We start from the raw sequence: 113,227 nt of genomic DNA, 5'->3' as shown, positions 1-113,227 counted from the left end.
GGACTACGTGTCCTGCTCGCCGTTCCGCGTGCCGGTCGCCCGGCTCGAGGCCGGCCGCGCCGCCGTCGGCCGGGCCGACGGCGCCGTCGACAACCGTTAGCCCCTACCCGATGGGAGTTCGTCCATGAAAGCCGCTGTCGTCACCGAGTTCGGTGCGCCGCTGCAGGTGCAAGACATCCCGGTTCCCGAAATCGGACCCGGCGAGGTCCTGGTGCGCATCGAGCGCAGCGGGCTGTGCCACACCGACATCCACGCCGCGCACGGCGACTGGCCGGTCAAGCCGGCCCCGCCGTTCGTGCCCGGGCACGAAGGCATCGGCGTGATCGAGCGGGTCGGGCCGGCCGTGCGCACCCGCGCCACCGGCCAGCGCGTCGCGATCGCGTGGCTCGGCCACGCCTGCGGGGAGTGCCGGTACTGCAACTCCGGGCGGGAAACGCTGTGCGAGCGGCAGCGCAACTCCGGCTACTCGGTCAACGGCGCCTTCGCCGAATACGCGGCGGTCCCCGCCGCCTTCGCCACCCCGGTCCCCGACGGCGTCAGCTCCCGCGACGCCGCACCGCTCACCTGCGCGGGCGTGACGACCTACAAGGCGATCAAGGTCGCCGGCGTCGCGCCGGCCGAGACGGTCGCCGTCTTCGGCATCGGCGGGCTTGGGCACCTGGCCCTGCAGTACGCGCGGATCTTCGGCGGGTTCACCATCGGCGTGGACGTCACGGCCGACAAGCTGGCGCTGGCCACCGAGCTGGGCGCCGACCACGTCGTCGACGCCACCGAAGGCGACCCGGCCGAGGCGATCCAGGCGCTCGGCGGGGCGGACGTCGCCGTCGCGCTGGCCGCCTCGCCCGCCTCGTTCGACCAGGCGTTCCGGTCCCTGCGCCGCGGCGGCCGGCTCGTGTGCGTCGCGCTGCCCGCCGACGGCACCATGACCCTGCCGATCTTCGACACCGTCCTCGGCGGCAAGTCGGTCATCGGGTCGATCGTCGGCACCCGCACCGACCTCGCCGACGTCTTCGCCCTGCACGCGGCGGGCCGCACCCGCGTGGTGGCCGTCGACCGCAAGCTCGAAGAGGTCAACGACTCGATCGAGGAGGTCCTGGCCGGGAAGGTCCCGGCGCGCATCGTCTTCGAGATGTGACGGGTACGGCCGCGACTGCCGCGACGTCATCATCCCGCCGGCCGCGGTCTCCCGCGCACGGGACCGGGCCGGATTCCGGCTGAGGTCAGAGGCAGGCGGCCGGGAGCGGGAACCAGCGCAGGGCGTCCAACCCGGGCGACAGCCCGCTCGGCCCGTCGGGGACGACGTCCGGCTTTTCACCGAGGATCCGCCGCGCTCGCCGCAGGTGCTCGGCGAGCGCGTCCTCGCCCAGCCGCCGGGGCGGGCCGGCCGGTGCGCCGGCGAAGTGCCGCAGGTCCGGCACCTCGGGCGGGAACTCGTCCGCCCGCGCGTGGCGCCACAAGCCCGTGCGCGGGTCGAAGCGGTAGTCCGGCAGCAGCCGGTGGCCGTACTGGGCCAGCAGCGCCACGGCGTCGACGAGGTAGCCGGCCACGGTGTCGGAGATGAAGTAGTTGAAGTTCAGCCGCGCCCAGCCGGGCTTGATCCCGTCGCACCCGCGGACGGCCTCTTCTTCGTAGGCCTGTGAGCGCGCGGCGTCGATGCCGAGCAGCCGGTGCCCGTAGGGACCCGCGCACGAGCAGCCGCCGCGGGCCTGGATGCCGAACAGGTCGTTGAGGACGGCGACGACGAAGTTGTGGTGCAGGAAGAGGTTTCCGGCGCCGATCCGGAAGGACACGATCGACAGCCGCGCCGCCCGGTGGTGCCCGAGCACGTCGATCCGCGGGTGCGCGGACCAGCGCTCGATCGCCTGCCGCCAAAGCTGTTCCTCGCGCGCCCGGATCACGTCGGCGCCGACGGCGTCCTTGAGCGCGAAGACGAGACCCGCGCGGACGGATTCGACGATGGCGGGGGTGCCGCCTTCCTCCCGGGCGACCGGGTCGGCCAGGAAGCGGTGGGTGTGCGGGCCGACGAACGCCACGGTGCCGCCACCGGGGACCGTGGGGACCCGGTTGGCGACGAGCTCGCGGCGCACGACGAGGACGCCGGGGGTCTGCGGGCCGCCGACGAACTTGTGCGGGGACAGGAAGAGGGCGTCCTTGTGGTCGCCGCGGCCCGGCGCGCTCTCGGCCATCCGGATCGGCAGGTAGGGGCCGGCGGCGGCGTAGTCCCAAAAGGACAGTGCGCCGCGGGAGTGCAGCAGGGCCGCGACGCGGTCGGTGTCGGTGAGGATGCCGGTGACGTTGGAGGCGGCGGAGAAGCTGCCGATCCGCAGCGGCCGGTCGGCGTGGCGGCGGAGTTCGATTTCGAGGTGGGCGAGGTCGATGTGGCCGTTCTCGTCCTCGTCGATGGCGACGACGTCGGCGATGGACTCGCGCCACGGCAGTTCGTTGGAGTGGTGCTCGTACGGTCCGACGAACACCACCGGCCGGTCGGCGGCGGGAATGCGGTCGCTGAGCCGGTAGCGCTCGTCGGGACCGGCCGGGAGGCGCAGTTCGAGGATGCCGACGAGCTTGTTCACCGCCGCAGTGGCGCCCGAGCCGCAGAAGATCACGACGTCGTCCGCGGTGGCGCCGACCGAGGCGTGGATGATGTCGCGGGCCTGTTCGCGCAGCAGGCCGGTGTGCAGGCCGGTGCCGGAGCTTTCGGTGTGGGTGTTGGCGTAGCGCGGCAGGACGTGGTCGCGCACGTAGTCCTCGACGAAGTCCAAAGCCCGGCCGGACGCGGTGTAGTCGGCGTAGGTGATGCGGTGCGGGCCGTAGGGCCCGTCGAGGACTTCGCCTTCGCCGATCAGGCTTTCACTGATCCGTTCGAGCAACGGGGAAGCGGTCCGTGCGGTCTGGGTCACCGGGTCTCCCTGGAGGTCGACGACAGGCCGGCCCGCCGGGATCGCCGGCGGGGCCTTGTGGACCATGGTCCCGACCGGTGGCGGGGCGGTCCACCTCGATCACGATCGGTACGCGGTCACGGCGGCCCGGCGGTCGGTCAGGTGGCCGAGGGCGAGGCCGGTCACCGCCGAGGTGGTCGCCGCCATGAGGAGGCCGCCGAACGCGCCGACGACGATCGTGGTGGCCACCGGTTGGCCGGGCTGCCACAGTGGCATGGTCACACCGAGGAACACGGCCAGCCCGAGCAGCCACGCGCCGGCCGTGGCGGCGACCCAGCCGGACGAGCGCGCGAGGCGACGTCGCAGGACCAGCCATTGGGCGAAGCCGATGGACAGCAGCAGCGTGGTTCCCATGACAGTCACGGTCGGCCACAGGAGCGCGGGCGGCAACTTCGTCAGTGCCGGAAGCCAGGTACTGGGAGCCAGGCCGATCGCGTAGGCGATCGCGGCCGCGACCGCCGTCGCCGCGACCCACGCCCGGGACTCGAAGGCGGGAAGAACGCGCCGGAGGACCCACGCTTGCCCGCACCCGAGCGCGGTGCCTTCCAGCGCGCCCGCCAGCAGCATCACGGGCACGACGACGGCGGCCGGCCGATCCGCGGTCAGCGCCCCGGCCGTCGCCGGCACGGCGAAGCCGACGAACTCGGCGAACGTCACGACGACGAACCACCGCAACGCCGGACCGCGTCCCGGGGGGATACGCGCGGGGGCGGTGAACGCCACCACCGGGGCGTCCGGCGGTACCGGGACGCGGGGAAGGCCCGCGGCCGCCGCCGTCCGGGCGGGCCCGTCGAGCAGTCGTCCCGTCGTCGGTGCCCAGTGGCCATCGAGCAGCAGTTCGGCGTCGGCGTCACCGCGGAAGTGCCGCCACCACCGCTTGGCGTCCGGGTTCCCGGCCACGACGACGACCCGGCCGGCCGAGCGGGTGTACCCCACCGGGAAGGTGACCGGCTCCGCCGAGCTGGCGGGCCGGTAACGCAGCGCGCAGAGCCGCCGGTTCACCAGCGGAGCGAGGGCGGACCCCAGCAGCCACACCACCAGCGCGTTCACCAGGCGGTTCCCCGGCGCGCGGCGGCGGGCTCGTGCGATCGTGGGCATACCCCAGTGAAGCGAGGGGTTCCGGTGCGGCGCAGGGTCCGAGTGCCGCGATCCGAGGGACTTACGTCCACGCGGCGGCCGGAAACGCGGCCGGAAACCCGGTGGCGCCGCTCGGCACGAGCGGTGCGGGCGGAGATCGACCGCGCGAGCCCGGTGCGCGCTTGCCCGGCCGAGGGCCGGTTCGCCACCGCACCTGGCCGCCGCGATCGCCGCGGCCGGGTCCACCCGTCCTGTCGTCGCTCGCTGGGCTGGTGGGGCGAGCGGATTCCCCCGCGTGGCGGCGCTTTCGCGCCAAACCTAGTGGTCTGAACCAATGTAGGGCCGATCGGCGCTCCGGCGGTGACGTTAGGCCCCTGTCCTACCGCCGGGTCGGTTCGACGGTGGGGGATCGCGCAAGTCCGTCTCGAGGGAGAGGAGGACCCGCGATGCAGGGGTGCCTGATCATCGCGCGACGTCGCGGGCCGAGTCATGACTGATGTCGAGCTTTCCGGCCTGGACGCCGAAACCCTGACCATGATCCTGGAGGCGATCGGGGAGTTCGCCGACCGGAACCTGCCCGCGGAGCTGCTGCTGCGGCTCGACCGCGACGACGAATGCCCGGAGGAGCTGGTTCGCCGCATGTGCGGGGACGACCTCGGGATCCACCTGCTGTTCGTGCCCGAGGACTACGGCGGGATGGGGGCGGGCAGCCTCGACGTCTGCCGGGTCTGCGAGCGCATGGCCGGGATCGACCTCGGCGTCGCGACCAGCGTGCTCGCCACCGCGCTCGGCAGCGACCCGATCGCCGTCGGCGCGACCTCCGAGCAGAAGAAGACGTGGTTGTCCCGGATGGCCGGGGAAGGGCTCTTGTTCGCCTACGGGGCGACCGAACCCGAAGCCGGCAGCGACCTCGGGGCGCTCAAGACCGTCGCCGTGCCCGTCGGCGACGGCGGCCACACCACCGGGTACCGGATCACCGGCCGCAAGCAGTGGATCAGCAACGGCGGGATCGCCGACGCCTACTGCGTCCTGGCGAAAGCACCGGGCGGGCCGAGCTGGTTCGTCCTCGAACGCGGCACGACCGGGTTCACGCGGGCGAAACCCGAAGACAAGCACGGCATCCGGCTGAGCAACACCGCCGCGCTGTTCCTCGACGACGTCGAAGTCGGGGCCGACGCGCTCGTCGGCGGTGTCGAGGGACAGGGCCTGTGGCAGGCCCAGCAGGTGTTCGGCTACACGCGGCTCATGGTCGCCGCCTTCGGGCTCGGCGCCGGCTGGGCCGCGCTGGACCGGGCGATCGCCTACGCCGCCGACCGGATCCAAGCCGGCGGTCCGCTGTCGCGCAAGCAGGGCTACACGCACAAGCTGTTCGTGCCGCACGCGGCGCGACTCGAAGCCGCCCGGGCGTACATCGAGGAAACCGCGACCCGCCTGGACTCCGGGGAGCAGGGGCTCACCACCGAAGGCGCGATCGCCAAGTACCTGGCGACCGAGGCGGGCAACCTGGCCGCGGACGCGGCGATCCAAGCGCACGGCGGCTACGGCTACACGCGCGAATACCTGGTGGAGAAGATCAAGCGCGACGTCCGGATCACCACGATCTACGAAGGCACGTCGGAGATCATGGAGATGACGATCTCCCGCGACCGCTGGCAGGAGCACCTCAAGACCCGCGGCCGGTACTACCACGAGCGAGCGGGGGAACTGGAAACCCTCGACGCGGCCCGCCCGGAGACCGGCGCGGGCACCGCCGCGCTCGGCCTGCACGTGCTCGCCGAACTGCTGGAACGCTGCCGCACCGCGCGGCTCACCCGGCACCAGCACATCCTCCTGCGCCTCGGGGAGCTGATCGCGTACGCCGAATGCGCCGCCGCCCTGTGCCGGCGTGCCGCGCTCGCCGAGCTGCCGTCGAAGGCCGACCGGCGCTTCGACGTCGCCGAGCTCGCCGTCCTGGCCAGGGTTTTCGCGCGGGAGGCCGCGCTGCGCGTCGCTTTCGACGGGCTGCGGCTCGTCCAGGGCAGCGCGGACACCGCGGTGCCCGGCCTGGCCTCCGCGCTGCGGCTGCCGGAGGTCACCGCGAGCCAGGCGGGCGGGCTCGCCGACGCGGACACGCTCGCCGCCATCCTCAACGGCCGATCCGGAGGCAAGTGATGCACGAGCAACCCCACGAACGCGCCGTCGCGATCGTCGGCGTGAGCGCGATCATGCCCGACGCGCCGGACGCGAAGAAGTTCTGGAGCAACATCATCGGCGGCCGCTACTCGATCAGTGACGTCCCGCCCGGGCGCTGGGATCCCGCGTTGTACTACGACGCCGACCCGGCCGTGCCGGACAAGACGTACTCGAAGATCGGCGGCTGGGTCCGCGAGTTCGAGTGGGACCCGCGGGCCTGGCACCTCCCGGTGCCCCCGAAGGTCTCGGCGTACATGGACGAGGCCCAGAAGTGGGCGGTCAACCTGGCGCGCGCGACGCTGCTCGACCACGGCTGGCCGGAGCGGAAGCTCGATCACGAGCGGACCGCCGTGATCGTCGGCAACGCGCTGGCCGGCGAGAAGCACTACCAGACCGCGTTGCGGATCAGCTTCCCCGAGTTCGCCAGGGAACTCGAGCGGTCGGCGGCGTTTTCCGCGCTGCCCAAGGCGACCCGGGCCGCGATCGTCGACGAAGCACGCCAGGGCCTGCACGAGTCCATCCCGGACGTCACCGAGGACAGCATGCCCGGGGAGCTGGCCAACGTCATCGTCGGCCGGATCGCGAACCTCTTCGACTTCCACGGGCCCAGCTACGTCACCGACGCCGCCTGCGCGTCCGGGCTCGCGGCCATGGCGGCCTCGGTGGAAGGCCTGATCAACGGCGAGTACGACACGGTGCTCACCGGCGGCATCGACCGCAACATGGGCATCGCCGCGTACGTGAAGTTCTGCAAGATCGGGGCCCTTTCGGCCACCGGCACCCGGCCCTACGGCAAGGGCGCGGACGGGTTCGTCATGGGCGAAGGCGGGAACCTGTTCCTGCTCAAACGGCTGGCCGACGCCGAACGCGACGGTGACCGGATCTACGCCGTGCTGCTGGGGATGGCCGGGTCCAGCGACGGCAGGGGCAAGGGCATCACCGCGCCCAACCCGGTCGGGCAGCGGCTCGCCGTCGAGCGGGCCTGGCGGCTGGCCGGTGCGGACCCGGCGACGTGTTCGCTGGTGGAGGGCCACGGCACGTCCACCGCGGTCGGCGACGTCGTCGAGGTGCAGGCGCTCACCGAGGTCTTCGGCTCGGCGCCGGCGGGCTCGATCCCGCTCGGCTCGGTGAAGTCCACCATCGGTCACCTCAAGGGCGCGGCCGGGACGGCGGGGTTGTTCAAGGCGGTCATGGCGCTGCACGAGAAGGTGCTCCCGGCCACCCTGCACGCCGAGGTGCCGAACCCGCACATCGACTTCGCCGGTGGCCCGTTCCGGCTCAACACCGAAATCCGCGAGTGGGCCACGCCCCCGGCCGGGGTCCGCCGGGCCGGGGTGAGCGCGTTCGGCTTCGGCGGGACGAACTTCCACGCCGTGCTCGAGGAGTACGTGCCCGGCCGGCACCGCGACCCGGAACGGAAGTCCGTGTCCTTCGCCGGAGCCGACCTGCCCGCGAAGACCGGGCCGGCCAAGACCGGGCCCCCGGAAACCGGGCCCGTGCGTGGCGCGTTCGTCGCGGGTGCCGCCGACGAGCGCGGGCTCGTGGACCGGCTGCGGCGGGCCGCCGCGGGTGAGCCGCCGCCGATGGGCCCGCCGTCGGCGGCCGACCTCGCCGCGCCGGTGCGGATCGCGATCGACTACGGCGACGCCGCCGAGCTCACCGCGAAGGCGCAGCGCGCGTTGCAGGCGTTCGAGAAGCCGGCGATGTGGAAGGCGTTGCGCTCCCAGGGGATCTTCCTCGGCCGCGGTCCGCGCGGCAAGATCGCCTTCCTCTACACCGGCCAGGGATCCCAGTACGTCAACATGCTCCGCACGCTGGCCGCTCGGGAACCGGTGGTGGCCGAGACCTTCGCCGAGGCGGACGCGGTGATGACGCCGCTGCTCGGCAAGCCGCTCACCGAGTACCTCTTCGCCGACGGCGCGGACGCCGTCGCCCGCGCGGAGCAGCGGTTGCTGCGGACCGAGATCACCCAGCCGGCCGTCCTGGCCGCCGACCTCGCCCTCACCCGGCTGCTGGCCGAGCACCACGTCCGGCCGGACCTGGTGATGGGGCACAGCCTCGGCGAGTACGGCGCGCTGGTCGCCGCCGGCGCACTGTCCTTCGAGGACGCTCTCGAAGCGGTCAGCGCGCGCGGCGCCGAGATGGCCCACCTCACCGTCGAGGACAACGGCGCGATGGCCGCGGTGTTCGCCCCGCTCGAGGAGATCGAGCGGACGCTGGCCGGGATCGACGGCTACGTCGTGATCGCCAACGTCAACAGCACCGCCCAGGCGGTGATCGGCGGCGCCACGACCGCGGTCGAAGCGGCGGTGGCGGCGTTCACCGAGGCGGGCCGCACCGCCGTGCGGCTGCCGGTCAGCCACGCCTTCCACACCGCGATCGTCGCGCCGGTCAGCGAGCCGCTGGTCCGGCTGCTGCGGCGGCTCGACCTGAAGGTGCCGTCGCTGCCCGTCGTCGCGAACGTCGACGGGCAGCTGTACCCGAGCGGTCCGGACGCGCGCGAGCGGATGCTCGACATCCTGGGCCGCCAGGTCGCCTCGCCGGTCCAGTTCGTCAAGGGCCTCGAGACGCTCTACGCCGAAGGCGCGCGGGTGTTCGTCGAAGTCGGGCCGAAGAAAGCCTTGCACGGCTTCGTCGAGGACGCGCTCGGCGGCCGGCACGACGACGTGCTGGCCCTGTTCACCAACCACCTCAAGCAGGGCGACCTGGTGTCGTTCAACCAGGCCTTGTGCGGGCTCTACGCCGCCGGGTTCGGCGCCTCCGAAGCGGCGCCCACGGAGCCGAGGACACCGACCATGAGCACCGATCGCTACACCGAACTGGGCCACCTGGTGGCCGACTTCTTCACCCGCGGCCAGGCCGTGCTGGGCGGCGCGCCCGCACCCGCGCCCGCGCCCGCTCCGGTGCCCGCGGAGGCCGAGCCGGTCGTGATCACCGGCGCCGCCCTCGGCCTGCCCGGCACCGAGCACGTCTTCGACGACGCCAACGTCGGCCGGATCCTGCACGGCGAGCAGTTCATCGGCGCGATCCCGCGCGCCTTCCGCGAAGCCATCGCCGACAAGCACATCACCCGGCTGGTCAAGAGCGAGAACGGCAGTCCGCGCTTCGAGAACATCGACAGCCCGGACGACGTCATCAAGCTCGCGGCCCGCGCGGGCGCGCTCGACCTCGTCGAAGAGTTCGGCGTCGACGCCGAGCGCGACCAGGCCCTCGGCGAGTGCACCCGGCTGGCGATCGGCGCGGGCTTCGACGCGCTGCGTGACGCCGGGATCCCGTTGGCGCAGCACTACAAGACCACGACGGTCGGCACGCGGCTGGCCGACCGGTGGGGCCTGCCCGAGGCGCTGCGCGACGACACGGGCGTCATCTTCGCGTCCGCGTTCCCCGGTCTGGGCGAGTTCGCCGAGGACGTCGAGCGGTACCTCGCCGACCGGCACCGCCGCCACGAACGCGACACCCTGCGGGCGATCCGGGCGCTCGCCGAGGGCGACGTCGCCGCCGACCTCGACCGCCGGATCGCCGACCTGGACGCCGCGATCGCGGCGGCGCCGTTCACCTTCGACCGCCGGTTCCTGTTCCGCGTGCTCTCGATGGGGCACTCGCAGTTCGCCGAGATCATCGGCGCGCGCGGGCCCAACACCCAGGTCAACTCCGCCTGCGCGAGCACGACCCAGGCGATCGGGCTGGCCGAGGACTGGATCCGGGCCGGCCGGTGCCGGCGCGTGGTGATCGTCGCGGCCGACGACGCGACGTCCGACCCGCTGCTGGAATGGGTCGGCGCCGGCTTCCTGGCCAGCGGCGCGGCGGCCACCGACGAGGCGGTCGAGGACGCGGCCGTCCCCTTCGACGCGCGCCGTCACGGGATGCTGCTCGGCATGGGCGCGGCGGGCATCGTCGTCGAGGCCGCTTCGGCCGCGCGGGAACGCGGGCTGCGGCCGATCTGCGAGGTCCTGTCCGGGGTCAGCGCCAACAGCGCGTTCCACGGGACGAAACTGGACGTCGAGCACATCTCCGGGGTGATGGAAACCCTGGTGGCGCAGGCGGAACGGCGGGGCATCGACCGGCACGCGGTCGCTTCGGAACTGGTTTTCGTCTCCCACGAGACGTACACGCCGGCCCGCGGCGGCAGCGCCCAGGCGGAGATCGACGCGCTGCGGGCGGTCTTCGGGCCCGACGCCGACCGGGTGATCATCGCCAACACCAAGGGATTCACCGGCCACCCGATGGGCGTCGGGATCGAGGACGTGGTCGCGGTGAAGGCCCTGGAGACCGGGATCGTGCCGCCGGTGCCCAACTTCAAAGAGATCGACCCGTCACTGGGCCGCCTGAACCTGTCGGGCGGCGGCGCCTACCCGGTCCGCTACGCGCTGCGGCTGGCGGCCGGGTTCGGCTCGCAGATCAGCATGGTGCTCCTGCGCTGGACCCCGGTCGCCGACGGCCGCCACCGGGCACCGGCCGAACTGGGCTACGAGTACCGCGTCGCCGACCGGGAGGCGTGGCGGCGCTGGCTGGCGAACCTGGGCGGCACGGACCTGGAGGTCGACCACCGGCGGCTGCGGATCGCCACCGCGCCCGTCCCGGAGCCGGCCGTGGTGGTTCCCGAACCCGCCGCCGGTGACGACGTCACCGGGCAGGTGCTGTCGGTGGTGGCCGAGAAGACGGGTTATCCGGAGGACATGCTGGAGCTGGATCTGGATCTGGAGGCGGATCTGGGGGTGGACACGGTGAAGCAGGCGGAGGTGTTCGCGCAGATTCGTGAGCGGTTCGGGATCGAGCGGGACGATGCGTTGCGGCTGCGGGATTATCCGACGTTGAACCATGTGATCGGGTTCGTGCGGGAGCGGTCGGAGGCCGCGCCCGAGTCTGATGTGGACGACGTCACCGGGCAGGTGCTGTCGGTGGTGGCCGAGAAGACGGGTTATCCGGAGGAGATGTTGGAGCTGGACCTGGATCTGGAGGCGGATCTGGGGGTGGACACGGTCAAGCAGGCGGAGGTGTTCGCCCAGATCCGTGAGCGGTTCGGGATCGAGCGGGACGACACGTTGCGGCTGCGCGACTACCCGACGCTGGCCCACGTCATCGGGTTCGTGCGCGACCGCGCGACCACGGCGACGCCCGCCGAGGAGAAGTCCATTGTGGCGGAAGAGCTGCCGGAAACCGGGGCGTTCCCGCGCCGCGTGCCGGTCGCGACCATCCGGCCGCCGCTGGAGTTCTGCCGGGCCACCGGTGCCGAACTCGGTGCCGGACAGCGGGTCGTCGTCGCGTGCGACGACGGGGGAGCGGGCGCCGCGCTCGCCGGGAAGCTCGCCGACCGCGGGGTCGACGTGCTCCTCGTCCAGGACCACCCGGCCGCCGAGGACCTCGCCGCCCGGGTCGCCGACGGGCCCGTCCACGGCGTCTACTGGCTCCCAGCCCTCGACCACGAGGGCCCGATCGAAGCCATGGACCTCGACGCCTGGCGCGAAGCCAACCGGATCCGCGTGAAGCTGCTCTACACCACGATGCGGACGCTGCACGACCGGGAACCGTTCCTCGTCACCGCCACCCGGCTCGGCGGCCGCCACGGCTACGACGACGCCGGCGCGTACGCCCCGCTCGGCGGCGCGGTCACCGGGTTCGCCAAGGCCTACGGCCGCGAACGGCCCGCCGCGCTGGTCAAGGCGGTCGACTTCGGACCCGCGGCGACCGGCGAGGAGATCGCCGACGCGCTGATCGAAGAGACCCTCACCGATCCCGGCGCGCTGGAGATCGGCCGTGCCGGCGGCCTGCGGTGGAGCGTCACGGTCGAGGAGCGCGAGCCCGAGGGCGAGGGCATGGCACTGGACGCGGACACCGTCTTCGTCGTGACCGGCGCGGCCGGCAGCATCGTCTCCGCCATCACCGCCGACCTCGCCCAGGCCTCCGGCGGCACCTTCCACCTGCTCGACCTGACCCCGGAGCCCGACGAGGGCGACGCCGACGTCACCCGGTTCACCACCGACCACGAAGGCCTCAAGGCCGACCTGATCACCCGGCTCACGACGGCGAAGGGCAAGCGGCCCACCCCGGTGCGGGTCGAGCGCGAACTGGCCCGCTACGAACGGCTCGCCGCCGCGCGGGCGGCGATCGACGCCGTGCGCGACGCGGGCGGCCGGGCGCACTACCACTGCGCCGACCTCACCGACGCCGACGCGGTCGCGCGGGCGCTGGCGGGCGTCGAGCACGTCGACGTCCTGCTGCACGCCGCCGGGCTCGACATCAGCCACGCCCTGCCGGACAAGAGACCCGGCGAGTACGACCTCGTGTTCGGGGTCAAGGCCGACGGCTGGTTCACCGTGCGCAAGGCACTCGGCGACTACCCGCCCGGCACCACCGTCGTGTTCAGCTCGGTCGCGGGACGGTTCGGCAACCTCGGCCAGACCGACTACAGCGCGGCCAACGACCTGCTGTGCAAGCTCACCTCGGCGACCGGCGGCCTGGCGCTCGACTGGACCGCCTGGGCCGGTATCGGCATGGCCACCCGCGGCTCCATCCCGAAGATGATGGAACGCGCGGGCATCGAGATGCTGCCCCCCGAGGTCGGCGTCCCGTGGATCCGCCGCGAGCTCACCGGCGGCGCGCACCGCGGCGAGGTCGTCGTCGCGGGCGAGCTGGGCGCGCTGGCCGACGAGCGCGACGGCATCGACGCGGCGCGCTTCCCGGCCGGGCCGGTGGCGGGCGAGGTCGAGCGGATGGGCGTCCACAGCGGACTCGTCGTGCGGACCACGCTCGACCCGGGCGTGCAGCCGTTCCTGGCCGACCACCGGATCGACGGCACCCCGGTGCTGCCCGGCGTGCTGGGCATCGAGGCGTTCGCGGAGGTGGCGGCGCTGCCGTTGCCCGGCTGGCGCCCGGTGGCGGTCGAGGACGTCGAGTTCCTCGCCCCCTGCAAGTTCTACCGGGACGAGCCGCGCACGCTCACCGTCACCGCGGCCTTCCGCGCGGACGGCGACGGCCTGGTCGCCGACTGCGCCCTCACCGGCAGCCGCTTGCTGGCCGGGCAGACCGAACCGCAGGTGACGACGCACTTCACCGGCCGGGTGCGGCTTTCCCGCACCCCGGTCGGCGACGCCGTCACCGCGGCCGCGCCGCCGGTGCCCGACGGGAAGGGCGTGCCCGCGGCCGCGATCTACGACGTCTTCTTCCACGGACCGGCCTTCCGGGTCCTCGAGCGGGCCTGGCGCGCCGAAGACGGCCCGGTCGGGCTCTACGCGAGCGACCTGCCGCCCGACCACGTGCCGGCCGAGGCACCGGAACTCGTGTCGCCCCGGCTGATCGAGCTGGTCTTCCAGACCGCGGGGGTGTGGGACATCGGCCGCCACGCCCGGTTCGGCCTGCCGCGGCACGTCGACCGGATCGTGCTGCACGACGCCCCCGGGCCGCGCGGACGGCTGGCAGCCGTGGTGACGTCCGAAGAGGACGGTTTCGGCGGGCGCGTGCTCGACGAGACGGGCGCGGTCCTGCTGGAAGTGAGCGGCTACCGCACGACCGAGCTGCCCGGTGCCCTCGACGCCGGGCGCAGCGCCCCGATGACGGAGGCGATGGCGTGAGCGGCTTCCGCCGGGTGGCCGTCGTCAACCGCGGCGAGCCGGCGATGCGGTTCCTCACCGCCGCCGCCGAGCTCGCCCGCGAGGGCGACCCGCTGACCACCATCGCGCTCCACACCGAACCCGACCGGCACGCCTGGTTCGTGCGCGAAGCCGACGAAGCCGTGTGCCTCGGCCCGGCCACGACCCTCGACGCGGGCACCGGCCGGCAGGTCCAGGCCTACCTGGACCTGCCCCGGCTGGAGCAGGCGCTCGTCGAAGCCCGGGCCGAAGCCGCCTGGGTCGGCTGGGGTTTCGTCGCCGAGCACGCCGAATTCGCGGACCTGTGCGAAAAGCTGGGCATCGTCTTCATCGGCCCCTCGCCCGAGGCCATGCGGCTCGCCGGGGACAAGATCCGCGCCAAGCGGCTGGCCGAGCGGGCGGGCGTGCCCGTCGTGCCGTGGAGCGGTGGCCCCGTCGACACCGTCGCCGAAGCCGTCGTCGCGGCCGAGCGCGTCGGCTACCCCCTGCTGGTCAAGGCGACCGCGGGCGGCGGGGGCCGCGGGATCCGCCGGGTGCGCGGTCCCGGCGAGCTCGAAGCGGCCTTCGAGTCGGCCCGCGCCGAGGCGCGGCACGGCTTCGGCGACGCGAGCGTGTTCCTCGAACGCGAGCTCACCGGCGCCCGGCACGTCGAGGTCCAGGTCGTCGCCGACCGGCACGGCGCCGTCTGGCCGGTCGGCCTGCGCGACTGCTCGCTGCAGCGGCGGCACCAGAAGATCCTGGAGGAGTCGGCGTGCGTGCTGCTCGATCCGGCGCGGGACGCCGAGATCCGGGCCGCCGCGGCCCGGCTCTGCCGCGACGCCGGGTACACGAACGCCGGCACCGTCGAATTCCTGTACCTGCCCGGGGAACGGCGGTACTGCTTCCTGGAGGTCAACGCGCGCCTGCAGGTCGAGCACCCGGTCACCGAGCTGACCACCGGGCTCGACCTGGTGAAGCTGCAGATCGCCGTCGCCCGCGGCGACCGGCTCACCGGGGCGCCGCCGGCGCCGTCCGGGCACGCGATGGAAGTCCGGCTCACCGCCGAGGACCCCGACCACGGCTTCGCGCCGGCGCCGGGCCGGATCCTGCGGTTCCGGCTGCCGGCCGGGCCCGGTGTCCGCGTGGACACCGGCGTCGCCGAGGGCGACGAGATCGCGTCCGGGTTCGACTCGATGATCGCGAAGGTGCTGGCGTGGGGCCGGGACCGGGAGGAGGCACGGGCGCGGCTGGCCGGCGCGCTGGCCCGCACCCAGCTGATCGTCGAGGGCGGCCGGATCACCAAGGCGTTCCTGCTGACCCTGCTCGACCACCCCGACGTCGTGGCCGGCCACTACGACACCGGCTGGCTCGACGCGAAGACGGCCACCGGCGAACTCCTCGAACGCCGCTACGCCGACATCGCCCTGGTGTGCGCCGGGGTCGAGGCCTACGAGCTGGAGCACGAGCGCACGCGCGCGGACTTCTACGCGGGCGTGGCCCGCGGCCGGCCGGGTGAGCTGCCCGACGGCGGCCGGCGCATCGAGTTCCGCTACCGCGGGACGGCGTGCGCGGTCGGCGTCCGCCGGCACGGCCCGGCGAGCTACCGGGTTTCGCTCGGGGACGCCGAAACCGACGTCGAGGTCGGCCGGGTGGGCGAGGTCGAGCGGCGGCTGCGCTTCCCCGGCCGCGCCCACCGGGTGCTCGCCGCGCACGCCGGTCCGATCCACACCGTGGAGGTCGAGGGGATCACCCACACCATCGCCCGCGACGAAGGCGGAGTCGTCCGCTGCCCGACCCCGGCGGTGGTCGTGTCGGTCGCCGTCGCGGCCGGGGACGCGGTCGCGGTGGGCGACCCCCTGGTCGTCATCGAGTCCATGAAGATGGAGACCGCCGTGACCGCGACGTTCCCCGGCCGGGTGCGCTCGGTGCTCGTTACGCCGAACGTGCAGGTCGGCGCGGGCGTGCCGCTGCTGCGGCTGGACCCGGTGATCGGGGACGCGCCGTCCCCCGGCCACGGCGTCCCGGAGCTGAGCACCGGCACCGACACCACGTGGATCCTGGCCGACTCGCTGCGGTCGCTGCTGCTCGGTTTCGACTCCGACGCCGGCACCCTCGCCCGGCTGGGCCGCGGCGAAGACCCCTGGGCGTCGCTGCCGGACACCGAGCGGTTCCGCGGGGAGCGGGAGTTCCTGCGGCTGTTCGCGGACGTCTGCGCGGTTTCGCGACGCCGTCCCGAGCCCGCCGGCGAGACCGGCGAAGAGCGCGTCCGCGCCCCCGAGGAGTACCTGCTGACCTGCCTGCGGACCTTCGGGGCCGGCGGCGAGGGCCTGCCGCCGCGGTTCCTCGACGCGCTGCTGCGGGTGCTGGGACACCACGGGATCACGAAGCTGGGCCCGTCGGCCGAGGTCGCGGACGCGCTGCTGCGCCTCTACCGCGCCCAGCGCCGGCTGGAAGGGGTGCTGCCGGTCGTCGCCGCCGTGCTGGACCGCTGGATCGCCCGCGGCCCCGAGCTCGCGAAGTACTCCGACGACGACCTGCGCGAGCTGCTCGACCGGCTCGTCGAAGCCACCGACCAGCGCTACCCGGCGGCCATGGACCTCGCCCGCGACGTCCGGTTCCGCTGCTTCGAGCAGCCGGTGCTGGCACGGGCGCGGGCCCGGCTCTACCGGGAGATGGACGGCCACATCGCCGCGCTCGCCACCGGTGTCGTCACCGGGTCCGAGCGCGACCGGCGGATGGCCGCCCTGGTCGGCTGCCCGCAGCCGCTGCGGCCGCTGCTGCTGCGGTGGTTCCGGCGGGGCGACGAGCGCGCGCGGGACGTCGCGCTCGAAGTGTCGGTGCGCCGCTACTACCGGATCCGCGAACTGGGCCCGGTGGACCTGGTCGACGCGGGCGGGGTCCGGCTCGCCGTGTCCGGGTACCGGCACCACGACGAGCTGTTCCACCTGGTGGTGGCCTACGGCCCCGCCGACGGTCTCGCCGCGCTCGCGGCCGCCGTCGGCCGGTACCTCGAGGGCGTGGCCGCACACCTGCGGCCGGTGCTCGACCTGCACTTGTGGGCCGGCGCCGAGCCCGACGACACGCTGCGGGACCACCTGCGGGACGTTCTCGCCGCGGCGACGGGCGTCACCGGACGGCCGCTGCACCGCGCCGACGTGACGGTCACCGGGCCGAGCCGGACCCGGCACCGCACCTTCCGGTCCACTGTGGACGGTCTGGCGGAGGAACCGCTCTACCGCGACCTGCATCCGATGCTGGCCGAGCGGCTGAACGTGGACCGGCTGTCCCGCTTCGCGATCACCCGCCTCGACTCCGCCGAGGACGTCTACCTCTTCCACGGCGTGGCCCACGACAACCCCCAGGACGAGCGGCTGTTCGCGCTCGCCGAGGTGCGCGACCTGACCCCGGTCACCGGAGAGCACGGCGAGGCGGTGAGCTACCCGGCGCTGGACTGGGTGCTCGGCGAAGTGCTGTCCGGGCTGCGGCGGTTCCAGTCCCACCGGCCGCCGGGCCGCCGGCTGCTGAAGAACGTCGTGCTGCTGCACATTCGTCCACAGTGGACTGTGGCGGCCGAGCTGTGGCGCGAGCTCGGGCACCGGCTCGCGCCGTCGTTCCGCGGGCTCGGCGTCGAGCACGTCCTGGTCCGGCTGCGGGTGGCCGGCGCCGACGGCGGACTCCGCGACGTCGCCCTGGACGTGAGCCACCTCGGCGGCGCCGGCGTGGTCGTGCGCGAGACCCCGCCGTCGGACGAGCCGATCGCCCCGCTCGGCGAGTACGACCTGAAGGCCCTGCGCACCGAGCGGCGCGGCGACGTCTATCCGTACGAGCTGATCCGGCTGCTCACCCCGCCTGCCGGGGCGTCGGCGGACTTCCCGTCGGGCGAGTTCACCGAGTACGACTTCGGCGACGGCGGGTTCGGCCCGGTGGACCGGCCGCCGGGCGGCAACACGGCCAACCTCGTCACCGGCCTGATCCGCAACCACACCCCGACCGTGCCCGAGGGCATGGCGCGGGTGCTGATCGCCGGCGATCCCAGCCGCAGCCTCGGCGCGCTCGCCGAGCCGGAGTGCCGCCGGATCGTCGCGGCCCTCGACCTGGCCGAGCGGCTGGAGGTGCCGGTGGAGTGGTTCGCGGTGTCCTCGGGAGCGCGCATTTCGATGACCAGCGGCACCGAGAACATGGACTGGATCGGCGCGGTGCTGCGCCGGATCATCACGTTCACCCAGGGCGGCGGCGAGATCAACATCGTCGTCACCGGCATCAACGTCGGCGCCCAGCCGTACTGGAACGCCGAGGCGACGATGCTCATGCACACCCGCGGGGTGCTCGTGATGCTGCCGGACAGCGCGATGGTGCTCACCGGCAAGCAGGCCCTGGACTTTTCGGGCGGCGTCTCGGCCGAGGACAACCTCGGCATCGGCGGGTTCGAGCGGATCATGGGCCCGAACGGGCAGGCCCAGTACCGGGCCGCCGACCTGGAGTCGGCGTGCGAAATCCTCTTCGCGCACTACGAGCACACCTATGTGGTACCGGGCGAACGCTTCCCGCGCCGGGCCCGCACGACCGACCCGTTCGACCGGGACGTCCGCCACGCCCCGCACCCGCGGCTGGCCGGCACCGACTTCACGACCGTCGGGGACGTCTTCTCCGCCACGGCCAACCCCGAGCGCAAGAAGCCGTTCGCCATCCGGGCCGTCCTGCGGGCGGTAGCCGACGCCGACCACCCGCCACTGGAGCGCTGGGCCCGCTGGAAGCACGCGGACACCGCGGTGGTGCAGGATGCGCACCTCGGCGGGATCCCGGTGTGCCTGATCGGGTTCGAGTCGCACCCGGTGCAGCGGGAGGACCCGGTGCCCGGCGACGGGCCGGCGGTGTGGACCGCGGGGACGCTGTTCCCGCAGTCGTCGAAGAAGGTCGCGCGGGCGATCAACGCGGCGAGCGGCAACCGGCCGGTGGTCGTGCTGGCCAACCTGTCGGGCTTCGACGGCTCGCCCGAGTCGATGCGCGGCCGCCAGCTGGAGTACGGCGCGGAGATCGGGCGCGCGGTGACCAACTTCGCCGGGCCGATCGTGTTCGCGGTCGTGTCGCGCTACCACGGCGGCGCGTTCGTCGTGTTCTCCAAGCAGCTCAACGAGAACCTGGAGGTCGCGGCGGTCGAGGGCTCCTACGCGTCGGTGATCGGCGGGGCGCCGGCGGCGGCCGTGGTGTTCGCCCGCGAAGTGCGCTCGCGCACCGAGGCCGACCCGCGGGTGGTCCGGGCGCGGACCGGTCCCGCCGCGCGGCTGCGGGAGCTCACCGAACGGGTCCGGGCCGAGAAGCTCGGCGAGGTGGCGGCCGAGTTCGACGAGATCCACGACATCGGCCGCGCGCGCGAGGTCGGGTCGGTGGACCACATCATCCCGGCGAGCGGCCTGCGCCCGTACCTGATCGCGGCGCTGGAACGGGGGATGGCCCGGTGCGCCGCACCTCGGTGAGCCAGCCGTGGGAGGGAACCGCCGTCGCCAGCGACGGCGGTTCCGTCAGGCAGCGCGGCGGGTCCCAGGGCGCCGGTGCCGCGCAGGTGAGCACGAACTCGCCGTACCGCCGCCACCAGCCGGGGAACTCGCCGCCCTCGGCCGCGCGCACGACCAGCGGGCTCCACCCGGCCCGCACGGTGCCGAGCTCGACCTCGACCGACCGGGTGTCCCGGCGCAGGCCGGTTTTCAGCACCTTCAGCGCGCTTTCCTTGGCCGACCAGAGGAGGTTGGCGAGCAGGGAGCGGTCGCCGGCCTCGACCGTCTCGCGTTCCCGTTCGGTCAGCCACGTCCGCACGAAGGCGCCCGAACGCGGTTCCACCAGTTCGAGGTCGCAGCCGAGCGCGACGCCGGGCGGGCCGGTCAGGCAGACGGCCCAGTCGGCGCGGTCGGTCAGCGAAACGGCGACCGGGGCGGGCACGCCGTCGACACAGGCCACCGGCGCGCCGGAGGCCGCGGGCCGGATCTCGATCCGGGCCAGGGTGGCGGCCCCGGTGCCCAGGCCGAGCACGGCCGCGATCGCGTGTTTGCCCGTCCACCGCGACAACCTCAGCTCGGACCGCCGTTTCGGGTGCGCCAGCCCGGCCAGCCGGGCGGCCTCGGCCGGCGACAGCCAGCCGTCGGCCGGGGGTACGTCCCGCATCCCGTGGGCGAGCCAGTGTCCGGTCACACCCCCAGCTTGCGCACGGCGCCCTCGGCCGCACAGGGCCGAAAGCCACCACCCCGCCGGTGGGGCCGACCGGCGACCCGACCCGAGGAGCCCACGATGACGACACCCGACCCGGCGATGGCCGGATCCCTGCTGGTTCCGGCGCCGGTGGGCAGGCTGGCGATCGAGCGGTTCGCACCGCTGATCGGCGAGCAGGTCTACCGCCGGTTGCTGGACCGGTTCGCGCGCGGGCGCGAGCTGCTCGGCGACCACGTCATGTGGCACGTGAACTCGACCGCGCGCGGCGGGGGCGTGGCGGAGATGCTCTACTCGCTGCTGGCCTACGGGCGCGGCGCCGGCATCGACCAGCGCTGGCTGGCCGTCGCCGGCACCGGGCCGTTCTTCGCCGTCACCAAACGACTGCACAACAACCTGCACGGCGCGCGCGGCGACGGGCTGCCGCTCGACGAGGAGGCCAGGCGGGTCTACGAGTCGTTCACCCGCGCCGCGGGCGAAGAGCTCGCGAACCGGCTTTCGCCGGGGGACGTCGTGCTGCTGCACGATCCGCAGACGGCGGGGATGGTTCCCGCGCTGACCGGGCACGGCGTGCCGGTCGTCTGGCGCAGCCACGTCGGGATCGACCACGCCACCCCGGTGACCCGCCGGGCGTGGGAGTTCCTGCGCGGCTACGTCCGGCAGGCCGACGCCTACGTCTTCTCGCGGCGCCAGCACGTCTGGGACGACCTGGACCCGGCGAAGACCGCGGTGATCGCCCCGTCGATCGACGCTTTCTCGGCGAAGAACCAGGACCTCGCCGAGGGGCGGGTCGCCGCCATCCTCGCCGCGGCGGGCGTGCAGGACACCGCGCGGGCGGCCGAGCCCGTCTTCACCCGGCTCGACGGTGCGGAAGCGCGCGTCGAGCGGCGCGCGCGGATGACGGAAACCCGGCGGCTGCGCCCGGACGACGCGGTGGTGCTGCAGGTTTCGCGCTGGGACCGGCTCAAGGACCCGCTCGGCGTGATCGACGGTTTCGTGCGGTACGTGCTGCCGGCCACCGGTGCCCACCTGGTGCTGGCCGGCCCGTCGGTGGAGGAGGTCGCCGACGATCCCGAGGGCGGGGACGTGCTGGGCGAGGCGACGGCGTACTACGCCGCGCTGTCCCGGCACGCGCGGGAGCACGTCCACCTGGCGAGCCTCCCGATGACCGACCTGGAGGAGAACGCGGCGATCGTCAACGCGCTGCAGCGCCGGGCGCAGGTGGTGGTGCAGAAGTCCATCGCCGAGGGGTTCGGGCTCACGGTGGCCGAGGCGATGTGGAAGTCCCGCGCGGTGGTGGCCAGCCGGATCGGCGGCATCCAGGACCAGGTGGACGACGGCCGCACCGGGTGCCTGGTCGAGCCCTGCGACCTGGCCGCTTTCGGCCGGGCGGTGACGGGACTGGTGGCCGACCCCGCGCGGGCGGCGGACCTGGGGGAGCGGGCCCACCGGCGGATCCGCCGGGACTTCCTGGGGACGCGGTCGTTCCTGCAGTACATCGCGCTCTACGAGCGCCTGGTGACCGGCCGGGGCGTACCGGCGGAGGTTTCCTCGCCGTCCGGATACGCCTAGGGAACGGGCGTCCTTGCCGCCCGGACGGGTGGCACCCCGTCGGTGGATGTGGACTTTCGGCCCTCCGCACGCCGCGCGCGGGGTGTCACCATCGAATGCGGACGCAGGACGCTCGCGAACCGCGCGGGGAGGGCGAAGCATGGCGATCGGACTGGTGATCGGGATTCTGGTGCTGGTTCTGCTCGCTGCCCGGCTCGTCGCCGGACGGCGGCACACGATGGCGCCGCGCCCCGGCGACCCGCACGCGGCCGAGGAGGAGCGGGAGCTGACCGCGCGGCTGTTCGGCGGGCAGCTCGACCGCGACGGCTACCGCGAAGCGATGGCGCGGCTGGCCGCGGCCGACGACGACGGTGCCGACGACGTGGCCATGTTGCTCTGGCGAGCCCGGCTCGGGCCCGCCGGTGACGACGGTCCCCGTGACCTGCTCGACCGGCTCGGGGCGACGTTGCCGGACGTGCTGCCGGGGGTTGTCTGCACCGCCGCGGTGCTGGCCTCGACCGGCGCCGGCGCGGAGGAGCTGATGCGCACGCTGCACCTGACCCGGGTCCAGGCGCGGACCGTCATCGACGTGGTGAGCGCTTCCTGATCGGCGCTCACGGTTCGTCGCGCGCGAGCCGGTATCCGGGAACGAGGACTTCCCGGCCGTCGGCGAGCCGGATCCACACCGAGCCCGGGCGCAGGTCGGGATCCTTCGCGATCACCAGCGCGCGCGCACCGTGGTACTGGCCGCCGATCACGTCCACGCGGGCGCCGTCGGGGAACGGCTCCTCGCCGGGCGGGCCGCCGGGGATCGGGAGCAGGTTGCTGGCCATGGCAGTGCTCGACTCCTCGGTTCCGGCCCCCGCCCGGTCCGGGTGCCCGGAGGCGCGACGTCCGAAACCGAGTAGACCCGAGGCGGCTCCCCGTGGCAACGGACCCGCCCCGAAGCTGAGGCAGAAGGACCCTGGCCGGCGGGGTCTTTGCGTTCTGCCCGCCGTGGTGAGTCGCCGGTTACGGTGCTGGAGACCGCTTCCCGATCCGCCGGAGTGAACGAGGTGTGCGATGTCCGCCAAAGCGATCTTCCTCGCCGCGGGCGTGGCCGCCCTCGCGTTCGCCGGGCTCCTCTCGTTCCCGCTGTACGCCGTTCTCGCGTGGGCGGTCATGAGCGCGATGGCCGGGACGGCCGCCTGGCAGTGGGCCGACGAGTCCGCGGCGCGGCTCCGGCTCGGCTCGGCCGCCCGGGTGGGCGTGGTTTCCGCGGCGGCGACCTTCGCGGGCGGTGTCCTCGCCGCCGAAGTCCTGTCGTGGTGCGGGTTCCTGCCCGGCTCGGCGGTCCTCGCGGCCCTGGCGTCGGCCGGGTGGTGGGCGGGGAAGCGCTCGTCGACGGGCCGCGGTGGCGGGCGGCGGATCACCGTCCGGTCCACCGTGCCCGGGTTGGACCTCGCGGAACTCTGCCTGGTGTGGCGGCGCAGCGACGAGGAACTGCGGCTCGTCTCCGACGACGACCCGGCCCGTCCGCAGCTGGCCGCGGTGCGCCGGCTCCTCCTGGACGACATGGAGCGGCGGAACCCGGCCGGCTTCCGCCGCTGGCTGGACAGCGGCGCGCTGGCCGGCAGCGACCCCCGCCCGTTCCTCGGCGGGAAACCGGGTCTCGTCGAGCCCGGCGGGGTGGGCTGAGGGGCCGGAAGGCGCGGCCTACGGTCCGGCGCAGGAGCTCGTGCCGGCAGGAGGGACGCGATGTCCGTTGCCGCCGGTCCGTTCGGCCGGGCCGAGGCCACCGCCCACGAGTGGCTCGCCCGGGAACTGGGGCCGGGTGCCGGCCCACCGGGTGCTGCGCCTGGTCCGCGATCGGCTGCCCGCCGCACCCGCGGTGCACTTCGCCGCCCCGCGGCCGGTGCTGCTGCGCGGCGAGTCTTGGACGGCTGGATCCACCAGAGCCAGGGGCGCTCGTGACCCCGGTCGTGCGCTGAACCGCGGTGAAGCCTTTGGTCCTCGGAGGAGGGGACCTGCGGTCCTAAGGCGGCCCCGCGACGGCGAACATGATCAGGGCATGCAGATCCAGATCAGCACGGACAAGAACGTGCACGGCAGCGAAGCCTTGGCCCGGCGTCTCGAAGGCGAGTTCGAAGCCGCGTTGTCCCGCTTCACCGACCTGATCACCCGGCTGGGCGTCCACGTCGGCGGCGAGACCGCGGCCGGGCGAACCCGGGTGGACCGCAAGTGCGTGCTGGAGGCCAGGTCCACCGGGCGCCGGACGGTGTTCGTCTCCCACCACGCGGGTTCGGTGGACGAAGCGTGCCAGGGCGCGGTGCGCAAGCTCGTGAGCGTGCTGGAGACCAAGTACGACCGGGCCTGGCACCACAAGGGCGGCGAGACCATCCGGCACCTGCCGGTGACGGAGGACTGAACGCCTCCCGGCGAAGCGGCCCGCCGCGAACGGTGGTGACCGCCGGGTGGCGGGGAGGGGGAGGTCGACCCGGGCCGCCACCACCGTTGCGGGGAGGGGGCCCGCCGGCGGTGCGCACCGGGGCGGCGGGTGGGCCCCTCACCCTCGACGGTCCTCGCCGGCGCCGTCCGGGGGCAGGGCTCGAAGTCCTTACCCGACAGGGAGAAAGGCACCTCGGGGAGGACCGGTCGGCCCGCTCGGGGCCGCCGGGAACGTACGGGGCGCCGGGCTCGGAGTGCGGTGGCGGGAGTCACCGTGCGTTGTCCGCCCGGCGGGCGTGCTCGGCGGCGAACGGTGCCACCAGGTCGTGCACTTCGGCGGGCGTCAGCGCGCCGCGCGGCTTGGGCCCGGGCGGCGGCGGTTCGGCCCGGTCCAGACCGAGCATCGCCATCAGCTCGGCCTCATCGCGCTCGTCACGGGCGTGCCGCCGCACCACCCGGGTGGCGCGGCCGCGCTCTTCGGGCGTCGGTTCTTCGAACACGGCGGCGCCCTCAGGTCTCGGGCTCGACGACGTCGAGCCGGTAGCCGGGCACGAGCCGCGCGTCGCCGGGGCTGAACTCGACCCAGACCGAGCCGGGACGCAGGTCGGGCGTGCGGCCGACCACGACGCCGGTCCGGCCGGGGAACCGGCCGCCGCGGGCGCGCACCCGCAGGCCGCTGGGGAATCCGCCCGCCTGGGCGGGTCCGGGGTTGCGATCTCGGTGGGCGAAGCTCATTTTCAACCCCCTGCCGTGGGAATGTGCCGGACATCGCGCCGTCTCTTCCGAGGATCGCGCCTGCTGCGGGCGGCGGTGAGAGGCGGAAGCCAGGTCGGCGTGAGCCGTTCCTCCCGGCCCGCTGGGCCTTTGTGCCCCCGAAGGTCACGGTTTCCCTTCTTCGGGAATTCCCCGCCGGCTCAGCGATCCTGGTCGGCGTGCTTCCACCACAGGGCCGTGCCCACCATCCCGGCGACGCCGACGAGAGCCACGAGGCCGAAGCCGAGGGGGCCGGGTGGCTGGCGGCCGGCGATATCGGTGACGAGGGCCGGGACGGACCAAGGGAAGTACGGCCCGTAGCCGAGCAGGGCAACGACCTGGGCGAGGAAGACGGCGAGGAACAGCGCGCCGATTCCGGGCAGGTAGCCGCGGCCCGCGCTCGCGGCGAACGCGAACGGAACGACGACGGCGATGGTCAGGACCGCGGTGAGCAGCAGCTTCACCAGGCCGGTGGCCGCGGCCGCGGCCGACCAGCCGGGGAGGCCGATGGCGGCGCCGAACACGAGGCCGAGCAGGGAGGTCTGCGCGGTGAGGGCCAGGCACCAGCCCGTCGTGACGGCGAACTTGGCGGCGACGATCGTGGTGCGGGGGGTGGGCAGGGCCAGGAGGTCCTTGGCGGTGCCCTGGCTGAATTCCCGGCCGAAGGTCCAGATCACGATGACGCCGAACAGGACTGCTCCGCCGACGGCGATGATCTGGGCGAGCAGGGCGAAGTAGGCGGGCCAGTCGGCCGGGCCGCCGGTGAGCGCGGCCTTGGTGCCGATCAGGCCGAGGGCGCGGGCGCGGCGGACGTCCTGGAGGACGAACATGATCAGCCCGCCGAACCCGGCGGCGACGGTGAACGCCGCCGCGGTGACCCACGGCAGCCGCGAGCGGCGGGCCTTCAGCAGCTCGGCCCCCACGGCGGCGGTGCTCACGGGTGCCCGACCAGGCGGAGGAAGCAGGTCTCGAGGTCGTCTCGCTCGACGGCGAGCCGGGTGGGCGGGCAGCCCGCGGCGACGAGCTGGGTGGCGATCTCGTCGGGGTGGTCGACCGCGCGGTCTTCGGTGAGGGTGAGCCCGTCGTCCTCGGTGGAGACGGCGTGGCCGGCGGCGCGCAACGCCGCGACGGCGTGACCGGGATCGTGGACCGTCACGCGCAGCCGTGGCCGTGCCCGGGCGACCAGGTCGGTGGTGGCACCTTCCCAGACCAGGCGTCCGCGGTCGAGGACGCCGAGGCGGGTGGCCAGGCGGGCGACTTCGGTGAGGATGTGGCTGGAGAGCAGGATCGTCACCCCGTCGCGGTGGGCGAGGTCGTGCAGCAGGGTCCGGATTTCGGCGACGCCGGCGGGGTCGAGGCCGTTGGCGGGCTCGTCGAGCAGCAGCAGATCAGGGTGGTGCAGCAGGGCTTTCGCCAGCGCGAGGCGCTGCTTGTTGCCCAGGGACAGCGTTTGCGCGCGGCGGTGGGCGTGGGGCTGCAGGCCGAGCCGGGCGATGACGCCGGACACGGCCTTCCGGTCGCGTAGCCCGCGGAGTGCGGCCATCACCTGGAGGTTTTCGGTGACGGTGAGCTCCGGGTACGCCGACGGCGTTTCGACGAGGTAGCCGATCCGGGCCCAGACGGAGTTGCGGCCGGGCCCGACCCGTTCCCCGAACAGCGACACCTCGCCGCGGGTGGGGCGGACGAGGCCGAGCAGCATCCGGATGGTGGTCGTCTTGCCGGCGCCGTTGAGGCCGAGCAGGGCGTGGATCTCGCCGGGGGCGGTGTGCAGGGTCAGGCCGTCGACGGCCAGGACGTCGCGGTACCGCTTGGTCAGGTCGACGGCGTCGATCGTCATGGGATGCCTCGTCTCGCGCGCAGGACTGTCGCGCCGACCAGGCTTCCCGGCACACCGGGGGTGACTTTACCCCGCTGCGCCCGTCGTGGACCGGCTGCGCGCGAACGCACCGAGCCGAGGTCCCGCTGCTGCCGGTTGCGCTCGTCGTTGACTCTCGCCCTACCTTGTGGCAATACTATCCGCACTACGAAAGCTTTTACCATTGTGTGGAAACCGCAAGGAGGCGGCATGCGGGTGTCGGTGTTGGGACTCGGCGAAGCCGGATCCCGCTACGCGACCGGCTTGGTCGAGCACGGCTGGACCGTGGCGGGGTTCGACCCCGCCGACAACGCGACCCCGGCCGGGGTCGCGCGGGCGGCCACGCCGGAGGAGGCGGTGCGCGGCGCCGAGCTGGTGCTGAGCCTCGTCGGCGGCCGCGCCGCGGAAGAGGCGGCGCGCTCGGCCGCCGCGGTCCTCGACCCGGCCGCGGTGTACCTCGACATGAACGCGACCGCGCCGGAGGTGAAGCTCGCCATCGCCGATCTCGTGGGAGCGTCCCGGTTCGCCGATGTCGCGGTGATCGGCTCGGTTCCCGCGCACGGCCCCGCCACGAGCGTAGTCGTCAGCGGGCCCGGCTCGGGCAGGGCTGCCTCGATGTTCCGCCTGCTCGGCGCCCCCGTGGAGGACGTCGGCGGCGAGCCGGGGGCCGCGTCGGCGCGCAAGCTGCTGCGCAGCATCTGGATGAAGGGCATCGGCGCGCTGATCGTGGAGTCGGTCCTGGCCGCCCGCGCGGCCGGTGCCGAAGACTGGGTGCGCGAGCAGATCGCGAACGAGCTCTCCGGAGGGCACGCGGCGCTGAACCGGCTCTACGACGGCACGCTCAAGCACGCGTCCCGGCGGGCCGGCGAAGCCGACGCCGCCGCGCGGCTGCTGGACTCGCTCGGGGTCCTGCCGGTGATGACCCGGGCCACCGCCGAGGTGCACCGGGGCCGGGCGGACGCCGCCCTCACCCCCGCGGAGGACCTGCTGGGCCGGTTCGAGGGGCTGGCGGTGGCCAACCTGGGCGACGCGCGCGATCGTATGGGGATGCTGGACGGCGGTGTCCGCGCCCTGTGGAAGGGCGCGCGGGTGGCCGGGCGGGCCCGCACCGTGTGGGTCCCCCGCGGCGACAACCTGGCCCTGCACCGGGCCATCGCCGTGTCCCGGCCGGGGGAGGTGCTCGTCGTCAACGGCGGCGGCGACACCAGCCGGGCCCTGCTGGGCGAGCTGATGGCCGAGCGCGCGAAACGCCGTGGCGTCCTCGGCATCGTCGCCGACGGCGTGCTGCGTGACGTCGGCGAGCTGGAGAAGATCGGCTTCCCGGCGTGGGCGCGCGGCGCCTGCCCGGCCGGCCCCTACAAGAACGGTCCCGGCCAGGTGGACGTGCCGGTCGCGGTCGGCGGCGTGGTGGTCCGGCCCGGTGACCTGGTCGTCGGCGACGACGACGGCGTCATCGTGATCCCGGCGTCCGAGGCGGCCTCGAGCCTGCTGGGCGGCCGGGCCGTGGAAGCCGACGAGGCGCAGCGCCGCGCCGCGATCCTCGCCGGGACCGCGTGATGACCGGCGTGTGGGCGCTGCTGGCGTTCGTCGCCGTGATCATCGTGTGGAACGCGGTGTTCAAGCGCAACATCGGCGAAGCGATGATCCTCGGCTTCGTCGCGGTGGGCGCGTTCGCCGTGTTCGGCGGCACCGAAGACGGCGGGTCGCCGTGGTCGGTCATCGGCGAAGCCGTGGCCGACGCCATGCAGGAGGAAGTCACCTTCGCCGGGCTGGCGTTCGTGTTCATGTCCTACCTGCTGACCAAGACCCCGGTGCTGGACAAGCTGATCGACCTGCTCAACTCCGTCCTCGGCCGGCTGCGCGGCGGCCCCGTCTACACCGCGACGGTCGCCGGCGGCATCTTCGGGGCGATCGCCCACGTCGGCGCCGCGGTCACCGCGGCGGTCGGCTCGGTGACCGTGCCGTGGATGCGGCGCTCCGGCGTGCAGCCGGAACTGGCCGCGACCGTGGTCGCCGGCGGCGCCGGGATGGGCGTCAGCTTCCCGTTCTCGGCCACGATGTTCATCCTCGTCGGCGGGCTCGCCGCGCAGGGCGTCATGCAGGCGGACGAGATCGTGAAGCCGCTGGCCATCGCGGGCCTGTGGTGCCTGGGCTACCGGATCGTGCTCGCGTGGTTCCTGGTGCGCCGCAACGGGATCGAGCCCATCGCCGAAGGCGACCGCGTCCCGTTCGGGCGCAGCCTGCGCTCCGGGTGGACGTCGCTGACGCTGTTCCTGCCGATCCTGGTCCCGCTGCTGCTCACCCGCGGCCCGATCGCCGACGCGCTGGGCACCTACTCCGGCGTCGGGGACGCGCTGAAGAAGCCGGTCGCGCTCGCCGACGGCACCAAGCTGCCCGCCCAGCCCTACGCGATGCCCGACGTGGTCAGCCTGATCACCTGGATCCCGGTCCTGATGATCGCGCTGGTGCTGTTCCTCGGCCGCAAGCACCTGCCGCGCACCGCGGCCGGCTGGTGGTCGACCATCGGGAAGGTCGCCCCGTCCTTCGGCGTCATCGGCATCACCATCGTCGCCGCGTTCTCCGCCTCGAACGTCCTGGCCGAGCTGGGGCTGGCCGACCAGCTCAAGAGCGTGCTGTCCGGGCTCGACGCGCCCGGGTGGATCATGGCGATCGCCATCGGCGTGATCGTCGTGGCCATCGCGATCCCGCTCACGGCCAGCGCCACCATGGCCGCCGTCGGGCCGGTCGCGGTCGCCGCCCTCGCCGGCGCCGGGATTCCCGCGCCCGTCGCGGCCGCCGCCGTCCTGATCTTCGCCTCCACCGAAGGCGCGTCCCCGCCGTCGGGCGCCCCGATCTACGTCGCCGCCGGCATCGCCAGGGTCGACCCGGTCAAGACGTTCCTGCCGCTGCTGAAGTACTACTGCCTGCCCATCCTCGCGCTCGGTGTCCTCATCGCCGTCGGCGTCCTCCCCACCTGACCGGAAGAAGAAGCCCATGAGTTCAGCGTTGAATCAGACCACGCACCCGCCCGCGACGGCGACCCGCGTCGCCACCTTCCTGTTCGCCTTCTCGGTGGTGTTCTTCCTCTTGGCCGGGTTGGCGATCGTCGTCGGGCAGATCGGCGCACTGGCGGCCGCGGACGCGACGGCCGCCCGGCACTGGGCCTCGGCCCTCGCTCCCTACGCCTTCGGCGGCGCCTCGGTGTCCGGGCTGCTGTCGTTCGCCCTGTCCTACCGCCGCGAGGACCCCGACGGTGACTGAGCCCGCTCTTCGCCGGGACGTGCCCACCTACGCTCAACTGGGTGAGCACGTCCCGCCCGGCTCCAGCTGGCACGTTTTCGACCGGCACCCCGAACGCGGCACCGCGAACTTCGCCGGACCGGCCCACGTCGCCGCGGCCGCGGCGACGGTGACCCGCGGGGCGGTCTTCTCCCTCGACTACGCGCTCGACGCCTTCGACCCGCCGATGGCCCGCGCCCGGTCCGCGCCCCGCCACGAGATGCTCGCCGCGCACGCCGAAGCCCGCGACGACGTCCTGCACGGCTTCTACCTGCAGGCGACGTCCCAGGTCGACGGCCTGCGCCACCGCCGCGCCTCGGGGTACGGGTTCTACAACGGCGTCCCCGACGAAGACATCCGCGCCGGGCAGCCCGCGCTCGGGGTGCAGCGCTGGGCCGAACACCCGATCGCCGGCCGCGGCCTGGTCGTCGACGTCGAAGGACTCCTCGCCGCCGAGGGCGCCCCGCCGGAGCACCGGCGGGGACCGGCGCTGGACGTCGACGTCCTCGACCGCGCCCTGCGCGCGCAGCACGAGCAGGTCCGGCCGGGTGACCTGGTGCTCGTCCACACCGGATGGGCACGCTGGTTTCTCGACGCCGACCCGGCGGTGCGCGGCGAGGTCCGCGAAGCCCGTCGTGCCACCGGCTTCCGCCAGACCCGGGAGCTGCCGGAATGGCTGTGGGACAACCAGGTCGCGCTGTTCGCGACCGACACCTTCGCCGTCGAAGTGCTGCCGGTCGCCACCGACACCTACCTGGCCAGCGCGCCCGAAGACGCCGGGATGATGCACCAGGAGCTGATCGCCAAGCTCGGCGTGCCCCTCGGAGAACTGTGGAACCTCACCGCCTTGGTGGCCGACAGCCGGACCCACGACCGGTGGGACGCGCTGGTCACGGTCAAGCCGTTGCACCTCGTCGGCGGCGTCGGGTCACCGGCGAACGCGGTCGCCCTCCGGTGACGATTGACCACTGTGTGGAAAGATGTGGCGCATGGTGGAGCAGGCGAAACCCGCGACCAGCATGCGCTCGCTCGAACGGGCCATCGACATCCTCGAGGTCATGGACTCCAGCCAGCACACCCTGCGCCTGACCGAGGTCGCCCGCCGGGCCGGCCTGCCGATCGCCACGACGCAGCGCATCCTCGGCGTGCTGGAGGCACGCGGGCGGGTCGAGAAGGACGACAACGGCTACCGCGCCGGCGCCGGTCTCCTGTTCGGCGCGCACGCCTACCTCACGACCAGCCCGCTGCTGGCCGCGGCCCAGCCGGTCCTGCAGGACCTCGCCGCCGCCACCGGCCTGACCGCGTCGCTGTTCAAGCGCATCGGCTGGTCCCGCGTCGTGCTCGCCCGCGTCGGCGGCGCGACTCCGCTGCGCTACGAGCTGCCGATCGGCGAGCGCCTGCCCCTGCACCTCGGCGCCGGCAAGGCGCTCACCGCGCAGATGGACCACGCGGAGCTCACCGATTTCTTCGCCCACCTGGAGAAGAACTCCGTGACGGTGGACCGCGAGCCGTTCGTCGCCGAGCTGGAGACCATCCGGGAGCGCGGCTACTCCCAGGCCCGCGGGGAACGCGAACCGGGCATGGCCTCGGTGGCCACGCCGGTGACCGACCGCGGCGGAGCCGCCGCCGCGGTCCAGGTCACCGGGACTTTCGCCGACGTGCCCGAGGACCGGGTGCCCGACCTCGGTGTCGAACTCCAGCGCGCCGCCCTCGCGATCAGCCGCCGCATCGCCTGAAGCCGCGATCGGTCCGCTCCGGACCGACGTGGCCCGGGCCGGACCGAGGTCACCCGGCCGTGACGGCCCGCATCGCCTCGCCGATCGCGGCCAGGGTCGCGATCGGGTCGTCGCCGATCGGGAAGACGCCGACCTGGTCGGCCCCGGCGTCGAGGTGGGCGCGCAGCCCGGCCGCGACGGTCGCGGGCCCGCCGTACGCCACGAGCGCGTCGATGAGCCGGTCGCTGCCGGAACCGGCGAGGTCGTCGTCGGTGAAGCCCAGCCGCCGCAGGGCGGCGGCGTAGTTGGTGACCCGCAGGGCGGTGCCGGGAGGCTGGGCGCGCGCGATCGCGCGCGCCCGGGCCGGGTCGGTCTCCAGCAGCCCGAAGTGGCCGGGCAGCAGCAGTTTCCCGGCGCCGAGGACCGCTCTCGCCCGCCGGGTGTGCTCCGGGGTGACCATGCACGGGACGGTTCCGGCGGTGCGGTCGCGGGCCAGGCGCAGCATCCGCGGCCCGAGCGCGGCCAGCACGATCCGCCCGGCGGGCACGCCGGCCGCGGTCAGCTCGTCCACATAGGACGTCAGCTTGGCGAGCGGCGAGGCGTATTCGGCGTGGACCTCGCGATGCCCGATCCCGGCGCCCAGCAGGAACCGGCCGGGGTGCTTGGCCTCGATCCGGTGGTAGGAGGCGGCCACGGCACCGGCTTCGGCGGTCCAGGCGTTGACGATGCTCGTGCCGACGACGATCCGGGTGGTGGCGTCGAGCAGCGCTTCGGCCTGGGCGAGGTCGGCCGGCGGCGACGCGTCGAGCCAGAGCGTGCCGTAACCGGCCCGCTCGAGTGCGCGGGCCCCCTCCGGGGTCGCCTGGTGGTCGCGCAGGTGGGCGCCGAGAGTTCCGAGGTCGACGATCATGGGACGACCTCACCACCGGCGCCGTCCGCGAACCAGATCCGGTCCGCACGCGCAGCGATAACCTGGCGGCATCGCCGGGAGGAGGATTCGGTGGAACTGCGAGCGTTGCGGTGCTTCGTCACCGTCGCCGACGAGCTGCACTTCGGCCGCGCGGCCGAACGGCTGCACATCGCGCAGCCGGCCGTCAGCAGGCAGATCGCGCGGCTGGAACGCGAGCTGGGGACGCGGCTGTTCGACCGCACGCCGCGCCGGGTCCGGCTCACCGCGGCCGGGCACCGGGTGCTCGACGCGGCGCGCGAAGCGCTGGCGGCGGCCGACCGGGTCCGGGGAGCCGCCGGTGCGGCCGGGGGGACGATGCGCATCGGCACCGGTGCCGGGTTTACCACACGGCTGGAGCGCGGCATCGACGCGTTGCGCGAGGCGTCGGCGTTCGACGTCGTCCTCGTCGACCTGCCACTGGCCGCCCGCCTGGCCGCGCTGCGGCACGGCGAGATCGACCTGGCCCTGGCCAGGGGCGTGCACTCGGCCGACGGCCTGGAGGTGCTGCCGAGCTGGACCGAACCGCTGCTGGCCGTGCTGTCGCGGCGGCACCCCGCGGCCGGCGGGACCGCCGTCGGTCTCGCCGAGCTGGCGGCGAACACCCTGCGCCTGCCGTCGCGGGAGCAGGACCCGGCGCTGCACGACGCTGTCACCTCGGCGCTGGGACCGTCCGCGCGGCTCGGCCGGCCCGCCGGGACGCTGCAGGACACGGTCGTCGAGGTGGGCACCGACCCGGGCAGCTGGACGGTGCTGCCCGCGGACCAGGCCGCCGAAGTGCGGTCGGCGCGAGTGCGGGCCGTTCCGCTCCGGCCGCGGATGACGATCGCCGGAAGCGTCATCACCCCACCGGATCTGCCCGGCCGCTGCGCCGCGGCGCACGCGGCCGCGTTCGGGGACCGGGTCACGTCAGGGTGACCGGCGCCGATCCCTCGAAGCGGTAGCCGATGCCGCGCACGGTGGTGATCGGGTCCAGGTGCGGTTCCAGCTTGGCCCGCAGCTTCCGGACGTGCACGTCCACGGTCCGGTCGTTGCCGTCCTGACGCGGCCACAGCGCGGTTTTCAGCGCGGCGCGCGTGAAGACGCGGTCGGGGTGCGCGCGCAGGAAGCGCAGCAGGTCGAATTCCAGCCTGGTCAGCACGAGCGGGCGGCCGAGCAGGAGGACGCGCCGCGGGCCGGTTTCGATGCGCAGGACGGGATCCGGCACCACCCGCAGGCGGCTGCCCGCCGCCGCGCGGTCGGCGGTGGTCACGTCGACCCGGGCGACGCCGTCGAGCGCGGTGGCCAGCCGGGCGGCGAGCACCGCGGCGTCGACCGCCCGGCTGACGAGGTCGATCCGGATGCCGACGTGGATCACCTCGGCGGCTCGTCGTTCCGGCGAAGTCGTCATGCGGTCAGATTGTCGGGGCAGGCTCCGGCGAAGCGGTAGTCCGCTCGCCAGGTGAAACGGCTTGACGGGCCGCCGGCGAACTGCGCGCGCGGCGGATCCGGTGCGGACGGTCCACAGGTAGCCCGCGGCACGCGGTGGCCGCAGGGACGCTCAGAATGTGGACTCGCCCGGGCCGGAGCCTCCGGGCGGCGATACTCGCCGGATGCGCTTCCAGGTCCTGGACATCCTGCCCCTCCTGACGAACCCGGTGACCGGCCGCCGGGTCCGCCCCGACGAACGCTTCTCCCAAGCCCTCACCTCGGCGCGCTACGCGGAGCAGTTCGGCTTCGACGCCGTCGCGCTCGGGGAACGCCACGCCGGGCACTTCCTCAGCAGCGGCGTGACCGTGCTGCTGGGCGCGATCGCGGCGACGACCAGCCGCGTCCGGATCCAGACCGGCGTGTCGGTCCTGTCCGTCCACGACCCGTTGCGAGTGGCCGAGGACTACGCGACGGTCGACCAGCTTTCGCGTGGCCGCCTCGAACTGGTCATCGGCAAGGGCAACGAGCTGCGCCAGCTGCCGATGTTCGGCATCGGGAACGGTGACCAGTGGGACGCGCTCGCCGAGAAGTACGAGCTGCTGCGGCGGCTCTGGCGGGAAGAGGACGTCACCTGGGAAGGCCGCTTCCGCGGACCGCTGCGCGAGGTGACCAGCCTGCCGCGGCCGTTCGCCGGGGCACCGCGCGTCTGGCACGGCTCGGCCACCACGCTGACGTCGGCCGAACTGGCGGCGAAGTGGGGTGACCCGCTCTTCTCGGCCAACGCCCTCCAGCCGCGGGACAGGTACACCGCGCTGATCGAGCACTACCGCAAGCACTACGCCGAGCACGGCCACGACCCGCGGCTCGCCTTCGTCGGCGCCGGGGCCGGATTCCTGTACCTGGCCGACACCACGCAGGAGGCGCGAGCGGCCTTCGGCCCGACGTACGAGAAGATCGTCGAGTTCTTCAACCAGCCGGGCAACCACACGCCGGGCAACCCGATGGAGTTCCCGACCATCGACGACGCCATCGAGCGCGGGCCGGTCCTGGTCGGCAGCCCGCGGCAGATCGCCGAGAAGATCCTGTGGTGGCACGAAGCGTACGGACACGACCTGCAGTCCTTCAGCCTGCCCACGATGATCCCGCACGAGCAGCAGCTGGACATGCTCGAGCGGTTCGCCGCCGAGGTCGTTCCGGTCGTGCGCAAGGCCGCGCCGACTCCACTGTGGACGGACGAGGACCCGTACGGCGGCCGCCCGGCCGCGCACGGCCGCACGGTCGCCGACGCGGCGGGCGGCCGCTGACGCTTCAGGTGTCCAGGCCGAGGTGTTCGCGCAACGTCGTTCCGGTGTAGTCGGTCCGGAACGACCCGCGCTCCTGCAGCAGCGGCACCACGGTGTCGGCGAACTCGTCGAGCCCGCCGGGCGTCACGTGCGGGACGAGGATGAAGCCGTCGCTCGCGTCCGCCTGGACGAGGTCGTCGATCGCCGTCGCGACGGTCGTGGGCGAGCCGATGAACGTCTGGCGTCCGGTGACCTCGATGACGAGGTCGCGGGTGGAGAGGTTCTTCGCCTCGGCGAGCTGCCGCCAGTCCCGGGCGGTGGCCAGGGGATCGCGGTACATGCGGACGCTCGCGCGGCCCGGCGCGATCGTGGGCTCGCCGACAACCGGGTCGGTCGCGGGCAGCGGGCCGTCCGGGTCGTGGCGGGACAGGTCGGTGTTCCAGACCTGTTCCAGGAACTTGATCGCGGTCTGCCCGCTGACCTGCTGCCGCCGCACGACGTGGGCGCGCTCGTGCGCGTCGGCGTCGGTGTCGCCGAGCACGAAGGTCGCCGCGGGCAGGATCACCAGCTGCTCCGGGGTCCGCCCGTACTTCGCCAAGCGGCCCTTCACGTCGGAGTAGAACGCCTGCCCGGCTTGGAGCGTGCCGTACCGGCTGAAGATCGCGTCCGCGGTCGCCGCGGCGAACTCCCGGCCCTCGTCGGAGTCGCCGGCCTGGATGATCACCGGGCGGCCCTGGGGGCTGCGCGGGACCGGGAACCGGCCTTCGATGGCGAAGTGCGCGTCGTGGTGGGCGAAGGCGCCGGCTTCGGGGTCGCGCAGGAACACGCCGGTCTCGGCGTCGGCGGCGATCTCGTCGCCCCGCCAGGAGTCGAACAGCTCCCACGCGGTGCGCAGGAACGTCTCGGCGCGTTCGTAGCGCTGGTCCTGGGGCAGGAACCCGCCGCGGCGGAAGTTCTCGCCGGTGAAGGCGTCCCACGACGTGACGACGTTCCAGGCGGCGCGCCCGGCGGAGAGGTGGTCGAGCGAGGCGAACTGGCGGGCCACCTCGAACGGTTCGTTGAACGTCGAGTTGATCGTGCCGGCCAGGCCGAGCCGGTCGGTGACGGCGGCCAGTGCGGACAGCACGGTGAAGGTGTCCGGGCGGCCGACGACGTCGAGGTCGTAGATCTGCCCGCCCTGCTCGCGCAGCCGCAGACCTTCGGCGAGGAAGAAGAAGTCGAACTTCGCGCGCTCGGCGGTTCGCGCGAGCTTGACGAACGAGCCGAACTCGATGTGGCTGCCGGCCTCGGGGTCGCTCCACACGGTCGTGTTGTTCACGCCGGGGAAGTGCGCCGCGAGGTGGATCTGCTTGCGGGGCATGGTCGTTCTCCTCAGACGGCGGCGTAGCGGTTGGCGGGCCGGGCGAGCCCGAGCAGCCCGCGCAGGGTGCCGGCCTCGTACCCGGTGCGGAAGGCGCCGCGCGAGCGCAGTTCGGGGACCAGGCCGCGGGTGATGGCGGTCAGGTCGCCGGGAATCGCGCCGGGCCGGAGCCGGAAGCCGGAGAGCCCGGCGCGCTGCCAGTCGAGCAGCAGGTCGGCGAGCCCGGCCGGGGTGCCGGTGAAGACGTGGGCGTCGGAGGAGTACGCCTCGCCCCACAGCGTGTCGAGCCGGGCTTTCCGGTCGGCGGCGGCCCGCTCGGTCTCGCCGAGGAACACGACGAGGTCGCCGAAGACGTGCAGGGTCTCGCCGCCGCGCCCGGCCCGCTCCTGTTCGTCGCGGACGGCGGCGACGATCGTGGCGGCCTGTCCGCGGTCGAAGGGCGTCACGTGGACGACGTCGGCGGAGCGGGCGGCCAGCCGGTAGGGGATCGCGGCGTGGGCCAATGACGTCACCGGGGGCTGGCCCTGCGGCGGCCGTGGCGTGATCGAGGGACCCTTCACCGAGAACCAGCGCCCGGTGAAGTCGATGTAGTGCAGCTTGTCCCGGTCGACGAACCGGCCGGTGGCGACGTCCCGGATCTCGGCGTCGTCCTCCCAGGAGTCCCACAGCCGCCGCAGCACCTCGACGTAGTCCGCGGCCTCGTCGAACAGGTCGGCCAGGGGGCTCGGCCGGTCCGGCTCGGCGGAGTCTTCTAGCCGGAACTCGCCGAACTCGCGGCGGCCGAAGTGCCGGTTGTCGTCCGCGCGGCCGGCGACCTGCACGCGGACGCCGGCGCGGCCGGTGCTGACGTAGTCGAGGGTGGCGATGGCCTTCGACAGGTGGAACGGCTCGGTGTGGGTGACGACCGCGGTCGGCACCAGCCCGATGTGCGAGGTCAGCGGCGCCACCCGGGCCGCGACGAGGACGGCGTCGAGCCGGCCTTGGACGATGCCGGTCCGCTCGCCCGGCCGGTCGAGGTAGCTGACCGTCTGCAGGGCCAGGGAGTCTTCGATGGTGACGAAGTCCAGCTTGCCGGCCTCGGCTTCGCGCACCAGCTCGGCCCAGTAGCCGGCGGTGAGCAGCTCGCGTGGTCGTGCGCCGGGTTCGCGCCACGCGGCGGGGTGCCACCCCGCCCCGTCCAGCGCGACGGCGATCCGTGGTCCGGTTGCTGCTGCCATCCCGGCGTTCCCTTCTGCTCGGCCTGCTTCCGCAGTGTGCGCCGGATCCGGGGCACGTCGCGGGACCGATCAGCTGCTGGGACGCCGGGAATAAACCGCGGGTCAGCCGACTTCGGCCGGACGAACGGGCTGTTCCTGACGGCGACGTGCTTGGCGGGCGGCAGGGGCAGCGGCCCGGAGAAGGTGGCGGCGTATTCGGCGTTGGTGGCCGACGACCTGGGAGACCGTCCATTGAGGACTCTTGTTCCGCACCGTGGACGTACTGGCCCGCCGGGCGCGGTGCCCCGAAAATGCCCCGCATGACCGCGTTGAACGACGAGACCGCCTACGACCGGACGCGCCTGGTGCACTGGCGGGCGGGACAGGCGCGCCTGCCGGGGCTGAGCCGGCGCGGCCTGCTGCGGCTGACGGCGGCCGGCGGTCTCGCACTGGCCGCGCTGGGGACGGCCCCGGACACGGCGTCGGCCGCGGGCCCGATCGTGAAACCCCTGCCGCCGGAGTGGTTCGACGTCTACGGCAGCAACGCCGAGACCCGCTGGGAAGCGCTGAGCGGGCGGGGCTACCTGACCCCGGTCGACCGGTTCTTCGTCCGCGACCACACCTCGACCCCGGTGCTCGACGCCGCCACCTGGCGGCTGCGGCTGTTCGGCTCGGGCCTGCGCGGCGCGCCCACGGCGGCGAACCCGGTCGAGCTGACCTACCGGGACCTGCGCGCGCTGCCGTCCGAGACGATCACCGCGTTCATCGAATGCGCGGGCAACGGCCGGAGCTTCTTCACCAGCCAGCAGGGGCAGACCGTGAGCGGGACCGCGTGGAAGCTCGGCGCGGTCGGGGTCGCGCGCTGGCGCGGCGTCCGGCTCGCGACGGTGCTCGCCCGGGCGGGGCTGACCCGCCACGCCGTCGACGTGCTCCCGGAGGGGCTCGACCCGGACTACGTGACGGCCGGGGTGAACCTCGGCAAGGTCCGCCGCCCGCTGCCGGTGGGCAAGGCGCTGCAGGACGTCCTGCTGGCCTACGAAATGAACGGGCAGGTGCTGCCGCCCGACCACGGCTTCCCGGTGCGGCTCGTGGTGCCGTCGTGGGCGGGGATCTCGTCGATCAAGTGGCTGGGCCGGATCGAGGTGTCGGCGGCGCCGCTGGTGTCGCCGTGGAGCACGCAGTTCTACCGGCTGCTGGGCCCGGACTACCCGGCGGAGGGCACGGTCGTCACCGAGCAGGTGGTGAAGAGCGCGTTCGAGCTTCCGTGGGGCGCGACCCTGGCCGCCGGGCGGAGGCACGTGCTGCGCGGCCGGTCGTGGTCGGGACACGGCCGGATCCGGCGGGTCGAGGTGAGCACGGACGGCTCGACCTGGCAGCCGGCGAAACCGGTCGGGTCCGCCGCCGATCGCGGGTGGCTGCGGTGGGAGTTCCCGTGGCGCCCCCGCACGGCCGGGGCGTACACGGTGCGGGCGCGCGCCACCGACGTGACCGGAGCGAGCCAGCCCGACGTCGCGCCGTACAACACGCAGGGCTACCTGTTCGGCGCGGTCGTCCGCCACCCGGTCACGGTCGTCGAGTCCGCTTGATGGGCCCGAATCGGGCGCAAAGCCGCAAAACGCCGGCGCAGAGGGGGACTTGCCGTCCAGACGGTGGGACGGTGAATCGATCACTGTGTTCGGCAGGAGAACTTCTTTAAGGTCCTGATCGTCACTCGATCGGCTGAACCTTGAAGGTGTTGTGTCCGCCCCCTCTCTCGCGCCCCTCGCGGCGCGTTCCCTGCCTGCCGCGGTGTGGCGTGCCGTCCGCTCCGGGTGGTGGACGCCGGTCTGCGCGCTCCTGGTCGTCGTCATCGTGCTGCTCGCCGCCGGGGCCGACCTGGCCGTCCTCGCCGAAGGGCAGAGCCTCACCCCGGACATCGCCACGCTCGGCCCGACCGGGCTGCCCGCCGGTGCGCTCGGCGGGGTGAGCGGGGCGCACTGGTTCGGCGTCGAGCCGCTGACCGGCGTCGACCTCTTCGCGCTCGTCGCCCACGGGGCCCGGACCTCGCTGCTCGTCGGGCTCGGGGCCACCGTGCTGGCCACCGCGCTCGGCGTCGTGATCGGGGTCGGCGCCGGCTACCTCGGCGGCTGGTGGGACCGCCTGGTCACCTGGACCGCCGACGTCATCCTCGGTTTCCCGTACCTCATCTTCATGATCGCGCTCGGCGCGGTACTGCCGGTCGACTTCCCCCGGCAGGTGACGCTGATCGTCGTCCTCGGGCTGTTCGGCTGGCCGCGCGTGGCCCGGATCGTGCGGGCGCAGGCGCTGACGCTGGCCAAGCGCGACTTCGTCGCCGCCGCGAAAGTCATCGGCGGCGGGCCGTGGCACGTGTTCACCAAGGAGCTGCTGCCGAACCTGTGGGCGCCGATCATCGTCGTCGCCAGCCTGGCCATCCCGTCGATGATCGGCAGCGAAGCCGCGCTGTCCTTCCTCGGTGTCGGGGTGCTTCCCCCGACGCCGAGCTGGGGCCGCACGATCAGCACCGCCATCGACTTCTTCGAGACCGACCCGATGTACCTGGTCTTCCCCGGCCTGCTGCTGTTCCTGATCACGCTGGCGTTCAACGTCGTCGGCGACGCCATCCGCGACGCCCTCGACCCGCGCTCCGGCGGTGCGGCCTGATGCGCACCCTCCGCTTCGTCGCCACCCGGTTCGCCGGGATGCTGCTCGTGCTGCTCGTCGTCGCGTTCGTGACGTTCGTGGTGTTCTACGTCCTGCCCGCCGATCCGGCCCGGATGGCCTGCGGTCGTCCCTGCTCGCCCGAGGGCCTGCAGCTGGCGCGGGAGTTCATGGGTTACGACGTCCCGTGGTACGGGCAGTTCTTCGACTTCCTCGGCGGCATCTTCGGCGGCCGCACGTTCGGCACCGGCGCCGCGGCGATCCACTGCACGGCACCGTGTTTCGGCTGGGACTTCCAGAACAACGTCGACGTCCTCGCCGAGATCGGCGGCCGGATCGAGGTCAGCTTCTCCGTCGCGCTGGGCGCGGCCGCGATCTGGATCGTCACCGGCGTCGGCCTCGGCGTGCTTTCGGCGCTGCGCCGCGGCACCGCCTTCGACCGGATCACCATGGCCGCCGCCATGACCGGCGTGTCCATGCCCGCCTACCTGGCCGGGATGATCGGCATCACGATCTTCGCCTTCGCCCTCGACGTCGTCCCGAAGTCCGGCTACGTCCCGCTGGCCGAGGACCCGGCGCAGTGGGCCTGGCACCTGGTGCTGCCGTGGTTCGTGCTGGCTTTCCTGCACGCGGCGATCTACGCGCGGCTGACCCGCGGGCAGATGCTGGAGACCCTCGGTGAGGACTACATCCGCACCGCGCGGGCGAAGGGCCTCACCGAGCGGAAGGTCATCGGGCGTCACGCCCTGCGCAACGTCCTGCTGCCGGTGGTCACGGTCTTCGGCGTCGACCTCGGCGGGCTGCTGGCCGGGACGGTGATCACCGAGCGGATCTTCGGCATGGCCGGCGTCGGGCGGCTGCTCGTCGACGCCATCGCGTCGCTCAACCTGCCGGTGCTGCTGGGCGTGACGCTGTTCTCGGCCCTGCTGGTCACGGTCCTGAACTTCCTGGTCGATCTCTGCTACGGCGCGCTCGATCCGCGGGCCCGCCTCGTCTGAAGGGGAAACGATGAAACAGCTGCGGTTCGCCGCGGGGGCGCTGGCCGCCGTCGCGCTGCTGACGGCGTGCGGGGCCAACGACACGCCGGCCGGGCCGGGCGGCACCGTCAAGCCGGGCGGGAACCTCCTTCTGCTCAACGACGCGCCCTCGATCACGTGGGACCCGGCGAAGAGCTCGAACCTCGTCGTCACCACCCTCGGGCTGATCCACCGGCGGCTGACGTCGTGGGACGTCGCGCCGGGCAAGGACACCACGATCGTGCCGGACCTGGCCACCGACACCGGGCACCCGAGCGACGGTGGCAAGACGTGGACGTTCACCCTCAAGGACGGCCTCAAGTACGCCGACGGCACCCCGATCAAGGCCGAGGACGTCAAGTGGGGCCTCGAGCGCTCGTTCGCGCCCGCCTTTTCCGGCGGCCTGGCCTACCACAAGGACCTGCTGTCGCCGGGCCTGGCGTACAAGGGCCCGTTCGAGGGCAAGGACCTCGACACCATCCAGACGCCGGACGCGAAGACCATCGTCTTCCACCTCGCCCGCGCGTACGGCGACTTCAACTGGGTCGCCAGCACGCCGGCGTTCTCCCCGGTACCGAAGGGCAAGGGCGCCGAGGCGAACTACGGTGACCACCCGGTCGCGTCCGGTCCGTACCAGCTGGCGAGCTACGAGCGCGGCAAATCGGCGAAGCTCACGCGCAACCCGAACTGGAGCCGTGACGAAGACAAGACGCGCCTGGCCAACCCGGACACCATCGAGTTCGAGCTCGGCCAGGACACCGGGGTCATCTCCAAGCGCCTGGTCGACGACACGGGCAAGGACCGCGCCGCCTTCGGCATGTCGTTCGCCTCGCCCGCCCAGCTGGCCCAGATCCAGGGCAACGCCTCGGCGAAGTCGCGGCTGGTGACGTCGGAGTCCGGGGCGCTGGCCTACCTTTCGCTGAACACCCAGCGCGGCAACCTGAAGAACCCGAAGGCGCGCCAGGCGTTCCAGTACGCCGTCGACAAGGCCGCCTACCAGGTGGCCAGCGCCGGCAGCGCCCAGCTGGCCGGAGACGTCGCCACCACGCTCATCACCCCGGGGCTGCAGGGCCGCGAGCAGTACGACCTGTACCCGGCGCCGCCGTCCGGGGACGTCGCCAAGGCCAAGCAGCTGCTGACCGAGGCGGGTTTCCCGAACGGGCTCGACGGCTTGGTCCTGGCGACGCACAACGAGCGGGGCTTCCCGGAGAAGGCCGCGGCGATCCAGGCGTCGCTGGCCCGGGCGGGCATCAAGGTGACGATCAAGCCGCTCGACGAGGACACCTACACGTCCGAAGTGGACACCAAGGGCCTGTCGGACTACGACCTGACGCTCACCTCGTGGCAGCCGGACATCCCGTCCGCGAACGCCAACATCCAGCCGTTGTTCCAGTCGACCGAGATCGGCAACGGCGGGTACAACGAGTCGCGCTACGACAACCCCGAGGTCGACAAGCTGATCGGGGAGGCGCAGGCCACTGTGGACCCGGCCGAAGCCGGCAAGAAGTGGGCGGCGCTGGACAAGAAGATCCTCGCCGATTCGCCGGTCGTGCCGCTGATCTACACCCGCAACTCGTTCCTGCGCGGCTCCCAGGTCGGTGGCGTCGAGATCGGGCGCTTCCCGGCCTACGTCGACTACCGCAAGTTCGGGATCCTCCAGTGAGCGGAGCCGGGCTCCTGCGGCTGCACGACGTCGCGGTCTCGTTCGGGGACGTCGAAGCCGTCCGCGGGGCCGGCTACGAGGTCGCCGCGGGCGAAGTCGTCGCGGTGGTCGGGGAGTCCGGTTCCGGCAAGACGGTCACGGCGATGTCCCTGCTCGGCCTGCTCCCGCCCACGGCCCGCGTGACGGGCCGTGCGGAGCTGGCCGGGCGGGACCTCTACGCGATGACCCCGGCCGAGCTGCGGGCGGTCCGCGGCGGCGAGGTCGGCATGGTGTTCCAGGAGCCGATGAGCGCGTTGAACCCGGTGTTCACCATCGGCGACCAGCTCGTCGAAGCCGTTCGCACGCACCGGGAGCTGACGGCCGCCGCGGCGCGGGAGCGGGCGGTCGAGCTGCTCGGCCTGGTCGGGTTACCGGACCCGCGCGAGCGGTTCCGGTCCTACCCGCACGAGCTGTCCGGCGGGCAGCTGCAGCGCGTCGTCATCGCGATGGCGGTGGCGAACGAGCCGAAGCTGCTGATCGCCGACGAGCCCACCACGGCGCTGGACGTCACCGTGCAGGCGGAGATCCTCGAGCTGCTGCGGGATCTCCGCGAGCGGCTGGGCACGGCGATCCTGCTGATCACGCACGACATGGGCGTGGTCGCCGACCTCGCCGACCGCGTCGTGGTGATGCACGACGGCCGCGTCGTCGAGCAGGGTGCCGTCCAGGACGTCTTCACCGCTCCCGCCGAGCGGTACACGCGGCAGCTGCTCGGGTCGGTGGTCTCGCTCGGCAGCGCGGCCACGGCCGGCCTCGAGCGGGCGCTCGCCGCGGGCGTCGAGGTCTCGCCGGGGCACGTGGCCGCCGCCGGGCACCCCGCCGTGGACTCGGTCCCCGACGTGCCGTCCGAAGCGCCGTTGCTGCGGGTGGCGGACCTGTCGGTGACCTACCGCGGCCGGTTCCGGGCGCACGCGGTCCGCGCCGCCGACGGCGTGAGCCTGCACGTCGAGCCGGGGGAGATCCTCGGCCTGGTCGGGGAGTCCGGCTCCGGCAAGAGCACGGTCGCCCGGGCGGTGACCGGCCTGCTCGCGCCGACGTCGGGCTCGGTGCGCATCGGGGACACCGACATCGCGCGAGCCCGCGGCCGGGCCGCGAAGGCGTTGCGGCGCCGCATCGGCGTCGTGTTCCAGGACCCGCTCTCGTCGCTGAACCCGCGCACGACGGTGGGTGAGAGCGTCGCGACGCCGCTGCGGCTGCACCGCGCCGTCCGTTCGTCCGAAGTGGACAGCCGGGTCGCCGGACTGCTGACGGCAGTGCAGCTTTCGCCGTCGCTGCGCACGCGGTACCCGCACGAGCTGTCCGGCGGGCAGCGGCAGCGCGTCTGCATCGCGCGAGCTTTGGCACTGCGCCCGGACCTGCTGGTGGCGGACGAGCCGACGAGCGCGCTCGACGTGACGATCCAGGCCCGGATCCTCGACCTGCTGCGCGACCTGCGGCAGGAGTTCGGGTTCGCGTGCCTGTTCATCAGCCACGACCTCGCGGTGATCGAGCAGCTCGCCGACCGGGTCGCGGTGATGCACCGCGGCCACGTCGTCGAGCAGGGACCGGCCAAGGAGGTGCTGACCGCGCCGGCGCACCCCTACACGCAGCGGCTGCTGTCGGCGGCGCCGGTGGCCGACCCGCAGGCCCAGCGCCGCCGTCGTGAGGCCTGGCGGCAGCTGCGGTGAACCGGACCCGGATCGAGCCCGGCAGGGCATCGTGTCGGGCTGAAGTCCAGGATCTGGAACCGGGAAGCGGTTCGTTGACCGGGCTCGGTCCGGTTTCTTAAGGTCATGGGCGTCAGCAGGAAAGCGTTTCGCGCTTTTCTTCCCCGTTCTTCGCAGAACAGATACCCCCATGCCCGAATCCGTCTGGGTCGCCCAGTCTGATCCGCGGGTCCGGCCATTGCTCGCCGACCTGGCTCGCGAATGTTCGACGCGGTACCACCGCGTTCTCGACGACGTCCACTTCGAACTCCGCGAGTACCCCGCTGACCGGTTCGCCCGGCCGGACGGCAGGTTCCTGCTGCTTGTGGCGGACGGCCACGCCGTCGCGGGCGGTGCCTTCCAGCGCTACGACCGGGAAATCGCCGAGCTGGAGGCCGAAGCCGTGCCGTTGTCCCAAGCGCTTCCCGTCGCCGTGGGGGCCAGATGACCAGCGACCTCGGCACCCGGCCCGCGTCCGCCGCGGCTCCGGAGGAGTCGCTGAAGATCGTGCCCGCCCGGCACCCGCTGACCTGGGTGGCCGCCGCCGTCGTGGCCGTGCTCGTCGCGATGGCCGGCCACGCGCTGGTGACCAACACTGCGTTCGACTGGCCGACGTTCACGAAGTTCGCCTTCCGGAAATCGATCTTGGAAGCCGTCGCGCTGACGCTGGAACTGACGTTGTTCGGCGTGGTCGCCGGATTCCTGCTGGGTACGGTACTGGCGTTGCTGCGGATTTCCCGGAATCCGCTGTTGCGCGCGGTCAGCTGGACCTACACGTGGATCTTCCGGTCGGTGCCGCTCATTCTCCAGCTGCTGTTCTGGTACAACCTCGCGATCCTGTACAACGAAATCTCGTTCGGCATCCCGTTCGGGCCGTCGTTCGTCTCGGTGGGGACGATGAGCCTGATCCCGCCGTTCCTCGCCGCCGGGCTGGGGCTCGCCCTGCACCAGGGCGCCTACGCGGCGGAGATCGTGCGTGCCGGGTTCCTCTCGGTCGACGCCGGGCAGCGCGAGGCCGCCGCGGCCCTGGGCATCCCGGCCGGCCGGCAGTTCCGCCGGATCGTGCTGCCGCAGGCGATGCGCACGATCGTGCCGACCGCGGCCAACGAGATCGTCGGCCTGCTGAAGGCGACGTCGCAGGTGTACGTGATGGCGCTGCCGGAGCTGTTCTACCAGGTCCAGGTCAGCTATACGCGCAGCGGCCGGGTGATCCCGCTGCTGCTGGTGGCCACCGCCTGGTACCTCGCGCTGACCACGGTCCTTTCGCTCGCGCAGTACTACGTCGAGCGCTACTTCGCCCGGGGCGCGCACCGGACGTTGCCGCCGACACCGCTGCAGCGCCTGCGCGAGGCTTGGCGGCGGCGATGACCGCGGAGTTCATGGTGGACGTCCGGGGTGTCCACAAGAGTTTCGGTGCGCTGACCGTCCTCGACGGCGTCGACCTGCAGGTGCGCCAGGGCGAAGTGACCGTGCTGCTGGGCCCGTCCGGGTCCGGGAAGTCGACGCTGCTGCGCGTGATCAACCACCTCGAACGCGCCGACCGGGGCTTCGTCAGCGTCGGCGGCGAGCTGATGGGTTACCGCCGTTCGGGCAACCGGTTGCACGAGCTCAAGGAACGCGAAATCCTCAAGCAGCGTACCAGGATCGGCTTCGTCTTCCAGAACTTCAACCTGTTCGGGCACCTGACCGTGCTGGAGAACGTCGCCGAGGCGCCGATTTCCGCGCAACGCCGTCCGCGCGCCGAGGCCGAGGCGAAGGCCCGTGAGCTGCTCACCCGGGTGGGCCTCGCCGAGAAGGCGGGGCAGTACCCGCGGCGGCTGTCCGGCGGGCAGCAGCAGCGAGTCGCGATCGCACGGGCATTGGCGCTCGAGCCGGACGTCCTGCTCTTCGACGAGCCCACGTCGGCGCTCGACCCCGAGCTGGTCGGGGAGGTCCTCGCGGTCGTCCGCGACCTGGCGAGGAGCGGTACGACCATGGTCGTCGTCACGCACGAACTGGGCTTCGCGCGCGAAGCCGCCGACACCGTCGTGTTCCTCGACGAAGGCCGCGTGGTCGAACAGGGCCCGCCCGCCGAGGTCCTCGACCACCCCCGCCACGCCCGCACCCGTGCCTTCGTCGACAAAGTCCTTTGAGGAGAGTCATGAGACTGAAAGCCCTTCTGCTCGCTTCGGTGTTCGCGCTGGCCGCGTGCGGCAGCCCGGAGGCGGCCACGACCGCGCCGGCGGACCAGCCCGGCGGGGTCGACATCACCGCGAACCAGAACCGGCTCCGGACGCAGAAGGTCGACGCGATCGCCGCGCTCGTCCCCGCGGACATCCGGACGCGCGGCACCCTCGTCGTCGGGACCACCGGCAACGGCACCCCGCCGCTGTCCTTCCGCGCGGACGACGACAAGACGGTCATCGGGGTGGAGCCCGATCTCGCCCAGCTGGTCGCCGACGTGCTGGGGCTGGAGCTCGACCTGCGGGCCTCGTCGTGGGAGAACCTGTTCCTGTCGGTGGAGAACCGGCAGTTCGACGCCGGGTTCTCGAACATCACCGTGACCGAGGAGCGCAAGGACAAGTACGACTTCGCGACCTATCGCAAGGACACGATCGCGTTCGAGGTCAAGAACGAGAAGAACACCACGGTCGAGGAAGCGAAGGACATCGCCGGGCTGACGGTCGGCGTCGGCGCGGGGACCAACCAGGAGCAGATCCTGCTGCGCTGGGACCAGCAGAACAAGGCGGCCGGGCTGGCCCCGGTGAAGTTCCAGTACTACCAGACGACTTCGGACTACTACCTGGCGCTGCAGTCCGGCCGGATCGACGCCTACGTCGGGCCGAACCCGACGTCGTCCTACCACGTCGCCGTCGAGGGCAGGACGAAGATCGTCGGCACGGTCTCCGGCGGTGGCACGGTCCCGGCGGACATCGCGGCGATGACCAAAAAGGACGACGGCCTGGTCAAGGCGTTGCAGCAGGCCCTGGACACGGTGATCGAAAACGGCCGGTACACCGAGGTCCTCAAGCGCTGGAACCTCGCGTCGGAGGCGCTGGCCGCCTCGGAGGTCAACCCCCGAGGGCTGCCGCGCAAGTGAGCCGCGAGCTCAGCCGCTGATCGCCGCCGCGTAGTCGAAGAGCGTCACGCGGTCGGGGAGCTTCGTCTTCACCATCAGGCTGGAGACGTGCTTCTCGACCGTCTTCGGCGAGATCAGCAGGCGCCGGGCGATGTCGGTGTTGCCGAGGCGGTGCGCGAGCAGGCGGAACACGTCGTACTCGCGCACCGTCACCCCCGCGTCGCGCAGTTCCCGGGGGAGCCGCTGCAGACCCGGCCGCCGCTGGCGGACGGACTCCCCGGCCCGTCGCAGCAGCGCCCGGCACGCCGCGGCGACGGCCGGGACCGCGGCGTCGTGGAAGTACTCCTCCGCCGTGCGCAGCCACGTGACCGGATCGCCCCAGCCGTCGGCCAGTGCGGCTTCGGCGACGAGCCGGGCACCGAGGTGCGCGGCCATCCGATAGGGACGCGCCGCTTCCCGCGCCTCCCGCACCGCGGCTTCCGCGCCGGCGATGTCACCTCGGCGGCCACACGCCACCGCCTGTGCCAGCGCGGTGAACTGCCGGTTCCAGCGCAGCAGGCTCCCGGGCGGCGCCTCCGGTTCCTCCTCGCCGGCCAGGACGTCGAGCAGGATCCGGAGCCCGTGCTGTCCGGCCAGCGGCCCGCCGGCGACGCGCTTCAGGTCGCGGCGGGCCCGGTCGCGATCCTCCTCCAGCACCGCGCAGAACGCCTGGGCCAGACCCGGACACAGGGCGAGGTCCGGGTGGTGGTCGCCGCCGGCGGCGCGCGCCTCGGCGATCGCCTCCGCCATGCCGGCGCGGTCGCCTCGGTGCGCGGCGGAGACGGCGCGCAGGACGTGGGCGTGCCGGACGACCGCGCCGAGCCCGTGGTGCGCGGCGCTCGCCGCCAGCCGCGAGAGCCGCGGCCCGGCGGCGCGGAAATCGCCGCCGAGGACCAGCCCGTGCAGGATGAGCCCGGCTTCGGCCGCATGGGAAGCGGCCACCGCCCCGCCGCGTTCCGCCTGTTCGCGCGCGAGGGCGAGCCCGCCGGTGTCGCCGTCGGCGAGGGCCGCGTGCTCGCCCATGCGCAGCAGGACGTGCGTGCGCCACAACGGGATCCGGTGCGTCTCGATCAGCTGCCGGGCCCGTTCGAAGTGCTCGCTCGCCGCCGCCGGGTCCCGGTCACGGGCGAGGGTGCCCAAGGCGAGTGCCGCCTGGCACCCGGCGACCGGGTCGTCGTGCCGGCCGGCCTGCTCCAGTGCGCCCGCGGCGAGCCGGCCCGCGTCGTCCTCGCGGCCCGGCACTTCGAGCAGGAGGAGAGCGTGCACGGCGTCGACCGCCGTGCGCTGCCGGTCGCCGCCGGAGGACCCGTGGCGGGTGCGGGCCGCGGTCACCTGGACCAGCGCCTCGTCCGTCCGGCCGGCCAGGTACGCGGCCCAGGCCAGCCGCGCGTGCAGCACGGCGGCCCGCTCGAACAGGCCGACCTCGGAGAAGCGGCTCGCCAAGGCGAAGGCGCGATCGGTCTGCCCCGTTTCGCCGAGCGCCTGGATCAGCGACTCGAGCACGGCGCCCCGCACCGGCAGGTCGGGGCTGTCGGTCAGCAGCGCGTCCGCGCGCTCCAGCAAGGTGACCGCGGAACCGGTGTCCGCCGCCTCGAGCGCCCGGTGCCCGGCGTCGGCGAACAGCCGCCCGGCGGCGGCGCGGTCGCCTGCGAGCTGCCGCAGCCGCGCCACCTGCGCGCACCAGTCCCCGGGCAGGCCCGGGTGCAGCAGCTCGGCGGCGTCGGCGGCCAGCCGGGCGAGTTCCGCGTGCCGCGTCGGCCCGAGCTGGGTGAGCACGGCCTCGACCGCCAACGGGTGCCGGAAGGCGTACCACCCGATCGCCGCCGGATCCGGCTCGAGGAGCTGCGCTTCGACGGCCGCGTCGAGGAAGACCGCCACGGTCCGGTCGTCGGCTCCGGCGACCCGCTGCACCACCGGCGCGGCGAACCGGAGCCCGCACACCGCCGCGGCGGCCAGCAGCCCGGCGCCGTCGGGCCCGAGCCGGGCCATCCGGGAGGCGACGCTGCCGACCAGGGCCGCGGGCACCGCGCCGGCGGAGGCGTCCGCCAGGTGCCATCCGCCGGGGAGCTCGGTCAGCAGCCGGTCGTGGACGAGCTCGTGCAGCAGTTCTTCGACCAGGAACGGAATCCCGGCGCTGAGCTGCCACAGGTGGGTCGCCGTTTCGGCGGGCACCCGGGCCCGGTCGGTCCCGAGGCAGGCCGCCACCACGTCGTGCACCTCGCCGGGGCCGAGCCGGCGCAGCGTGCGGAGGGCGCAGAACCCGCGCCGCGCCGCGGACCGGGCGATCTCGCGAGCGGCGGACGGCTCGTCGCCGAAAGTGCCGATCAGCAGCACCCGCGCCGACTCCAGGTTGCCGGTCAGGTACTCCAGCACGAACAGCGTCTCGGCGTCGGCGTCGTGCAGGTCGTCGAGCACCAGCACGCAGCCACCGGCCCGGCCGACCACGGTCAGCAGCCGCAGCACCGCCTCGGCGACGACCAGCAGCGGCGGCGCCGGGTCGTCCGCCGGGGCACCGCGCCAGTCGGGCACGAGCACACCCAGCGCCGGCCGGTACGGACCGAGTTCGCCCACGTCGACCGGTTCGGTGTCCCGCGTCAGCGAAAACAGCGCTTCGGCCAGCGGCCGGAACGGCACGACCGGGCCGACCGAGCTGCCCTGCCCGCGCAGCACCCGGGCGCCTCGCCCGGCCGCCCGCGCCGCCGCCTCCCGCGCGAGGCGGGACTTGCCGATCCCGCTTTCCCCGGCGAGGAAGACCGCGCCGCCGCGCCCGGCCAGCGCGTCGTCGAAAGCCGCGGCCAGCACCTGCAGGTGCGCGTCCCGGCCGACCAGCTCCGGCGACCGGATCAGCATGCGCGGCGAGCGGCCGCGAAAAAGGAATAATCGTATTCACGCATCGAATTGAGCCCCCAGCTCTCCGGCCCCTCCGGACAGGCTCTCCTTGGATACACGAAAGCGCCAGTCCGCGCCAAGGCGGACCGGATACTGGAATGGCGTTGCGCCGATACCGGCCGGACTGGGGTGGCATCCCCCGGATTCGCCCGGCCGGTCCGCGCGACCGGCGGGCCCGTCGCTCGCCCGTTCGGGGGTTTACAGGACGCGGCGCGTTTGCGTCCCGGGCTTTCGCGACGTGACGCTTGCCGCACAAGTGGTCCGGACCTCCGGTATCTACCGGGAAGTAGCGCCGAATTCGCGCTGGTCAGGGCAAAACCGGGGTGGCCGGGCCGCGGGCCGGGGAGAAAGGTGGGGGAGTTGCCCCTCTAGCGCCGCCGTGCTCGCGATGTGCAGACTGGCGAAAGCCGCGGACTGGGGTGAAGTGAACCGGGGCACTGGGGTAACACGCTGGAACGGGACGCGGGGTGAGCCGCGCCCGGCATCCGCGTGAGCACGTTTCCCCCGATCGGCAAGGCGCCCGCAAGGGTGCGTGATCGGACATTCGGTTCGAAAAGAACCGGTCATTCCAAGGTGAAGAATGCGGGGAAAACAAGTGGCTGCGAACGGAATCGCCCGGGTCGGTGTGGTCGGCTCGGGCACGATGGGCGCGGGGATCGCCGAGCTCTGCGCGACCCGGGGGCTCGACGTCCGCCTGGCGGTGTCGCGGGAGTCGTCGCTCACGTCGGCGCCGCGGAAGATCGCGGCGTCCCTCGGCCGCCGCGTCGACAAGGGCAAGCTGACGCCGGCCGAGCGCGACGCCGCGCTGGCCCGGATCAGCGTCGGCACGGACCTCGCCGAACTCGGCGACCGGCAGCTCGTCATCGAGGCGATCCCCGAGGACGAGCAGCTCAAGCTCGGCCTCTTCGCGACCCTGGACAAGATCGCCGGCGACGGCACCGTCCTGGCCAGCACCACCTCGGCGATCGCGATCACCCGGCTCGCCGCGGCGACCACCCGCCCGGACCGGGTGCTGGGCCTGCACTTCTTCAACCCCGTCACGGCGATGCGGCTCGTCGAGGTGGTGCCCGCGCTGCCGACCGCCCCGGAGGTGACCGAGCGCGTCACCGCGTTCGCCGAGCACACCCTGGACCGGCAGCCGATCACCGTCGCCGACCAAAGCGGCTTCGTCGTCAACGCCCTGCTCATCCCGTACCTCCTGGCGGCGATCCGCATGGTCGACACCGGCTACTGCCCGGCCGCGGACGTCGACCGCGCCATGGAACTGGGCTGCGCGCACCCGATGGGGCCGTTGCGGCTGGCCGACCTGATCGGCCTCGACGTCGTCGCCGCCATCGCGGCCGCGCTGCACGAGGAGTTCAAGCAGCCCTGCTACGCCGCCCCGCCGTCGCTTTCCCGGCTCGTCGAAGCCGGCCACCTCGGCCGCAAGACCGGCCGCGGCTTCCACACGTACTGAAGGAGAAACCGTGCACTCGTTCCTGAACATCAAGAAGTCCGCCCGGATCAGCGACGACTTCTGGGACGTCACCGACAAGGCCGGCCTGTTCGACGTCGTCGTGGCCGGGCTCGGCGACGGCCGCCACCGCACCCTCGACGACGACCACGAGTTCGTCAACATGTCCTCCTACTCCTACCTCGGCCTGGACACGCACCCGAAGCTCGTGAAAGCCGCCGCCGACGCCGTCCTGGCCGAAGGCGCGCTGAACACCTCGACGTCCCGGATGCGGGTCCGCTTCGGTGCCCTGCGAGACGCCGAGGCGGCGCTGTCGGAGCTGTTCGACGTCGAGGCCGTGACGCTCAACTCGTGCGCCGCGGCCGCGTGGGCGGCGCTGCCGCTGGTCGCTTCGGGGATCTTCACCGAGGGCGAGCCGCCGCTGATGGTGTTCGACAAGAACGCCCACTTCTGCCTCAACGCGATGAAGCCGAGCGTCGCCGACGAGACCGAGGTCGCCGTGGTGCCGCACAACGACGTCGAGGCGCTGGAGGCTTTGTGCAAGCAGCACAAGCGGGTCGCCTACGTCGCCGACGGCGTCTACAGCACCGGCGGGCAGGCACCGGTGCGGGAACTGCTGACCCTGCAGGACAAGTACGGCCTGTTCCTCGTCTTCGACGAAGCCCACGGCATCTCGACGGTCGGGCACCGCGGCCGCGGTGTCGTGCTGGAGGAGCTCGGGCAGATCAACGACCGCACGATCATCATCACCTCGCTCAACAAGGGCTTCGGCGCGTCCGGCGGCGCGATCTTCCTCGGCCGGCGGGGTTCGCAGTGGCGGCTGGACACCGCGCAGCGCAACGGCGGCCCGCTCATGTGGTCGCAGCGGATCAACACCGCGGGCCTCGGCGGCGTGCTCGCGTCGGCGGAGCTGCACCGCACCGACGAGCTGACCGCGTTGCAGCGGCGGCTGCAGGACAACATCGCGTTGTTCGACCGCCTGGTGGAGACCGGCGAACGCGGCGACGGCCTGCCCATCCGGTTCGTCCGGGTGGGCTCGGAAGACGCGACCGTCCGGCTCGCCCAGCACCTGTTCCGCAACGGCTTCTACGTCTCGCCGATCTTCTTCCCGATCATCGGCCGCGGCAAGGCGGGGCTGCGGATCATGCTGCGCGCCGGCATGACCACGGCCGAGATCGAGCGGTTCGCCGCCCTCCTCGGCACACTGGGGGAGGCATGACGGCGCTGCGTTCGCACCTCGACGTCACCTCGGCCGCCTTCCGCCGCAACGCCGAGGACTTCGAGGTCAACCGCGAGGTCATCGCCCGGGCGCGGGCCGCGGCGCTGGCCGGGGGCAGCGAGAAAGCGCACCGCAAGCACGCCGCACGCGGCAAGCTGACCGCCCGGCAGCGCGTCGCGCGGCTGCTGGACCCGGGCACGCCGCTGCTGGAGGTCGGCCAGCTGGCCGCGCACGACGTCTACGACGAGCCGGTGCCCTCGGCCGCGCTGGTCGTGGGCGTTGGGATCGTCGCCGGACGGCCGTTCATGGTCTTCGCCAACGACGCCACCGTGAAGGGCGGCACCTACTTCCCGCTCGGCGTCCGCAAGCACCTGCGCGGCCAGAAGATCGCCCGGGAGAACGGGCTCGGGTGCATCTACCTCGTCGACTCCGGGGGTGTGTTCCTGCCGTTGCAGGAGGACCTGTTCCCCGACGAGGACCACCTCGGCCGGATCTTCCGGAACATCGCCGAGCTGTCCGCCGAAGGGCTGCCGCAGCTGGCGGCGGTGCTGGGCTCGTGCACCGCGGGCGGGGCGTACATCCCGGCGATGTGCGACGAGACGGTGATGGTCCGCGGCACCGGCACGGTGTTCCTCGGCGGACCGCAGCTGGTGCGCGCGGCGACCGGCGAGGTCGTCGACGCGGAGACGCTCGGCGGCGCGGACCTGCACACCCGCGTCACCGGTGTCGCCGACCACCTCGCCGAGAACGACGACCACGCCCTCGAGATCCTGCGCGACCTCGCCGCGCGCAGCCCGCGGCCGCCGCTGGCCGCGCCGCCGCGGGCACCCCGGCCGCCGAAGTACGACCCCGCCGAGCTGCCGGGTGTGGTGAGCGCCGGGCTGAGGGAACACATCCCGGCCCGCGAGATCCTCGCCCGCCTGCTCGACGACAGTGAGTTCACCGAGTACCGCGCGCGGTTCGGCCCGACGATCGTCTGCGGGACCGGGCACGTCGGCGGCTACCCGGTGGGCGTGCTGATCAACGACGGCGTCCTGTTCTCCGAGAGCGCGCAGAAGGCCGCGAACTTCATCGAGGTGTGCGCGCAGCGAGACATCCCGCTGCTGTTTCTGCACAACATCAACGGGTTCATGGTCGGCGCCGAGTACGAGGCGGGCGGCATCACCAAGCACGGCGCCAAGCTCGTCAACGCCGTGTCGTGCGCGAAGGTGCCGAAGTTCAGCCTCGTCATCGGCGGCAGCTACGGCGCGGGCAACTTCGCCATGTGCGGGCGGTCCATGGGGTCGCAGCTGATGGCGATGTGGCCGAGCGCGCGGTCCACTGTGGTCGGTGCCGAGCAGACGGCGAAGGTGCTGACCCTGATCCGCGGCGACCAGCTCGCCAAGGACGGCCGCGAGCTCACGCCCGAGGAGGAGGCGGAGATCCGCGAGCCGATCCTCACCGCCTACGAACGGCAGGCGCAGCCGCTGTACTACGCGGCCCGGCTGTGGGTCGACGCGGTCGTCGACCCCGTCGAGACCCGGGACTGGCTGGCACTGTGCCTGGCCATGGCCGCCGACGCGCCGAAGCGGGAGACCCGCTTCGGGGTTTTCAGGATGTGAGGGGACGATGCCGAAACGTGTGCTGATCGCCAACCGCGGGGAGATCGCCCGCCGGATCGCGCGCACCTGCCGCCGGCTGGACGTCGGCCACGTCGCCGTGTATTCGGCGGCCGACGCGCAGGCGGCCCACCTCGACGGGGCGCTCGAGACCGTCCTCATCGGACCGGCGGCCCGGGAGAGCTACCTCGACATCGACGCCGTCATCGAGGCGGCCCGGCGCACCGACTGCGACGCCGTCCACCCCGGGTACGGATTCCTGTCCGAGAACCCAGAGTTCGCCGCGCGCGTCGCCGAGGCCGGGCTCGTCTACATCGGACCGGACGCGGCGACGATCGAGGCGATGGGCGACAAGGCCCGGGCGCGGGAGCTGATGGCCGCGGCCGGTGTGCCGGTGCTGCCGGGCTCGGAGCACGCGACGGAGTCAGTGGAGCGGTTGCGCGCCGACGCCGGCCGGATCGGGTACCCGGTGATCCTCAAGCCGGTCGCCGGGGGCGGCGGCAAGGGCATGCGCGTGGTCCACGACGAGGCCGAGCTGCCCGAGGCGGTCGCCGAGGCCGTCCGGCTGGGCCGGGCCGGGTTCGGCGACGGACGGCTGCTCGCCGAGCGGTACGTCGCCGCGCCGCGGCACATCGAAGTGCAGGTCTTCGGCGACCGGCACGGGAACGTCGTCCACCTCTTCGAACGCGAATGCTCGCTGCAGCGGCGGCACCAGAAGATCGTCGAAGAGGCCCCGGCGCCGCACCTGCCGCCGACCACCCGCCGCGCGCTGCTGGAGGCCGCGGTGCGCGGCGCCACCGCACTGGGCTACGTCGGCGCCGGGACGTTCGAATTCATCCTCGACGGCGCCGGGCGGTTCTTCTTCCTGGAGGTCAACACCCGGCTGCAGGTCGAGCACCCGGTCACCGAAGAGATCACCGGCCTCGACCTCGTCGAGTGGCAGCTGCGGATCGCCGACGGCGAGCCGATCCCGCTGCCGCAGTGGCAGATCCGCGCCACCGGGCACGCGATCGAGTGCCGCGTCTACGCCGAAGACCCCGCCCACGGCTTCCGGCCCGCGCCGGGCCACGCGGAGCTCGTCCGGTGGCCGCGGGACGTCCGCGTCGAGGCCGCGTTCGACGACTCCGGCGCGGTGCCCGGCTTCTACGACCCGATGGTCGCGAAGCTGGTCGCCGCCGGCCCCGACCGGCAGGCCGCGCTCACCCGCCTCCGCACGGCGATCGAGGAGACCACGCTCGTCGGCCTGACGACGAACCTCGGCTTCCTCGGCGAGCTGCTGGCCGAACCGCGTGTCGTCGAGGGCCGGGTCGACACCCACCTGGTCGACGGCTTGACCGCCGTCCCCGCGGCCCACGGCCGCGACGCGGAAGCACTCGCGTGCGCGGCGGCCATGGCGGTGCCCGAGCGGACCGCGTCGGCCTCGCCGTGGACCGGGACGATCGGCGCCTTCGACCGCGCCGCGCTCGACCCGGACGCCCCGCTCGGCCGGCTCGTCCTGCGCCTCGACGGGCGCGACCGCGAAGCCCGGCTGCTGGCCCGCGACCGGGCCGGGCTGCACGTCGAGGCCGACGGCCGCCGGCTCACGGTGGTGGCCGAACCGGCGGCGGACGGCCTGGTGCGCGGCACCGTGGGATCCACCCGCTGGACGGGATTGCCCACCTCGGGCGGCTACGAGATCGTTCTCGGCGGCCACCGCTTCGCCCTGCTCCGCCGCACGTTCGCCGAAGGCGGCGGCGAGGCCGCCGACGGCGTGGTGCGCACGCCGATGCCCGGGGTCGTCGTCGGCGTGGCGTGCGAACCGGGTGCCCGGGTCGAAGCGGGGGAGCTGCTCGTGGTCGTCGAGGCGATGAAGATGGAGAACCGCGTCCTCGCGCCCTTCGCCGGGACGGTCGAGCGGCTTTCGTGCGCGCTCGGCGACGGCGTCACCGCCGACCAAGTCCTCATCACGCTGGAACCCGAAGGAGACACCCATGTCTGATGCGCCGACCCTGCTCTTCGTCGGCGGCGCCCGGCCGTTGAGCTTCAGCCTCGACATGGCGGCCGAGGCACTCGCCCAGGCGGCGGCTCGCGGCATCCGCGTGCACGTCACCAACACCGCCGACATCCTCGAAGCGACGGCGGACGTCGTCGGGAAGGCGGCGGAGACGTCCACTGTGGACGTTTCGCGGCCGGGGGAGTCCGCGGCCTGGGCCCGTGCCCGGGGTGAGCGCTTCGACGCCGTCTACGCCCTTCAAGAACTGCTGCAGGTCGCCGTGGCCGAGACCGCCGAAGCGGTCGGGGCGCCGGGCAACCCGCCGGCGGCCGTGCACCGCGTCCGGACCAAGGACGCCTGCCGGGAAGCGTTGTCCGCCGCCGGGTTCCCGCAGCCGGTCGTCCGGCTCTGCGCGGACCGGACCGAGGCCGAGGCCTTCCTGCGCGAGCAGCCCGGACCGTGGATCGTGAAGCCGCGTGACGCCATGGGAAGCACCGGCGTGAGCCGGGTGACCGAGGCCGCCGAGCTGCCCGCGGCGCTCGCGCTGCTGCCGGACGCCCGGCCGTTCCTCGTCGAGCAGTTCGTCGAGGGACCGGAGTTCAGCGTCGAAGGGATCTTCCTCGGCGGCGAGCCGAAGATCCTCGCCGTCACGGCCAAGGAGAAGGTGCCGCCGCCGTTCTTCGTCGAGACCGGGCACGTGCTGCCCGCGCCGCTGCCGGACGCCCGGCGGCGGGAGATCGAAGAGCAGGTGTCGGGTGCGCTGAAGACGCTGGGCTTGCGGGCCGGCGGCTTCCACGTCGAGCTGTGGCTCACCCCGGCCGGCGTGGTGCTCGGCGAGGTGCACGGCCGGTTCGGCGGTGACTGGATCCACCGCATGCTCGCCCACGCCATCCCCGGTCTCGAGCTGTACGGGCTGGTCTTCGACGACATGCTGGGGCGCCCGCTCCCGGACGTCCCCCCGGAACCGAGCCGGGGCGCGGCCGTCCGGTACTTCACGCCGCCGCCGGGACGCCTCGCGGCCGTCGAAGGCTGGGACGAGGTGCTCGCGCACCCCGCCGTCCTGCACGCGGAACTGGGGGTGGGGCCCGGGGACGAGGTCAAGCCCCTGCACCGTTCCGGCGACCGCGTCGGCCTGATCGTCGTCGGCGCCGACACGCCCGAAGCGGCGAGCGCGCTCGCCGCCGAACTCGTGGACTCGGTGAAGTTCGTGCCGGAGTCCGGACCCGACCGCCTGCCGGGCCTGTGGGCCCTGCGCTGACCCCCGAGGAAGACAAGGCCGACATGACCGACATCGGAGTTCTCGGCACCGGCTCCTACCTGCCCGGCCGCGTCGTCACCAACGCCGAGATCGCCCCGGCGGCCGGGGTCGACGCGGCGTGGATCGAACGCAAGACCGGCATCCGCGAACGGCGGCGCGCCGAACCGGGGCAGGCCACCTCCAACCTCGCGGCGATCGCGGCGGACCGGGCGCTGCTCGCGGCGGGCCTGAGCCCGGACGACGTCGACCACATCGTCGTCGCCACCTCCACCCCGGACCACCCGCAGCCGGCCACGGCGAGCCTGGTCCAGCACCTGATCGGCGCCCGCTCGGCTTCCGCGGTCGACGTCAACGCCGTGTGCAGCGGGTTCGTCTACGCCCTCGCCATGGCCCACGGCCTCGTCCGGGAGGGCGGGCACGCGCTGGTGATCGGCGCCGACATCTACTCCCGCATCCTGGACGCGCGTGACCGCAAGACCGCGATCCTGTTCGGTGACGGTGCGGGAGCAGTGGTGCTCGGACCGGTACCGGCGGGAGGGGGCGTCATCGGCACGCGGCTGCGCGGACACGGTGACGACCACCGCCTGATCGGCGTGCGCGCGGGTGGCAGCCGGGTCCCGGCGTCGGTGCGCTCGGTGCTGGACGGCGAGCACTTCTTCCGGATGGACGGCCGGGGCGTGCGCGACTTCGTCACCGGGCACGTCCCCGGCGCGATCGCCTCGGCGCTGCGGGAAAGCGGCCTGCCGCCGGCCGCCGTGGACCACCTCGTGCCGCACCAGGCCAACGGCGTCATGCTGCGCGAACTGGGGGAGGCGCTCGACCTGCCCAACGCCACCCTGCACCTTACCGTCGACCGCTTCGCCAACACCGGCGCGGCGTCCGTGCCGATCACGCTCGACGCCGCCCACCGCGCCGGCGCGCTGAACGTCGGCGACGTCGTGCTGCTGGCCGGGTTCGGCGGCGGCATGAACCTCGGCGTCGGCCTGTGCCGGTGGACCGCCACGCCGCCGCGTTCCGGAGCCGGTGCCGAGGACCGCGCCTTCACCCTGTCCCACCACTGAGAAAGGCCTGCCATGCCCGCGCTCCTGCCCCGCGGCGGACCACCCCGGCTCCTGGCCGTGGCGACCCTGGTCACCATGACCGGCTACGGCGTCTACCTGACCGCCGGTGTCCTGTACTTCACCCGCGTCGTCCGGCTGCCGGCCGGCCAGGTCGGCGCCGGCCTGACGATCGCGGGCGCGGTGTCGCTCGCGGCCGGGATCCCGTTCGGCCACCTCGCCGACCGCCACGGAGCCCGGACCGTCTACGCGTTGACGCTCGTGCTCGGCGCGATCTCCATGACGGGGCTGTGCCTGGCCCAGGACTTCTGGACGTTCGTGGCCTTCGCGAGTCTCGGCGCCGCGGCCCAGACGGCGGGCCCGGCGGCCCGCAGCCCGCTGGTGCAGGAGTTCGGCGGCGACCGGCCGGCCGAGTTCCGCGGCTACCTGCGCTCGGTGACCAACCTCGGCATCGCGCTCGGTGCGCTGCTGGCGGGCTGGGGTGTCGCGGCCGACACGCGCAACGCGTACCTGCTGCTGATCGGCGGCAGCGCGGTGTCCTACGCGGCGAGCACGGCGATCGTGCTGTTCCTCCCGGCGGTCCCGCCGAAACCGGCCGGCACGGGGCCCCGCCGGGTCGCGCTGCGGGACCGGCCGTACCTGGCGCTGACGCTGCTGGACGGCGTGATGGCGATCCAATACCGGGTGCTCACCGCGGCGGTCCCGCTGTGGCTCGTCGCCCGGACCACGGCGCCGAACTGGACGGTCTCCGGCGTGATGGTGGTCAACACCGTGATCGTGGTGTTCTTCCAGGTCCGGGCCAGCCGCCGGATCGACACGACCCGGGCGGGGGCGGTGGCGTTCCGGCGCGCCGGCTTCGCGTTCTTCGCGGCGTGCGTGGCGATCGCGGCCATGGCGGGCGCCCCGACGTGGCTGGCTCTCGTTCTCCTGCTGGCCGCGGTGGTGGTGCACACGGTCGGCGAGCTCTGGCAGGCGGCGGGCGGTTTCGAGCTGTCCTTCACCTTGGCGCCCCCGCACGCGGTCGGCCAGTACCAGGGCCTGTTCGGGATGGGCTTGGGGCTCGGCGTGACGCTGGGGCCGGCGGTGCTGATCGCGTTGTGCATCACCTGGGGAACCCCGGGCTGGTTCGTGATCGGCGGTGTTTTCGCCTTGACCGGCCTGGCCGTTCCCGCCGTGGTCCGCTGGGCCGAGCGTGACCGGTTGCGACAGGGGGTGGTCGAGCCGCAGGCCGCGTGACCGCCGTGCTTCGAGTCCGTGCCGCAGGGTGCCGATCATGACTCAGCCCGGGGGATCACCAACCGGACGTGAGCAAGCCGGGTCTGGCACCATGTGGGGGAACGAAAGGGGATCGACCGATGAAACGTGCCGGCGCAGCCGCTTTGCTCGCCGCGGCCCTGCTCGCCGTCCTCGCTCCGGTGGCGGCCGCGGCCGGAGGGCCCTCGAGCGACCCGTCGCCCGTCGGCGGGGTGGGCAGCGGTCCCTACATCGGCGACGTTCCGGAACCCGGGCCGGGCTCCCGCTGACCGGAGCCGTACCGGCCCGCGCCGGCCGGCACCAGCGGGCGGCACGTCCACGCGCCTCCGCCGGCGGCGCTGACGGACGCTGACGGCCACGACGACGGGTTCCCCGCCACTGTCGGTCGGCCGGATCGTCCCACTGGGACTACGGTGATCCGGTGCCCGGCAGAACGGCGAAAATCACGGTGTGGGGCGGACTCGCGGCCGTCGTGCTGGCCGCGGTCGTCGTTCCGTCCGTTCTGCCTGCTTCGTCCGACGACTACCGGGATTCGGCGCTTGCGGCGGCCGAAGAGGCGCTGTCCCAGGTCCGGACCACCGAACTGATGGTGACGGCCGACGCCGGAGGGAACATCCTCCCGCCGTACCGGTCGGCGGTGCTCTGGCAGGCCCGCGACACCCTGGCCACGGCGACCAGCGACTTCACCGGCGAAGAGGTGCCGGATGCGGCTGCCCTCGCGGTGCACGACGAGTGCCTGCCGTTGCTGAGCGCCGCCGCTGCCGAAGTGGCGGCCGTGAGCCCGGCGGCCGATGCGGGGCCGGGCGCCGAACGCGCGTTGGCGGCGAAGCTGCGTGGCACGGGTGACCTGCTGGCCGGTTTCCTGGAGCGCCACCGGTGAAGAAGATCCTGGCCGTCACGCTGGGGATCCTCACGGCGATCGGGGGTTTCGTCGACATCGGGGACCTGGTCGCGAACTCCCAGACCGGCGCCCGGTTCGGCCTGCGGCTGGCGTGGGTGGTGGTCGTCGGCATCGTCGGGATCTGCGTGTACGCGGACATGGCCGGCCGGATCGCCGCGGTCAGCGGCCGTCCGGTGTTCGACCTGATCCGGGAACGGCTGGGGCCGCGGATCGCGTTGGTGAACCTGGCCGGGTCCTATCTGGTCACGATGCTGACGCTGGGCGCGGAGATCGGCGGGGTGGCGCTCGCGCTGCACCTGGCGACCAGCGTGCACTACCTGCTGTGGGTGCCGGTCGTGGCGGTCGTGCTCTGGGTGGTGTTGTGGCGCACCAAGTTCGAGACCCTCGAGCGGGTGTTCGGCTTGCTGGGCTTGGCGTTGGTCGTGTTCGTGGTCGCGCTGGTGACGCTGCCGGTGCCGTGGGCCGATCTGCTCGGTGAGGTCGGCGGGGGACCGCCGCCGACGGAGAACTGGGCCACCTACGGGTATTTCGCGGTCGCCTTGTTCGCGGCGGCGATGACGCCGTACGAGGTGTTCTTCTTCTCTTCCGGTGGGGTCGAAGAAAACTGGACGCGCAAGGACCTCGGCACCGAGCGCGTCAACGTGTTCGTCGGGTTTCCGCTCGGCGGCCTGCTGTCGCTGGCGATCATGGCGTGCGCCGCGGTCGTGTTCGAACCGGCCTCGGTGAAGGTCGACGCGATCACCCAGACGACGCTGCCGGTCGGGCTGGCGCTGGGCAAGCTCGGGCTGGCGGTGGCCATCCTCGGCGTGTTCGCCGCGACGTTCGGGGCGGCGCTGGAGACCGGGCTGTCCGCCGGCTACACCGTCGCGCAGTACTTCGGCTGGGAGTGGGGCAAACGCGTCGCTCCGCGCCGCGCGGCCCGGTTCCACACTGTCGTGCTGGTCAGCGTCGTGCTGGGCGCCGCGCTGTTGCTGACCACCATCGACCCGGTGCAGCTCACCGAGTACACGCTGCTGTTGTCCGCGGTGGTCCTGCCGTTGACCTATCTGCCGATCCTCGTCGTCGCGAACGACCGTGACTACCTCGGCGACCAGGTCAACGGGCGGATCCGCAACGTACTGGGCGTCACCTACCTGGGCGTCATCCTCGTCGCGGCGGTGGCCGCGATCCCGCTGATGATCATCACCGGAGCCGGCCAATGACCACGTTGCGGATCGACTTCCACCTCCTGGACCGGCAGATCGTCGACTTGGCGGGCCGGAAGGTCGGCAAGGTCGACGACGTCGAACTCGCCGCGGGTGAGGACGGGCGGCTGCGGGTCGTCGCGCTGCTGGTCGGCCAGGTCGCCCTCGGACGGCGGATCGGCGGCCGGTTCGGCCACTGGCTCGCCGCGATCGCCACGCGGCTGCGCGCGGAGGAAACACCCGCGCCGCTGCGGATCCCGTTCGAACACGTCGCCGACGTCGGGAGTCACCTGACGCTGTCGTTGCGGGCCGAGGTCCTGACCGAACCACCGCTGGAAAAATGGCTTCGCGAGCACGTGATCGGCCGGATTCCGGGAGCCCGCGATGCGCGCGAGTGACCTGCTGGGTTCGACCGCTTACGACGCCCAGGGGCGGCGGCTCGGGCGGATCGCCGACCTGATCACCGAGGCGGACGGCGACGGTGCGCCGGTGATCCGGGCGGCGCTGATCGTTCCTCACCGGCGCGTCCGCCTGCTGGGCTACGAGCGGGACGAGATGAGCCGGCCGTGGGTGGTCGACCGGATCGCCCGGTGGGTGCACCGCGATCTGCGGGAGGTCCCGTGGACCGAGCTGACCGTGAGCCGCGGAGACGCCTGAGCCCTACCGGTTCCAGCTGGCGTTCGCCCGGGTGAGGAAGGCCGTGCGGCTGCCGGCGGACAGCGCCGCGGACCGGGTCGGGTAGCAGTCGAGCACGGCCGAAAACCCGGTTCCGTGCAACAACTGGTGCGCCGCCCGGCTGTCGCCGGTCACGACACGCAGCCGGGTCGACCCCGCCGCGTCGTGGGTGAGCCGGATCGACCGCGCCCCGGCAACGGACATGAACGACACCCCGGCGAGGTCGAGGACGAGTATTTCGGGTACTTCGTCGAGCGCCCGGACGAGCGCGCCGGCGAGCTTCGGCGTCGTTCCGGCGTCGAGTTCCCCGGACAGCGCCAGGGCCACGACCCCGGTGCTCGTCTCCAGGCGCGCGATCTCCAGCCGCTCCGGTTCGAACGAGATGCTCACCGCGGCCACCTCCGGGCATCGGGACACTTTCCGCGCCGCGACGCAACTACCCACTGAGATGCCCGGCGAAACGAGGCGAAGCCCGGGGCCCTCACCGGCCTGGATCCACGTGGCGCGCGGGTCGTGTCGAGAGCGCGGCGGCCGCCACGCGCAGGTGCTCCAGGGCTTCCAGCATGCGGCGGTCGAGGCCGACGTCGTCGTCGCTGTCGCACCATCGTGCGAAACCCCGCTTGACGGCGAGGACTCCGAGTTCGCCCGCCAGGTCCGCGGTCGCTTGCGGGACGCCCCGCCCGCGGAGCGCGGTGGCCGCGAGCTCGCCGCTCTTGAGGGCGTTGCGCTAGATGAGACAGCGTCTCATCAAGGAGTGATCATGCGCGTCTTCGTCACCGGCGGCACGGGAACCATCGGTTGGAGACCGCCGGAGCCACCGTGCTGCGCGGCGACCTCGCGGACGTCCGGCTGCTCAGGGCCGGGGTCGCGCAGTCCGACGGGGCGATGGGGGAGGAGCTGGCCGGCAGTGACCGGCCGATCGTCGCCGTGTCGGGCACGCCGTGGATCCCGGGCCGGACGGCCACCGAGGCGGACCCGCTGCCGGCCGAGGGACCGGTCGCGCAACGCGCGCGTTCGGTGACGACGTTGCTGGACTCGGCTTCGCGCGGGGTGCGCAGCGCGGCGGTGCGGATGCCGCGCACGGTGCACCGCGACGGCAAGGGCGGCTTCGCCGGCCTGCTCGCGGAGCAGGCGCGCTGCAGCGGTGTCGCGGGCTACCCCGGTGACGGCAAGCAGCGCTGGCCCGCGGTGCACGCGCTCGACGCGGCGGTCCTGTTCCGGCTGGTCCTGGAGTCGGCGCCGGCCGGCACGTCCTGGCACGCGGTGGCCGACGAAGGCGACGCGGTCCGCGACATCGCCGAGGTCGTCGGCCGGCGGCTCGGCCTGCCGGTGGAGTCCGTGCCACCGGAGGTTTTCGGGCCGTTCGGGCCGATCTTCGCGATGGACCAGCCCGCCTCGAGCGCACACACGCGCGAGGCGCTGGGCTGGAAACCCGTGCACCCCGGCCTGCTCGAGGACCTGGAGAACCTCCAAGCGTGAAGGCGGGCCGGCGAGTCCGGTCAGTGCGAGGACTTGCCGGTGGGGAGAGCCGCTGGGGGTGGCGGGACGCTTCGCCGAGTCGGTCGTCGACCCCGGCGACCGGGCTCGCCGCGGTTTCCTCCCGGGAGAGATCGGCGGGAGCGGCTCACAGCCGCGCGCGGTGGGCGAGTTCCGCCGCGTCCGGGGGCGCGGTCGGGTAGACGTCGGCGTCGAAGAACCGTGCGAAGGGCAGGGTTGCCAGCGTCTCCGCGACGTGATCTTCGTCGGGGGCGATGATCTCGACGAACGTCGCCCGCCGGGTGGGGGAGACGTAGTGGGCGCCGATCCTGCCTTCCGCGCGCAGCACTTCCAGCTGCTTGTGCTCGTCCTCCCGGAGCGCGGCGAACTCCGTGAGGTCCGTGTCTTCGCGCAGGATCCCGACCACCATGTACCTCTGGGTGGCGGGCGCGTTCTGGTTCGTCGACATGGGTCGTCCCCTTCTTTCGCCGTCGGTCGCTTCCGCACTCCGGCCGCTCGGGTGATGTCTCTTGGTGACATCACCGTAGCGATGTCACTCAGTGACGTCAACTGCCGGGCCGACCGCGCACGGAGCCGAAGCTTTCGGGACTCACGGAAATCCTCAGCGTGTCGACGACATCGTCGATGATCCGATCCATTCCGGTGTCGTCGCTCGCCCTGAGCCAGAGTTCATAGGCGGAGCGGCACAGGGCGATGCCGATGTCCGCTGCCAATCGCGCGGCGTCGTCGTCGAAACCGCGCTGCCGCAGAACCTCGGCGAATTCCAGCCTGATCGCCTCGTACTTGATCAGCTGGCGCTCCAGCAATTCCGGATTCGCCGCGATGACGGCGTGCCGTTTCCGCTGCAGCAGCCGGGGGGCCAGCCCGTCCCAGTCGTAGCCGGCGACCGCGGACGCGATCATCCGGAGGGGCCTCATGGTCGCGTCCGCACGGGCGATTCCCTCGATGACCGCGGCCACGGGGAATCCGCTCGCCGGACCGTGGAAGAGGACTTCGCGCTTGTCCGGAAAATGCCGGAAGAAAGTACGCTTCGTCACTCCGGCGCGCGCGGCGATCTCGTCCGCTGTCGTGTTTTCGAATCCCTGCTCGGCGAACAGTTCGAGAGCGGCTTGCTGCATGCGTTCCGTGCTGCCCGGTTCCCAGCGAGGCATGCCCGCACCCTACCCGGCCGGCCCGGCCGACGACACCCGAGTGACATCAGGCCGTTGACTGCGTGGCAGGTATAAATCACGGCACCAAGGCGGGCCACGAGAAAGGAGCTTCACCATGACGGGTCACCCGGCAGGCGAAAACAGGCCGTTGCGGTTCGGCGTCGTCGCGCCGATCGCCACGGACCTGGCGGCGTGGCGTGATCAGCTACGGGCGCTGGCCGACAGCGGCTACTCGACGATCTTGATGCCCGACGTGCCGCAGTGGCAGCCGGCACCGGGTCCGGCGCTCGCCGTCGCGGCGACGGTCACCGACCTGCGCGTGGGGACCTGGGTGTACGCCTCTCCGGTCCGGCCCGCGTGGATCACCGCGTGGGAGGCGCACTCGCTGACCGTGCTCACCGACGGCCGGTTCGAGCTGGGCATCGGCACCGGCCGGCCCGGGATCGCCGACCAGCTCCGCGAACTGGGGCTGCCGGCCACCCCGCCGGGCCGGCGGCTGAGCCAGGTGCGTGACGTCGTCGCGGCCCTGCGCGACCTCGACGGCCCGGACCGGCACACCCCGGTGGTCATGGCCGTGGGCGGGCCGAAGGCGCAGGCGCTCGCCGCCGAACTCGCCGACACGGTGACCTTCGTGATGCCGCAGATCGAGACGCGGGCCGCGACGGTGGACCGGGTGAAACACTTCGACAACCGTCGCGATGTGGAACTGGCGTTGCACGTCCCCGTGGTCGGCGACTCGGTCGCGGCGTTCATGGCCAGCCCCGACGTCGACCCCGCTGCCGTCCGGGCCGCGGACTCGCTGGCGTTCCTGCCCAGCGACCCCGCTGCCGCGGCCGAGGAGATCCAGCGGCGGCGCGAGGAGATCGGGTTCTCCTACTTCGTGGTCGGCGCCGACGGCGCCGGTGCTCTCGCGCCGGCCGTCGCCGAGCTGGCCGGCCGGTAGCCGCCCCGCGCCGGTGCAAGTGCGAACCGGGATCAGCGGGCGGGCCCGCGCGGTGCCGGGGCCGAGCTGAACTGGCCCTGCCAGCTGGCCTGCGCGCCGGAGTCGCCGATGCGGTAGATGTCGTAGACCGCCGCGCCCGCGGCCACGACCGCCAGGACCGACAGCACCACCGTCACCGCGGCCGAGGCCGGGGCCAGGAACGTTCGCCGGTCGGCCCGCAGGCTCTCGCGGCGGCGCCACCAGACCAGGAGGGCCAGCACGGCCACCGGGATCGCCACCCACAGCGCGGTGTCGCCGAGCTCGGTGTGGTCACGCACGAGCGGTGTGGAGGCGACGCGTCGCTCCAGCCATTCGCCCGCCTCGGTCGTGATCGGGACGAGGACCACGACGACCACGGACAGGATCGCGTTGGGACCGGCCAGCTTGCCGCGTGCGGCGGGCCAGAGCGCGCTGAGGACCAGCAGGAGTGCCGACAGGGGGAGCAGGACGACGATCGCGTGCACGAGCAGCACGTGGGCGGGCAGGCCGTTGACGGTGGTCATGATGTCCTTCGTGGAGGGTGTGGGGGCCGGGGGACGCCGCGTGCTCAGGGCGCGCGGGCGAGGGCGGCGACGCGGTAGCCCGGTGCGTGCGCCGGCACCCATTCGGTCACGTCTTCGCCGCCGCGGGCGAACGCGGCCGTGGCGAAGACGTCGGCCCACACCAGGGCCGGGCCGGTGACCGTCACGGCGAGCAGTTCGCGCGGGGGCGCGCCGGTGCGCGGATCGACGATGTGCGCGCCGCGAGCGGCCGAACCGGACGTCGCGACGCCGCCGGCGCGCAGCTCGAGGATCGCCAGGAAGCCGGTCCGGCCGGCGGGGTCTTCGACGGCGACCCGCCACGGCGGGGCACTCGCGCGGCCGACCCGGCCGGTGATGTCACCGCCGACGTTGAGGTAGTGGTCGAACCCGGGGAGGCGGGCCAGGTGGGCGGCGGCGCGTTCGGCCGCCCAGCCCTTCACCAGCCCGGACGGGTCGAAGCCGCCGGGCAGCGCCGCGTCGAAGTAGCCGTCCGTGCGGTCGCGCGCTTCTTCGCACAGCGCCACGACTTCGGTGAGCCACGGGTGCCACTCCCGGCGCGGCAGCTCGCCCCGGCGGAGCGCGCTGACCTGGCTGTCCGGCCGGTAGGTGCTGAACAGCTCGTCGGCGGCCCGCAGGTGCCCGAACACCGCGGCCACGGCCGGTTCGACCGCGGGGTCGGAATCGACGCGCGGGCCGCGCAGGTGGAGGCTCGCCGCCGTGCCCATGACGGGCCGGGTCCAGGACCGGCGGTGCGCGGTGCTCACCCGTGGGCCCGGTCGATCGCCGACTGCAGCGACCGCTGGTAGCCCTCGGAGGTGTACGTCGCGCCGCTGACCGTGTCGATCTGCGCGCTCTGGGCCTGCAGCGCCTCCTGGTTCAGCTCCGGCACGGCCGCCGAGTTGATCCGGACGTCCCGGCCGCTCTCCTGCGGGTAGTCGATGGCCTCGGCGTCGGTGATCCGGCCGCCCGCGACGGTGATCCGCACCTGCACCGGGCCGTAGCGGGTGTCGGCGGCGTCGCCGGTGAACGTCCCGGTGGCGGCACCGGTGGGAGCGCCGGAAGCGGGCGGGCTCGCGGGGTGGGTCGGCTGGGGGCGCGCGAGCGGACGGCCGGCCGCTACCGGCGTCTGGTCGGTGCTGGTGCGGTAGCTGAACAGCAGCACGACGACGGACACGGTCGCCGCGAAGGCGATGGCGATCCTGCGCATCGGAAGTCCTTTCCTACCAGGCGAACCGCTCGGCGTGGACGCGGTCGGCGGGCACGCCGGCGCGGCGCGCGCTGCCGAGCACCGCGCCGGTCCACGCGTCGGGGCCGCACACGTAGACGTCGTGCTCGGCGATGTCGGGCACGAGGTGGCGCAGCACCTGCTCGTCGGGCACCGGCGCGTACCCGGCGGGCAGCCACGACGCGCGGTCGCGCGAGCGCCGGCCGGGCAGGTAGTGGATCCGCACCCCGCGGCGGGCGGCGAGGTCCTCGAGCTCCCGCCGGAACAGCAGGTCCGCCGGCCGGCCCGCGCGCTGGAACAGCACGGCTTCCCCCGGCCGGTACGGGAGTTCGTCCAAGAGCGCGCGCAGGGGGGTGATCCCGATGCCGGACGCGAACAGCGCGAGCTTTCGTCCTTTTCGGACAGTGGCGGTCAGCCGGCCGTACGGTCCTTCGAACAGCGCGGGCGTGCCCGGACGCAGAGTGGCGAGCCGGCGGCTGCCCTCGCCGAGGTCTTTCGCCGTGATCCGCAGCCGGTACCCGTCCGGGGCGGCCGAGAGCGAGAACGGCTTGCCGCGCGTCCACCCCGGGCCGGAAACGAAGCGCCACACGAAGAACTGGCCCGCCGCCACGGGCAGCCGGTCGAGGTCGCGGCCGCGCAGGTACACCGAGACGACGCCGCGGCCTTCGGGCACGACCTGCTCGACGACCAGGCGGTGGCGGAGGTTGAGCCACACCGGCAGGCCGACGCGGAACACCAGCACGGCGCCGGCCGCCGACGCGTAGGCGGACCACCAGAACGCGGTGGCGACCGGGGAGGCGGTGAAGTCGGCGCCCGTCCACAGCTGGTGGGGCAGGGCGAGCCCGGCGCCGAGGTAGGCGTAGAGGTGCAGCAGGTGCCAGGACTCGTAGCGCAGCCGCCGCCGGGCCGCCCGCACCGAGGTCACGGCGACCAAGGCGAGCGCGGCCGTGCCGGCGGTCGCCAGGAGCATGCCCGGGTAGGTCGTCACCAGTGCCCAGGCCTCGGCCGGGACGCCGGAGCGGTCGGTCGCCGCGTAGCCGAGGGTGATGAGCAGCAGGTGCGCGGCGAGCAGCGTGATCGAGGTGAACCCGGCGAGCCGGTGCCGCCGGGCCAGCTCGTCCTGGCCGTGGCTGCGCTCCACCCACGGGATCCGGGCCATCAGCAGCACCTGCAGCAGCAGGAGGTCCGCCGACAGCAGCCCGGTGAGCCGCCCGGTGGCGGTGAAGAAATCGGTGCCCAGGTCCTGCAGGCCGCGGCCGGACACCCACAGCGCCACCACGAACAGGACGCTCAGCCACGCCGTCAGCCCCGCGGCGTCCCGCCACCACGCGCGGACCACGGGCCGCGGCACGCGGCGGGCGGCGAGAGTGGTGGTCATCGGGCTCCTCGGGGGTCGGGATCCACCCTTCCGGAGCCCGGTTAGCCGCCGACGTGACCAGGGTGAGAGTTCGGTAAGAGAAGATCGGCTCCGACGGTGAACCCGACCACGGCGCCACCGCCGGGGCGCGGCCCGGCGAACACGGTGCCGCCGTGGGCGAGGGCGATCTCCCGCACGATGGCCAGGCCGAGGCCGGAACCGGGCAGGCCGCGGGCGCCGTCGGCGCGGTGGAAGCGGTCGAACACACGGACCGCGTCGTCGTCGCCGATACCGGGGCCGCGGTCGAGCACCTGGACCCGGCCGTCGCCGACGACGACCTCGATCGGGCCGTCGGGAGCGAACTTGACGGCGTTTTCCAGGAGGTTCGAGACGGCGCGTTCCAGCGCCTTCGCCTGGCCGCGCACCGCCGAGGGGCCGGCGGTGACGTCGATGGTGCGCCCCGACCGGCGCCGGACGCGCTCGGCGGCGTGCCCGGCCACCTCGCCGAGGTCGAGCGGCGCCGGCTCCTCGGCTTCGTAACGGCGGGTAGCGAGCTCGACCAGCTCGTCGATGAGGTGGGTCAGTTCACGGGCTTCGCCGTCGACGTCGTCGAGCAGGCGGGCGCGGGACTCCGGGGTGAGCTCGGCGAACCGGCGCAGGACGCTGGCGTTGGTGCGCAGGCTGGTCAGCGGGGTCCGCAGTTCGTGGGCGGCGTCCTGGACCAGGCGCTCCTGGTCGGCACGGGCGTCGGCGAGCCTGCCGAGCATCCGGTCGAACGAGGCCGCGAGCCTGCCGACCTCGTCGCGGCCGCCGGTGGGCACGGTGACGTCGTCCAGGCGGCCGTCGCTGACCTGCTCGGTCACGTCGGTCAGCCGGACCAGCCGCCGGGTGATCTGCCGGGCCAGCAGCCAGCCGGCCAGCGCGGCCCCGGCGAGCACGAGCGCGCTGACGCCGCTGATGCGCGCGGCCAGCTCCGCCAGGACGTGCCGGGACTCGTCGACGTCGATGCCGAGCTGGACGGCGCCGCGGCCGGGCCCGAGCGCCACGGTGATCACCCGGTAGTCGTCGTGGCCCGCGGTGAAGTTCGTGTAGCGGTGCTCGGCGAGGGCGCCGGTCGCGGCCAGCGCGCGGTCTTCGTCGTCGACGTCGAGGCGGACCGGGCGGCCGCCGATCGCGCGGACGCCGCCGTCCGGGGCGATCGCCTGGGCGACCATCGGCTGGGCCTCGTCGTGGTCGTCGTCGTCGGGGCCGCGGGTGACCGGGCTGGGGGCCAGCACCTGCGTCGCGCCGGCCGCGACCTCCGCCGACGTCGTGAGCAGCGACCGGTCGAGCTCGGCGTCGATGCGCTGGGAGGCGGCCTGGTAGCTGAACACCCCGACGAGGATCGCCGCGGCCGCGCCGACGCCGGCGAACGCGACCGCGAGCTTGCTGCGCAGGTTCACGCCGGCCGCACCGAGTAGCCGACACCGCGGACGGTGTGGATCAGGTCCGCGGCACCGGCCTGGTCGAGCTTGCGCCGGAGGTAGCCGATGTAGACGGCGAGGTTCTTGGAGTCCGCGCCGAACTCATACCCCCAGATGCGCTGGTAGATCGTGGTGCGGTCGAGCACGATCCCGGCGTTGCGCACGAGCAGTTCCAGCAGGTCGAACTCGGTTTTGGAGAGGGTGATCTCGGTGCCCTGCCACCACACCCGCCGGGCGGCGGGGTCGACCGCGAGCTCGCCGAGCCGCAGCGTGCGGCGCGCGTCCGGCTCCGCCGAGGTGCGCCGCAACAGGGCGCGCAGCCGCGCGAGGAGCTCGTCGAGCTCGAAGGGCTTGGGCAGGTAGTCGTCGGCCCCGGCGTCCAGCCCGGCCACCCGGTCGGGGGTCTCGACGCGCGCGGTCAGCATCAGGATCGGCGTCCGGTCGCCTTCGGCGCGCAGCACGCGGCACACGCCGAGGCCGTCGACGCCGGGCATCATCACGTCGAGGATCAGCACGTCGAAGCCGTCGCGGCGGGCGGTGGCCAGCGCGCTGACCCCGTCGGTCACCTCGGTGACGTGGTAGCCATCGAGGTCGAGGGCCCGGACGAGGGACTCGCGGATGGCGCGGTCGTCGTCGGCGAGCAGGACGCGGTGCGGCATGGCCGCCATGATGCCCGTGCGCGGGCCTTGCGTCCCGTTGTGCCCGACGGCGGTCAGCGGCCGGTGAGACGGTTGCCGGGGTGCACCCCGTCCGGGTCCGGCCGCGGCCCGAGGTACCTGCCCTCGATCCGGTCGACGCCGATCCGCAGCAGCCGGTCGCGCGGCGGGGGAGCCCACGAGCGCAGGCCGGCGCCGAGCTGGGCGGCCACCGTTTCGACGTCCGTGGTGAGGGTCGCGGTCCCGGTGACGATCACGCTCCAGCCGGTGTGGCCGCCAGGATCGTAGGAGTCGGCTTCGAACGTGACCGGCTGCCCGTCGAGCCGGTCGGCCCAGGAGCTGCGGCCCGACCGCAGCCAGATCGCCTCGCCCGCCACCGTGAAGTTGACCGGCCGGATCGCCGGCCGCCCGTCGCGGACGAAGCCCAGCCTGCCGACCGCGACGGAGGCGAGCAGCTCGCGGCAGCGGGCCGGGCCCAGCGGGGCCAGCTCAGGGACGCTCATCGGTTTCGGCGCGGTACTTGAACTTCGCCAGCCGCGTGGCGACGAAGAGCGTGGCCACGACGACCGCGCCCAGCGTGGCCAGCAGGCGGTTCACGTCGACCGCCGGCTCCCAGCGGAGCTTGCCGTCCTTGATGACGTACGCGCCGACCGGTTTGGCCGACAGGCCGAAGCCGCCTCCTTCGCCGGAGCGGCCGTTCTCGTCGCGTCCGTCCCCGCCGCCACCGCCGGTGCCGACGGACGAAGCCACGATCACCGTGACGCCGTCGACCTCGTACGGCTCGCCGTAGACCATCCTGGTCTCCAGCCCGTCCTTCGCCTTCGCGATCAGTTCGTCGACCTTCATGCGCCGAAGTCTCGCCACCGGGGTGCCGCCCGCGGCAGAGCCGATGGTCCCTCGGGCCGGTGACCGAGGGCCCCGGCGCCGGGGGCGTTCGCCAGCGGTGGCGGTCACCCCGGCGCGATTTGCTGGGCTCGTCACGCATCCAGCTACTCCCGGAGGCCGCCATGGCGCACCGTCCCCCGCTGGCCGAGCTCGGGCTGAACACCGGCAAGAAGACCCGGCTGCACCGCATCCTGCACGAGCACGGCCTGCGCAACGGAACGGCGTTCTTCCTGCCCTACGACCAGGGACTGGAGCACGGGCCCCGCGACTTCTTCGCCAACCCGGCCGCCGGCGACCCGAAGTACGTCCTGAAGCTGGCGATGGAGGGCGGCTTCAACGGGATCGCGATCCAGATCGGGCTGGCCGAGAAGTTCTACTGGGACTACGCGGGCGAGCTGCCGCTGGTGCTGAAGCTCAACGGCAAGACCGAGATCCCGTCCGACGCCGAGGCGCTGTCCCCGCTGCACGGCAGCGTCGAGGAAGCCGTCCGGCTCGGCGCCGACGCCGTCGGCTACACCCTCTACGTCGGCACTCCCGCCCAGGAACAGGACTTCGCGCAGCTGCGGCAGGTCCGCGCCGACGCGCACCGGCTGGGGATGCCGCTGATCGTCTGGGCCTACCCGCGCGGCTCGGCCATCGAGGCCAAGGGCGGGCGCGACTCGTTCTACGCCGTCGACTACGCCGCCCGGACCGCGTCCGAACTCGGCGCCGACGTCGTGAAGGTCAACTTCCCGCACCCGGCGAAGATCGACAACGTCCCCGGCGCCTACGCGCGGGAAACGACCAGCCAGGAGGCGATCGACGCCGTCGTCCGCTCCGCCGGGCGGACGCTGCTGCTGGTGTCCGGCGGCGGCAAGGCCGGTGACGAGGCCATGCTCGAGAAGGCCCGCGAGTCGATGGAAGCCGGGGCGACCGGGCTGATCTTCGGCCGCAACGTCTGGCAGCGCGAGCACGACGAGTCCCTGCGGTTCGTCTCCGCGCTGCGGGACATCCTCGCCAAGTACCCGAGCGCATGAGCACGACCGAGGTCCGCATCCACGGCCGCGGCGGCCAGGGCGTGGTGACCGCGGCCGAGCTGCTGTCGGTCGCCGCGTTCACCGAAGGACGGCACGCGCAGGCGTTCCCCAGCTTCGGCTCGGAACGCACCGGTGCGCCGGTGGTTTCGTTCTGCCGGATCTCCGACGCGGTGATCCGGACGAGGGAGCCGATCGTCCGGCCGGACGCGCTGATCATCCAGGACGCCACCCTGCTGCACCAGGTGAACGTCTTCGAGGGCCTGAACCCGGAGGGCTACCTGCTCGTCAACTCCGCGCACGGCTTCGACGAGCTGGGACTGGGCGAGTTCGTCCGCGGGTTCCGGCGGGAACGCCTGCTCGTCGTGCCCGCGACCGAGCTGGCGAAGAAGCACCTGGGCCGGGCGGTCCCCAACGCCGCTCTGCTCGGCGGGTTCGCCGCGTTGACCGGAGTGGTCGAGCTGCGCTCGGTGATCGCCGCGATCGCCGGCCGGTTCGGCGGGCCGAAAGCCGACGGCAACATCGCCGCCGCCACCGCGGCCTACGGGTTCGTGCGCGCCGAGCGGGAGGAGCTGACCGGTGCTCAGGCAGATTGAGGGTTCCCGGGCCGTCGCCGACGCGGTCGCGCTGTGCCGCCCGGAAGTCGTCTGCGCGTACCCGATCTCGCCGCAGACCCACATCGTCGAAGGCCTGGCGGAGCTGGTGAAGTCCGGCGCGCTCGCCCCGTGCGAGTTCGTCAACGTCGAGTCGGAGTTCGCCGCGATGTCCGTGGCGATCGGTGCGTCCGCCGCCGGCGCGCGGGCCTACACCGCGACCGCCAGCCAGGGGCTGCTGTACATGACCGAAGCGGTGTTCAACGCGTCCGGGCTCGGCCTGCCGATCGTGATGACGGTGGCGAACCGCGCGATCGGGGCGCCGATCAACATCTGGAACGACCAGAGCGACAGCATGGCCCTGCGCGACGCCGGCTGGATCCAGCTCTACGCCGAGACCAACCAGGAAGCGGCCGACCTGCACGTCCAGGCGTTCCGGATCGCCGAAGAGCTGTCCACGCCGGTGATGGTGTGCATGGACGGCTTCGTGCTCACCCACGCCTGGGAGCCGGTCGACACGCCCGCCCAGGAAGAGGTCGACGCCTTCCTGCCGCCCTACGAACCACGGCAGGTGCTCGACCCGGACGAGCCGTCGTCGATCGGGGCGATGGTCGGTCCCGAGGCCTTCACCGAGGTGCGCTACCTCGCGCACGCGCGGCTGATGGAGGCGCTCGACGTCGTCCCGGACGTCGCGGACCGCTTCGCCGAGGCGTTCGGCCGCAACTCCGGCGGGCTGACCCGGTCGTACCGGACCGAAGACGCCGAGACGGTGGTCGTCGCGCTCGGCTCGGTGCTGGGCACGCTCAAGGACACCGTCGACGAGCTGCGGGAAACCGGCCTGCGCATCGGGGTGCTGGGCCTGACGTGCTTCCGGCCGTTCCCCGCTGACGCCGTGCGCGCGGCGATCGGGCACGCGCGGCGCGTCGTCGTCCTGGAACGGGCTTTCGAGCCCGGCGTGGGCGGGATCGTCACGCAGAACGTCGTCACCGCGGCGCCGGCGGCCGAGGTGCACACGGTGGTCGCCGGGCTCGGCGGCCGGGCGATCACGAAGACGTCCCTCACCGCGGTGCTGCGGGCCGCGGACCGCTTGCCGCCGTTGACTTTCCTGGACCTCGACCGTGCGCTGATCGACCGGGAACTCGGTCGCCTCGCGGCCGCACGCCGGTCGGGGCCGACGGCCGAAAACATCCTGCGCGACCTCGGAGCGGTCGCCTCGCGAATCGGGTGACGACATGGCAGTGACGCCGATCAAGTTCTACCAGACCGGCAGCTTCGCGGTCGGCGGCCGGCTGCTCGGTGCGGACCAGCGCAGCGTCCAGTCCGACCGCGAGCGGATCAACTCCATCGACTGTGGGCACCGCGCCTGCCAGGGCTGCGGCGAGGCACTGGGCGCGCGGTACGCGCTCGACGCGGCCATGCGCGCGACCGGGAACCGGATGGTGGCGGTCAACGCGACCGGCTGCCTGGAGGTGTTCTCGACGCCGTACCCCGAGACGTCGTGGCGGATCCCGTGGCTGCACTCGCTGTTCGGCAACGCCCCGGCCGTGGCCACCGGCGTCGCCGCGGCCATGAAGGCCAAGGGGCGCACCGATGTCCGCGTCGTCGGCCAAGGCGGCGACGGCGGAACCGTCGACATCGGGTTCGCGTGCCTGTCCGGGATGTTCGAGCGCGACGACGACGTGCTCTACATCTGCTACGACAACGAGGCGTACATGAACACCGGCGTCCAGCGGTCGGGGGCGACGCCGGCCGCCGCGCGCACGGCGACGACCCCGGCGGTCGGCCCCGAGCCCGGCGCGGTGTTCGGGCAGGGCAAGAACCTGCCGATGATCGCGATGGCGCACGAGATCCCCTACGTGGCGACGGCGACCGTCGCGGACCTGCGCGACCTGGAGGCGAAGGTGACGCGGGCGATGGAGTTCCACGGCGCGCGCTACCTGCACGTGCTGGTGCCGTGCCCGCTCGGCTGGGGCAGCGCGTCCCACGACACCATCCGGATCGCCCGGCTGGCCAAGGAAAGCGGGCTCTTCCCGGTGTTCGAGGCCGAGTACGGCGAAGTCGTCACGACTTCGAAGATCCGCCACCGGGTGCCGGTCGAGGACTACCTGCGGCCGCAGACCCGGTACGCGCACCTGTTCGGCGACGAACCGCGGACCGGCGTCATCGCGGGGATCCAGGCGCAGGCCGACCGGAACATCCGCCGTTACGACCTGCTCGGGGAGGCGTGAAGTGGAGCACGAGAAGCCGTTCGCGATCACGCTCGACGTCGGCTCGAGCCGGGCGAACAAGACCGGCGCCTGGCGCACCGAGCGGCCGGTCTACGTCGACCTGCTGCCGCCGTGCAACCAGGCGTGCCCGTCCGGGCAGGACATCCAGAAGTGGCTCTACCACGCCGAATCCGGGGACTACGAGCACGCGTGGCGGCAGATCATGGCCGACAACCCGCTGCCCGCCGTGCTCGGCCGGATCTGCTACCGGCCGTGCGAGAGCGCGTGCAACCGCGGCCAGCTCGACGAAGCCGTCGGCATCAACTCCGTCGAGCGGTTCCTCGGCGACGAAGCAATCAAGCAGGGCTGGACGATCCCGGTCGCGGCACCGTCGGGCCACCGGGTCCTCGTCGTCGGCGCCGGGCCCGCCGGTCTGTCGGCCGCCTACCACCTGGCCCGGCTCGGGCACGCCGTCACCATTCGCGACGCCGAAGCCGCGCCCGGCGGGATGATGCGCTACGGCATCCCGCGCTACCGGCTGCCGCGCGAAGTCATCGACGCCGAGATCGACCGGATCCGTGCCATGGGCGTGGTCTTCGAGCAGCACCGCCGGGTCACCGACGTGCCGGCCGCGAAGGAGGAGGGTGGCTTCGACGCCGTCTTCCTGGCCGTCGGCGCCCGGATCGGCAAGCGCGCCTACATCCCGGCCGGCGACTCGGCCAAGGTGCTCGACGCGATCTCCCTGCTGCACGGCCTCGAAGAAGGCGAGCGCCCGCTGCTCGGCCGCCGCGTCGCCGTCTACGGCGGCGGCAACACCGCGATGGACGCGGCGCGCACCGCCAAACGGCTCGGCGCCACCGACGCCGTGGTGGTCTACCGGCGCACGCGCGACCGGATGCCCGCCCACGAGTCCGAAGTGGCCGAGGCGGCCGAAGAGGGCGTCGCGATGCGGTGGCTGTCGACGATCAGCGAGATCGACGGCGACGGCATCACGATCGAGAAGATGCGGCTCGACGGCTCCGGCTTCCCGCAACCGACCGGCGAGTTCGAGCGGCTCGAAGCGGACAGCGTCGTGCTGGCCCTCGGGCAGGACACCGATCTGTCCCTGGTGGACGGTCTGCCGGACGTCGAGCGCGAGCACGGCGTCGTGCGCGTCGGCCCGGGGATGATGACCGGGCACGCCGGGATCTTCGCGGGCGGGGACATGGTGCCCTCGGGCCGGACCGCGACCGTCGCGGTCGGGCACGGGGCGAAGGCCGCCCGGCAGATCGACGCCTGGCTGCGCGGCACCGCCGTGCCCGCCCCGCCCGCCCGGCGCGAGGCCACGTTCGACGACCTGAACACCTGGTACTACAGCGACGCCGACCGGAAGGTCCGCCCGCACCTGGACCTGTCGCGCCGGGTGTCCACCTTCGACGAGATCAAGGGCGGCCTCGACGCGTCGAACGCGCTGTTCGAGGCGCGCCGCTGCCTGTCGTGCGGCAACTGCTTCGAATGCGACAACTGCTACGGGGTCTGCCCCGACAACGCGGTGCTCAAGCTCGAACCGGGCGAGAAGTACGCGATCGATCTCGACTACTGCAAGGGCTGCGGGATCTGCGTCGCCGAATGTCCCTGCGGCGCCATCGAAATGGTGCCCGAAGAAACCTGAGGAGGAACTGTGCAGGAGAAACGCTGGCACGTCGAAGTGCACATCGACGAAGACGACGACGGCCGCACCCGGGCGACCGCCCGGCTGGAGACCGCCGACGACACCCGCATCTCCGGGACGGGCGTCGCCCGGCTGAACCCGGCCGACCGCGACGTCCCCGAGGTCGGCGACGAGCTCGCCACGTCACGCGCCTTGAGCGACCTGGCGCACAACCTGCTCGAGTGCGCGGCGGGGGACATCGAAGCCCTCACCCACAAGCCGGTCCGGCTGGACCACTGAGAGGAGCGGACATGCGGATCCTCGTCGTCTTCGAATCGATGTTCGGTGCCACCGAAGAGATCGCCGAGGCCATCGGCAAGGGGCTGGCCGGGTCCGCTCCGGTGGAGGTGGTCAACGTCGACAAAGCGCCACGGGACCTCACCGGCGTCGGCCTGCTCGTCGTCGGCGGCCCCACGCACGTGCACGCCATGAGCCGCGCCGCGACGCGGAAGGCGGCGGCCGAGCAGGCGGACGGGCCCACCCGCTCGCACACCGGCGTGCGCGAGTGGCTGGACTCGCTGGAGTCCCTGCCGGCGAAGCTGCCGGCCGCGACCTTCGACACCCGGCTGGCGAAGCCGCGCCTGCTCACCGGGGCCGCGTCGCTCGGCGAGGCCAAGCGGCTGCGCCGGCGGGGCTGCGTGCTCGTCCTGCCCGCGGAGAGCTTCTTCGTCGAAACCGAGCCGGCGGACGCCGGCCCGAAGCCCGGCGAGGTCGAGCGCGCCGAAGCGTGGGGTGCGGCCCTGGGCCGCGTCGTCTCCTGACCGCCGTGGGGGGCTTGACGGTCGGCGTGGAGGAGGAGTTCGTGCTGCTCGACGCGCGGACCGGGACGGTCGTCCCGGCGGCGCCGCGGCTTCTCGGCGCACTGGGCGGCGAGCCCGGTGTGGTGCCGGAGTTCCTGCGCTTCCAGGTCGAGACGGTGACCGGCGTGTGCGGATCGCTGGCCGGGCTCCGCGGGGAGCTGACCCGGCTGCGGCAGCGGGTGGGCGAGGCGGCGGACGACGCGGGGTGCGTGGCCGTGGCCACCGCCGTCGCGCCGTTCGGCGGCGCGCCGCTGGTCACCGCCGACGCCCGGTACGAGCGGCTGGCCGCCCGGTTCCCGACCTTGGTGGCGGGGGCGGGCACGTGCGCCTGCCACGTCCACGTCGGGATCCCGTCCCGTGCCGCCGGGGTCCGGGCGCTCGCCGGGCTGCGGCCGTGGCTCGGCGTGCTCCTGGCGCTGAGCGCGAACTCGCCGTACGTCGACGGCCTGGACTCGGGGTGGGCGAGTGCCCGGTACCCGCTGTGGTCGCGCTGGCCGACGGCCCGGCCGCCGGCCGCGTGGCGGGACGTCGCCGAGTACGACGCGGCGGTCGCGGAAGCGATCCGGAGCGGGGCCGCGCCGGACGCTCGCGCCGTGTACTTCTACGCCCGGCTCTCGCCGCGGCACCCGACGGTGGAGGTGCGGGTCGCCGACGTCTGCCTGGACGTCGGCGACGCCGTCGTGCTCGCCGGGCTGGTGCGGGCGCTCGTGGTCACCGCGCTCGGCGAAGGGGGCGCACCGCGGCGGCCGCCGCCGGACTCGGTGATCGCGCGGTCGCTGCGCACCGCCGCGCGGCACGGCCTGGCCGGACCGGGGCTGGACGTCACCACCGGATCGACGGCCCCGGCCGAGAAGCTCGTCGCGGACTTGCTGGCCCACGTGCGGCCGGCGCTGGTGTCCGCCGGTGACCTCGAGGAGGTGCGGCGGGGCTGCTGCGCGATCCAGTCCCGGGCCGGCGGCGCGGGCCGGCAGCGCGCGTTGCGCGCCGCGTCGGCGACCCCGGCGGCGTTCGCCGCCCGGCTGGCCGCGGTGACCCGCGGAACGGATGACGAAAGCCTGGAGGCGGCGCGGTGAGCTCGGGAACGGTGACGGACGCGAACGAGTTCCACGCGCTGCCGGTGACCGCCGTCGCCGAGCGGCTCGGCGTCGATCCACGCGCCGGGTTGAGCGGTGAGGAGGCCGAAGCGCGGTTGCGCCGCTTCGGCGCGAACACCGTGACGGTGCCCGCCGGACCGGGGCCGCTCCGGCGGTTCCTCGCCCAGTTCCACAACCCGCTCATCTACGTGCTGCTGCTGGCGGGCGTGGTGACGTGGGTGTTCGGCGGGCACGTCGACGCCGGGGTGATCGGCGGGGTCGTGCTGCTGAACGCCGTCGTCGGGTTCGTGCAGGAGTCGCGGGCGCAGCGGGCGCTGGAAGCACTGGCGACCATGGTGCCGGTGGAGGCGACCGCCGTCCGGGACGGCGTCCCGCGGCGCGTCCCCGCCGCCCGGCTCGTGCCGGGTGACGTCGTGGAGCTCACCGCCGGCGACCGCGTGCCCGCCGACGTGCGGCTCGCGGAGGTGCACCTGGCCGAGGTCGACGAGTCCGCGCTCACCGGGGAATCGGTGCCGGTGGTCAAGTCCGCCGATCCGGTGCCCGCGCCGGCCCCGGTCGCCGACCGCACCGGCTCGGCGTACTCGGGGACGCTGGTGACCCGCGGCCAGGCCCGCGGCCTGGTCGTCGCGACCGGCGGCGCCACCCAGCTGGGCGGCATCCAGCACCTGGTGGCCACCGCCGAAGCCGTCACCACGCCGTTGACACGCAAGCTGGCCCGGTTTTCGCGGCAGCTGAGCGTCGTGATCGTCGCGGTTTCGGCCGGGGCGTTCGCGCTCGGCGTCGTGCGGGGCACGCCGGCGCCGGAGATGTTCACCGCGGTCGTCGCCCTCGCCGTCGGCGCGATCCCCGAGGGGCTGCCGGCCGCGGTGGCGATCGTGCTGGCCATCGGCGTGGTGCGGATGTCCCGGCGCGGCGCGATCGTCCGGCACCTGCCCGCCGTCGAGACGCTGGGCGGGACGACGGTGATCTGCACGGACAAGACCGGCACCCTGACCCGCAACCGGATGACCGTGACGACCCTCGCGGCGGCGGGCGAGGTGATTCCCTTGGTGCGGGCGGGAAGCGAGCTGCGGGAGTGTCTCGTCGCCGGCGTCCTGTGCAACGACGCCGAGCTCGACGAGGGTGATCCGACGGAGATCGCGCTGCTCGTCTCGGCGGCCGGGGCCGGGCTGGACCCGGCCGCGATCCGGGCCGCCGCGCCGCGCACGGGGACGGTCCCGTTCGAGTCCGAAACCCGGACGATGACGACGGTGCACGGTTCGGTCGCCTACCTCAAGGGCGCGGTCGAAGAGGTCGCGGCCCGGTGTGAGACGGAGCTGCTCCCCGGCGGCGGCGAACGTCCGCTCGACCGGGCCGCGCTCGACCGGCTGCACCGGACGCTGACCGCGCGGGGCCTGCGGGTGCTCGCGTTCGCCCGGCTCACGCCGAGCCCCGTTCTGCTGGGCCTGCAGGCGATGCAGGATCCGCCGCGGCCGGAGGCGGTCACCGCGGTCGCGGCCTGCCGGAGCGCGGGCATCGACGTCAAGATGATCACCGGCGACCACGCCGGGACGGCGCTCGCGGTCGCGGGCGCCGTGGGTCTCGCCGAGTCCCCGGGCGTGCTCACCGGAACCGAGCTGGCCGGTCTGGCACCGGGGGAGTTCGACGACGCCGTGGCGGGCACGAGTGTGTTCGCGCGCGTGTCTCCGGGGCAGAAACTGGAGCTGGTGCGGGCGTTGCAGCGGCGCGGGCACGTCGTCGCGATGACCGGCGACGGGGTGAACGACGCTCCGGCGCTGCGCCGCGCGGACATCGGGGTCGCGATGGGCGCGGGCGGCACGGACGCCGCCCGCCAGGCCGCGGACATGGTCCTGACCGGAGACGACTTCGCCTCGATCGAGGCGGCCGTGCGGGTGGGCCGCGGGGTGTTCGACAACCTGCGCAAGTTCATCGCGTGGACGCTGCCGGCGAACATCGGCGAGGGCATGGTCGTGCTGGTGGCGATCGTGCTCGGGGCGACGCTGCCGATCGTGCCGGTCCAGATCCTGTGGATCAACATGACGACGGCGGTGTTCCTGGGCCTGACGATGGCGTTCGAGCCGACCGAAGCCGGGGTGATGCGGCGCCCGCCCCGGCCCCCTTCGCGGCCGTTGTTCACCGCGGCGCTGCTGCGCCGGGTCGTGCTCGTGTCGATCCTGCAGGTGGTGGCCGCGTTCGCCGCGTACCGCCTGCAGCTGGGATCCGGTGCGGCGATCGAGCAGGCGCGGACGACCGCGATCAACGTGTTCGTCGGGGTCCAGGCCGCCTACCTGCTCAGCTGCCGCTCCCTCGACCGTCCGGTGCTGCGCGCGTGGCCGGGGCACAGCCGGATGTTCGCGCTGGGCATCGCCTTGACGGCGGGGCTGCAGCTGGCGCTGACGTACGTGCCGGTGCTGAACACGGCGTTCCACACCGCGCCGGTGGGGCCGGTGTCGTGGCTGTGGGTGCTGGGAGCGGCCGTGGTGGCGTTCGCGGTGGTGGAGGCGGACAAGCTGCTGTGGCAGCGGTTCACCGGGGGTGCGGGGCGGGAAGCCCGGCCGCGAGTGTCGAGGAAGCGGAGTTCGTAGCCCGGCCCGAGTTCTCGAGGGTGCAGGTGCTGTCCCGCGGTGAGGTGGGCAGCGCGCACGCGATCTTGCCGATGGCATGGGGAGCCGGTCGTCGCGGTCGCGCTCCGGGGCTCAGCCGGGCGCCGGAGCCGAGGTGGCCCGGGCGTGGACCCGGGCGTGCTCGACCGCGTCGTCGAGACTGGCGAAGAGGTGGTCTTCGTGGCCGAGCCTGCCGAGTGCGCCCGTGGCGGCGAGGACGTGGTGGTGGCGGTCCTGCACGCCCTTGACCAGAACCGTGACCCCGCTCGCTTCCAGCTCCTCGATGGTGTCGCCGAGCGCCCGCGCGCCGGTCGCGTCGAGCAGGTGCAGGCGGGACAGCCGGAGGATCACGACGCGGACATCGGCTGCGGCGTCGGCGATTCCGGTCAGGACGCGTTCGGAGGCGCCCCAGAACATCGCGCCTTCGAACCGGAACAGCGCGATGTGCTCGTCGCCTGCCTCGGCGGCACCCGGGAGCGGCTCCCGGCGGGCGCCGGCGGCCCGGGCGAGGGTCCGCAGGGCGAAGAACGCCGCGACGACGAGGCCGATTTCGACGGCGAGGATGAGATCGGCCGCCACGGTGACGATCGCGGTGACGGCGAAGGTCACCGCGCTGGACCGGCTCGCGCGGACCACGTCGCGAATCGTGCCCGCGGGTGCCATCCGCAGGCTGGTGACCATCAGGACGCCGGCCAGCGCGGCCAGCGGGATCCGGGACACCAGCCCGGTGGCGGTGTAGATCACCGCCAGGACGACGACGGCGTGCACCACGGCGGAAAGCCGGGTCCGGGCCCCGGAGCGGACGTTGACCGCCGTGCGCGCGATCGCGCCGGTGGCCGGCATCCCGCCGAACAGGCCGCTCACGATCGAGGCCAGCCCCTGCCCGACGAGCTCGCGGTCCGGCCGGGTCGGCCCGACCGGCGGGCCGCCGCGGGTGATCGCCACCGCCACCCGGGCGGACAGCAGGGATTCGATCGCCGCCAGTGCGGCCACCGCGACGGCCCCGCCGGCCAGGTCGCCGAGCGCGCCGGGCGTGAAGGAGGGCAGGGCGGCGTCGATCGAGGCCGGCAGCGCGCCGATCCGCGGAACGGGGAGGTGGAGAGCCTCGGCGGCGACGGTCGTCACGGCGACCGCCACCAGGGACGCGGGGATCCCGCGGTGCAGCCGCGGCAGCACGAGCATGGTCACCGCGACCACGGCGACGGTGGCCACCGTCCAGCCCACCGCCGGTCCGGTTCCGGCCACGGCCGCCACCGCGGCGAGGAACGGGTTCCGCCCCGGGGCCGCGGTCGTGCCCACCGCCGCCGGGACCTGCTGCAGGAAGATGATGCACGCGATGCCGAGCGTGAAGCCCTCCACGACCGGCCAGGGCAGGAAACCGACCAGCCTGCCCAGCCGGGCCGCGCCGGCCACGAGGACGAGGACACCGCCCATGATCGACACGAGCGCCACCGAGGAAGCGCCGTGGGCCGCGACGACCGGCGCCAGCACCACCGCCATCGCCCCGGTCGGCCCGGACACCTGGACCGGCGACCCGCCGAAGACCGCGGCGACCACCCCGGCGACGACGGCGGTGACGAGCCCGGCCGCGGCGCCGGCGCCGGAACTGACGCCGAACGCCAGCGCCAGCGGCAGCGCCACGACGCCGACGGTCACCCCGGCGAGGATGTCGGCCCGCACGACCGGCGGGCGGAAGTCGTAGTCGTCGCGGGTGGGGAGCAGGGCCTTGACCGCCGGGAGCCCGCTCACCCGCGCTCCGCGACCGCGTCGAGAACGGCCTGCGGGCTCGCGCCCGGAAGCGGCGGCAGGTCCCGGGCCAGGCGGAGCTGGTCCGATCCCGGGCGGAGACTCGCCAGCAGGAAGGCGCGGGCGACCACGAGCAGCTCGGCGACCACGGGCTGGGCGAGCCAGTACTCCACGGCGTTGCCGGTGCGCGTCGAGGTGACCACGCCGCACCGGCGCAGGACGGCCAGGTGCTGGGAGAGCTGGGAAGCCTCGCACCCGGTCACGTCGAGCAGCCTGGTCACCGGGGCGCCTTCGTCGCCCGCGGCGGCCAGGACTTCCAGCACCTGGATGCGGGTCGGGTGCGCGAGGCACTTGAACAGGTCGGCCTTGATCCGGTAGAGCGGCTCGGTCGTCCGGGACCTCGCGGGCATCGGCTCACCTCCTGGTTTGATGACTATATCAATCCATCAAACCGATGCCGGAGGGGCACTGGTCAGAGCCAGTCGCGGCGTTTGAACAGCGCGTACAGCGTCCCCGAGATGACCAGGATGGCGAGCGTCGAGACCCACACCCCCGAGGCCTGGCCGAAGCCGGGGTAGGGGATGTTCTGCCCGTAGAACCCGGTGATCGCGGTCGGCACCGCGATGATCGCCGCCCAGCTCGTCACCTTCTTCATGATCGTGTTGAGCCGGTTGCCCTGGATGCTCAGCTGCGTCTCGCGGATCGTCGCGATCAGGTCGCGCAACGACTCCGTCCACTCCGTCACGCGCAGGACGTGGTCGTAGACGTCCTGGAAGTACGGCAGCAGCGTGTCGTCGCGGCGCATCAGCGAGGCCACGATCTCGCGCATCGGCACGGCCAGGTGGCGCAGCCGGCTGAGGCTCCGGCGCAGCCGCAGCGAGCGGCGCTGCAGGTCCGTGTGGTCGACGTGGTCGGCGAACACCAGGTCTTCGAGCGCTTCGACCTGCTCGTCCAGCACCTGGACGGCGTCGAGGTGGGAGTCGACGAGGTAGTCGAGCAGACCGTGCAGCAGGAACGCGGCGCCGTTCTTGGCCAGCTCGGGGGTGCTGTCCCAGCGCTCGGTGAGCGCGTCGATGTCGGCGGTGTTGTTGTGGTGCACGGTGATCAGCACGCGCTCGGTGAGGAACGCGTCGATCTCCGACGCCGTGAGCGCGCCGTCGGTGACGCGCACGGTGTACGCGGCGAGGAAGGAGTGCCGGTCGTAGTGGACGAGCTTGGGCCGCTGGTGGTCGTCGTCGAGCACGGACGCCACGGCGAGCGGGTGCAGGCCCAGTTCGGCGGCGAGCGCCGCCAGGTCCGGCGCGGTGGGCGCGTCCAGGTCGAGCCACAGGGTGACCGACGGGTCGGCGAGGTGCCGGGCGGCCTCGGCGGCCGGGAAGTCCTCCCGCTCGAGGACCCCGCTGCGGTAGAGCCGGCTGCGCGTCATCGCGGGGTCAGTGGTCGTACGCGGCGGCCAGGCTCGCGCGGCAGGCGCGGACCAGCTGGCGGGTGGCGCGCGTCGCGGGCGTCTCGCGGCAGGACGGACAGCACACCGAGACGTCGCCGGCCGGCTGGTCGATTGCGACGGTCAGGGCGCATTCGCAGGCGCGGCACCAGCGGGTGCCGGTGACGATGACGACGTGCAGCGGGGAGGCGACGCAGTCGTGCAGCCAGCGGCGGTGGGTGCGGCAGGTGATGCGCTCCAGCGGGTCCAGACCGTCCTCTTCGGACCGGTCCTCCGCGGTCAGCGTCCGCGCCAGCCGACCGTCGGCGACGTCGGCGTAGCGGGGGTCGGTGACGCCGGCGGGGCGCAGGGCCAGCCGGTCACGGCGGTTGCGGAGCGGGGACGTCGGCTCGGCGGTGGTCGCCGGCGCGGATCCGGGCTGGCTGTCCATGGGGGCCTCGCTTTCGTCGGGATCCAGAGTCCGCCGCGCGAGGCCGGGGAACGAGGGCCGGACCGCCCGGTTCCCGGGGCCCGGTGGCCCCGGTCCGGGTGGGGCGAAGGCCCGTCGGCGAGAGGACTTCGGTCCGTTCAGGAGGCGGTGCGCACCAGGTACACCGGGCAGGCCGCGTTGTGCAGCAGCGCCTGTCCGGTGGAGCCCAGCAGCAGGCCGGGGAAGCCGCCGCGGCCGCGGTCGCCGAGCACGACGAGCTGCGCGGCCGCGCTGCGTTCGATCAGCTCGCGACGCGGGTGACCGCGGACCACGACCCGCTCGATGCGGACGCCGTCGGCGTCGTGCGCGCCGGCCAGGCCGGTGAGCAGCCGCTCCCCGGCGTCGGTGGCCGTCCGCGGGTCCACGTGCGGCTCGGTTTCCGGGCGGTGCGGATCGTCGGTCGACGCGTGCACCACGACCAGGCGGGCGTGCCGGGCCCGCGCTTCGGCGACCGCCGCCGCCAGGATCCGGCCGCTCGGTTCGCTGCCGTCGATCCCGGCGACCACCGGCCGGTCCGCGGCCCCGGGCTCGTCCCAGGCGTCGCCGCGGACCACCACGACGTCCGAGCACGCGTGCGCGCCGACGGCCGAGGCGACCGAGCCGGCGAGCAGGCCGGTGAGCCTGCCGCGCCCGCCGGAGCCGACCACGACGAGCGAAGCCTTGCGCGACGCGTCGATGAGCGCCGGCGCGGCCCGGTCGGGGTCGAGCCGGGTGGTGACGGCGGGCGCGCCCTGCGCTTCGGCGATTTCCCGCGCCGCGCGCAGGAAGCGCTGCCCGTGCGCGCGCAGGACGTCCTTCATCTCCTCCGGCGGCGGGACGACGCCGCCGGCGAGCAGCGCCGAGAAGTCGAGGGCGTGCACGATCTCCAGCGGGACGTCGTGCAGGCGCGCGGCCCGGCCGGCCCAGCGGACGGCGTCGAGCGCCTCGCCCGACCCGTCCGCCCCGGCGACGATCGGCTGGTCCGTTCTGGTCATGGAAACTCCTGGAAACGGGGGTCCTGCGCCGAAGGTAGGCCGGCTCCGCGCGCGCGGCTGCGGCCGGAAGTCCCCCGGCGGTGGGACTTCCGGCCGCAGCACCGGGGTACTCCCGGCCCGCATCCTCGGGTGCGTGAACTCCTCCGCCGTGCTGCCCGGGCTCGCCCGCCTGCGCCACTACCGGCGTTCGTGGCTACGCGGGGACGTCGTCGCCGGGGTCACCGTCGCCGCTTACCTGGTGCCACAGGTGATGGCCTACGCCGAGGTCGCCGGCCTGCCGCCGGTCGCCGGGCTGTGGGCGGCGCTCGGCCCGCTGGCGGTGTACGCGCTGCTGGGTTCGTCGGGGCAGCTGTCGGTCGGCCCGGAGTCGACGACGGCGTTGATGACGGCGGCGGTCCTGACGCCGCTGGCGGCGGGCGACCCCGGCCACTACGCGACGTTGGCCTCGGTGCTCGCGATCATGGTCGGCGGCCTCTGCCTGGTCGCCGGGCTGGCCCGGCTGGGGGTGCTCGCCGAGCTGCTGTCGAAGCCGGTGCTGACGGGGTACATGGCCGGGGTCGCCGTGCTCATGATCACCGGCCAGCTCGGGAAGGTCACCGGGGTACCGGTCGGCGGCGGGGACTTCGGTTCCGAGGCCGGCTCCTTCTTCGCCGGGCTCGCGCACGTGCGGTGGCCCGTCGTCGGGCTGGCCGCGGGGGTGCTGGCTCTGCTCTTCCTGCTGGAGCGGTTCACCCCGTGGGCGCCCGGGCCGCTCGTGGCGATGGCCGTGGCGACCGCGGTCGCGACCGGGCTCCCGGACGTCGACGTCGTCGGTGCGCTGCCCGCCGGGCTGCCGCCGCCGGGGTCCGGCGCCTCCGCGGCCGACATCGGGCAGCTGGTGCTGCCGGCGGTCGGCATCGCGATCGTCGGGTTCTCCGACAACGTGCTGACCGCACGGGCGTTCGCGGCCCGCCGCGGCGAGGAGGTCGACGCGGACCAGGAGTTGCGCGCGCTCGCGGCGGCGAACGTGGCGGCGGGGCTCCTGCGCGGGTTCCCGGTCAGCAGCAGCGGCAGCCGGACCGCGCTGGGCGCGGCGGTGGGCGGCCGGACCCAGCTGCACTCGCTGGTCGCGCTGGCGACGGTGGTGCTCACGGTGCTGTTCGCCCGGCCCCTGCTGGCGGCGTTCCCCAAGGCGGCGCTCGGCGCGCTGGTGGTCTTCGCCGCGTGGCACCTGGTGGACGTGCGCGAGCTGCGGCGGTTCGCCCGGTTCCGGCGCAGCGAGCTCGTGCTCGCCCTGCTGACCACCGCCGGGGTGCTCGGGCTCGGGGTCCTGTACGGCGTGCTGGCCGCCGTCGGACTGTCCATTCTGGATCTGCTGCGCCGGATCGCCCGCCCGCACGACGGGATCCTGGGCACGGTGCCGGGCCTGGCCGGCATGCACGACGTCGACGACTACCCGGCGGCGACGACCGAGCCGGGCCTGGTGGTGTACCGCTACGACGCGCCCCTGTGTTTCGCGAACGCGGAGGACTTCCGCCGGCGCGCCTCGGCGGCGGCGGACGACGGGACACGGTGGTTCGTGCTGAACGCGGAGGCGAACGTGGAGCTGGACGTGACGGCGGCGGACGCTCTCGACCGGCTTAGGGAGGACCTGGCGCGGCGTGGGGTCGTGTTCGCGATGGCGCGGGTGAAGCAGGACTTGCGGGACGACCTGGTGGCCGCGGGGTTGGTGGCGAAGGTGGGGGAGGAGCGGATCTTCCCGACGCTGCCGACGGCGGTGCGGGCTTACCGGAGCTGGGCCGCTGCGGGGTAGCCCGGCCGGGAGCGGCCGAAGGTCACTCGGGGCGGGGACGAACGACCGCAGCGGCCGCCTTCGCGGGCGGCCTACCGTCGGCCTCACGAACTTGAACCCCGGAGGGAACGTCATGAGCGCAGCCGGAAATCCGCCGATCGTGGTGGCCGTGGACGGCTCGGAAAGCGCCGCGGCGGCCGCGCTCTGGGCGGCCGCGGAGGCGGCCCGGCGGCACGCTTCGCTGCTCGTCTTCAGCGCCTACGGCTACGAAGACACCGCGTTCGGTGGCAAGGTCTACCCGCCGTCGGACTGGCTCGCCGTCAAGGAAGCCGAAGCCGATCAGCTGCTGCGGCACACCCGCGCCACCCTCGAAGCCGCCGTCCCGGGCTTGGAGATCGCCACCGAAGCCAGCGACCGCGGGCCGGTTCCCGGGCTGCTGGAGGTGTCCGGCCGCGCCCGGCTGCTCGTCACCGGCGAGCCCGTCGGCCCGATCGCCGGACTGTTCAGCGGTTCGCCCGACGTCGACCTCGCCGCCAAGGCGCACTGCCCGGTCGTCGTCGTGCGCGGGAACGAAAGCGTCGACGGCCCGGTGGTCGTGGGCGCCGACGGCAGCCCGCTCAGCGAAGCCGCCATCGCGTGGGCCTTCGAGGAGGCCGCGATCCGCAACGCCCCGCTCGTCGCCCTCTACACCTGGCACGACGGCGACACCGCCGGCCTGTTCAGCGACGGCAACGTCGCCTTCCAGGGCGAATCCCTGCGCGAGTCCGGCCGGCGGCTGCTCGCGCAGCGGCTCGCCGGGTGGCAGGAGAAGTACCCCGACGTCACCGTCGAGCGCCGGGTCGACCACGACAAGCCGCGCTCCCGCCTGCTTTCCGCGAGCCACGGCGCGCAGCTGGTCGTCGTCGGCAGCCGCGGGCGGGGCGGCTTCACCGGCCTCGTCCTCGGCTCGACGAGCCAGGCCCTGCTCCACCACGCCGCCTGCCCGGTGATGGTCGTCCGTACCGAAAACCGCTGAACCACGAGGAGTTGTGCCATGACCACGGTCTCCGCGGTGATGACCGCCGACCCGATCACCGTCTCCCCGCAGACGCCGTTCAAGGACATCGCCGAACTGCTCACCGGCAACGGGATCAGCGCGGTCGGCGTCCTCGGCAAGACCGGCGCGCTCGTCGGTGTCGTCTCCGAAGCCGACCTGCTGCCGCACCTGTGGGAGGACCCGAAGCCCCGGTGGCGGGACCGCCGGCTGGCCCGCAAGGCCACGGCGTGCACCGCCGGGGACCTGATGACCAGCCCCGTCGTGACGATCGACGCGGACGCCCCGCTCGCGGCCGCCGCCGCGAAGTTCGCGCGCACCGGTGTGCGGCGGTTGTTCGTGCTGCGCAACGGGAAGCTGGCCGGCGTGCTGGCCCGCCGCGACCTGGTGCGCGTCTTCACCCGCGGCGACGCGGACCTCGAACGGGAAGTCAGCGACCGCGTGCTGCGCGAGCAGCTGAACCTCGGCCCGGACCGCGTGCGCGTGGAGGTGCGCGCCGGGATCGTGACGGTCGTCGGCCGCGTCGAGCGCCGCAGCGACATCGACCCGGTGACGCGGCTGATCCGGGAGCTGTCCGGCGTGGTGGAGGTGCGCAACCGCCTGGACTACGTCTGGAACGACGTGGCCTGACCGGCGCGGCCGGCCACCGTGCTGCGCCGTTCGACCAGGATGACGTCGCGCCACCGGCCGTGGTGCCGTCCGAGGTGCCGCCGGACGCCGACCTCGCGGAACCCGGCCCGCTCGTGCAGCTTCCGGGACGCCGCGTTCTCGGGAAACAGTCCGCTTTGGACGGTCCACACCCCGGCGGCCTCGGTCGAGTCGATCAACGCCGTGAGCAGCGCCCGGCCGACCCCGCGCCCGCGCGCGGCCGGGTGGACGTAGACGCTGTGCTCGACGACCCCGGCGTAGACGCACCGGGACGAAACCGCGGTGACGGCGGTCCAGCCGAGGACCTCGCCGGCGGCGCCGAGCGCGGTGAACCGGTGCGCGGGCAGGTGGGCGGCGTCCCAGTCGGGCCACCCGGGCGCATTGGTCTCGAAGCTCGCGTCCCCGGTGTCGAGGCCGGCTTGGTAGATCGCCAGGACCTCCTCCGCGTGGGCCGGTGTCAAGGGAACGACCCGGACCGGCGCCGGCCGGGTGGCGCGGATGATCGCCGAGTGCAGGTCGTCCCCGACTTCGTGGGTGGTGCGGACGTCGATGCCCGTCAGCCCGGCGTCGCGCAGCAGCGCCCGGTAGTCCTCCGCGGTGAGCGCGCCGCCGAGGCATTCGGCGGTGCCGGCCGCGCGTTCGGCGTCGGTGAGCGTGGCGGCGGCCAGGAGGTCGGTGATCCCGAGGCGGCCACCGGGGCGCAGGACACGGGCGATCTCGCGGAAGACCGCCGGCTTGTCGGCCGAAAGCGCGATGACGCAGTTGGAGATGACGACGTCGACCGAGGCGTCGGGCAGCGGGATCCGTTCGATGGTGCCGTGGACGAACTCGGCGTTGGCGACGCCGGCCTGTTCGGCGTGGCGGCGGGCGAGGGTGAGCATCTCCTCGGTCGCGTCGAGACCGATGGCGCGGCCGGCGGGGCCGACCCGGCGGGCGGAGAGCAGGACGTCGAGCCCGCCGCCGGAACCGAGGTCGAGCACGGTCTCGCCGGGGCGGAGGTCCGCGACGGCCACCGGGTTGCCGCAGCCGAGGCTGGTCGCGGCCACCGCGGCCGGGGCGTCTTCGCCGGCGTAGTGGACGGCACCGAGCCGGTCGGTGCGGGTGATCAGACCGGGGCTTTCCCCGGCCAGCGCCCGGCGGGCGGCGCCGGCGTAGCGGTCGAGGCTCACGGGCACACCTGCTCGAACGTGACGGCGGCGCGTCCCATGACGACGTCGGCGGCGGTCGGGAAGCCGGACACGCAGCGCTGGTTGACCCGGTAGAGCCGGGCGGTGCCGCGCGGTTCGGCGAGCACGAACCGGGCTTCGGTGAGGATCTTCAGGTGGGCGGAGACGGTGGACTGCCCGACGTCGACGTGCCCGACGATCTGCCCGACCGTCATCGGGGTGCCGGCCGAGGCCAGCAGGGTGAGGATCTGCACCCGGGTCGGGTCGGCCAGGGCCCGGAACCACCCGGCGTAGGTCTCGGCGGTGGCGCGGTCCAGCACGGCACCTCCTTCATCGTTCATCGACGATAGACGATGAAGCGGGCCGGCGGAAGCCTCAGGACGTGGTGGGGACCAGTTCGGCGAGCAGGACGCGGACCCGGCGGTCGATCTCGTCGCGGATCGGGCGGACCCGCTCGGCCGGCAGGCCGGCGGGGTCGTCGAGTTGCCAGTCGAGGTAGCGCTTGCCGGGGAAGACCGGGCACGCGTCGCCGCAGCCCATGGTGATCACGACGTCGGCGGCCTCGACGGCGTCGGTGGTCAGGCGCCGGGGGATCTCGCGCGAGACGTCGATCCCGGCTTCGGCCATGACCGCGACCACGGCCGGGTTGATCTCGTCCGCCGGGGCCGACCCGGCGGAGCGGACCGTGACGCGGCCGGCGGCGTGGTGGTGCAGCAGCGCGGCGGCCATCTGGGACCGGCCGGCGTTGTGGACGCAGACGAACAGGACTTCGGGGGTGTTCACGGGGTGACCTCCACCGGGGAACGGCGGCGCAGCGCCAGGGACACGTACACGAGGGCGACGAGCACGGGGACTTCGATCAGCGGTCCGACGACCCCGGCCAGCGCCTGCCCGCTGGCCGCGCCGAAGGTGGCGATGGCGACGGCGATGGCGAGCTCGAAGTTGTTGCCCGCCGCGGTGAACGCGAGCGTCGTGGTGCGCTCGTAGGACAGCCCGACGGCCCTGCCGAACGCGTACGACCCGGCCCACATCAGTCCGAAGTAGCCGAGCAGCGGGACCGCGATCCGGGCGACGTCCAGCGGCCGCGCGGTGATCTGCTCTCCTTGCAGGGCGAAGAGAACCACGATGGTGAACAGCAGTCCGTAGAGCGCGGCCGGGCCGATCTTCGGCAGGAACGCCGACTCGTACCACGCGCGGCCCCTGGCGCGTTCGCCGAGCCGGCGGGTCAGGTAGCCGGCCAGGAGCGGGATGCCGAGGAAGATCAGCACGCTTTTCGCGATCTGCCAGCCCGAAACCGTGAGGCCGGCTTGGGGGAGGCCGAGCCAGCCGGGCAAGATCGCCAGGTAGAACCAGCCGAGCAGGCCGAACGCGAGCACCTGGAACACCGAGTTCAGCGCGACGAGCACGGCGGCGGCTTCCCGGTCGCCGCAGGCGAGGTCGTTCCAGATGACCACCATGGCGATGCAGCGGGCGAGGCCGACGATGATCAGCCCGGTCCGGTAGTCGGGCAGGTCGGGCAGCAGCAGCCACGCCAGTGCGAACATCAGTGCCGGGCCGATCAGCCAGTTCAGCGCCAGCGACGGCCACAGCAGCCGCCGGTCGCGGGTGACGGTGCCGAGCCGGTCGTACCGGACCTTCGCCAGCACCGGGTACATCATGACCAGCAGCCCGAGTGCGATGGGCAGCGAAATCCCGTCCACGCGCACCGCCGACAACGCCGTGTCCAAACCGGGGACCAGGCGTCCGGCCAGGAGCCCGGCGACCATCGCGGCGGCGATCCACACGGGCAGCAGCCGGTCCAAGGTGGACAGCCGGCCGGCGACCGGGCCGGTCACGCCGGAACCGGGACCAGGACGGCCGAGAGCCGGGCCAGCACTTCGGGGTGGACGCGGTAGTAGACCCAGGTGCCCCGCCGCTCGCCGGTGATCAGCCCGGACTCCCGCAGGACCTTCAGGTGGTGGGAGATCGTCGGGCCGGTCAGGTCGAAGGCGCCGGTCAGGTCGCACACGCACGCCTCGCCGCCCGTGTGGGAGGCGATCAGCGACAGCAGCCGCAGCCGGACGGGGTCCGCCATCGCCTTGAACAACCTGGCCAGCTCCGCGGCCTGGTCCTCGGTCAAGGGCTCGCGCGCCAGCGGGGAGCAGCACGCGTCCAGTGCGGTGATCGGCAGCTGTTTCGGCATGCGTCTATCTTGACAGGCTTCTAAGTAGAGAGCAATCTAAGTCTCACGTTGTTTAGATGAACGTCTATCCAAGGAGGATGCGATGTCACGGGTACAGCTCGCGCTGCGGGTCGGGGACCTCGAGGGCTCGATCGACTTCTACTCGAAGCTGTTCGGCACGGAGCCGGCCAAGCGCCGGCCGGGGTACGCCAACTTCGCCGTCGCCGAGCCCGCGCTCAAGCTCGTGCTCCTGGAGGGAGAGCCCGGTCAGGCGACGGTCATGGACCACCTCGGCGTCGAAGTCGAATCGACCGACCAGGTCGCCGAGGCAGGCAAGCGCCTCGCCGGCGCGGGGATGCAGACGCGGACCGAGGACGACACCACGTGCTGCTACGCCGTACAGGACAAGGTGTGGGTGCACGGTCCCGGCCGGGAACCGTGGGAGGTGTACGCGGTCAAGGCGGATTCGCCGACGTTCGGCGCCGACAGCGCCGCGCTCGCCACCCCGGCCACCTGCTGCACGTCCGGCGCCGAGGCCGGCCGAGCCGCCCGGCCGGAGGGGTGCTGCTCCTGACCGGTCTTCACCGGCCGAGCGTCAGCTGACGGCGGTGGAAGTCGAAGTGCTGCGTCGGGAAGCGGTACACGTCGGCCAAGGTCATGTAGTCCCGGAAGAACGGGTCCCACCGGGTCGGGTAGTGCATGCCGCGGGCGAGTCCGACGTCGGTTTCGCGGTCCAGGCGGCGGTGCAGCGCCGCGATCGTCCGATCGCACAGCGCCCGCATCCGCCGCCGGGGCAGCAGCGTGCCGCCGAGCCAGGACCCGGCGAAGTTGACCGCGTCGAACGGTGCCGTCCCGGCGTTCAGCAGCCGCGCGTAGCCGCGGCTCACGCCGTCGGGCAGGCGGCCGAACAGCCGCACCAGCCCCGACAGCGCGCGGATGATCAGGTAGCCGAGCAGCATGTGGAAGAGCAGCTGGCGGTTGGTCCACCGCGTGCCCGCGCTCGGCCGCCGCAGGTCGCCGCCGGTCGCGCCGTCCAGCAGCTCGTGGAAGGTGGCGCGGGCCCGCTCCAGCTCTTCGTGAACCGCCGCCTTGTCCATCGGGACAGTGTCCCCCCTTCAGGTCCCTCCCTTAGCGGCCGCGCAGCTGCTCCGGGATCGGCAGCCCCGAGCCGTACGGGTGGGGGAGCGGGCGCAGGATCTCGCCGATCGGCCGCCGGGGCGTCGCCGGGAGCGGGGCCGCACCCGAGGGCAGGTAGCCGACGCGGACCACCAGCTGCGGTTCGAGCCCGCCGCCCAGCACGCAGTCCCGTATCAAGCCACGCGTGCTCGTGAGCTCCACCGGCTCGGTGTAGACGCACGACGCGAGGTTCAGCCGGGTCGCGGTGAGCACGACCGCGCTGGCGGCCTCACCGGCGCGAAGCCGGTCGAGCGGGGTGTCGCCGGCCGTGGCCAGCACCGTCAGGAGCGCGCCGTCGGGACCGCCCGTGTCGGGCAGCCGCGCGCCGGCGAACTCGCGCACCCGCAGTTCGTGCGGCGAGACGGGCGCGAGGACCGCGTTGCGGGCCGGCACCCCGTCCGGCGCGTAGGTCCGGCCGCTCCACGCCGCCAGCTCGATCTCGTAGTCCGGGTCGGCCCGGTGCAGGCCGGAGGCTTCGGTGGCCGCGCCCGTGAGCGCCGAGCGGTGCGCGGCTCCGGTCACGATCCGCAGCACGGCACCCTGGTCGGACGCGCTCTTCTGCAGGAACACCTCGTCCCGCACCGGCACGCTGCGGCCGGCGAAGCGGCGGCGGTCCGAGCGGCGCCGGGGGATGGCCGCGGCCAGGGCGATGTCGCCGTCGCGGGTGTCGTGGGGCACCAGGTCGATGCCGGCGAGCACGTCGGGCCGGGGAAACCGGCGGACCTGCGCGGCCCAGCCCAGCGCGGCGGCGGCGACCGTGAAGTGGTGCAGCGCGGCGCCGCAGCTGAGGAGCAGGTCGCGGCCGTCGGGGTCGGCGTGCCGCAGCCGGCGGCGCGGGTCGGCACGCAGCTCGACCGTACGGCCGTCGAACTGCCACTGCCACGGCTGGGAGTTGTGCACCGAAGGGGCACGCACCGCGAGCGCGACGGCCGCCCTCACGGTGTACGCGTCGGGCATCGTGTGGTCCATCGCTCCTCCTCGGATCGCTTGCCCCCCATGCTCACTCCGGGCCAGCGGCGGACCCAGGGTCCAAGGGCTTCGCCGAAAGGACCCGGCCGAGGCCCTTCGGCCCTTTCCGGGCCCGGTCCGGCCGCGCACCCTGGGCCTTCCGACCGAGCGGGAGGTGCGCATGCGGTACCCGAACATCCCCTTCGCCGGCGATCGCGCGGAGGCACCCCGTGCGTGGTGACCGGCTGCGCGAGGCCGGGCTGCTGGCCGCGGTGCTGGCGCTCGTCGCGGCCGGCGGCGTCGCGTGGTGGCTGGACGCCGCGACCACCGCGGCCGTCGTCTGGGCGGCCGCCGACGTCGTCACCCTGGTCCCGGCGGTCGTCTGGGTGGCCGCCGACCTGCGGGCCCGCCGCTGGGGCGCCGACCTGCTCGCGGTGCTCGCCCTGGTCGCCACCCTCGCGGTGGGGGAGTTCCTGGCGGGCGCGATCGTCGCGGCGATGGTCGCCACCGGGCGCGTCCTCGAAGCCGGGGCCCAGCGCCGGGCGAGCCGGAACCTGACGGCGTTGCTCGACCGGGCCCCGCGGGTGGCGCACCTGCGGACGCCGGCCGGCCAGGAGACCGTGCCGGTCGACGCCGTACGGCCCGGGCAGCTCGTCGTCGTGCTGCCGGGCGAGGTCGTGCCGGTGGACGGCGTGCTGCCGGACGGCGGCACCTTCGACGAGTCCGCGCTGACCGGCGAGCCCCTGCCGGTCGCCCGGCCCGCGAACGACACCGTCCACAGTGGAGTCGTCAACGCCGGCGCGGCGGTCGACGTCCTGGCCAGCGCGGCCGCGGCCGACAGCGCCTACGCCGGTGTCGTGCGCCTCGCCGAGCAGGCCGCGGCCCGCACCGCGCGGGTGGCCCGGATCGCCGACCGCGTCGCGGTCTGGTTCCTGCCGGGGTCCCTGCTGATCGCCGCCGTCGCCTGGCTGCTGACCGGCGAGGCCGGGCGCGCGGTCGCGGTGCTGGTGACCGCGACGCCGTGCCCGCTGCTGCTGGCCGTCCCGATCGCGGTGACCGGCGGGATGTCCCGGGCGTCGAAGGCCGGCGTGGTCGTCAAGGACGGTGCCGCGCTCGAGGCGCTCGGCGGGGCTTCGGTGCTGTTGATGGACAAGACGGGCACCGTGACGCGGGGCCGGCCCGAGATCACCGACGTCGTCTGCGCGCCGGAGCACGACCTGGCCGAGGTGCTCGCCCACGCGGCCGGGGTCGAGCAGTACTCGCCGCACGTGCTGGCGGCGGCCGTCGTGCGCGCCGCCGCCTCGGCCGGGGTCGCGGCGGCACCGGCCCGCGACGTCACCGAGGAGGTCGGGTCCGGTGTCCGCGGCCGGGTCGGCGACCGCACTGTGCGGGTGGGGCGCGCCCGGCGGACCAAACTGCCGTCGTGGGCGCGGGGCGCCGCCCGGCGGGGCCGGCTGGACCTCGCTTCGGTGCTGTGGGTGGAGTTCGACGGCGAGCCGGTCGCGGCGCTGCTCGCGAAGGACCCGATCCGCCCCGACGCCGCCCGGACGATGCGGCGGCTGCGCGCCGCCGGGATCGGCGAGGTCCGGCTGCTGACCGGCGACCGGGTCGACAACGCCCGGGAAGTCGCCGCGATGCTGGGTCTGGACGACGTCCACGCCGAGGTGACGCCGGCGGCGAAGGTCGCCGAGGTGGAAGCCGCGTGCGCCCGGGGCGTGACCGTGATGACCGGTGACGGCGTGAACGACGCGCCCGCGCTGGCCGCGGCCGACGTGGGGGTCGCGCTCGGCTCGCGCGGGGCGACGGCGGCCGCGCAGGCCGCCGACGCGGTGATCCTCGACGACCGCATCGACCGGCTCGCGGACGCCGCCGAGATCGCCCGCCGGTCGCACCGCCTGGCCGTGCAGAGCGCCGTGGCCGGGACACTGCTGTCCCTGGTGGCGATGCTCGCCGCGGCCGGCGGGTTCCTGGTCCCGGTGGCGGGCGCCCTCGTCCAGGAGGCCATCGACGTCGTGGTGATCCTGAACGCGTTGCGCGCACTGGGCGACCGGCGGGCGCGGGGGCCGGCCCCGGCGGCGATGGTGCGGCGGTTCGAGTCGGAGCACGAGCGGTTGCTCCCGGCGCGGGCGGCGGTCCGGCAGGCCGCCGACGCGCTGGCCGGGGGCGCGACCCCGGCGGCGGACGCGGCGGCGCGGACGGCCGCGCGGCTGCTGGCCGAGCAGCTGCTGCCGCACGAGGAGGCCGAGGAGACCGAGCTGTACCCGGCGCTGGCCGAGGCGCTGGGCGGCCCGGAGGGCACGGTGACGATGAGCCGCGAGCACGCCGAGATCGGGCGGCTCGCCCGGCGCCTGCAGCGGCACCTGGCTGAAGCGCCGGACGGCATCCAGCCCGACCAGGTCGACGACCTGCGGGCGACGCTCTACGGCTTGGACGCCGTGCTGACCCTGCACTTCGCGCAGGAAGAGGAAGCGTATTTCACGCTGCCGTCCCGGTGAACCCGTGCCGGACCCGAGCGGAACACCGACGAAGATCGCTCACTCGACCTGACCCGGGTGGTGGGCCTTCGCCCCGAGCACCGCCAGTTCCAGCGTGCGGGCGACGTCGCCCGGGCTCACGATGCCCGCGAGCGCGCCGTCGGAGACCACCAGGACGAGGTCCTGGCCCGGTCGCCCGCCGATCCGGCCGAGCACGGCCGTCAACGGGGTCTCCGGGGCCGCGACGAGGCAGGCGGGCGGCCGCGCGCAGACGTCCTCCACCCGCGTCGACGCGCGTGCCTGTTCGGGCACCCGGGCCAGCTGGGCCAGGCTGAGCACGCCGACCGGGTGCCCGTCGAACGCGACCACCGGGTACGTCCGGAACCGCGCCGACGCCGCCTGGTCGATGAACCCCTGCACGGTGAACCAGCCGGGCGCGGTCCGCGGGGCCGTCGTCATGATCTCGCCGAGCCGGATCCGGCCGAGGACCTCGCGCGCCGGGCCCGCCGCCAGCTCGGCCCGGGCGCTGAAGCCCAGGAACCAGCCGATGCCGGCCGGCCAGATCCCGGCGAGGTTGCCGAACCACAGCAGTTCCACCAGCCCGGCGAGCGCCAGCAGCAGCCCGAGGACGCCGCCCGACCGGGCCGCGGCGGCCCGCGCGCGCCGCCGGTCGCCGGTGCGTTTCCAGACGATCGCCTGCAGCACCCGGCCGCCGTCCAGCGGCGCTCCCGGCAGGAGGTTGAACCTGGCCAGGACGAGGTTCGTCCACCCCAGCCAGGACGCGGTGACGCCGGCGATGCCGGGGAGGACCAGTGCGACGCCGAGGAACCCCGCCCCGGCGAGGAGGCTCGCCGCCGGGCCGGCGATCGCGACCGCCAACGCGCTGCGCGGGGTCGCCGGCTCCTCGGTCATTTCCGTGCTGCCGCCGAGCAGCCACAGCGTGACGCGGTCGACCGCGAGCCCGCGGCGCCGCGCGACGAGGGCGTGGCTGAGCTCGTGGGCCAGCAGCGACGTCAAGAAGACCACCGACCCCGCCACGCCCGCCGTCCAGTAGACCGCCGGGGACAGCCCGGGGACGGCTGCCGGGAGCACGGACTGCGCCAGGACCTGGGCCGGCAGCGCCATGATCACCAGCACCGACCAGTGCGCGCCCACGCGGATGCCGGCCGGGCGGCCGAGCGGGAAGGTGGCGTTCATGCTCCGACGGTCCGCCCGCGGGCGCGCGCGGACGAGGGCCGCACCGCCCCGGGGCGAAGGACCAAAGACCCCCGCACCGCCGACGTCCGGCCGCAGCCGGGTCACGGCCGGGGTTCGTAGCGTCGGGGTATGCCCGGACGGAAGAAGATCCCGCGCGCGGCCTATGAGCGCGAGCTGCTGCGCCTGCAGGCCGAGCTGGTGAAGCTGCAGGAGTGGGTGCGCTCGGAGGGAGCGCGGCTCGTCGTGGTGTTCGAAGGCCGGGACGCCGCCGGGAAGGGCAGCACGATCAAGCGCGTCACCGAGCACCTCAACCCGCGCGTGGTGCGCATCGCGGCGCTGCCGAGCCCGACCGAACGCGAGCGCACCCAGTGGTACTTCCAGCGGTACGTCGAGCAGCTGCCCGCCGCCGGCGAGATCGTGCTGTTCGACCGCAGCTGGTACAACCGCGCCGGCGTCGAGCGGGTGATGGGGTTCTGCACGCCCGAAGAGCACCGGCGGTTCCTGCAGCAGTGCCCGATCTTCGAACGCCTGCTCATCGACGACGGCATCCTGCTCCGCAAGTACTGGTTCTCGGTCAGCCTCGACGAGCAGGAGCGCCGGTTCCGCGCCCGCATCGAAGATCCCTTGCGCCGCTGGAAGCTTTCGACCATCGACCTGCAGTCGGTGACGCACTGGGAGGACTACTCGCGGGCGAAGGACGACATGTTCGTGCACACCGACACCGCCGAATCCCCCTGGCACGTGGTGGAAAGCGAGGAGAAGCGGCGCGGGCGGCTGAACATGATCGCGCATTTGCTCTCGAGCGTTCCCTACTTCGAGGTGACGCGGCCGGCGGTGTCGCTGCCGCCGCGGCCCGAGCCGAGCGGCTACTTCCGCACCGACCGGCGGCTGCAGACCTACGTTCCCGACCACGCGGCGAGCCTGGTGCCGCACTGACCAGAGGAGGAACCGTGGACGAGAGAGAGAAAGCCGTCATCGAGGCCGAGGCGCGCCGAGACGTCGCCGAGCGTGGCAGGCACGGCCCGAAGGTGGGCCGCTACCTGCACGCGGTCGAGCACCACGCGGTGAAGGAGAACGAGGAGGACGTCGTTCCGGCCGCCGGGGACGAACCGCGGCGGCACCCGGGTGGACGTCAGGACTGATCGGTGCGCGCGTAGGCCGCGAGGGCCCGTTCGCGGGCCTTCGCGGCCATCGTGCGGATGAGCGCCGTGTGCGCGGAACCGATGGCGGGCCGGAAGAGGCGCCAGTGGCGGCGGAACTTGAGCCAGCTCTCCGGGTCGCTGAGGCGGACCCGCGTGTGCACCGTCAGCACCGTGCGGTGCGGGCCGTACGGGAACGCCGAGACCGCCAGCACGAGCTTCCCGTAGCCCGGTTCGTCGAACGCGGCGAAGTCGCCGGGCTCCACCCGGCGCCAGGTGATCACCGGCTTCCAGAACTTGCCCGCGACGCCGAGCGCGAACTCGCTGCCCGGCCGGTCGCCGAGCAGGGTCCACTCCGACCCGGCGTCGAGGTCGTCCGGGGTCAGCCGGGTCGGCCGGCGCGGTGGGCCGTGGCGGCGGTTGTACAGGCGTTCGGGCAGTAGCCGCAGCCGGCCCGCGGCCGAAGCGACGCCGCCGCGGACGTCGGTGAAGTCGAGCTCGCGCGCCGCCGAGTAGGTCTCCTTGACCGGCGCGTCCACGATGTCGGCCCGCACCACCTCGAAGTGGGGGTGTGGCAGGAAGTGGTCGATGAACAGATCGGGTGCGGTCATCGCTCCAGCGTCGGCCGAGCCGGCCCCCGGTACAGGCGGATTTGGTCCCCGGCGAAAGGGACTTCGTGCTCTGACCGGCCAGTACCCGCCCCGCGCATGCTGGTTTCCCGGACCGCAGGAGGACCCGATGACCGCGACCACGACCCGCCCGGTGCTCGCCGGGGTCGACGCCTCGGCGCCGTCGCTGGAAGCCGTTCGCTGGGCGGCGAGGGAAGCATCGCGCCGCGACACGACCCTGCGGCTCGTCCACGCCTGCGTGTTCGACGACACGCCGCCGCGCGAGCACGACGAGCTGCTGCTCGAACACGTCTACCGCTGGCTGCACCGCGCCGCCGAAGTCGCCCGTGAGTGGGCGCCCGGCGTGCGGGTGGAAACGGCGGTCCGGCTGGGCCTCGCGGTCGACCTGCTGCTCGAAGAGGCGGCCGACGCCGCGCTCGTCGTCCTCGGCTCCCACGGGCTCGGCGGCCTGCGCGGCGCGCTGATCGGCTCGGTGGCCCTGCGCGTCGCGGCGGAGGCGCCGTGCCCCGTCGTCGTGGTCCCCGGTCACCAGCCGGTCCGGACCGGCCCGGTCGTCGCCGGCGTGGACCGGACCGAGTCGAGCGAGCACGCGCTGCGGTTCGCCTTCGAGGCGGCCGCCGCGGCGCGGGCGCCGGTGCTCGTCGTGCACGCCCGGCACGGCGGCGACGGTGCCGCCGACCGGCAGGAGCTCGAAGCGCGGGTGTCGAGCTGGACCGGCAAGTACCCGGACCTCGACGTCTTCACCCGGGTCGTCGAGGACCGCGTGCCGGCGCGCGCCCTGCAGCACGCGGCTCCCGACGCGCGGTTGATCGTCGTCGGGACGCGGGGCCGTGGTCCCGTCGCCGGCGGGGTGCTGGGTTCGACCGGGAACACCCTGCTCGCGCACGCGCCCTGCCCGGTCGCGGTCGTGCACTGAAGATCGTGCACTGAAGATCGTGCACTGAAGATCGTGCACTGAAGATCGGGCACTGAAAGGAGCCGAAGTGAAGGCACGCGACATCATGACGAGACCCGTCGTGCGGGTCGGCCCGGGAACTCCGGTCCGGGAGGCGATCGTGCTGCTCACCGAGCACTGCGTCGCGGCCCTGCCGGTGGTGGGGGCGGAGGACGCCGTGCTCGGGATGTTCACCGAAGCCGACGCGCTGCGCAGCGGCGTGGCCGGGGAAGGACCGCCGGCGGAGCTCCTCGTGGGCGCGAAGATGACCACGCCCGCCCAGACCGTCGAGCTCGACACCGACGTCACCGAGATCGCCCGGCGCATGCTCGGCGACCGGCTGCGCAGCATCCCCGTGGTGGACGACGACGGAGTGCTGGTGGGCATCGTCAGCCGCCGCGACATGCTCAGCCCGCTGGTGCGCCAGGACGACACGATCGCCTCGCACCTCAACGCGCTGCTGACCGACTACTCCAGCCACCGCGACCGGTGGACGATCTCCGTCACCGGCGGGATGGTGACCATCCGCGGTGTCTTCGTCGACGAGGCCGAGCGCCGCGTCGTGACCGCGCTGGCGAGGACGATCTACGGTGTCGTCGGCGTCGAGCTGTGGGAAGAAGCTTCGGTGCGGACATGAAGATCCTCGTTGCGGTGGCCACCCGGCACGGGGCCACCAGGGAAATCGCCGAAAGCGTCGCCACCGCGGCCGGCTCCGCGCTGACCGACGCCGGCGTGTGGTCGCTGGTCGAGGTCCGCGACGCGGGCCTGGTGCACTCGGTCGACGGCTTCGACGCCGTCGTCCTCGGCAGCGCCGTCTACATGGGACACTGGCTCGAACCGGCCAGGAAGCTCGCTGAGTCCTTTTCGGACGAACTGCGCCGGGTGCCGGTCTGGCTCTTCTCCAGCGGCCCGGTCGGCGAGCAGAAGCGCCCGGCCGAAGAACCGGTCGTCGTCGAGGACCTCGTGCGGCGGCTCGGCGCCCGCGGGCACCGCCTGTTCGGCGGCAAGATCGACCGCCGCACCCTCAAGTTCCCCGAACGCGCCGTCGTGACCGCGCTGCGGGTCGCCGACGCCGACAACCGGGACTGGCCCTCGATTCGCGCCTGGGGCCGCGAGATCGGGACGAGCCTGGCCCGCGCGGAAAGGACCGTCTCATGACCGAATACCCCGTCCGGGTCGAGGCGACCCTGGACGAGCCGCTGTCGCGCGGGCTCTGGCTGGTGAAGTGGCTGCTGGCCGTTCCGCACTACGTCGTCCTGGCGTTCCTGTGGTTCGCCTACCCCTTCGTCACGATCGCCGCCTTCTTCGCCATCGTCGTGACCGGCCGGTACCCGCGGCCGCTGTTCGCCTTCACCTCCGGTGTGCTGCGCTGGAGCTGGCGCGTGCAGTACTACTCCTACGCCGCGCTGGGCACCGACCGGTACCCGCCGTTCACCCTCGCCGACGTCCCGGACTACCCGGCGCGGCTCGAAATCGCCTACCCCGAACGGCTTTCCCGCGGGCTGGTGCTGGTGAAGTGGTGGCTGCTGGCCATCCCGCACTTCATCGTCGTCGGCCTGTTCGTCGGCGGCGGGAGCTGGCTGCTCCTGCGAGCGAACGGCGACGACACCTTCAACTGGGCCGCCGGCGGTCTCGTCGGCGTGCTGGTCGTCGTGGCCGGCGTCGTCCTGCTGTTCACCGGCCGCTACCCGCGGCCGATCTTCGACTTCGTCCTCGGCATGGACCGGTGGGTGCTGCGCGTCGCGGCCTACGTGTCGCTGATGACCGACGAGTACCCGCCGTTCCGGCTCGACATGGGCGGCGCCGAAGCCGGGCACGAACCCCCGCACCCGCAGCCGCCGCACCCCCGCGCGGCCGGCTGGACCGCCGGGCGGATCGCCGCCGCGGTGACCGGCGCGGTGCTGGTGCTCGGGTCGATGGGCCTGCTCACCGGCGGCGCGGGCGTGCTGTGGGCGGACCGCACCCAGCGCGACGCCGACGGCTACCTCACCGCGTCCCGCACGTTCGTCTCGGCCGGCTACGCGGTCGCCACCGACCCGGTGCGGCTCGAGGGGATCGCCGCGCCCAAGATCACGAGCGTCGTCGGCGACGTCCGCATCCGGGTCACCGGCACCGCCGGCCGCGCGGTCTTCGTGGGCATCGGCCGCACCGCCGACGTCGAGCGGTACCTGGCCGCGACCGAGTACACGACCGCCGGCAACCGGACGCACCCGGGCGGCGCGCCCGCCGTCCCGCCCGGTGACGCCCGGATCTGGATCGCGAGCGCGTCGGGCCCGGGCACGCAGACCGTCGGCTGGCCGGTGCTCGACGGGCAGTGGACCGCCGTCGTGATGAACGCGGACGCCTCGCGCGGGGTCTCCGTCCTCGCCGACGCGGGCGCGACCGCACCCGCCCTCGGCTGGATCGCGCTGGCGCTGCTGGTTTCCGGAGCGGTGGTGCTGGCCGGCGGCGTCGTCCTGATCGGCGTCGCCGCGCACCGCGCCGCCCGGCGCCCGGCGGCACCCGCCGCGCCCGAACCATCCACTGTGGACAGCTGAGAGGAACGGACATGCACGCACAGCCCGGCGATTGGCTCGTGGTCAAGGGACCGCGGGTCGACGCGCCCGAACAGCGCGGCCGGATCCTCGAGGTCCACTCGGCCGACGGAACGCCGCCCTACGTCGTCCGCTGGACGGCCGACGACCACGTGTCGACGGTCTTCCCCGGTCCCGACGCCGTCGTGCTGACCGCCGGTGAGGAGCAGGCGGCCGAGGACCGCGCGCGCACCCGCTTCGACCGGGTGCAGCGGTACATCCACGAGGGGGACGATCATGTCCGCGTTCGGTGACGGCGCGGTCGTCGCCGGGATCGACGGCTCGTCCTCGGCCGTCCAGGCCGCCGTCTGGGCCGGCGGGGAAGCCGCCCGCCGCGGCCGCCGGCTGCGGCTGGTGCAGGTCTACGCCCTGCCCCAGGTGAGCGCCCCGGTCGCGTTCGGCACCCACGAACAGGTCCGCGCCGGTCTCGCGGAACGGGCCGAGGAGTGGCTCGCTCAGGCGAAGGACGCCGTGCTCGAAGCCTTTCCCGACGCCGAAATCGTCACCGCGGCGCGGGAGTGGAGCCCGGTCACCGCGCTGATCCAGGAGTCGCAGCACGCCGACCTGATCGTGCTCGGCTCGCGCGGGCTGGGCGGGTTCACCGGGCTGCTCGTCGGTTCGACCGCCGTGTCGATCGTGGCGCACGCGCACTGCCCGATCGTGGTCGTCCGCGGCCGCACCCCGCACGACCCGCCCCCGGTCACCGGCCCGGTCGTGGTCGGTGCCGACGGTTCGCCGGACAGCGAAGCCGCGCTGGGGTTCGCGTGCGAGGAAGCCCGCCTGCGCGAAACCGGGCTCATCGCGGTGCACACGTGGAGCGACGTCCTCGCCGACGGCATGCTCCGCCCGCACGCGCTGCAGGAGGACCCGGCGGCGATCCAGCAGGCGGAGCGGGACAAGCTCGCCCAGCAGGTCGCGGTCTGGCAGGAGAAGTACCCGGACCTGGCGATCGAGTTCGACGTCACGCGCGGGCGCCCGGTGCGCACGCTGCTGGACCGCGGCGAACGCGCGCAGCTGATCGTGGTCGGCTGCCGCGGCCGCGGCGGGTTCACCGGCATGCTGCTCGGCTCGACCAGCCAGGCCCTGATCGCGCATTCGCCGTGCCCGGTGGCCGTCGTGCGGCCGCCGCGGACCGGGAGCGGGAGGTGACCACGCTGCGGGTGCGCGCGACGATGCGCGTGCTGGCCGCGTTCGAGACGCTGCTCGCCGCGAGCGCGGTGTACGGCGGGATCGCGCTGGCCGCCGGGGCGCCGGGGTTCGCGATGCCGGTCGGCTGGCTGGCCCCGCTGGGCCTGACCAGCTGGGTGCTGCCGGGGATCGCGCTGGTCCTCGTGGTCGGCGGGTCGCTGGGCTGGGCGTCGGTGTTCGCGTGGCGCCTCGACTTCCGCGCCCCGGTCGCCGCCCTGGCGGCCTGCGCGGTGCTCGCCGGCTGGCTGGCGGTCCAGTTCGGCGTGATCGGGATCCGGGCGCCGGTCCAGTGGGTGACCGTGGCCCTGTTGCTGGTGCTGCTCGGGCTGGCGCTGCTGGCCCGCCGAAGGCTGGCGGCGTCGTGACGACGCTGGAGACGGAGTTCTTCGACACCGAGACGCTGGGGCTGTTGCGCAACGGGCTGACGCTGGGCGGCCGGGCCGGGCAGTGGTGCCTGGACACCCCGGACGGCCCGGTCACGGTCGCCGGCTCGGTCCACGGGGTCCCGCCGTCCCTGGTGCGGCTCGTGCGGGCCTGCACCCGGGATGCCGAGCTGGTCCCGGTCGCCCGGATCCCGGGTGGCCCCGCCGAGCTGCGGACGCTGCTCGGCGACCGGCTCGCCGCACCGTCCCGGCCGGCGGACGGCTCGGCGCGGGCAGTGGTGCTGGCGTACGTGCGGACGCAGATCGCCGCGCTCGCCGCCGCCGACCTGGCCGTCCGGCAGGGGAAACCGGACTCGGTGCACCGCGTGCGCGTGGCCGCCCGGCGGCTGCGCGGTGCTTTCTCGGCCTACGCGCCGGTGCTGGGCGGGCGGGAGCTGCTCAAGGAGCCGGCCGGCGCCCTGCGCTGGCTCGGCCGGGAACTGGCGCCCGCGCGGGACACCGAGGTCCAGTGGGCGCGGTCCCGGCCGTGGGCGCGCGGGCGGACCGACGCCTACTTCGGGGAGCTGACCGGGCAAGCGGCCGCCCGGGTGCGCCGCGCGCTGGACAGCCATCGGTACGCGCAGCTGCTCAACGCGCTCGACGTGCTCGAAGTGGTGCTGAGCGAGCAGCCGCGGCGCGAGTGGCCGAAAGCCGCCCGCCGCCCGGCCGCGAAGGTCCTGACCCGCCTCGCCCGCGCCGTGGCCGAAGACGTCGACCGGCGGGTGGCCGTGCTGCCCGCGGCGCCGGACCGCGACCGCGGGGTCCACGAGGTCCGGAAGGCCGCCAAGCGGCTGCGGTACGCGCTGGAGGCCGGTGCCGGGGTGCTGCCGGTCGAGGCGAAGCCCCTGCGGGCCTTCCAGGACCTGCTCGGGGAGTTCCAGGACGCCGTCGTCGCCGGGCAGCACTTGCGCGTGCTCGAAGCGCGTGACGGCGGGTTCGCCACCGCGCTGGCCGCCGAAGCGGCCGCGGCCGAGCGCTGCGCGGCGGCGGTGCCCAGGGCGTGGCACGACCTCCGGCGGGACCTTCGTCCGTTGTGGACACCGGCAGCCGAGAGGACGTAAGTCCCCACGACCGGTGACCGACGCCAGCGGCCCGCGGGGCACCGCCTTCCTAGGTTGGGAGGTGACCCGAAAGGCAGGAACCCGATGCGAGCACGCGACCTGATGACCGCGCCGGTGATCACCGTGCACCCCTGGACGTCCGCGAAGGAAGCGGCCGAACTGCTGTCCGCGCACGGCTTCACCGCACTGCCCGTGGTGGACGACGACGACCGGCTGATCGGCATCGTCACCGAGGCCGACCTGATCCGCGGCCGCATCCCGGCCGACCCCCGCTACGTCCACGAGCCCCGCGAATCCGCGGCCGGCAAGACCGTGGGCGACCTCATGACGACCCCCGTCACCGCGATGGACAGCGGCACCGACGTCGCCGACCTCTGCCAGGCGCTGGTGGACGCCCGGATCCGCGCGATGCCGATCGTCGACGGCTCGGCCGTCGTCGGCATCGTCACCCGCGGCGACGTCGTCCGCGTGCTCGCGCGGGAGGACGCCGAGATCGCCAGGGACGTCAAGCACCGCTTGGAGATCTACGGCGGCGGTGGCCGCTGGCGGGTCGAGGTCCGCGACGGGTTCGTCCACATCACCGACCAGTTCGACGACGACACCGACCGGCACGTCGCCCAGTTGCTGGCGCTCGCCGTGCCGGGCGTCGTCGCCGCCGAAACCGCGTACGCGGGTGAGGAGCAGACACGATGACCGCCATCGACCCGAGGATCACCGTGGGCGTGGACGGCTCGGCGGGTTCGGCCGCCGCCGTCACCTGGGCCGCGAAGATCGCCTCCCGGCGGCACCTCGAACTCAGGATCGTGCACGGACTCCAGGTCGCGGGCCTCTACTACGGTGGCGGCCTGACCGGCGTCGGCGCGGAGCAGCTGTACGACGCGGTCGTGGCCGACGGGCAGCGCGCGGTCACCGACGCCCGCAGCCTCGCCGCGTCGGTCGACCGGGAGCTGGTCATCACGACCGAGGTGCCCAACGAGCCGCCGGTACCGCTGCTGATCGACGAGTCCCGGCACGCCCGGATGCTCGTCGTCGGCCACACCGGCACCGGCGGGTTCGCCGGGATGCTGATCGGCGGCACGGCGGCCTCGGTCGCCAGTCACGCGCACTGCCCCGTCGCCGTCGTCCGCGGCCGCGACGGCACGACGACCATCCCGGACACCGGTCCGGTCGCGGTCGGCATCGACGGCGGCCCGAACAGCGAGCCGGCCATCGCCGTCGCGTTCGAAGAGGCGTCGCTGCGCGGCGTGCCGCTCGTCGCGGTGCACGCGTGGAACGACATCACCTACGAAGACACCCGCGGCACCGCCCGGATCCTGACCCAGCCGGAAACCCTCGAGCAGGACGAAGACCGGCTGCTGACCCAGCGGCTCGCGGGCTGGCAGGAGAAGTACCCCGACGTCGAGATCCGCCGGGTGCTCGTGCGCGACCGGCCGCGGCACGCGCTGCTGGACGCCTGCGCGGACGCCCAGCTCGTCGTCGTCGGCAGCCGCGGCCGCGGCGGCTTCTCGGGCATGCTGCTCGGCTCCACGAGCCAGGCCCTGGTCCAGCACGCCGGGTGCCCGGTGCTCGTGGTCCGCCCGGAGAAGAAGGCGTGACCGCCGTCGACGCCCGCCCGGCCGTGCTCGGCGAAACCGAGCTTGCCCAGGTGGATGCCCTCTGGCGAGCGGCGAACTACCTTTCCGCGGGCCAGATCTACCTGATGGCGAACCCGCTGCTGCGCGATCCGCTGCGCCCCGAGGACGTCAAGCCGCGGCTGCTCGGCCACTGGGGGACCTCACCCGGCCTCAACTTCGTCTACGCCCACCTCAACCGCGCGATCCTGGCCCACGACCTGAACGCCATGCTCGTCACCGGTCCCGGCCACGGCGGCCCCGCCCTGCTGGCGAACACGTGGCTGGAAGGCAGCTACACCGAAGCCTGGCCCGAAGTGACCCGGGACGCCGCCGGGATGGCGGAGCTGTTCAAGCAGTTCTCCTTCCCCGGCGGGGTCCCCAGCCACGTGGCGCCGCAGGTGCCGGGCTCGATCCACGAAGGCGGCGAGCTGGGCTACTCGCTCGCGCACGCCTTCGGCGCCGCGTTCGACAACCCCGGCCTCCTGGTCGCGTGCGTGGTCGGGGACGGCGAGGCCGAGACCGGCCCGCTCGCGACGTCGTGGCACGCCAACAAGTTCCTCGACCCGGTCCGCGACGGCGCCGTGCTGCCGATCCTGCACCTCAACGGCTACAAGATCGCCAACCCGACCGTGCTGTCGCGGATCCCGCCGGCCGAGCTGGACGCGCTGCTGCGCGGGTACGGCTACGAGCCGCTCTACGTCGAGGGCAGCGACCCCGAGCCGATGCACCAGGCGATGGCCGCCGCGCTCGACTCGGCGGTCGCCACCCTCGCCGAGCGCCGCGGGGTGTGGCCGATGATCGTGCTGCGCAGCCCCAAGGGCTGGACCGGACCGTCCGTCGTGGACGGCAAACCGGTCGAAGGCACCTGGCGGGCGCACCAGGTGCCGCTGGCCGAGGTCCGGCACGACCAGGGCCACCTGAAGCAGCTGGAAGACTGGCTGCTGTCGTACCGGCCCGCGGAGCTGTTCGACGAGGCCGGCCGCCCGGTCGCCGACGTCACCGCGATGATCCCGGCGGGGGAGCGGCGGATGGGCGCGAACCCGCACGCCAACGGCGGCGTGCTGCTGCGCCCGCTCACGCTGCCGGACACCGCGTCCCACGCCGTGCCGGTCGCCTCGCCGGGTGCCACGCGGGCCGAGCCGACCCGCGTGCTGGGCCGGTTCCTGCGGGACGTCTTCGCGCTCAACGCCGACCGGGCGAACTTCCGCCTCTTCGGCCCCGACGAGACGGCGTCCAACCGGCTCGACGCGGTCTACGACGTCACGGAGAAGGAGTGGCAGGCGGCGGTCGAGCCGGTCGACGAGCACCTGGCCCCGGACGGGCGCGTGCTGGAAGTGCTGTCGGAGCACCTGTGCCAGGGCTGGCTCGAGGGCTACCTGCTGTCGGGGCGGCACGGGCTCTTCTCGTGCTACGAGGCGTTCGTGCACATCGTCGACTCGATGGTGAACCAGCACATCAAGTGGCTGCGGGTGCACCGGCAGATCCCGTGGCGGCGCCCGGTCGCGTCGCTGAACTACCTGCTGACCTCCCACGTGTGGCGGCAGGACCACAACGGGTTCTCCCACCAGGACCCCGGGTTCGTCGACCACGTGGCGAACAAGAGCTCCGAGGTCGTGCGCGTCTACTTCCCGCCGGACACCAACACGCTGCTCGAGGTCGCGGCGCACTGCCTGCGCAGCCGCGACTACGTGAACGTGGTGGTGGCGGGGAAGAACGACACGCCCGACTGGCTCGACGCCGAGCAGGCGGCGCTGCACTGCGCTCGCGGGGTGAGCATCTGGGAGTGGGCGAGCACCGGGACCGACCGGGAACCCGACGTCGTCCTCGCGTGCGCGGGCGACGCCCCGACGCTGGAAGTCCTGGCCGCCGCGAAGATCCTGCGGGCGGAGCTGCCGTCGCTCGCCGTGCGCGTGGTCAACGTCGTCGACCTGATGCGCCTGCAGCCGGCCGACGAGCACCCCCACGGGCTCTCGGACCGGGAGTTCGACGCGCTGTTCACCCCGGACCGGCCGGTGATCTTCGCCTACCACGGGTACCCGTGGCTGATCCACCGGCTGGCCTACCGCCGCACCGGCCACCACGACCTCCACGTGCGCGGCTACACCGAGCACGGCACGACGACCACGCCGTTCGACATGCTGGTGCTCAACCACCTGGACCGGTTCCAGCTGGTGATCGACGTGATCGACCGGGTCCCGGGACTCGCGGCGACGGCGGGCGTGCTGCGGCAGCGGATGACCGAGGCCCAGGGCCGGCACCGCCGGTGGATCCGGGCCCACGGCGAGGACCTGCCCGAGGTGCGCGACTGGACCTGGGAGGGCTGAGGCGCTCGCGATCACCCTGGTCTTCGACTTCGCCAACGGGCTCCACGACTCGGCGAACTCGGTGGCCGCGCCGGTCACGACCCGCGCGGCCACCCCGGGCGCCGCGCTGCTGCCTGCGGCCGATCGCCCGCGCGGCGGTGTCCTCTTTGGACACCGCGGAACACGCGTACCGGCGGGCGATCGCGAGCTTCACCGCGGAGCCGGCCACCTCGCATCGGCCGTGCAACGATTGGGGCGGCGTACCTGGTACGCGGTGGGCAGAATCTCCTGACCGGCTCCGTGAACCATTTACCGAAACGACGTGCACCACGGCTTGACCGGGGTCCGGCCGGGAGCGGGACACTGTTTCGCGTGAGCTCGTCGGGTGAGGAGCAGGACCGGCTGACGTTCCCGGACCTGCCGCGGATGGAACTGGACCAGTTGCTGGGTCAGCTCGTGGAGCGGGCCCGGGAGGTCATGGGCACCCAGGGCCGGCTGCGCGGCCTGTTGCGGGCGAGCCAGGAGGTGACCGGCGACCTCGCCCTGCCGACGCTGCTGCGCCGGATCGTGGAGGCGGCCCGCGAACTGCTGGGCGCGCGGTACGCGGCGCTCGGCGTGATCGGCGCCGACGGGCAGCTCGCCGAGTTCGTCCACGTCGGGATGGACGACGAGACCGTGGCGCGGGTCGGGCAGCTGCCCGAAGGGAAAGGCCTGCTCGGGGCCGTCGTGGAGGACCCGCGCCCGATCCGGCTCGCGAACATCACCGACGACCCGCGCTCGTCCGGGTTCCCCGCCGAGCACCCGCCGATGCGCAGCTTCCTCGGCGTGCCGATCCGGGTGCGCGGGGTCGTGTTCGGCAACCTCTACCTCACCGAGTGCCGGCACGGCGAGTTCACCGCGGACGACGAGCAGCTGGCGCTGGCGCTGGCCGCGACCGCGGGGCAGGCGATCGACAACGCGCGGCTCTACGAGACCGCGCGCAAGCAGCAGGAGTGGCTGGGGGCGTCGGGGGCGATCATGCGCGAGCTGCTCGCGACCCGGTCCGGGCGGCCGCTCGAGCTGATCGCCGAGCACAC

104 protein-coding genes and 1 pseudogene (2 of these 105 only partly in view) are annotated in these 113,227 nt (G+C 73.6%); 67 read left to right on the top strand and 38 right to left on the bottom strand.

Annotated elements, in window-relative coordinates; genetic code table 11:
* Both ppdK and ACWEVP_RS21185 read left to right on the top strand, forming a co-directional pair.
* Positions 1–100 carry the 3' end of a pyruvate, phosphate dikinase gene (gene ppdK, locus ACWEVP_RS21190; RefSeq protein ID WP_452064273.1) on the top strand. It extends 2,582 nt beyond the left edge of the window, so 100 of the gene's 2,682 nt are visible here — the last part of the coding sequence; its start codon lies off the left edge, out of view; the stop codon is at positions 98–100.
* Positions 101–124: 24 nt separating this feature from the next.
* Positions 125–1,135: a zinc-dependent alcohol dehydrogenase gene (locus tag ACWEVP_RS21185; RefSeq protein WP_452064272.1), complete on the top strand. Its 1,011-nt coding sequence runs from the start codon at positions 125–127 to the stop codon at positions 1,133–1,135.
* A gap of 85 nt (positions 1,136–1,220) precedes the next feature.
* On the opposite strand, the gene ACWEVP_RS21180 is transcribed toward ACWEVP_RS21185, so the two are convergent.
* Complete coding sequence (locus ACWEVP_RS21180; RefSeq protein WP_452064271.1) at positions 1,221–2,900, bottom strand: aminotransferase class V-fold PLP-dependent enzyme; 1,680 nt, start codon at positions 2,898–2,900, stop codon at positions 1,221–1,223.
* Positions 2,901–2,999: 99 nt separating this feature from the next.
* Positions 3,000–4,037, bottom strand: a complete 1,038-nt coding sequence (locus ACWEVP_RS21175; protein ID WP_452064270.1) for a hypothetical protein — start codon at positions 4,035–4,037, stop codon at positions 3,000–3,002.
* A gap of 468 nt (positions 4,038–4,505) precedes the next feature.
* Between ACWEVP_RS21175 and ACWEVP_RS21170 the strand changes: the two genes are divergently transcribed.
* The 3 genes and pseudogenes from ACWEVP_RS21170 (at position 4,506) to ACWEVP_RS21160 (ending at position 19,227) form a co-directional block, all read left to right on the top strand.
* Positions 4,506–6,167, top strand: coding sequence for an acyl-CoA dehydrogenase family protein (locus ACWEVP_RS21170; RefSeq protein WP_452064269.1), 1,662 nt, complete (start codon positions 4,506–4,508; stop codon positions 6,165–6,167).
* Positions 6,167–13,138: pseudogene (locus ACWEVP_RS21165) on the top strand (SDR family NAD(P)-dependent oxidoreductase); the annotation flags it as partial. The gene ACWEVP_RS21170 and the pseudogene ACWEVP_RS21165, both read left to right, overlap by 1 nt.
* Before the next feature lie 614 nt (positions 13,139–13,752).
* On the top strand, positions 13,753–19,227 hold the full coding sequence (locus tag ACWEVP_RS21160) for an ATP-binding protein (protein ID WP_452064268.1): 5,475 nt from the start codon (positions 13,753–13,755) through the stop codon (positions 19,225–19,227).
* Here ACWEVP_RS21160 and ACWEVP_RS21155 read toward each other — a convergent pair.
* Positions 19,148–19,936, bottom strand: a complete 789-nt coding sequence (locus ACWEVP_RS21155; protein ID WP_452064267.1) for a 4'-phosphopantetheinyl transferase family protein — start codon at positions 19,934–19,936, stop codon at positions 19,148–19,150. The two genes, ACWEVP_RS21160 and ACWEVP_RS21155, sit on opposite strands and share 80 nt — an antisense overlap.
* Positions 19,937–20,032: 96 nt before the next feature.
* On the opposite strand from ACWEVP_RS21155, the gene ACWEVP_RS21150 reads away from it, so the two are divergent.
* Together ACWEVP_RS21150 and ACWEVP_RS21145 are read left to right on the top strand one after the other, a co-directional pair.
* A complete protein-coding gene (locus tag ACWEVP_RS21150) occupies positions 20,033–21,523 on the top strand; it encodes a glycosyltransferase (RefSeq protein WP_452064266.1) in 1,491 nt (496 codons plus the stop codon).
* 139 nt (positions 21,524–21,662) lie between these two features.
* A complete protein-coding gene (locus tag ACWEVP_RS21145; protein ID WP_452064265.1) occupies positions 21,663–22,109 on the top strand; it encodes a hypothetical protein in 447 nt (148 codons plus the stop codon).
* A gap of 7 nt (positions 22,110–22,116) precedes the next feature.
* On the opposite strand, the gene ACWEVP_RS21140 is transcribed toward ACWEVP_RS21145, so the two are convergent.
* Positions 22,117–22,335, bottom strand: a complete 219-nt coding sequence (locus ACWEVP_RS21140) for a hypothetical protein (protein ID WP_452064264.1) — start codon at positions 22,333–22,335, stop codon at positions 22,117–22,119.
* Positions 22,336–22,564: 229 nt separating this feature from the next.
* Here ACWEVP_RS21140 and ACWEVP_RS21135 point away from each other — a divergent pair, with 229 nt between their 5' ends.
* Positions 22,565–23,179: a hypothetical protein gene (locus ACWEVP_RS21135; protein WP_452064263.1), complete on the top strand. Its 615-nt coding sequence runs from the start codon at positions 22,565–22,567 to the stop codon at positions 23,177–23,179.
* Positions 23,180–23,552: 373 nt separating this feature from the next.
* Entirely contained in the window at positions 23,553–23,909 is a 357-nt protein-coding gene (locus tag ACWEVP_RS21130; RefSeq protein ID WP_452064262.1) for an HPF/RaiA family ribosome-associated protein, read from the top strand.
* A 289-nt stretch (positions 23,910–24,198) separates the two neighbouring features.
* Here the strand turns inward: ACWEVP_RS21130 and ACWEVP_RS21125 are convergent, their stop codons facing one another.
* The 4 genes from ACWEVP_RS21125 to ACWEVP_RS21110 form a co-directional block, all read right to left on the bottom strand.
* Positions 24,199–24,429, bottom strand: coding sequence for a hypothetical protein (locus ACWEVP_RS21125; protein ID WP_452064261.1), 231 nt, complete (start codon positions 24,427–24,429; stop codon positions 24,199–24,201).
* 10 nt (positions 24,430–24,439) lie between these two features.
* Positions 24,440–24,664 (bottom strand): hypothetical protein, encoded by a 225-nt coding sequence (locus ACWEVP_RS21120; RefSeq protein ID WP_452064260.1) that lies wholly within the window; start codon positions 24,662–24,664, stop codon positions 24,440–24,442.
* Between the two features lie 179 nt (positions 24,665–24,843).
* On the bottom strand, positions 24,844–25,620 hold the full coding sequence (locus ACWEVP_RS21115; protein WP_452064259.1) for an ABC transporter permease: 777 nt from the start codon (positions 25,618–25,620) through the stop codon (positions 24,844–24,846).
* Positions 25,617–26,519, bottom strand: a complete 903-nt coding sequence (locus ACWEVP_RS21110; protein ID WP_452064258.1) for an ABC transporter ATP-binding protein — start codon at positions 26,517–26,519, stop codon at positions 25,617–25,619. The genes ACWEVP_RS21115 and ACWEVP_RS21110 overlap by 4 nt, the downstream gene beginning before the upstream one ends.
* Before the next feature lie 228 nt (positions 26,520–26,747).
* Here ACWEVP_RS21110 and ACWEVP_RS21105 point away from each other — a divergent pair, with 228 nt between their 5' ends.
* Genes ACWEVP_RS21105 through ACWEVP_RS21085 form a run of 5 tightly spaced genes read left to right on the top strand, consistent with a single transcriptional unit; the run spans position 26,748 to position 31,552 of the window.
* Positions 26,748–28,094: an RraA family protein gene (locus ACWEVP_RS21105; protein ID WP_452064257.1), complete on the top strand. Its 1,347-nt coding sequence runs from the start codon at positions 26,748–26,750 to the stop codon at positions 28,092–28,094.
* Positions 28,094–29,515 (top strand): TRAP transporter large permease subunit, encoded by a 1,422-nt coding sequence (locus ACWEVP_RS21100; protein ID WP_452064256.1) that lies wholly within the window; start codon positions 28,094–28,096, stop codon positions 29,513–29,515. The genes ACWEVP_RS21105 and ACWEVP_RS21100 overlap by 1 nt, the downstream gene beginning before the upstream one ends.
* A gap of 16 nt (positions 29,516–29,531) precedes the next feature.
* The gene (locus ACWEVP_RS21095; protein ID WP_452064255.1) at positions 29,532–29,798 is read left to right on the top strand and encodes a hypothetical protein; all 267 of its coding nucleotides are present in this window, start codon (positions 29,532–29,534) and stop codon (positions 29,796–29,798) included.
* Entirely contained in the window at positions 29,791–30,774 is a 984-nt protein-coding gene (locus ACWEVP_RS21090; protein ID WP_452064254.1) for a cyclase family protein, read from the top strand. The genes ACWEVP_RS21095 and ACWEVP_RS21090 overlap by 8 nt, the downstream gene beginning before the upstream one ends.
* Before the next feature lie 31 nt (positions 30,775–30,805).
* Positions 30,806–31,552 carry an IclR family transcriptional regulator gene (locus ACWEVP_RS21085; RefSeq protein ID WP_452064253.1) on the top strand — a complete coding sequence of 249 codons (747 nt, stop codon included), beginning with the start codon at positions 30,806–30,808 and terminating at the stop codon, positions 31,550–31,552.
* Between the two features lie 49 nt (positions 31,553–31,601).
* Here the strand turns inward: ACWEVP_RS21085 and ACWEVP_RS21080 are convergent, their stop codons facing one another.
* Entirely contained in the window at positions 31,602–32,441 is an 840-nt protein-coding gene (locus tag ACWEVP_RS21080) for a TIGR03620 family F420-dependent LLM class oxidoreductase (protein WP_452064252.1), read from the bottom strand.
* Positions 32,442–32,531: 90 nt separating this feature from the next.
* On the opposite strand from ACWEVP_RS21080, the gene ACWEVP_RS21075 reads away from it, so the two are divergent.
* Positions 32,532–33,395, top strand: coding sequence for a LysR family transcriptional regulator (locus ACWEVP_RS21075; protein ID WP_452064251.1), 864 nt, complete (start codon positions 32,532–32,534; stop codon positions 33,393–33,395).
* On the opposite strand, the gene ACWEVP_RS21070 is transcribed toward ACWEVP_RS21075, so the two are convergent.
* Positions 33,382–33,867, bottom strand: coding sequence for a winged helix-turn-helix domain-containing protein (locus tag ACWEVP_RS21070; RefSeq protein ID WP_452064250.1), 486 nt, complete (start codon positions 33,865–33,867; stop codon positions 33,382–33,384). The genes ACWEVP_RS21075 and ACWEVP_RS21070 overlap by 14 nt on opposite strands.
* Before the next feature lie 202 nt (positions 33,868–34,069).
* On the opposite strand from ACWEVP_RS21070, the gene ACWEVP_RS21065 reads away from it, so the two are divergent.
* Positions 34,070–35,191 (top strand): LLM class flavin-dependent oxidoreductase, encoded by a 1,122-nt coding sequence (locus ACWEVP_RS21065; protein WP_452064249.1) that lies wholly within the window; start codon positions 34,070–34,072, stop codon positions 35,189–35,191.
* A gap of 4 nt (positions 35,192–35,195) precedes the next feature.
* Here ACWEVP_RS21065 and ACWEVP_RS21060 read toward each other — a convergent pair whose 3' ends face one another.
* Positions 35,196–36,530, bottom strand: a complete 1,335-nt coding sequence (locus tag ACWEVP_RS21060) for an NtaA/DmoA family FMN-dependent monooxygenase (protein ID WP_452064248.1) — start codon at positions 36,528–36,530, stop codon at positions 35,196–35,198.
* 11 nt (positions 36,531–36,541) lie between these two features.
* Positions 36,542–37,747 carry an LLM class flavin-dependent oxidoreductase gene (locus ACWEVP_RS21055; RefSeq protein ID WP_452064247.1) on the bottom strand — a complete coding sequence of 402 codons (1,206 nt, stop codon included), beginning with the start codon at positions 37,745–37,747 and terminating at the stop codon, positions 36,542–36,544.
* Positions 37,748–38,046: 299 nt separating this feature from the next.
* Between ACWEVP_RS21055 and ACWEVP_RS21050 the strand changes: the two genes are divergently transcribed.
* The 9 genes from ACWEVP_RS21050 (at position 38,047) to ACWEVP_RS21010 (ending at position 47,866) form a co-directional block, all read left to right on the top strand.
* The gene (locus tag ACWEVP_RS21050) at positions 38,047–39,312 is read left to right on the top strand and encodes a sulfite oxidase (protein ID WP_452064246.1); all 1,266 of its coding nucleotides are present in this window, start codon (positions 38,047–38,049) and stop codon (positions 39,310–39,312) included.
* Between the two features lie 151 nt (positions 39,313–39,463).
* Entirely contained in the window at positions 39,464–40,387 is a 924-nt protein-coding gene (locus tag ACWEVP_RS21045) for an ABC transporter permease (protein WP_452064245.1), read from the top strand.
* Entirely contained in the window at positions 40,387–41,382 is a 996-nt protein-coding gene (locus ACWEVP_RS21040; protein ID WP_452064244.1) for an ABC transporter permease, read from the top strand. The genes ACWEVP_RS21045 and ACWEVP_RS21040 overlap by 1 nt, the downstream gene beginning before the upstream one ends.
* A gap of 10 nt (positions 41,383–41,392) precedes the next feature.
* A complete protein-coding gene (locus ACWEVP_RS21035; RefSeq protein WP_452064243.1) occupies positions 41,393–43,063 on the top strand; it encodes an ABC transporter substrate-binding protein in 1,671 nt (556 codons plus the stop codon).
* Positions 43,060–44,769 (top strand): dipeptide ABC transporter ATP-binding protein, encoded by a 1,710-nt coding sequence (locus ACWEVP_RS21030; RefSeq protein ID WP_452064242.1) that lies wholly within the window; start codon positions 43,060–43,062, stop codon positions 44,767–44,769. The genes ACWEVP_RS21035 and ACWEVP_RS21030 overlap by 4 nt, the downstream gene beginning before the upstream one ends.
* 169 nt (positions 44,770–44,938) lie before the next feature.
* Positions 44,939–45,235 (top strand): hypothetical protein, encoded by a 297-nt coding sequence (locus ACWEVP_RS21025; protein ID WP_452064241.1) that lies wholly within the window; start codon positions 44,939–44,941, stop codon positions 45,233–45,235.
* A complete protein-coding gene (locus ACWEVP_RS21020) occupies positions 45,232–46,155 on the top strand; it encodes an amino acid ABC transporter permease (RefSeq protein WP_452064240.1) in 924 nt (307 codons plus the stop codon). Before ACWEVP_RS21025 ends, ACWEVP_RS21020 begins: the two co-directional genes overlap by 4 nt.
* Positions 46,152–46,919 (top strand): amino acid ABC transporter ATP-binding protein, encoded by a 768-nt coding sequence (locus tag ACWEVP_RS21015; protein WP_452064239.1) that lies wholly within the window; start codon positions 46,152–46,154, stop codon positions 46,917–46,919. Before ACWEVP_RS21020 ends, ACWEVP_RS21015 begins: the two co-directional genes overlap by 4 nt.
* A gap of 8 nt (positions 46,920–46,927) precedes the next feature.
* Entirely contained in the window at positions 46,928–47,866 is a 939-nt protein-coding gene (locus tag ACWEVP_RS21010) for an ABC transporter substrate-binding protein (RefSeq protein ID WP_452064238.1), read from the top strand.
* Between the two features lie 9 nt (positions 47,867–47,875).
* Here the strand turns inward: ACWEVP_RS21010 and ACWEVP_RS21005 are convergent, their stop codons facing one another.
* Positions 47,876–50,734 carry a helix-turn-helix transcriptional regulator gene (locus ACWEVP_RS21005; protein ID WP_452064237.1) on the bottom strand — a complete coding sequence of 953 codons (2,859 nt, stop codon included), beginning with the start codon at positions 50,732–50,734 and terminating at the stop codon, positions 47,876–47,878.
* Between the two features lie 634 nt (positions 50,735–51,368).
* Here ACWEVP_RS21005 and ACWEVP_RS21000 point away from each other — a divergent pair.
* The 12 genes from ACWEVP_RS21000 to ACWEVP_RS20945 all read left to right on the top strand — a co-directional run bounded on the left by ACWEVP_RS21000 (position 51,369) and on the right by ACWEVP_RS20945 (position 63,327).
* On the top strand, positions 51,369–52,229 hold the full coding sequence (locus ACWEVP_RS21000; protein ID WP_452064236.1) for a 3-hydroxybutyryl-CoA dehydrogenase: 861 nt from the start codon (positions 51,369–51,371) through the stop codon (positions 52,227–52,229).
* 10 nt (positions 52,230–52,239) lie between these two features.
* On the top strand, positions 52,240–53,445 hold the full coding sequence (locus tag ACWEVP_RS20995; protein ID WP_452064235.1) for an 8-amino-7-oxononanoate synthase family protein: 1,206 nt from the start codon (positions 52,240–52,242) through the stop codon (positions 53,443–53,445).
* On the top strand, positions 53,442–55,046 hold the full coding sequence (locus ACWEVP_RS20990) for a carboxyl transferase domain-containing protein (RefSeq protein ID WP_452064234.1): 1,605 nt from the start codon (positions 53,442–53,444) through the stop codon (positions 55,044–55,046). Before ACWEVP_RS20995 ends, ACWEVP_RS20990 begins: the two co-directional genes overlap by 4 nt.
* A gap of 7 nt (positions 55,047–55,053) precedes the next feature.
* The gene (locus ACWEVP_RS20985; protein WP_452064233.1) at positions 55,054–57,021 is read left to right on the top strand and encodes an acetyl/propionyl/methylcrotonyl-CoA carboxylase subunit alpha; all 1,968 of its coding nucleotides are present in this window, start codon (positions 55,054–55,056) and stop codon (positions 57,019–57,021) included.
* Entirely contained in the window at positions 57,014–58,273 is a 1,260-nt protein-coding gene (locus ACWEVP_RS20980) for an ATP-grasp domain-containing protein (protein ID WP_452064232.1), read from the top strand. Before ACWEVP_RS20985 ends, ACWEVP_RS20980 begins: the two co-directional genes overlap by 8 nt.
* A 23-nt stretch (positions 58,274–58,296) precedes the next feature.
* Positions 58,297–59,334: a 3-oxoacyl-ACP synthase III family protein gene (locus ACWEVP_RS20975; RefSeq protein WP_452064231.1), complete on the top strand. Its 1,038-nt coding sequence runs from the start codon at positions 58,297–58,299 to the stop codon at positions 59,332–59,334.
* Between the two features lie 12 nt (positions 59,335–59,346).
* Positions 59,347–60,567: an MFS transporter gene (locus ACWEVP_RS20970; RefSeq protein ID WP_452064230.1), complete on the top strand. Its 1,221-nt coding sequence runs from the start codon at positions 59,347–59,349 to the stop codon at positions 60,565–60,567.
* 119 nt (positions 60,568–60,686) lie between these two features.
* Entirely contained in the window at positions 60,687–60,854 is a 168-nt protein-coding gene (locus ACWEVP_RS20965) for a hypothetical protein (RefSeq protein WP_452064229.1), read from the top strand.
* Between the two features lie 152 nt (positions 60,855–61,006).
* Entirely contained in the window at positions 61,007–61,465 is a 459-nt protein-coding gene (locus tag ACWEVP_RS20960; RefSeq protein WP_452064228.1) for a hypothetical protein, read from the top strand.
* Positions 61,462–62,688 carry an NRAMP family divalent metal transporter gene (locus ACWEVP_RS20955; protein ID WP_452064227.1) on the top strand — a complete coding sequence of 409 codons (1,227 nt, stop codon included), beginning with the start codon at positions 61,462–61,464 and terminating at the stop codon, positions 62,686–62,688. Before ACWEVP_RS20960 ends, ACWEVP_RS20955 begins: the two co-directional genes overlap by 4 nt.
* Positions 62,685–63,068, top strand: coding sequence for a PRC-barrel domain-containing protein (locus ACWEVP_RS20950; protein ID WP_452064226.1), 384 nt, complete (start codon positions 62,685–62,687; stop codon positions 63,066–63,068). Before ACWEVP_RS20955 ends, ACWEVP_RS20950 begins: the two co-directional genes overlap by 4 nt.
* The gene (locus ACWEVP_RS20945; protein ID WP_452064225.1) at positions 63,055–63,327 is read left to right on the top strand and encodes a PRC-barrel domain-containing protein; all 273 of its coding nucleotides are present in this window, start codon (positions 63,055–63,057) and stop codon (positions 63,325–63,327) included. Before ACWEVP_RS20950 ends, ACWEVP_RS20945 begins: the two co-directional genes overlap by 14 nt.
* 3 nt (positions 63,328–63,330) lie before the next feature.
* Here the strand turns inward: ACWEVP_RS20945 and ACWEVP_RS20940 are convergent, their stop codons facing one another.
* Positions 63,331–63,735 (bottom strand): STAS domain-containing protein, encoded by a 405-nt coding sequence (locus ACWEVP_RS20940; RefSeq protein ID WP_452064224.1) that lies wholly within the window; start codon positions 63,733–63,735, stop codon positions 63,331–63,333.
* Positions 63,736–64,143: 408 nt separating this feature from the next.
* Between ACWEVP_RS20940 and ACWEVP_RS20935 the strand changes: the two genes are divergently transcribed.
* A complete protein-coding gene (locus ACWEVP_RS20935; RefSeq protein ID WP_452064223.1) occupies positions 64,144–64,824 on the top strand; it encodes a 3-beta hydroxysteroid dehydrogenase in 681 nt (226 codons plus the stop codon).
* A 145-nt stretch (positions 64,825–64,969) separates the two neighbouring features.
* On the opposite strand, the gene ACWEVP_RS20930 is transcribed toward ACWEVP_RS20935, so the two are convergent.
* Both ACWEVP_RS20930 and ACWEVP_RS20925 read right to left on the bottom strand, forming a co-directional pair.
* On the bottom strand, positions 64,970–65,290 hold the full coding sequence (locus ACWEVP_RS20930; protein WP_452064222.1) for a muconolactone Delta-isomerase family protein: 321 nt from the start codon (positions 65,288–65,290) through the stop codon (positions 64,970–64,972).
* A gap of 97 nt (positions 65,291–65,387) precedes the next feature.
* Complete coding sequence (locus ACWEVP_RS20925) at positions 65,388–65,993, bottom strand: TetR family transcriptional regulator (RefSeq protein ID WP_452064221.1); 606 nt, start codon at positions 65,991–65,993, stop codon at positions 65,388–65,390.
* Between the two features lie 115 nt (positions 65,994–66,108).
* Here ACWEVP_RS20925 and ACWEVP_RS20920 point away from each other — a divergent pair, with 115 nt between their 5' ends.
* The gene (locus ACWEVP_RS20920) at positions 66,109–66,936 is read left to right on the top strand and encodes an LLM class flavin-dependent oxidoreductase (RefSeq protein WP_452064220.1); all 828 of its coding nucleotides are present in this window, start codon (positions 66,109–66,111) and stop codon (positions 66,934–66,936) included.
* A gap of 32 nt (positions 66,937–66,968) precedes the next feature.
* Here the strand turns inward: ACWEVP_RS20920 and ACWEVP_RS20915 are convergent, their stop codons facing one another.
* The 8 genes from ACWEVP_RS20915 to ACWEVP_RS20880 are packed head-to-tail and all read right to left on the bottom strand — an operon-like array spanning position 66,969 to position 73,043.
* The gene (locus ACWEVP_RS20915) at positions 66,969–67,478 is read right to left on the bottom strand and encodes a DUF2231 domain-containing protein (RefSeq protein WP_452064219.1); all 510 of its coding nucleotides are present in this window, start codon (positions 67,476–67,478) and stop codon (positions 66,969–66,971) included.
* Between the two features lie 44 nt (positions 67,479–67,522).
* Positions 67,523–68,260 carry an FAD:protein FMN transferase gene (locus ACWEVP_RS20910; RefSeq protein ID WP_452064218.1) on the bottom strand — a complete coding sequence of 246 codons (738 nt, stop codon included), beginning with the start codon at positions 68,258–68,260 and terminating at the stop codon, positions 67,523–67,525.
* The gene (locus tag ACWEVP_RS20905; RefSeq protein ID WP_452064217.1) at positions 68,257–68,703 is read right to left on the bottom strand and encodes an FMN-binding protein; all 447 of its coding nucleotides are present in this window, start codon (positions 68,701–68,703) and stop codon (positions 68,257–68,259) included. The genes ACWEVP_RS20910 and ACWEVP_RS20905 overlap by 4 nt, the downstream gene beginning before the upstream one ends.
* Before the next feature lie 13 nt (positions 68,704–68,716).
* Positions 68,717–70,099 (bottom strand): ferredoxin reductase family protein, encoded by a 1,383-nt coding sequence (locus ACWEVP_RS20900; protein WP_452064216.1) that lies wholly within the window; start codon positions 70,097–70,099, stop codon positions 68,717–68,719.
* A gap of 41 nt (positions 70,100–70,140) precedes the next feature.
* Complete coding sequence (locus ACWEVP_RS20895) at positions 70,141–71,520, bottom strand: HAMP domain-containing sensor histidine kinase (protein ID WP_452064215.1); 1,380 nt, start codon at positions 71,518–71,520, stop codon at positions 70,141–70,143.
* On the bottom strand, positions 71,517–72,209 hold the full coding sequence (locus ACWEVP_RS20890) for a response regulator transcription factor (protein ID WP_452064214.1): 693 nt from the start codon (positions 72,207–72,209) through the stop codon (positions 71,517–71,519). Before ACWEVP_RS20890 ends, ACWEVP_RS20895 begins: the two co-directional genes overlap by 4 nt.
* Positions 72,210–72,253: 44 nt before the next feature.
* On the bottom strand, positions 72,254–72,700 hold the full coding sequence (locus ACWEVP_RS20885; RefSeq protein ID WP_452064213.1) for a pyridoxamine 5'-phosphate oxidase family protein: 447 nt from the start codon (positions 72,698–72,700) through the stop codon (positions 72,254–72,256).
* The gene (locus tag ACWEVP_RS20880; protein ID WP_452064212.1) at positions 72,687–73,043 is read right to left on the bottom strand and encodes a spore germination protein GerW family protein; all 357 of its coding nucleotides are present in this window, start codon (positions 73,041–73,043) and stop codon (positions 72,687–72,689) included. Before ACWEVP_RS20880 ends, ACWEVP_RS20885 begins: the two co-directional genes overlap by 14 nt.
* A gap of 161 nt (positions 73,044–73,204) precedes the next feature.
* Here ACWEVP_RS20880 and ACWEVP_RS20875 point away from each other — a divergent pair, with 161 nt between their 5' ends.
* Genes ACWEVP_RS20875 through ACWEVP_RS20835 form a run of 9 tightly spaced genes read left to right on the top strand, consistent with a single transcriptional unit; the run spans position 73,205 to position 83,064 of the window.
* Entirely contained in the window at positions 73,205–74,098 is an 894-nt protein-coding gene (locus tag ACWEVP_RS20875; RefSeq protein ID WP_452064211.1) for a class I fructose-bisphosphate aldolase, read from the top strand.
* Complete coding sequence (locus tag ACWEVP_RS20870) at positions 74,095–74,691, top strand: 2-oxoacid:acceptor oxidoreductase family protein (RefSeq protein WP_452064210.1); 597 nt, start codon at positions 74,095–74,097, stop codon at positions 74,689–74,691. The genes ACWEVP_RS20875 and ACWEVP_RS20870 overlap by 4 nt, the downstream gene beginning before the upstream one ends.
* Positions 74,675–75,916 (top strand): transketolase C-terminal domain-containing protein, encoded by a 1,242-nt coding sequence (locus ACWEVP_RS20865; protein WP_452064209.1) that lies wholly within the window; start codon positions 74,675–74,677, stop codon positions 75,914–75,916. The genes ACWEVP_RS20870 and ACWEVP_RS20865 overlap by 17 nt, the downstream gene beginning before the upstream one ends.
* Before the next feature lie 4 nt (positions 75,917–75,920).
* Entirely contained in the window at positions 75,921–76,916 is a 996-nt protein-coding gene (locus tag ACWEVP_RS20860; RefSeq protein ID WP_452064208.1) for a thiamine pyrophosphate-dependent enzyme, read from the top strand.
* A 1-nt stretch (position 76,917) separates the two neighbouring features.
* A complete protein-coding gene (locus ACWEVP_RS20855) occupies positions 76,918–78,546 on the top strand; it encodes an NAD(P)-binding protein (RefSeq protein WP_452064207.1) in 1,629 nt (542 codons plus the stop codon).
* A 9-nt stretch (positions 78,547–78,555) separates the two neighbouring features.
* Positions 78,556–78,825, top strand: coding sequence for a DUF1876 domain-containing protein (locus ACWEVP_RS20850; protein ID WP_452064206.1), 270 nt, complete (start codon positions 78,556–78,558; stop codon positions 78,823–78,825).
* Positions 78,826–78,836: 11 nt separating this feature from the next.
* Entirely contained in the window at positions 78,837–79,346 is a 510-nt protein-coding gene (locus ACWEVP_RS20845; protein WP_452064205.1) for a flavodoxin family protein, read from the top strand.
* A gap of 5 nt (positions 79,347–79,351) precedes the next feature.
* On the top strand, positions 79,352–80,458 hold the full coding sequence (locus ACWEVP_RS20840) for a carboxylate-amine ligase (RefSeq protein ID WP_452064204.1): 1,107 nt from the start codon (positions 79,352–79,354) through the stop codon (positions 80,456–80,458).
* On the top strand, positions 80,455–83,064 hold the full coding sequence (locus ACWEVP_RS20835; protein WP_452064203.1) for a cation-translocating P-type ATPase: 2,610 nt from the start codon (positions 80,455–80,457) through the stop codon (positions 83,062–83,064). The genes ACWEVP_RS20840 and ACWEVP_RS20835 overlap by 4 nt, the downstream gene beginning before the upstream one ends.
* Positions 83,065–83,175: 111 nt before the next feature.
* Here the strand turns inward: ACWEVP_RS20835 and ACWEVP_RS20830 are convergent, their stop codons facing one another.
* The 5 genes from ACWEVP_RS20830 to ACWEVP_RS20810 all read right to left on the bottom strand — a co-directional run bounded on the left by ACWEVP_RS20830 (position 83,176) and on the right by ACWEVP_RS20810 (position 87,715).
* Positions 83,176–84,831: a SulP family inorganic anion transporter gene (locus ACWEVP_RS20830; RefSeq protein ID WP_452064202.1), complete on the bottom strand. Its 1,656-nt coding sequence runs from the start codon at positions 84,829–84,831 to the stop codon at positions 83,176–83,178.
* On the bottom strand, positions 84,828–85,238 hold the full coding sequence (locus ACWEVP_RS20825; protein WP_452064201.1) for an ArsR/SmtB family transcription factor: 411 nt from the start codon (positions 85,236–85,238) through the stop codon (positions 84,828–84,830). The genes ACWEVP_RS20830 and ACWEVP_RS20825 overlap by 4 nt, the downstream gene beginning before the upstream one ends.
* Positions 85,239–85,300: 62 nt before the next feature.
* Positions 85,301–86,254: a magnesium transporter CorA family protein gene (locus ACWEVP_RS20820; RefSeq protein ID WP_452064200.1), complete on the bottom strand. Its 954-nt coding sequence runs from the start codon at positions 86,252–86,254 to the stop codon at positions 85,301–85,303.
* A gap of 7 nt (positions 86,255–86,261) precedes the next feature.
* Positions 86,262–86,702, bottom strand: coding sequence for a hypothetical protein (locus ACWEVP_RS20815; protein ID WP_452064199.1), 441 nt, complete (start codon positions 86,700–86,702; stop codon positions 86,262–86,264).
* A 137-nt stretch (positions 86,703–86,839) separates the two neighbouring features.
* A complete protein-coding gene (locus ACWEVP_RS20810; protein WP_452064198.1) occupies positions 86,840–87,715 on the bottom strand; it encodes a universal stress protein in 876 nt (291 codons plus the stop codon).
* Positions 87,716–87,848: 133 nt separating this feature from the next.
* Here ACWEVP_RS20810 and ACWEVP_RS20805 point away from each other — a divergent pair, with 133 nt between their 5' ends.
* The 3 genes from ACWEVP_RS20805 to ACWEVP_RS20795 all read left to right on the top strand — a co-directional run bounded on the left by ACWEVP_RS20805 (position 87,849) and on the right by ACWEVP_RS20795 (position 91,149).
* Positions 87,849–89,507, top strand: a complete 1,659-nt coding sequence (locus ACWEVP_RS20805; protein WP_452064197.1) for a SulP family inorganic anion transporter — start codon at positions 87,849–87,851, stop codon at positions 89,505–89,507.
* A gap of 112 nt (positions 89,508–89,619) precedes the next feature.
* Positions 89,620–90,501 (top strand): universal stress protein, encoded by an 882-nt coding sequence (locus ACWEVP_RS20800; RefSeq protein ID WP_452064196.1) that lies wholly within the window; start codon positions 89,620–89,622, stop codon positions 90,499–90,501.
* Positions 90,502–90,519: 18 nt separating this feature from the next.
* On the top strand, positions 90,520–91,149 hold the full coding sequence (locus tag ACWEVP_RS20795; protein ID WP_452064195.1) for a CBS domain-containing protein: 630 nt from the start codon (positions 90,520–90,522) through the stop codon (positions 91,147–91,149).
* Here ACWEVP_RS20795 and ACWEVP_RS20790 read toward each other — a convergent pair.
* From ACWEVP_RS20790 to ACWEVP_RS20770, 5 genes are read right to left on the bottom strand one after another with little or no spacing between them, the layout of a single operon-like run.
* Positions 91,125–92,336, bottom strand: coding sequence for a GNAT family N-acetyltransferase (locus tag ACWEVP_RS20790; protein WP_452064194.1), 1,212 nt, complete (start codon positions 92,334–92,336; stop codon positions 91,125–91,127). The two genes, ACWEVP_RS20795 and ACWEVP_RS20790, sit on opposite strands and share 25 nt — an antisense overlap.
* On the bottom strand, positions 92,333–92,674 hold the full coding sequence (locus tag ACWEVP_RS20785; RefSeq protein WP_452064193.1) for an ArsR/SmtB family transcription factor: 342 nt from the start codon (positions 92,672–92,674) through the stop codon (positions 92,333–92,335). Before ACWEVP_RS20785 ends, ACWEVP_RS20790 begins: the two co-directional genes overlap by 4 nt.
* A gap of 34 nt (positions 92,675–92,708) precedes the next feature.
* Positions 92,709–93,116 (bottom strand): arsenate reductase ArsC, encoded by a 408-nt coding sequence (locus ACWEVP_RS20780; protein WP_452064192.1) that lies wholly within the window; start codon positions 93,114–93,116, stop codon positions 92,709–92,711.
* Complete coding sequence (gene arsB, locus ACWEVP_RS20775) at positions 93,113–94,168, bottom strand: ACR3 family arsenite efflux transporter (protein WP_452064191.1); 1,056 nt, start codon at positions 94,166–94,168, stop codon at positions 93,113–93,115. The genes ACWEVP_RS20780 and arsB overlap by 4 nt, the downstream gene beginning before the upstream one ends.
* Positions 94,165–94,515 (bottom strand): metalloregulator ArsR/SmtB family transcription factor, encoded by a 351-nt coding sequence (locus ACWEVP_RS20770; RefSeq protein ID WP_452064190.1) that lies wholly within the window; start codon positions 94,513–94,515, stop codon positions 94,165–94,167. Before ACWEVP_RS20770 ends, arsB begins: the two co-directional genes overlap by 4 nt.
* A gap of 82 nt (positions 94,516–94,597) precedes the next feature.
* On the opposite strand from ACWEVP_RS20770, the gene ACWEVP_RS20765 reads away from it, so the two are divergent.
* Positions 94,598–95,068: an ArsI/CadI family heavy metal resistance metalloenzyme gene (locus ACWEVP_RS20765; protein ID WP_452064189.1), complete on the top strand. Its 471-nt coding sequence runs from the start codon at positions 94,598–94,600 to the stop codon at positions 95,066–95,068.
* Positions 95,069–95,075: 7 nt separating this feature from the next.
* On the opposite strand, the gene ACWEVP_RS20760 is transcribed toward ACWEVP_RS20765, so the two are convergent.
* Together ACWEVP_RS20760 and ACWEVP_RS20755 are read right to left on the bottom strand one after the other, a co-directional pair.
* Positions 95,076–95,591, bottom strand: a complete 516-nt coding sequence (locus ACWEVP_RS20760) for a DinB family protein (RefSeq protein WP_452064188.1) — start codon at positions 95,589–95,591, stop codon at positions 95,076–95,078.
* A 31-nt stretch (positions 95,592–95,622) separates the two neighbouring features.
* A complete protein-coding gene (locus ACWEVP_RS20755; RefSeq protein ID WP_452064187.1) occupies positions 95,623–96,639 on the bottom strand; it encodes an Acg family FMN-binding oxidoreductase in 1,017 nt (338 codons plus the stop codon).
* Between the two features lie 209 nt (positions 96,640–96,848).
* Here ACWEVP_RS20755 and ACWEVP_RS20750 point away from each other — a divergent pair, with 209 nt between their 5' ends.
* Positions 96,849–99,113, top strand: coding sequence for a heavy metal translocating P-type ATPase (locus ACWEVP_RS20750; protein WP_452064186.1), 2,265 nt, complete (start codon positions 96,849–96,851; stop codon positions 99,111–99,113).
* 39 nt (positions 99,114–99,152) lie between these two features.
* Here the strand turns inward: ACWEVP_RS20750 and ACWEVP_RS20745 are convergent, their stop codons facing one another.
* Positions 99,153–100,289 carry a site-2 protease family protein gene (locus ACWEVP_RS20745; protein WP_452064185.1) on the bottom strand — a complete coding sequence of 379 codons (1,137 nt, stop codon included), beginning with the start codon at positions 100,287–100,289 and terminating at the stop codon, positions 99,153–99,155.
* Between the two features lie 129 nt (positions 100,290–100,418).
* Between ACWEVP_RS20745 and ppk2 the strand changes: the two genes are divergently transcribed.
* A complete protein-coding gene (gene ppk2, locus ACWEVP_RS20740) occupies positions 100,419–101,225 on the top strand; it encodes a polyphosphate kinase 2 (RefSeq protein ID WP_452064184.1) in 807 nt (268 codons plus the stop codon).
* A 14-nt stretch (positions 101,226–101,239) separates the two neighbouring features.
* Entirely contained in the window at positions 101,240–101,431 is a 192-nt protein-coding gene (locus tag ACWEVP_RS20735) for a hypothetical protein (protein ID WP_452064183.1), read from the top strand.
* On the opposite strand, the gene ACWEVP_RS20730 is transcribed toward ACWEVP_RS20735, so the two are convergent.
* Positions 101,422–102,039 carry a hypothetical protein gene (locus ACWEVP_RS20730; protein WP_452064182.1) on the bottom strand — a complete coding sequence of 206 codons (618 nt, stop codon included), beginning with the start codon at positions 102,037–102,039 and terminating at the stop codon, positions 101,422–101,424. The genes ACWEVP_RS20735 and ACWEVP_RS20730 overlap by 10 nt on opposite strands.
* Before the next feature lie 127 nt (positions 102,040–102,166).
* Here ACWEVP_RS20730 and ACWEVP_RS20725 point away from each other — a divergent pair, with 127 nt between their 5' ends.
* The 12 genes from ACWEVP_RS20725 to ACWEVP_RS20670 form a co-directional block, all read left to right on the top strand.
* Positions 102,167–102,973, top strand: coding sequence for a universal stress protein (locus ACWEVP_RS20725; protein WP_452064181.1), 807 nt, complete (start codon positions 102,167–102,169; stop codon positions 102,971–102,973).
* A 67-nt stretch (positions 102,974–103,040) separates the two neighbouring features.
* Complete coding sequence (locus ACWEVP_RS20720; protein WP_452064180.1) at positions 103,041–103,628, top strand: CBS domain-containing protein; 588 nt, start codon at positions 103,041–103,043, stop codon at positions 103,626–103,628.
* Positions 103,625–104,149, top strand: a complete 525-nt coding sequence (locus tag ACWEVP_RS20715) for a flavodoxin domain-containing protein (protein WP_452064179.1) — start codon at positions 103,625–103,627, stop codon at positions 104,147–104,149. The genes ACWEVP_RS20720 and ACWEVP_RS20715 overlap by 4 nt, the downstream gene beginning before the upstream one ends.
* Positions 104,146–105,528 (top strand): DUF4389 domain-containing protein, encoded by a 1,383-nt coding sequence (locus ACWEVP_RS20710; RefSeq protein ID WP_452064178.1) that lies wholly within the window; start codon positions 104,146–104,148, stop codon positions 105,526–105,528. The genes ACWEVP_RS20715 and ACWEVP_RS20710 overlap by 4 nt, the downstream gene beginning before the upstream one ends.
* Positions 105,529–105,539: 11 nt before the next feature.
* Positions 105,540–105,818 carry a DUF1918 domain-containing protein gene (locus ACWEVP_RS20705; protein ID WP_452064177.1) on the top strand — a complete coding sequence of 93 codons (279 nt, stop codon included), beginning with the start codon at positions 105,540–105,542 and terminating at the stop codon, positions 105,816–105,818.
* Positions 105,802–106,713 carry a universal stress protein gene (locus ACWEVP_RS20700; protein ID WP_452064176.1) on the top strand — a complete coding sequence of 304 codons (912 nt, stop codon included), beginning with the start codon at positions 105,802–105,804 and terminating at the stop codon, positions 106,711–106,713. Before ACWEVP_RS20705 ends, ACWEVP_RS20700 begins: the two co-directional genes overlap by 17 nt.
* The gene (locus ACWEVP_RS20695) at positions 106,710–107,117 is read left to right on the top strand and encodes a hypothetical protein (protein ID WP_452064175.1); all 408 of its coding nucleotides are present in this window, start codon (positions 106,710–106,712) and stop codon (positions 107,115–107,117) included. Before ACWEVP_RS20700 ends, ACWEVP_RS20695 begins: the two co-directional genes overlap by 4 nt.
* Positions 107,114–108,235, top strand: coding sequence for a CHAD domain-containing protein (locus ACWEVP_RS20690; protein WP_452064174.1), 1,122 nt, complete (start codon positions 107,114–107,116; stop codon positions 108,233–108,235). The genes ACWEVP_RS20695 and ACWEVP_RS20690 overlap by 4 nt, the downstream gene beginning before the upstream one ends.
* An 84-nt stretch (positions 108,236–108,319) precedes the next feature.
* Complete coding sequence (locus ACWEVP_RS20685) at positions 108,320–108,928, top strand: CBS domain-containing protein (protein WP_452064173.1); 609 nt, start codon at positions 108,320–108,322, stop codon at positions 108,926–108,928.
* Positions 108,925–109,830: a universal stress protein gene (locus ACWEVP_RS20680; RefSeq protein WP_452064172.1), complete on the top strand. Its 906-nt coding sequence runs from the start codon at positions 108,925–108,927 to the stop codon at positions 109,828–109,830. The genes ACWEVP_RS20685 and ACWEVP_RS20680 overlap by 4 nt, the downstream gene beginning before the upstream one ends.
* Positions 109,827–112,172 (top strand): phosphoketolase family protein, encoded by a 2,346-nt coding sequence (locus tag ACWEVP_RS20675; RefSeq protein ID WP_452064171.1) that lies wholly within the window; start codon positions 109,827–109,829, stop codon positions 112,170–112,172. The genes ACWEVP_RS20680 and ACWEVP_RS20675 overlap by 4 nt, the downstream gene beginning before the upstream one ends.
* 351 nt (positions 112,173–112,523) lie before the next feature.
* Positions 112,524–113,227, top strand: the beginning of a protein-coding gene (locus ACWEVP_RS20670) for a sensor histidine kinase (RefSeq protein WP_452064170.1). 988 nt of this gene lie beyond the right edge of the window; only the first 704 of its 1,692 coding nucleotides appear in the window; the start codon lies at positions 112,524–112,526; its stop codon lies off the right edge, out of view.

The organism is Amycolatopsis sp. NPDC003865 (assembly GCF_053605345.1).
Note: the sequence above shows the minus strand (reverse complement) of the source record. Positions and strands in the feature narration are given on the sequence as shown.

Coding starts and splice junctions, on each gene's coding strand:
- ACWEVP_RS20800 (WP_452064196.1), top strand. CDS start 89,620: ATGAGCGCAGCCGGAAATCCGCCGATCGTGGTGGCCGTGGACGGCTCG.
- ACWEVP_RS21140 (WP_452064264.1), bottom strand. CDS start 22,335: ATGGCCAGCAACCTGCTCCCGATCCCCGGCGGCCCGCCCGGCGAGGAG.
- ACWEVP_RS20950 (WP_452064226.1), top strand. CDS start 62,685: ATGACCACGTTGCGGATCGACTTCCACCTCCTGGACCGGCAGATCGTC.
- ACWEVP_RS20965 (WP_452064229.1), top strand. CDS start 60,687: ATGAAACGTGCCGGCGCAGCCGCTTTGCTCGCCGCGGCCCTGCTCGCC.
- ACWEVP_RS20945 (WP_452064225.1), top strand. CDS start 63,055: ATGCGCGCGAGTGACCTGCTGGGTTCGACCGCTTACGACGCCCAGGGG.
- ACWEVP_RS20870 (WP_452064210.1), top strand. CDS start 74,095: ATGAGCACGACCGAGGTCCGCATCCACGGCCGCGGCGGCCAGGGCGTG.
- ACWEVP_RS20905 (WP_452064217.1), bottom strand. CDS start 68,703: ATGCGCAGGATCGCCATCGCCTTCGCGGCGACCGTGTCCGTCGTCGTG.
- ACWEVP_RS21010 (WP_452064238.1), top strand. CDS start 46,928: ATGAGACTGAAAGCCCTTCTGCTCGCTTCGGTGTTCGCGCTGGCCGCG.
- ACWEVP_RS20890 (WP_452064214.1), bottom strand. CDS start 72,209: ATGGCGGCCATGCCGCACCGCGTCCTGCTCGCCGACGACGACCGCGCC.
- ACWEVP_RS20715 (WP_452064179.1), top strand. CDS start 103,625: ATGAAGATCCTCGTTGCGGTGGCCACCCGGCACGGGGCCACCAGGGAA.
- ACWEVP_RS21085 (WP_452064253.1), top strand. CDS start 30,806: ATGGTGGAGCAGGCGAAACCCGCGACCAGCATGCGCTCGCTCGAACGG.
- ACWEVP_RS21025 (WP_452064241.1), top strand. CDS start 44,939: ATGCCCGAATCCGTCTGGGTCGCCCAGTCTGATCCGCGGGTCCGGCCA.
- ACWEVP_RS21060 (WP_452064248.1), bottom strand. CDS start 36,530: ATGCCCCGCAAGCAGATCCACCTCGCGGCGCACTTCCCCGGCGTGAAC.
- ACWEVP_RS20745 (WP_452064185.1), bottom strand. CDS start 100,289: ATGAACGCCACCTTCCCGCTCGGCCGCCCGGCCGGCATCCGCGTGGGC.
- ACWEVP_RS20710 (WP_452064178.1), top strand. CDS start 104,146: ATGACCGAATACCCCGTCCGGGTCGAGGCGACCCTGGACGAGCCGCTG.
- ACWEVP_RS20985 (WP_452064233.1), top strand. CDS start 55,054: ATGCCGAAACGTGTGCTGATCGCCAACCGCGGGGAGATCGCCCGCCGG.
- ACWEVP_RS20725 (WP_452064181.1), top strand. CDS start 102,167: ATGACCGCGACCACGACCCGCCCGGTGCTCGCCGGGGTCGACGCCTCG.
- ACWEVP_RS20810 (WP_452064198.1), bottom strand. CDS start 87,715: ATGACCAGAACGGACCAGCCGATCGTCGCCGGGGCGGACGGGTCGGGC.
- ACWEVP_RS21065 (WP_452064249.1), top strand. CDS start 34,070: ATGCGCTTCCAGGTCCTGGACATCCTGCCCCTCCTGACGAACCCGGTG.
- ACWEVP_RS21145 (WP_452064265.1), top strand. CDS start 21,663: ATGGCGATCGGACTGGTGATCGGGATTCTGGTGCTGGTTCTGCTCGCT.
- ACWEVP_RS20875 (WP_452064211.1), top strand. CDS start 73,205: ATGGCGCACCGTCCCCCGCTGGCCGAGCTCGGGCTGAACACCGGCAAG.
- ACWEVP_RS21175 (WP_452064270.1), bottom strand. CDS start 4,037: ATGCCCACGATCGCACGAGCCCGCCGCCGCGCGCCGGGGAACCGCCTG.
- ppk2 (WP_452064184.1), top strand. CDS start 100,419: ATGCCCGGACGGAAGAAGATCCCGCGCGCGGCCTATGAGCGCGAGCTG.
- ACWEVP_RS20685 (WP_452064173.1), top strand. CDS start 108,320: ATGCGAGCACGCGACCTGATGACCGCGCCGGTGATCACCGTGCACCCC.
- ACWEVP_RS20915 (WP_452064219.1), bottom strand. CDS start 67,478: ATGACCACCGTCAACGGCCTGCCCGCCCACGTGCTGCTCGTGCACGCG.
- ACWEVP_RS20860 (WP_452064208.1), top strand. CDS start 75,921: ATGGCAGTGACGCCGATCAAGTTCTACCAGACCGGCAGCTTCGCGGTC.
- ACWEVP_RS21110 (WP_452064258.1), bottom strand. CDS start 26,519: ATGACGATCGACGCCGTCGACCTGACCAAGCGGTACCGCGACGTCCTG.
- ACWEVP_RS21095 (WP_452064255.1), top strand. CDS start 29,532: ATGAGTTCAGCGTTGAATCAGACCACGCACCCGCCCGCGACGGCGACC.
- ACWEVP_RS21150 (WP_452064266.1), top strand. CDS start 20,033: ATGACGACACCCGACCCGGCGATGGCCGGATCCCTGCTGGTTCCGGCG.
- ACWEVP_RS20900 (WP_452064216.1), bottom strand. CDS start 70,099: ATGACCACCACTCTCGCCGCCCGCCGCGTGCCGCGGCCCGTGGTCCGC.
- ACWEVP_RS21070 (WP_452064250.1), bottom strand. CDS start 33,867: ATGACGACTTCGCCGGAACGACGAGCCGCCGAGGTGATCCACGTCGGC.
- ACWEVP_RS20920 (WP_452064220.1), top strand. CDS start 66,109: ATGACGGGTCACCCGGCAGGCGAAAACAGGCCGTTGCGGTTCGGCGTC.
- ACWEVP_RS20845 (WP_452064205.1), top strand. CDS start 78,837: ATGCGGATCCTCGTCGTCTTCGAATCGATGTTCGGTGCCACCGAAGAG.
- ACWEVP_RS21040 (WP_452064244.1), top strand. CDS start 40,387: ATGCGCACCCTCCGCTTCGTCGCCACCCGGTTCGCCGGGATGCTGCTC.
- ACWEVP_RS21050 (WP_452064246.1), top strand. CDS start 38,047: ATGACCGCGTTGAACGACGAGACCGCCTACGACCGGACGCGCCTGGTG.
- ACWEVP_RS20885 (WP_452064213.1), bottom strand. CDS start 72,700: ATGAGCGTCCCTGAGCTGGCCCCGCTGGGCCCGGCCCGCTGCCGCGAG.
- ACWEVP_RS20765 (WP_452064189.1), top strand. CDS start 94,598: ATGTCACGGGTACAGCTCGCGCTGCGGGTCGGGGACCTCGAGGGCTCG.
- ACWEVP_RS21170 (WP_452064269.1), top strand. CDS start 4,506: ATGACTGATGTCGAGCTTTCCGGCCTGGACGCCGAAACCCTGACCATG.
- ACWEVP_RS21005 (WP_452064237.1), bottom strand. CDS start 50,734: ATGCTGATCCGGTCGCCGGAGCTGGTCGGCCGGGACGCGCACCTGCAG.
- ACWEVP_RS20975 (WP_452064231.1), top strand. CDS start 58,297: ATGACCGACATCGGAGTTCTCGGCACCGGCTCCTACCTGCCCGGCCGC.
- ACWEVP_RS20990 (WP_452064234.1), top strand. CDS start 53,442: ATGACGGCGCTGCGTTCGCACCTCGACGTCACCTCGGCCGCCTTCCGC.
- ACWEVP_RS21135 (WP_452064263.1), top strand. CDS start 22,565: ATGTCCGCCAAAGCGATCTTCCTCGCCGCGGGCGTGGCCGCCCTCGCG.
- ACWEVP_RS21080 (WP_452064252.1), bottom strand. CDS start 32,441: ATGATCGTCGACCTCGGAACTCTCGGCGCCCACCTGCGCGACCACCAG.
- ACWEVP_RS21185 (WP_452064272.1), top strand. CDS start 125: ATGAAAGCCGCTGTCGTCACCGAGTTCGGTGCGCCGCTGCAGGTGCAA.
- ACWEVP_RS20980 (WP_452064232.1), top strand. CDS start 57,014: ATGTCTGATGCGCCGACCCTGCTCTTCGTCGGCGGCGCCCGGCCGTTG.
- ACWEVP_RS20700 (WP_452064176.1), top strand. CDS start 105,802: ATGTCCGCGTTCGGTGACGGCGCGGTCGTCGCCGGGATCGACGGCTCG.
- ACWEVP_RS20825 (WP_452064201.1), bottom strand. CDS start 85,238: ATGCCCGCGAGGTCCCGGACGACCGAGCCGCTCTACCGGATCAAGGCC.
- ACWEVP_RS21105 (WP_452064257.1), top strand. CDS start 26,748: ATGCGGGTGTCGGTGTTGGGACTCGGCGAAGCCGGATCCCGCTACGCG.
- ACWEVP_RS20755 (WP_452064187.1), bottom strand. CDS start 96,639: ATGGACCACACGATGCCCGACGCGTACACCGTGAGGGCGGCCGTCGCG.
- ACWEVP_RS20970 (WP_452064230.1), top strand. CDS start 59,347: ATGCCCGCGCTCCTGCCCCGCGGCGGACCACCCCGGCTCCTGGCCGTG.
- ACWEVP_RS21020 (WP_452064240.1), top strand. CDS start 45,232: ATGACCAGCGACCTCGGCACCCGGCCCGCGTCCGCCGCGGCTCCGGAG.
- ACWEVP_RS20815 (WP_452064199.1), bottom strand. CDS start 86,702: ATGGACAGCCAGCCCGGATCCGCGCCGGCGACCACCGCCGAGCCGACG.
- ACWEVP_RS20795 (WP_452064195.1), top strand. CDS start 90,520: ATGACCACGGTCTCCGCGGTGATGACCGCCGACCCGATCACCGTCTCC.
- ACWEVP_RS21035 (WP_452064243.1), top strand. CDS start 41,393: ATGAAACAGCTGCGGTTCGCCGCGGGGGCGCTGGCCGCCGTCGCGCTG.
- ACWEVP_RS20730 (WP_452064182.1), bottom strand. CDS start 102,039: ATGACCGCACCCGATCTGTTCATCGACCACTTCCTGCCACACCCCCAC.
- ACWEVP_RS21120 (WP_452064260.1), bottom strand. CDS start 24,664: ATGAGCTTCGCCCACCGAGATCGCAACCCCGGACCCGCCCAGGCGGGC.
- ACWEVP_RS20930 (WP_452064222.1), bottom strand. CDS start 65,290: ATGTCGACGAACCAGAACGCGCCCGCCACCCAGAGGTACATGGTGGTC.
- ACWEVP_RS20760 (WP_452064188.1), bottom strand. CDS start 95,591: ATGGACAAGGCGGCGGTTCACGAAGAGCTGGAGCGGGCCCGCGCCACC.
- ACWEVP_RS20820 (WP_452064200.1), bottom strand. CDS start 86,254: ATGACGCGCAGCCGGCTCTACCGCAGCGGGGTCCTCGAGCGGGAGGAC.
- ACWEVP_RS20770 (WP_452064190.1), bottom strand. CDS start 94,515: ATGCCGAAACAGCTGCCGATCACCGCACTGGACGCGTGCTGCTCCCCG.
- ACWEVP_RS21130 (WP_452064262.1), top strand. CDS start 23,553: ATGCAGATCCAGATCAGCACGGACAAGAACGTGCACGGCAGCGAAGCC.
- ACWEVP_RS20705 (WP_452064177.1), top strand. CDS start 105,540: ATGCACGCACAGCCCGGCGATTGGCTCGTGGTCAAGGGACCGCGGGTC.
- ACWEVP_RS20680 (WP_452064172.1), top strand. CDS start 108,925: ATGACCGCCATCGACCCGAGGATCACCGTGGGCGTGGACGGCTCGGCG.
- ACWEVP_RS20785 (WP_452064193.1), bottom strand. CDS start 92,674: ATGAACGATGAAGGAGGTGCCGTGCTGGACCGCGCCACCGCCGAGACC.
- ACWEVP_RS21055 (WP_452064247.1), bottom strand. CDS start 37,747: ATGGCAGCAGCAACCGGACCACGGATCGCCGTCGCGCTGGACGGGGCG.
- ACWEVP_RS20880 (WP_452064212.1), bottom strand. CDS start 73,043: ATGAAGGTCGACGAACTGATCGCGAAGGCGAAGGACGGGCTGGAGACC.
- ACWEVP_RS20925 (WP_452064221.1), bottom strand. CDS start 65,993: ATGCCTCGCTGGGAACCGGGCAGCACGGAACGCATGCAGCAAGCCGCT.
- ACWEVP_RS21100 (WP_452064256.1), top strand. CDS start 28,094: ATGACCGGCGTGTGGGCGCTGCTGGCGTTCGTCGCCGTGATCATCGTG.
- ACWEVP_RS21015 (WP_452064239.1), top strand. CDS start 46,152: ATGACCGCGGAGTTCATGGTGGACGTCCGGGGTGTCCACAAGAGTTTC.